Below are 112,487 nucleotides of genomic sequence, written 5' to 3'. Positions count from 1 at the left end.
CGAAGGGGATGTTCGGACATCGTCGTCCCTTTCGTGCAACGGCCCCGCGACGCGGTGGAAGGGTGGCCGGGATGCCGATCCGCCGTCCGTCGGCATCCCGACCAGCTCTGGGGGGCGCGGCGTGCTGCCCGTGTCGCCGGAGCGATGGTCTCGGAAGCGAAAGCGCTTCCGAGGGAAATATCTACTCGCCTCCACAAGGCGGAGTCAAGAGTGATCGGATCTCTTGCGTCATATATCAGATATTTAACCCGAACGGCGGCGGTTGCGATGTACCGGCCAGCGAAACTCTGCGGAAAGGTCGGATCTAAACCTTGACCGGCCCGCCGGGCCAGGAGTACACCACCGAGTGGACCAGACCACTGGAGGTCGTTCATGGCAGCCAAGTTCTTCCGCCGGGCGCTCGTCGCGTGCGCGGCGACGCTGGCGGTGTCCGGGCTCGTCGCCGCGCCGGCGTCGGCCGATCTGCAGAAGCCTTCCCAGCAGTGGCTGCGCGACAGCCAGGCCGGGCTGTTCCTGCACTGGGGCATGCGCACGGCACCCGGCTACACCAGCTGCAGCGCCTGGGAAAAGGCGATCACCGACGGCGGGTGGGATCCCGCCTACTGGGTCACCGAAGCCGAGAAGCTGCACGCGTCGTACCTCGTGCTCGCCTCGTTCCACAGCCGGCTCGGCTACTCCCGGGCCTGGCCGTCGAAGATCCCCGGCAGCTGCACCACCAAGCGGGACTTCCTCGGCGAGCTGGTCGCCGCGGCGAAGACCCGGGGCCTCAAGGTCATCCTCTACATGACCAACGACGCCCAGTGGCACGACGAGGGCGGCCACGAGTGGCTCGACTCCGCCGGCTACTCGAAGTACAAGGGCAAGACCGTGGACCTCGACAGCCAGGACGGCTTCGGCCAGTTCAGCTACGACAACTTCTTCGAGGTCATGAAGAACTACCCGGACCTCGGCGGCTTCTGGATCGACAACGACAACGCCTACTGGGAGTCGCACGACCTGTACCGGCAGATCTACCAGCAGCGCCCGGACTACCTGCTGAGCAACAACAACGAAGACACGCCGATCATGGACACGATCAGCAACGAGCAGAAGACCGGCATGACGCCGTCGTACGACTACCCGCAGGCGACGTACACGGCGATGCCGCGGCTCACCGAGGCGTGCTTCAAGCTCCCCGACACGGGTTCCTGGTGGTACGGCGGGTCGAACCCACCGGTGAACAAGATGCTCAACCTCGGCCGCCTCATCACGAACTCGGGCTCGTCGATCAAGTCGCTGATGGCCGAGACGGCGATGGTGAACGGCAAGTTCCCGGCGAACCAGGAAGCGTTCAACAACTTCGCGAAGACCTACCTGGACGCGATCTGGGAGTCCTTGGGCGGCACCGAGGGCGCCGGCTACCTGTACGGCGGCATGCAGCCGGGCTTCTGGAACGACGGCGCCCACGGCGTCATCACCATCAAGGGCGACACGCAGTACGTGCACGTCCTGACCAAGCCGTCGACGTCGACGCTGAAGATCCGCGACAACGGCTACCGCGTCCGAGGTGTCACGAACCTGCGCACCGGCGCGGCGATCTCGTTCAGCCAGGGCGGCGGCAGCCTGACGCTGAGCGGCCTGTCCGGCTGGGACACCTACGACACGGTGTTCAGGGTCGAGACGGCGGGCCGCATCGGAACCTACGACCCGAAGACCGTGACGCTGAAGGCGAGCGCGTCGGCGAGCGGCCACGGTGGACAGTCGGCGAGCGACGGCAGCTACCTCACCTACTTCGACAACAACAAGACGCTGCCGGTCAACCTCGACTACGACCTCGGGGCGGCGAAGAAGGTGCAGTACCTCGGGCTCAACCAGCGGGAGGACTCGGTCAGCTACGCCCGGTCGGACAGCGAGCAGTCGGCGCGGATCAAGGCGTACAAGGTGTTCGTGTCGGGCGACGGCAAGGACTGGGGCAGCGCGGTGAAGTCCGGGACGCTGCCGAGCCACCGCGGCGTCCAGTTCGTCGACCTCTCCGCGGTGACGGCCCGGTACGTGCGGCTCCAGGTGACGAGCACGTACGCGGCGTCGAGCGACAGTTCGCGCTACAAGCGGCTGCGGATCGACGAAACCTGGGTGGGCTCGGACTACGCGACCGCGGCGGGCTGAGCCGAGAGGAGGTCCACGGTCAAGGCCGCGGTCCAGCTGAACGACCGGGTGCCGTGGCCGGTGCCGGTCAGCGGGTCGACGTACTCGGCGAAGTCCGTGCGGGCGGCGATCTCGGCGAGGTCGCCGCCCAGCCGCTCGGCGAGGGCGAACTCACCGTGGTGCAGCAGGCCCTGCCGGACCAGCCAGCCGACGTTGAACCACGACGGCCCGCGCCAGTAGCGACCCGGGTCGAAGCCCGGCGCGGTCAGGTCGTAGCTCGGGACGCCGTGCACCCGGCCGAGCCGGAAGCGCGGGCCGGTCGCGGTCGCCAGCAGCGCCGGGGCGACCGCCAGGTCCGGCAGCACCAGCGGCAGCAGGCCGGCGCACGTGTGTTCGCGGACCAGCGAGCCGGTGTGGACGTCGCGGGCGAAGAAGAAGCCGGCGGCGCTGTCCCACAGGGTCTCCTGCAACGCCTTCCCGACGCGTGCGGCGGCTTCGCGGTGGCCGGCCGACGGCAGGTCGAGGTCCTCGGCGATCTCGGCCAGCGCCAGTTCCGCGTCGGCCAGCAGGGCGTTGAAGCCGGGGTCTTCCACGGCGAAGCGGCCGAAGTCCCGGTAGCCGCTGTCGCGGTACTCGGCGGCGAGCCGGACGTACCGGCCGTAGTCGTCGTCGCTCGGCCGGTCGCCGGCGTCGCCGTGCGCCAGGTCGCGGCGGACGAACCCGGTGGCGGGCGGCACCCGGGTGAGGGGGTCGTCCCAGGCCGGGCTGTTGTCCATGCCGGACTCCCACGGGTGCACGATCGCCACCAGCCCGCGCCCGCCCGCGTCGCGGCCGGTCCGCAGGTAGTCGTGCCAGGCCACCAGCTTCGGGTACAGCGCGGCGAGGAAGTCGCGGTCGGGCTCGGTCCGGTGCACCGCGAGCACGGCGCGGGCGTGCACCGGCGGCTGGACCAGGCCCGAGGTCCGCCCGGCGCGCCAGAAGGACGGCCCGGGGAAGTACGCCTCCGGCGGCGTCCGCGGGTCGAACACGATGTGCGGGACGCGGCCGTCGGCCCACTGCGCTTCGAACAGCGTGCGCAGTTCGCACCGGGCGTGCCCGGGCGACAGGTGCCGCAGGCCGAGGGCGATGAAGGCGGAGTCCCAGCTCCACTGGTGCGGGTAGAGGCCTCGCGAGGGCACGGTGGACGCGCCGAGCCAGTTGCCAGCCAGGACAGCCGCGGCGCGTTCCCGTGTTACGTTCATATGTCCAATCTATCTCCGACTTGTGTCTTGTCAATGGACAAAAGTCCGAAGGGGGCCGGGGGATGACCACGCCGACCAGCGCAGGAGAGCTGCTGCAGCTGGTCCGAACGGGGCAGGCGAGTACGCGGAAGGCCCTCCTGGAGCGCAGCGGGCTCTCGCGCTCGACGCTGACCGCGCGCCTGGAGCAGCTCCAGACGGCGGGCCTGCTCGCCGAGGGTGATCAGGAGGACTCCACCGGCGGCCGTCCGGCGCGGCAGCTGCGCTTCGACGACCGGCACGCGGTCGTCCTCGCCGCGAGCATCGACACGACGCACGCCGAGGCCGCCGTCACCGACCTGGCGGGGCGCGTGGTGGCGCGCCGCGCGGGCGCGGTGCGGGTCGCCGACGGCCCCGAGCCCGTGCTCGACCGGATCGCGGAGTGGTTCGAGGCGTTGCGGGCCGAGGTGGACCGGCCGGTGTGCGGCGTGGGCGTTTCGGTCCCGGGCCCGGTGGAGCCCGGCCGCGCCCGGGTCACGCAGCCGCCGATCATGCCGGGCTGGGACGGCTACCCGATCGACGGCCACCTCGGCGCGCGCTTCGGCGCCCCGGTGCTGGTCGACAACGACGCCAACCTGATGGCGCTGGGCGAGCACCGCGCCCGCCACCCGGAGTCGGCGGCGCTGGTCGTGGTGAAGGTGTCGACGGGGATCGGCGCCGGCCTGGTCCTCGGCGGCGAGGTGTACCGCGGGATCGACGGCGGAGCGGGCGACATCGGCCACATCCGGCTCCCGGACCACCCGGAGGCCCGCTGCCTCTGCGGCTCGCTCGGCTGTCTCGCGGCCGTCGCCGGCGGCGGCGCGCTGGCGGCGAGGCTGACCGAGCTGGGGCGGCCGACGGAGTCGGGCTCGGGCGTCCGCGACCGGATCACGGCGGGGGACCCGGCCGCGGTGCGGCTCGCGGAAGTGGCCGGCCGCCAGGTGGGGGAGGTGCTGGCGACGCTGGTGTGCGTGGTCAACCCCGGGGTGGTGGTGATCGCCGGCGACCTCGCCGAGCCGCACTTCGTCGCGGGGGTCCGGGAGGTGCTGTACCGCCGGGCGCTGCCGCGGGCGACGCAGAACCTGCGGGTGGAAATCGGCGGCCGCGGCGAGAGAATGGCGGTGGCCGGGGCGGTGGCGATGGTCGTCGACGCGGTGTTCGCGCCCGCCGAGGTGGACCGGCGCCTGGCCGTCCGGGCGTGACGGCCGAACTGCCGCCACCGCCGGACTGTCCGGAATGGACGGAGCGACCGACTTTAGTAGGTGGCGCGAGCCCGTGGCGCGTGGTCCGCCGTACCGTCGCGAACCGGACCAATCACACATCTGGCCCTATTCCTCGCATTTTCGTCGCGACAAATCGGATTTCAGTACCACGCTTCACGGCCGGCGAATTCCCGGCCAGATAACGGTTCCGCAAGCACTTCCCCGCGAGCGGAACACCGATCTAGTCTCAGCCGGTGTTCCACGGCCCGATTTCCTGGGGGCCGCTTTCGAAGAGGGAGATTTCTGTGCGAAGAAGCTCCACCCTGCTCCTTTCGCTCGCGGTGGTGGGTGGCCTGACCGGCACCCTGCCGGCGACGGCGTCCGCGCAGGGGCGTCAGGACATTCCGCAGTCGCACCCGTTGTGGGCGAACGCGCAGGCGAAGGTCGCCGACACGGCGCCCGCCGCGAAGCTGAGCTTCCGGGTTTACCTGAACCAGCGCGACAACGCCGGTGCCGAGGCGCTGGCCCAGGCCGTGTCCGACCCGGACAGCAAGACCTACCGCCAGTACCTCAGCCCCGACCAGGTGCTCGACCGCTTCGCGGCCAGTGACGCGACCGTCAACGCGGTCAAGGCGTGGCTGACCGGCAGCGGCTTCAGCATCGGCGAGGTCCCGTCGAACCGCGCGTACGTCGAAGCCACCGGCACCGCGGACCAGACGGAAAAGGCGTTCGCCGTCGACCTCGGCAAGTACCGGGTCAAGGGCCGGACGCTGCGCGCCGCCGACAAGAACCTGTCGGTGCCGGCGAACCTGGCCGGTGACGTGCTCGGCGTCGTCGGCGTCGACCAGGCCACCAACCTGTTCAAGCCGGACCACGCGACCGGCTCCGGCACGCCGTCGGATGTCGCGCCCGGGCCCGGGTTCCGCAACGCGCCGCCGTGCAGCGCCTACTACGGCGAGAAGATCGACACCACGGACCCGGCGTACAACGGCAAGCAGCTGCCGTACGCGCCCTGCGGCTACACCCCGGCGCAGCTGCGGTCGGCCTACGGCATCGACAAGGTCGGCGCCGACGGCAAGGGCACCACGATCGCCATCGTGGACGCCTTCGCCTCGCCGACGATCTACGCGGACGCGAGCACGTACGCGAAGAAGAACGACCCGCAGCACCCGCTGAAGCAGAGCCAGTTCAAGCAGCACGTCTTCCCGGCGAACCCGGTTCTCGAGCCGCCGGACCAGTGCGACGCGGCCGGCTGGTACGGCGAGGAGACCCTCGACGTCGAGGCCGCCCACGGTCTCGCGCCGGGCGCGGACATCCTGTACGTCGGCGGCGAGTCCTGCGAGGACAACGCCCTCGACGTGGCGCTGAACTACGTGATCGCCGGCCACAAGGCCGACATCGTGTCGAACTCCTACGGCGACACCGGCGAGGACATCCCGGCCGACGAGGTCAAGGTGTTCAACCAGATCTCGCTGCAGGCGGTGCTCGAGGGCATCGGCGTGTACTTCTCCTCGGGCGACAACGGTGACGAGGTCGCGCGCCTCGGCACGCCGTCGCCGGACTTCTCCGCCTCGGCGCCGTGGATCACCGCGGTCGGCGGCACGTCCATCGCCATCGGCAAGGACGGCAAGAAGATCTTCGAGACCGGCTGGGAGACCAGCAAGTCGGTCCTGATCAACGGCGTCTACGGCCCGGCCAACTACACCAGCGGTTCCGGTGGCGGTACGAGCCGGCTGTTCGAGCAGCCCTTCTACCAGAAGGGTGTCGTTCCGGACGCGCTGGCGAAGAAGAACCAGACCGGCAACAAGAAGGGCCGCGTCGTCCCGGACATCTCCGCGGTCGGCGACCCGAACACCGGCTTCCTGGTCGGCCAGACGCAGACCTTCCCGGAGGGTGCGCACTACGACCAGTACCGGATCGGCGGCACGAGCCTCGCGTCGCCGGTGTTCGCCGGCATCATGGCGGTGGCCGACAGCTTCGACCACTTCCACCACGGCTTCATCAACCCGGTGATCTACAAGCTGACGTCCCGCACGCCGGCGATCACCGACGTGAAGCACGTGGACGCCGCGGTGGCCCGCGTGGACTACGCGAACTCGGTCGACGCCTCGGACGGCCTGCTCCGCTCGGTCCGCACGCTGGACTACCAGGGCCTGACGATCCACACCACCCCCGGCTACGACGACGTGACCGGCCTCGGTGTGCCCAACGGGCTGCTGTTCCTGCTGCTCGTCTAGTCAGCTGCTCGATGAGGGCCCCCTCGCCGGTCTCGGCGAGGGGGCCCTTTTCGTTTCGTCGCCGACGGGCTGTCGCGGTGCGCGACGCGGCTGCGCTTAGGGTGATCGGCGACGAGAGGCGGAACATGAGCGGACACGGTCTGGACGCCGATGTCTTCGGCGGGCGGATGCCCACCGGCGGGCGGGACCTGGCGATCGAAACCCACGGCATCGCGCCGGTGCCGGAGGGCAACCGGTTCGGGCGCCCGTGGCGGCTGTTCAGCGTGTGGTTCGCGCCGAACCTGACGATGACGGCGGTGTTCACCGGCACCCTCGCGGCGTCGCTCGGCCTCGGGTTCTGGACCGGCTTGGCCGCGATGCTCGCCGGCACCGTGCTCGGGTCACTGCCGGTGGCGTACCTGTCGACGTGGGGCCCGCGCACCGGCACCGGCCAGCTGCCGCTCGCCCGGCTGCCGTTCGGCGGCGGCGTCGTGCTGCCCGGCCTGGTGCAGTGGCTCGGCTCGATCGCCTGGGACGCGCTGGTCGGCCTGTTCGGCGGCGAGGCACTGGCCGAGCTGACCGGGCTGCCGTTCTGGGCGGCGGTGCTGATCGTGCTGGTCCTGCAGTGCGCGCTCGGCGTGTTCGGTTACGCGCTGATCCACCGCGTGCAGGCGGTGATGAGCGTGCTGCTGGTGCTCGCGTTCGCCGCGCTGGCCGTGAAGGTCCTTTCCGGACACCCGATCGCCGCCGCCGACACCGCTTCCGGTGCCGACCTGGCGGGCGGCGTCGTCCTGTTCACGACGATCACGTTGTCGCTGGCGATCTCCTGGGCGCCGTACGCGTCGGACTTCAGCCGGTACCTGCCGGTCACCGCTTCGTCACGGGCGGTCTTCCGGGCGACGCTGCTCGGCCTCGTCGTGTCGTACGCGATCGGCGAAGGCCTCGGGCTCGCGTTGGGCTCTTCGCTGGGCGACCAGACGGCGGCGGGCGTCGCCCACCTGCTCGGCGGCGGGTTCCTGGGCGCGCTGGCGCTGGCCGTGATCGCGCTGGCGGCGGTGTCGTCGAACGCGATGAACGACTACAGCGGCTCGCTCGCGTTGCAGACGGTCGGCGTCCGGCTGCGGCGCCCGGTGTCGGCGGTGGTCGTCACCGTGCTCGCGTTCGGGCTGATCCTCTGGATGCACAGCGGCGACCTCTCGGCGAAGTTCGAGAACGTGCTGCTGTTCGTCTCGTACTGGATTCCGCCGTTCCTCGGCGTGGTGGTCCCGGACTGGCTCGCGCGCACCCGCGGCGGCCGTCGGGTGGACGTCCTGGCGTCGGTTTCCGTGCGTCCCTGGGCGGCGGTGGTGGCGTTCGTCGTCGGGTTCGGCGCCGCGGTGCCGTTCATGAACACGTCCCTCTACACCGGACCGGTCGCCGCGGCGCTGCACGGCGCGGACCTCGCGTACTACGTCGGCCTCGTCGTTTCGCTGGCAGCGTATTTCCTGCTGCGCGGCCGTTCTCCGGTTGACCTCGAGTAATGTAGAGGTTCCACGATGGGGTGGTAGCCCTCGAAGGAGGAACCATGCCCACCGCACTCGTCACCGGCGCTTCCGCCGGGCTGGGCCGCGCGCTCGCGGCCGCCCTGGTACGTCGCAAGTGGACGGTCATCGGCGACGGCCGCGACGCGGCCGCGCTGGCTTCGGCGGCCGGTGAAGCCGGCTTCACGGCCGTCCCCGGCGACGTCGCCGACCCGGCCCACCGCGCCGCGCTCGCCGGCGCCTGTCCCGAACTCGACCTGCTCGTCAACAACGCCGGCACGCTCGGCGTCAGCCCGCTGCCGCCCCTGGCGCGCTACCCGATGGCGGACCTGGAGGACGTCTACCGCGTCAACGTCTTCGCGCCTCTCGCCCTGACACAGCTCTTGTTGCCCGCCTTGACCGCGGCGCGCGGCGTCGTGATCGACATCAGTTCCGACGCCGCCGTCGAGCCCTACGAAGGCTGGGGCGGCTACGGCTCCGCGAAGGCGGCGCTCGATCAGGTGACCGCCGTCCTGGGGGTGGAACACCCGGACCTGTCCGTGTACGCGATCGACCCGGGTGACCTGCGCACGGCGATGCACCAGCGCGCGTTCCCCGGCGAGGACATCTCGGACCGGCCGCTGCCGGAGACGGCGGTCCCGGCGTTCCTGAGGGTGCTCGACGAGCGTCCGCCGAGCGGCCGCTACCGCGCGGCCGACCTCCTGGTGACGGCATGAGCATCCGGTTCGACCTGCCCGCGGAGCTGTCGGCATCGGCCCCGCCGGAGGCCCGCGGCCTGTCCCGCGACGAGGTCCGCCTGCTGGTCGCGGCACCGGCGGGCATCCACCACACGGCGTTCACCGGCTTGGGCGAGCACCTGAGGGCGGGCGACCTCCTGGTGGTCAACACCTCCGGAACCCTCCCGGCGGCGGTCGCCGCGCGCCGGGCGGGCCACCCGATCACGGTCCACTTCGCCACCCCGCTCGACGACGGTTCGTGGGTCGTCGAGCTGCGCGCACCGGACGGCCCCTTGCTCGACGGCCGTCCGGGCGAGCGCCTTTCCCTGGCCGGCGACGCGTCGCTGACGTTGCTGGCCCCGGCGGTCCCGGGCGCAGCACGGCTGTGGCGGGCGACGGCGTCGGTCGAGGTGCGCGCGCTGCTCGCGGCGGCGGGCCGGCCGATCCGCTACGGGTACGTCCCGCGGGCGTGGCCGCTTTCGGACTACCAGACGGTGTTCGCCCGCGAACCGGGCAGCGCGGAGATGCCCTCGGCGGCCCGCCCGTTCACGCCGGAGCTGGTGACCCGCTTGGTGACGGACGGGGTGGTGTTCGCCCCCCTGCTGCTGCACACGGGAGTGTCGTCCCCGGAGGCGGCGGAGCCACCCCAGGCGGAGCGGTTCCGCGTCCCACCGACGACGGCAGCGCTGGTCTCGTGGGTCAGCGCCCGCGGAGGCCGCGTGATAGCGGTGGGCACGACGGCGGCCCGCGCGCTGGAGTCAGCGGTCTCGGGAGGCGAAATCCGCGCGGCGGAGGGCTGGACGGAGCTGGTACTGGGCCCGGACCACCCGGCTCGCGTGGTGGACGGGATCATCACGGGCCTGCACGCCCCGGAGGCATCGCACTTGTCCCTGCTGGAGGCGGTGGCGGGGGCGGAGGTGGTCCAGCAGGCGTACGAGGCGGCGGTTGAGGAGCGGTACTTGTGGCACGAGTTCGGTGACGTATCGCTTCTGCTGCGTCGGTGACTTGCGGGGTTGGGTCGCGCCAGTTGGGGCGTGGAGCATCCGCGGTGCTGGTGATCCAGCCGCGGATCGCGGCCCCGCCACTCCAGCGGCCCCGCCACTCCAGCAGCCCCGCCACTCCCAGGGGGGCGTCCCAGGACCAGTCTATCGGCCATTCCCGACGAAAAGACCGAAAAGCCCTCCCCGAGGTCGGATTGTCCATACCCCCACCAAACTGTGGACAACCCGCCCCGAAACCCTACTGACCAGCCTCGACCCGCCGCCGCGAGCGGATCAGGCCGGCAATGACCACCACCGCCACTCCCAGCCCGACGCCACTGACGATCGATGCCACCAAACTCGCCGTGGCCGTTGCCAAGCCGAACGCACCGCCGAGGTACACCGGGATGGAGATCGCCACCGGTAGCCAGTTGCGCAGCGTGAAGGCCCGGTCCGAGGCCACCCACAGCACCAGCGTCACCGCCGCGGCCGTGACGACCGGGATCGCCCACACCACCAAGCTCGTCAGCGCGTCCATGCCCAGTGACCTGAGCCACTCGAACGACGCCTGGCCCAGCCCGATGAACAACACGACCAGCGCCACGCGGACGCCGGCGGCTCCCTGGCCCCTGCTCGTCATGTCTTCCTCCCGAATCCGTGGTCCACCCTGTACCACGTCCGGCTGACGCGAGCGGTTGCCCGGTTTGGCGACTTTCTCCCGCGGCCCTATGCGCCGCGGCCGCCGATGTCAAGAAATCTCACCAGGATTCCCGGGATGCGGATGGCTATGCGCCTGAGTGGGTGACCGTGCGAACCTCGCCCCCGACACCGACGAAAGGCGATGCTGACGTGCGCACCCCTCGGAGAACCCTGGCCTCGGCACTGGCCGCCCTGAGCGTCGTGGGCGTGCTCGCGGGCTGTTCGCGCGCGGACAGCAGCACCGCCCCGGCCGCGAACCAGGGAACCGCCGGCGAGGTCCGGGTCGGGTTCTTCCCGAACGTCACGCACGCCCCCGCGCTGATCGGCGTCAAGAAGGACTTCTTCAAGACCGAGCTCGGCTCCACCAAGCTCACCACCCAGACCTTCAACGCCGGCCCCGAAGAGGTCAACGCCCTGCTCGGCGGCTCCCTCGACATCGCCTTCCTCGGCTCCGGCCCGGCGATCAACGCCTTCACGAAGTCCAAGGGCGCCATCCAGCTGGTCTCCGGCGCCGTCTCGGGCGGCGCGCAGCTGGTCGTCAAGCCCGACATCACGAGCGTGGACCAGCTCAAGGGCAAGAACATCGCCACGCCGCAGCTGGCCAACACCCAGGACGTCGCGCTCAAGAAGTTCCTCGCCGGCAAGCAGCTGACCGACCAGGTCAAGATCACCAACCTCGACAACCCGAAGACGCTCGACGCCTTCAAGAAGGGCGAGGTCGACGGCGGCTGGCTGCCCGAGCCGTGGGCGTCCCGGCTGGTCCTCGACGCCGGCGCGAAGGTCCTGGTCGACGAGAAGACGCTGTGGCCGGGTGGCCGCTTCCCGACCACCGTCGTCATCGTGCGCAGCGAGTTCCTGCAGCAGCACCCGGACACCGTCCGTGCCCTGCTCAAGGGTGAGCTCGCCGCCATCGACTGGGCCAAGGCCAACCCGGCGGAGGCGAAGACCGTGGTCAACGGCGCGCTCAAGGAGCTGGCCGGCAGTACCCTGAGCGCAGCGGTCCTGGACCGCGCGTTCTCCGGCATCGAGCTGACCACCGACCCCGTCGCCGCCGAATTCCCGCAGCTTGCGCAGGACTCGGTGACGGCCGGCGTGGTGAAGTCGGCCGTCGCGCTGAAGGGCTTCGCCGACTTCGGCCCGCTGAACGAGGTGCTGAAGGCGCAGAACCTGCCCGCCGTCGAAGCCCCCGAACTGACCAAGTGAAACCGGGGCTTCGCCCCGGGCCGGGGGCTCCGCCACCCGGAACCCCCGAAAAAAGTGAGTGATCCGGAGAGGCCACCAGCGATGACCACCACCCTCCCGACCGGCCGGGGCAGTGTCACCGGCGCGACCGCGGTGCGACTCGACGGCGTGCGCAAGACGTTCGGCACCGCCGGCCGCGCGGTCGTCGCGCTCGACGGCGTCGACCTGACGGTCGCGCCCGGCGAGTTCGTCTGCCTGCTCGGCGCGTCCGGCTGCGGCAAGAGCACGCTGCTCAACCTGGTCGCCGGGCTGGACGCGCCGTCGGCGGGGGAGATCACGCTGAACACCTCCCGGCCGGCGGTGATGTTCCAGGAAGCCGCGCTGATGCCGTGGCTGACCGCGGCCCGCAACGTCGAGCTGCCGCTGCGGCTGGCCGGGTTCGGCCGCGCCGAGCGCCGCGAAAAGGCCGCCGAGCTGCTGGACCTGGTGCGGCTGAACGGCGCGGGCGGCAAGCGGCCGCACGAGCTGTCCGGCGGGATGCGGCAGCGCGTCGCGCTGGCCCGCGCCCTGGCCGCGACCCTGCGCGTCGGCGGCGACCCGGAGCAGTCGCTCCTGCTGATGGACGAGCCGTTCGCCGCGCTCGACGCCATCACCCGCGACGTCCTGCAGGGCGAGCTGCTGCGCGTCTACCGCAGCACGGGCACGTCCGTGCTGTTCGTGACGCACGACGTGCGCGAGGCGGTCCGGCTCGGTCAGCGCGTGGTGCTGCTGTCGTCGCGGCCCGGCCGCGTCGTGCGCGAGTGGGCGGACGTGCCGCTGGCCGACGCCGAGGAGCTGACCGAGGAAATCACCGGGCACCTGCGCGAGGTGATCAGCACCCATGCCGCAGCTTGACCGGTCCGCCGAAGCCGACCTCGACGCGGTCGGCGCGGGACTGGATTCGCTCGACGCCCCGGTCGGCGACCGCCGCCCGGGCTTCTGGAAGCGGTTCGCCTGGGGGTTCCTGCCCCCGCTGGGCGCGCTCGTCCTGCTGGTCGTCGTCTGGCAGGTCCTGTGGGCCGCGGCCTTCTGGCCGGAGTCGCAGCTGCCGTCACCGCTGGCGGTGTGGGACGAGTTCTGGAGCATCGTCGCCGACGGCCAGGTCTTCGGCTTCGTCTGGACGTCGGTCCACCGCGCCGCGCTGGGGTTCTTGGCGGGCGTGCTCATCGGCACGCCGCTCGGCCTGGTCGTGGCCAAGGTCCGCGTGGTCCGCGCGGCGATCGGCCCGCTGCTGACGGGGCTGCAGAGCCTCCCGTCGGTGGCGTGGGTCCCGGCGGCGATCCTGTGGTTCGGGATCAACGACGCGGCGATCTACTTCGTGGTGCTGCTCGGCTCGGTGCCGTCGATCGCCAACGGCCTGGTGTCCGGCATCGACCAGATCCCCCCGATCCTCCCGCGCGTGGGCCAGGTGATGGGCGCGAACCGGCTGTCATCGGCCCGCCACATCCTGCTGCCGGCGGCGCTACCGGGCTTTCTCGCCGGGCTCAAGCAGGGCTGGGCGTTCTCGTGGCGCTCGCTGATGGCGGCGGAGCTGATCGCGCTGTCCCCCCAGCTCGGTATCGGCCTCGGCGCCTACCTGAACCAGGGATCGTCGTTCAACAGCATGGAGACGGTGATCGCGGCGATCTTCCTGATCCTGCTGGTCGGCGTGGGGATCGAGCTGCTGGTGTTCCGCCCGCTGGAGCGCGCGGTGCTGCGGGCCCGTGGGCTCACCTCGTCGCTCTAGAAAGTTTCGCTCGGAGGTCGGAGCCGGTTCGGCGAGTCCCCGCGCCGGCACGACGGGGCGGCTCTGGTTCGCCGACTGGCTGACCCACGAGATCGTGGCGGTCTCGCCGGCGGGGGAGCGCGAGGTCGTGTTCCGCGCGGACTTCCCGACGATGCCGATGTGGTTCGACTTCCTCGGCGGGCAGCCGCTGATCGTGTCTTCGGCTAGCGCAGCCGGCCGGAGGACACGGCCGGTGATCGGCCGCGTCCTCCGTCCGGACGTTGCTCAGCGAGGGCGGCGACCGCCGGCCCGGGTGCCGGACGAAAACGCGGCCGCGCCGCCACTCCGGCGACCACCGGTCGCCGGGGCGGCCGATCGGCCGGTGCCCGCCGCCTTGGCCGCGCCGGCGGACCTGCGGTTGCCTCCCGAGCCGCCCCGGCCCGAGGCAGCCGCACGTGGCTGCTGCTCGTCCCGCCGCGGCTGGCCGGTCGCCCGCGAACGCTGCCCGCCGCGGTTCTCCTTCGGCGTGGCAGGGCCGCCCCGGCGCCCGCGGCCGCTGCCCGGCGCCGCGCCCGTGGCGGACACCTTCTTCGGCCGGTCGTCCACCGCCGGGGCCTTCGAGAACGTGCGCTCGCCCGGGGCCAGCTCCGCCAGCAGCGGGTGACCCGGGCCGAGCTGGGTCGTCGTCGGCTTGATGCCCGCCTTGCGGGTGAGGTCGCGCACGTCGCGGACCTGCGCGTCGGTCATCAACGTCACCACCGTGCCCGACGCCCCGGCGCGGGCCGTGCGGCCGGACCGGTGCAGGTACGCCTTGTGCTCCACCGGCGGGTCCGCGTGGATGACCAGCCGGACGTCGTCGACGTGGATGCCCCGCGCCGCGATGTCCGTCGCGACCAGCGTCTTCGCCGTGCCTGACGAGAACGCCTCGAGGTTGCGCGTGCGCGCGTTCTGCCCCAGGTTGCCGTGCAGTTCCACGGCCGGGACGCCCGACGCCACCAGCTTGCGGGTCAGCGCCTTCGCGCGGCTCTTCGTCCGCGTGAACACCAGCGTGCGGCCCGGCGCCGCGGTCAGGTCGACCAGCACCGGCAGCCGGTGGGTCTCCTCCAGGTGCAGGACGTGGTGCTCCATCGTCGACACCGGCGACTGCGCCGAGTCGACGCTGTGCGTGATCGGGTCGGTCATGAAGCGCTTGACCAGCACGTCGACGCCGTTGTCCAGGGTCGCGGAGAACAGCATCCGCTGCCCGCGCGACGGCGTCTGGTCCATGATCCGCCGGACCTCGGGCAGGAAGCCCAGGTCGGCCATGTGGTCGGCCTCGTCCAGCACGGTGATCTCGATGGCGTCGAGCTTCACGTGCCCGGAGCGCATGTGGTCGGCGAGCCGGCCGGGGCAGGCGACGACGATGTCGACGCCGTCGCGCAGCCGCGTGATCTGCGGGTTCGCGCTGACGCCGCCGAAGATGGTCGTCGTCTTCAGGCCCAGCGGCTTCGCCAGCGGCAGGATCGACGCCTCGATCTGCGTCGCGAGCTCGCGCGTCGGCGCCAGGATCAGCGCGCGGGGACGGCCCGGCTTGCGCCGCGTCGGGCCCGCGGCGAGGCGGGCCAGCAGGGGCAGCACGAAGCCGTACGTCTTGCCGGAGCCGGTCCGGCCACGGCCGAGGACGTCACGGCCGGCGAGGGTGTGCGGCAGGGTCGCCGCCTGGATGGGGAAGGGCTCGGTGACGCCCTGCGTGGCCAGCGCGGCCACGAGCGGGGTGGGCAGGCCGAGTTCAGCGAAAGTGCTCATAAGTACGTGCGGGCGTCGAAGCGCCCTGGTCTCCATAGTGTGAGAAGGGTTGTCCTGCCCGGCGCAGACCGAGTTGTGCGGCCGCGGCGCGTGGTAGTCGACAACAGCAGCGGGCCGAGGCAGAACTGAGCGGCCCGCATGATCAGTATAGCGGGCGAGGGTGACGTAGCCCCAGTGAGATTGCCCGCAGCCGCCGCGCCTTGCTAAGTTACCGGTCGGTAATCGAGGAGGACCACCCATGCTGCTGAACCCGCGCGAGTACGACCCGGCGCACTTCGACGCCGAGACGCGGCGCCTGCTGCGCGCCACCATCGACTGGTTCGAACAGCGCGGTAAGGCGAAGCTGACCGAGGACTACCACAACCGCACCTTCTACGCGGACTTCATCGAGTTCGCGGGCAAGGAAGGCCTGTTCTCGACCTTCCTGACCCCGGCCGCGAACGCCGGCGGCCACCCGGACAAGCGCTGGGACACCAGCCGCGTCGCGGCGCTCTCGGAAATCCTCGGGTTCTACGGCCTCAACTACTGGTACCCGTGGCAGGTCACCATCCTCGGCCTCGGCCCGGTGTGGCAGAGCGGCAACGACGTCGCCCGCAAGCGCGCGGCCGACGCGCTGGACGCCGGCGGCGTCGGCGCCTTCGGACTGTCCGAAAAGGACCACGGCGCCGACATCTACTCGTCCGACATGGTGCTCACCAAGGACGGCGACGGCTACCGCGCGACCGGCTCGAAGTACTACATCGGCAACGGCAACTGCGCGCGCACGGTGTCGGTGTTCGGCCGCATCGACGGCGTCGAAGGCCCTGACCAGTACGTCTTCTTCTACGCTGACTCCGAGCACCCGAACTACCACGTCGTGAAGAACGTCGTGCCGTCGCAGATGTACGTCGCCGAGTTCCGGCTCGAAGACTACCCGGTGCAGGCCGAGGACATCCTGCACGTCGGCGCCGAAGCGTTCAGCGCCGCGCTGAACACCGTCAACATCGGCAAGTTCAACCTCTGCTTCGGCGGCATCGGCATGGCCACGCACTCGCTGTACGAGGCCATCACGCACGCACACAACCGCGTCCTGTACGGCAAGCCCGTGACGGACTTCCCGCACGTCCGCCGCGAGTTCGTCGAGGCCTACGCGCGGCTGACCGCGATGAAGCTGTTCTCCGACCGCGCGGTCGACTACTTCCGCAGCGCGAACCCGGACGACCGCCGCTACCTGCTGTTCAACCCGATCACCAAGATGAAGGTGACCACCGAGGCGCAGAAGGTGATCGGGCTGGTCGCCGACGTCGTGGCGGCCAAGGGGTTCGAGGCCGACACCTACCTGGCGATGTCCAAGAACGACATCGACGGCCTGCCCAAGCTCGAGGGCACGGTGGCCGTCAACCTGGCGCTGATCGCTAAGTTCATGCCGAACTACCTGTTCGCGCCGCAGGAGTACGCGCCGGTGCCGACCCGCACCGACGCCGCGGACGACGAGTTCCTCTTCCGCCAGGGCCCGGCGCGCGGCCTGTCGAAGGTCCGGTTCCACGACTGGAAGACCGCCTACGCCGAGGCCGCCCACATCCCGAACGTCGCGCTGTTCACCGAGCAGGCCGGCTACCTGGTCAAGCTGCTCACCGAGGCGGCGCCGGACGAGGCGCAGCAGGCCGACCTCGACTTCGGGCTCGCGCTGACCGAGCTGTTCACGCTGATCGTGTACGGCCAGCTCGTCCTGGAGCAGGCCCGCATCACCGGCTTGGACGACGAGGTCGCCGACCAGATCTTCGCGGTGCTGGTGCAGGACTTCAGCGCCGCGGCGGTGGACCTCAACGGCAAGGCGAGCTCGACCGAGGCCCAGCAGGCGATCGCCTTGGCGGCGCTGCGCAAGCCGGTGGTGGACGCCGGGCGGTTCGAGAACGTCTGGGCGCGGGTGCGGGCGCTTTCCGGGGTCTACGCTATGCACCCGTGATGGCGCGGAAGTACCGGCTGGGTGTCCTGCGGAAAGCGGTGAACGTCCTGGTGACAGCGTGCTTGACGCGGGGCATCCCGATCGCCGGGAGCACCGGTGGCTGCTGACCACGCGCGGGCGGCGTTCCGGCGCCGACCGCACCACTCCGGTCAACGTCGTCGAAGTCGGCGGCGACCGCTGGCTCGTGTCGCCGTACGGCCGGGTCGGCTGGGTGCACAACCTGCGCGCCGACGCGACCGCCCGGCTGTGGCGCGGCGACACGCGTGAGACGTGGGAGGTCGAAGAGGCCGACGCCGCCACGGCGGGCCCGGTGCTGCGCGCGTACGTCCGCAAGCTCCCGGTGACGGCGCCGTTCTTCGACGCGAAGCCGGGCGACCCGGCCGGGGCGTTCGCCGCGGAAGCCGATCGACACCCGGTGTTCCGGTTGGCAAGATCTCGGACGTGAACCGAGAGCGGGCGGCGGAGCTGATCTGGGACGCGTGGCTGACCGGCAAGCGGCTGGAGGGACTCCCGGACGACGCCCGCCCGGGCGACCTCGCCGACGGTATGGCGGCGCAGGCGGCGCTCGCCGAGCTGGCCGGGCCGGTGTCCGGCTGGAAGATCGGCGCGACCACCGTGTACGCCCGCCAGTACCTCGGTGTCCCCGGGCCGCTGGCGGGCGCGATGTTCGAGCGGTTCCACCACGTCGAGGGTTCGCCGATCCCGGCGGACACGATGACGATGGGCGTCGCCGAACCGGAGTTCGCCTTCCGGCTCAAGGCCGCCCCGGGGTTGTCGCCGTCGCTGACCGCGGTGCTCGACGCGGTCGACACGATGTTCCTCGCGATCGAGCTGCCGGACAGCCGCTACACCGACCACCGCCACGCGGGCGGGCCGCAGCTGCTGGCCGACGCGGCGTGCGCGGGCCGGTTCGTCGCGGGCCGCCCGGTGCCGGGGTGGCGCGACCTCGACCTGCCCCGCCGCTCGGTGGTCCTCCACGCCGACGGCGAGGAGTTCTCGCGCGGCAGCGGCAGCCTGGTGCTGGGCGACCCGCGGCTGGCGCTGCACTGGCTGGCGATGGAACTGCCCCGCCACGGCCGGTCGCTGCGCCCGGGCGACATCGTGACGACGGGAACGGCGACCCCGCCGTGCCCGATCCGGGCGGACGGCCACGTGGTGGCGGACTTCGGCGAGCTGGGCAGTGTGGAAGCGACATTCACGTCACCGGAGTGATCGGGTGCTGACGTTCCGTGCGAGTTTCGTCGGGCTGGCGCTGGTCGTGGCGGCGCTCGACGCCGGCTTCTGGTTCTTCGCACGCGGCCCGCACCCGATGCCGGCCCGGATCGGCTTCCTGGTGGCGTTCGTGCTGCTGCTGGCCCTGCTGGCGGCGGCCGCGGGGGTGGTGCGCTGGGAGGTGGCGGCGCCGTTGGCTGCGGCCTCGACGTCAGGCCTGCTGTTCGTCGGTGCGACGGCGATCTTCAGCGTGGGCCTGGGATTCCTGCTGGCGGCGGTGGTGGAGGCGGCCTTGGTGCGGCGGTTGGTTCAGGATGCGTTGCCGGCGGGGTCGCGCGGGGGTACGTGGGTGATCAGCGCGGCTGCGGCCGTGGTTCCGGTGGTGCTGTTCGCGGTGGGCCTGTTCGCGCTGCGGTAGCCCTGAACGCCGCGAAGGCGGGCCACCCGCAGGTGGCCCGCCTTCACCGGAGGTCTCTCTACTTGCCGAACCCGGCCCGCCGAAGCGCGTCGGCCATCGAGCCGCTGCCGCCGGCGTTCCCGCCGCGGTCCCGGCCACCTCCGCCGCCACTGCCGCGCCGATCGCCGCCGCCGCTGCCGCCTCGGCGCTGGCCGCCGCCGCCCTGACCGCCGCCGCCCTGGCCGCGGTCGCGGCGCTCGCCGCCGCGGTTGCCCGCGGCCGCTCCCGGCTCGTCGTCCAGGCGCAGCGTCAGCGAGATCCGCTTCCGCGGCACGTCGACGTCCAGCACCTTCACCTTCACGATGTCCCCGGGCTTGACGACCTCCCGCGGGTCCTTCACGAAGTTCTTCGACAGCGCCGAAACGTGGGCCAGCCCGTCCTGGTGCACGCCCACGTCGATGAACGCGCCGAACGCCGCCACGTTCGTCACGACGCCCTCCAGCCGCATGCCCGGCTTGAGGTCGCCGATCTTGTCCACGCCCTCGGCGAACGTCGCCGTCTTGAACGCCGGGCGGGGGTCGCGGCCCGGCTTGTCCAGCTCCGACAGGATGTCCGTGACCGTCGGGAGGCCGAACGTCTCGTCCACGAACTCGCCGGGCCGCAGCGACGACAGCGTCCGCGAGTTGCCGATCAGCGCGCGGATGTCCGTGCCGGTCTTCGACAGGATCCGCCGGACCACCGGGTACGCCTCCGGGTGCACCGCCGACGAGTCGAGCGGGTCGTCGCCGTCCGGGATGCGGAGGAAGCCCGCGCACTGCTCGAACGCCTTCGGACCCAGCCGCGCGACCTCCTTCAGCGCCATCCGCGAACGGAACGGCCCGTTCGTGTCGCGGTGGGACACGATGTTCTCCGCCAGGCCCGTCGTGATGCCCGAAACCCGGGTCAGCAGCGGCGCCGACGCCGTGTTGACGTCCACGCCCACCGCGTTCACGCAGTCCTCGACCACCGCGTCGAGCGAGCGCGACAGCGAAACCTCGGACAGGTCGTGCTGGTACTGCCCGACGCCGATCGACTTCGGGTCGATCTTCACCAGCTCGGCCAGCGGGTCCTGCAGCCGCCGGGCGATCGAGACCGCGCCGCGCAGCGAGACGTCCATGTTCGGCAGCTCCGCCGAAGCGAACGCCGACGCCGAGTACACCGACGCGCCCGCCTCGGACACGATCGCCTTCGTCAGCTTCAGCTCGGGGTGCTTCTTGATCAGCTCGATGGCGAGCTTGTCGGTCTCACGCGAAGCCGTGCCGTTGCCGATCGAGATCAGCTCGACCTTGTGCCGCGCCGCCAGCGCCGCCAGCTCGGCGATCGACTGGTCCCACTTGTTCGCCGGCTGGTGCGGGTAGATGACGTGGGTGTCGACGACCTTGCCGGTCGCGTCCACGACCGCCACCTTGACCCCGGTCCGGAAGCCCGGGTCGAGGCCCATGGTGGCGCGGGTGCCGGCCGGCGCGGCCAGCAGCAGGTCGCGCAGGTTGGCCGCGAACACGCGGACGGCGTCGTCCTCGGCGGACTGGCGCAGCCGCATCCGCAGGTCGATGCCCAGGTGCAGGAGGATCTTGGTGCGCCACGCCCAGCGCACGGTGTCACCGAGCCACTTGTCGCCCGGGCGGCCCTGCTGGGTGATGCCGAACTTCGCGGCGATGCGCGACTCGTAGTCGGTCGGGCCCACCTGCGGCTCGTCGCTCGGCTCGTCCGGCGACATGGTGAGGTCGAGGACCTCTTCCTTCTCGCCGCGCAGCATCGCCAGGATCCGGTGCGAGGGGAGCTTGGTGTAGGGCTCGGAGAAGTCGAAGTAGTCGGAGAACTTCGCGCCTTCCTCTTCCTTCCCGGACCGGACCTTGGCGACCAGGTGGCCCTGGCCCCACATCTTCTCCCGCAGCTCGCCGATGAGGTCGGCGTCCTCGGCGAAGCGCTCGACGAGGATCGCGCGGGCGCCGTCGAGCGCCGCCTGCGCGTCCGCGACGCCCTTGTCCGCGTCGACGAACACCGTGGCCGCCGCCTGCGGGTCCGTGGCCGGGTCGTTCAGCAGGCCTTCGGCCAGCGGCTCGAGACCCGCTTCGCGCGCGATCATGGCCTTCGTGCGGCGCTTCGGCTTGTACGGGAGGTAGATGTCCTCCAGCCGCGACTTCGTGTCCGCGGCGAGGATCTGGGCTTCCAGGGCCTCGTCGAGCTTGCCCTGGCTGCGGATGGACTCGAGCACGGCGAGCCGGCGCTCGTCGAGTTCCCGCAGGTAGCGCAGCCGCTCTTCGAGCGTGCGCAGCTGCGCGTCGTCGAGCATGCCGGTGACTTCCTTGCGGTAACGGGCGATGAACGGCACGGTCGACCCGCCGTCGAGCAGCTCGACGGCGGCCTTGACCTGTCCTTCGCGCACGCCCAGTTCTTCGGCGATCTTCTGCTCGACCGACACGCTCACTGCAACACGCTCCTGCTTCGCCTGGTTCCGATCGTCTCATTCTGCCGTTTCCGCCGCCCCGACTTTCGGATGGGGCTGCTTGACAATCAGATTGGTCTAGTCCACTTTGTGGTGACCTGCCTCACCAGTGTCGTGGAGGTCGCCCGTGGTCCCCAAGGTCCGCTTCGCTCTGCTGTCCTTACTTTCCGTGGCGGCGCTGTGTCTGGGCGTCACTTTCGTGCTCGCCGGCAGCGCTTCGGCGGCGAACATCCTGGCCAACCCCGGCTTCGAAGCCGGCACCACGGGCTGGACGTGCACCGGCACGGCGGCCGCGGTGAGCACGCCGGTGCACAGCGGCAGCCGCGCCCTGAACGCGACGCCGTCGTCGTCGGACAACGCCCAGTGCTCGCAGACGCTCACCGTCTCGGCGAACACGGCGTACAAGCTGTCGGCGTGGGTCCAGGGCAGCTACGTCTACCTGGGCGTCTCCGGCTCGGCGACGACCAGCACGTGGACGCCCGGCACCAGCGGCTACCAGCAGCTGTCGCTGAGCTTCACGACCGGCACGAGCACGTCGCTGACGGTCTACCTGCACGGCTGGTACGGCCAGCCGGCGTACTTCGCCGACGACGTCAGCCTGGACGGCCCCGGCACCCCGCCGCCGACCACGCCGACCACGCCCACCACCCCGACCACGCCCCCGACGACGACGACCACGACGCCGCCGACGCACGGTGACCTGCCGAAGCATGTCCTGACGGGCTACTGGCAGAACTTCTACAACGGTGCCAAGGCGCTGAAGCTCGCCGACGTCCCGGCGAAGTACAACATCATCGCGGTGTCGTTCGCGGACGCGACCGGCACGCCGGGCGCGGTGGGCTTCACCCTCGACTCCGGCCTGTCTTCGCAGCTCGGCGGCTACACGGACGCCCAGTTCAAGGCCGACGTCAAGACGGTGCAGGCCCGCGGCCAGAAGGTGATCATCTCGGTCGGCGGCCAGAACGGCACGATCAGCGTCGCCGACTCGACCTCGGCGAACAACTTCGCGAACAGCATCAAGTCGCTGATCGCGAACTACGGCTTCGACGGCGTCGACATCGACCTGGAGAACGGCATCAACGCCACGTACATGGGCCAGGCGCTGCGGAGCATCTACAACGGCGGCGGCAAGGTCATCACGATGGCGCCGCAGACGATCGACATGCAGTCCACCGGTGCGGGTTATTTTCAGCTGGCGCTGAACATCAAGGACATCCTGACGATCGTCAACATGCAGTACTACAACTCCGGCTCGATGAACGGCTGCAACGGCAACGTCTATTCGCAGGGAACGGTCGACTTCCTGACGGCGCTGGCCTGCATCCAGCTCCAGGGCGGCCTGCGCGCGGACCAGGTCGGCCTGGGCCTCCCGGCCTCCCCGCAGGCAGCGGGCGGCGGCTACCAGGCCCCGGCCAACACGGTCTCGGCGCTGAACTGCCTGGCCCGCGGAACATCGTGCGGCAGCTTCAAGCCGTCGACGACGTACCCGTCGATCAGGGGCGCGATGACGTGGTCGATCAACTGGGACGCGTCGCAGGGGTACGCGTTCGCCAACACGGTGTCGGCCGGGCTCGCGGGCCTGCCCTGACCGTGCGCTGAGCAGGCCCTCCCGGCGGCGCGGTCCGGGAGGGCCCTCAGCGGGGCGTCAGCGGCAGCCGCAGGGCTGCCGGCGCCTCCGACGGCACCACCGGCTTCCGCGGCGCCACCGCCGTCACGCGCTGGTACGGCGAGCCCAGCTCAGGCCGTGGATCGGCCTCCCCGCGGTTCGGCCAGAACGCCATTGCCCGCTCGGCCTGGGCGGTGATCGTCAGCGAGGGGTTCACGCCCAGGTTGGCCGAGATCGCCGAGCCGTCCACCACGTGCAGGCCCGGGTGGCCGTACAGCCGCTGGTACGGGTCGACCACGCCGGTTCCGGGGGAATCGCCGATCGTGCAGCCGCCGATGAAGTGGCCCGTGATCGGGATGTTCGCCAGATCCGTCCAGGCCCCCTGCGGCAGGCCGCCGATCTTCGAAGCCACCCGGCGCGTCACCTCGTGGCCCGCCGGGATCCACGACGGCGACGGCGCTCCCGAACCCTGGCGAGTCGTCATGCGCCGGCCGAACAGGCCGCGTTTCGTGTACGTCGTCACGGAATTGTCCAGCGTCTGCATCACCAGCAGCCCGATCATCCGCTCCGACCAGTGCCGCGGGTTGTGGATCCGCAGCAGGTCGCGCCGGGACCGCCACAGCTCGCGCACGCCCAGCACCCAGCGGCGGCGGCCCGGCGAGCCGTCCACCAGCACCGTCGCCAGCAGGCTCATCAAGTTGCTGCCGCGCCCGTACCGCACCGGCTCCACGTGCGTCACCGCGTCCGGGTGGATCGACGACGTGATCGCGACCCCGCGCGTGTAGTCCGTGTCCGTGCGCAACGACCGGGCCGCGAGCACCGCTTCGGAGTTCGTGCGGGCCAGGAGCCCGAGCCGCGGGGACACGAGAGGCAGCGTCCCGGTGTCCCGCATCCGGTGCAGGAGCCGCTGCGTCCCCAGCGAAGCCGCGGAGAACACCACCTGCGTCGCGGTGAACGTCCGGCGGGCCCGGCGGCCGGTGCGGACCGTGTCCACCGCGTACCCGCCGGAGATCGGCCGCACCGTGACCGCGGTGGTCAGCGGGTGGACCACGGCGCCCGCCTGCTCGGCCAGGTACAGGTAGTTCTTCACGGTCGTGTTCTTCGCCCCGGCCCGGCACCCGGTCATGCACTCGCCGCACAGCGTGCAGGAGGAACGCAGGGGACCGGCACCGCCGAAGAACGGGTCCACCCCGGACTGTCCGAAGTAGACGCCGACGGGCGTGCGCCGGTACGTGTGCCCGATGCCCATGTCGACGGCCACCTCGCGAAGGACCCGGTCCGCGGCCGTCGTCGCCGGGTTCTCGACCACGCCGAGCATCCGCTTCGCCTGGTCGTAGTACGGCGCGAGCTCGGCCTTCCAGTCCGTGATGTGCGCCCACTGCGGGTCGGCGTAAAACCCGTCCGGGGGCTCGTACAGCGTGTTGGCGTACACCAGCGAACCCCCGCCGACGCCGGAACCGCTCATCACGAACGTGTTCTTCAGCAGCGTCAGGCGCTGGATGCCGAAGCAGCCCAGTGCCGGCGCCCACAGGTACTTCCGCACCCGCCACGACGTCTTCGCGAACTCGTCGTCGGCGAACCGGCGGCCGGTCTCCAGCACGCCGACGCGGTAGCCCTTCTCGGTCAGCCGCAGCGCCGTGACGCTGCCGCCGAACCCCGAACCGATCACCAGGACGTCGTAGTCCATCAGCCCGCCACCCGGTAGTCGGCGACGTCGAAGCGCCGGGTCCGGCGGTCGTACTCGGTGACCAGGCCGGGCCAGTTGGTCGTCACCCGGCCGTCGGCCTGCCGGTACCAGCTCGTGCAGGCGGTCCACACACTGCGGCCCAGCCGCCGCTGCACCTCGCGGTCGTACCGCTCCTCGACCTCCGGTAGCACGTCCAAATAGGACACGCCGGGCCGCGCGAGCCGTTCCACCGCCTGCCGGATGTAGCGCGCCTGGCGCTCGATCATGTAGATGATGGACCCGGCGCCGAGGTTCGTGTTGGGCCCGTAGACGCAGAACAGGTTGGGGAAGCCGGGCACGGTCATGCCCAGGTACGCTCGCGCGCCGCCGGACCACTCGTCCCCGAGTGACCGCCCGCCGAGGCCGCGCACCGCCAGCCGGCCGAGGAACTCCGTCGCGGCGAAGCCGGTGCCGTAGATCAGCACGTCCGCTTCGATCTCCGTCCCGTCCTCGACCCGGACACCCTTCTCGGTGATCTCGCGGATCCGCCGCGTCTCGACGTCGACGTCCGGCTGGGCGAGCGCGGGCAGGTAGTCGTTGGTGAAGAGGATCCGCTTGCAGCCCAGGGGGTACGCCGGCTTGAGTTTCGCCCGCAGCTCCGGGTCCTCGATGTGGCGGCGCCGCAGCTGCGCGGTCCGCAGCTCGAACATCTTCGCCAGCACCGGGTGGCGCGTCATCGCGTAGGTGGCGTACTCGGCGAGCAGGAAGATCCGCAGCCGCCCGAGCAGCTGGGTCGGCGGCAGGTGCTCGAACAGCCAGTGCTGCCACCGCCGGTAGCTCGGATCGGACTTCGCCATGACGTACGGCGGCGTGCGCTGGAAGACCGTGACGTGCTGCGCGCGTTTCCGCAGCTCGGGCACGAACTGCACGGCGCTGGCCCCGGTCCCGATCACGGCGACGCGCTTGCCGGTCAGGTCGACGTCGTGGTCCCACCGCGCGGAGTGGAAGGCGTCGCCGGCGAAGCTTTCCCGGTTCGGGATGTCCGGCAGCGCCGGCCGCGACAGCTGCCCGACGGCGGGGACGAAGACGTTCGCCTCGAAGGTCTCCCCGCTCCGCGTCTCGACGCGCCAGATGCTCCGCGCTTCGTCGAACGCGGCCCCGGTGACTTCGGTCCGGTACCTGATGTGCGGCTCGAGCCCGTACTTCGCGATGACGCGCCGCAGGTAGGCGAGGATGTCGGGCTGGTGCGAGAACCGCTTCGGCCACCGCGGGTTGGGCTCGAAGGAGAAGGAGTAGAGCGGCGAGGGGATGTCGCACGCGGCGCCGGGGTAGGTGTTGTCCCGCCAGACGCCGCCGGGTCCGGCGGCGCTCTCCAGGATCGTGAAGCCGGTGAACCCGGCGCGCTTGAGCTCGATCGCCGTGCCGATGCCGCCGAACCCGGTGCCCACGATCAGCACCGACGGCCCCTTCGCCGAACCAGTCATGCCGGAAAAGCTACGGACTCCGGGCCTGTGACAACAGGCCACGAACGGTCACTCAATCGGGATTTCCGGCCAGCTCACTCCCGGGGCAGGACGCGCACGTCGTGCGTCTCCGCGGCCGCCTCGGCCCACTTCACCAGTTCTGCCGCCGACTTCTCCAACGCCGCCAGAGCCCGCTTCGCCAGCTTCTCGAACGGTGACAGCTCGATCACCGCGGCTTTGCGCGACGCCTTGATCTCCCAGAAGCCGCACACCTGGCCGTCGACCAGCAGCGTGCCCTTGACCAGGCCGTTGTGCGAGATCACGCGCTTGCGGTAGGCGTCCGAGATCACCCGGGTCCGGTCCGCGTACGACAGGATCATCTGGTCGAACGGTCCCAGCAGCCGCGGCGGGGCCGGGACGTCCTCGCCGGGCAGCGTCAGCTCCGGCAGGTCCAGCAGCTCGCGGCCGTCCGGGTCGCGGTAGCGGCGCAAGTCCATCGAAGCGGCCACTTCACCCAGGCGCGTGATGCCCGCCCACGTCTGCACGTCCGCCACGGTGGCCGGGCCGAACGCGCGCAAGTACCGCGAAATCAGCGAAGCGGGCGAAGGCGGCGACAGGGGAGCGCCCACCCACTCGTCCAGGCACGCGTACGTCGTCTGCCCGGCCTTGCCCCAGATCGCGCGGGGCGGGGTCTGCACCAGCGGCAGCCGGCCCCGGGCCAGGTGGGTCAGGGAGGCCGCCGGGACGTCCCAGGTCCGCGCCAGCTCGGCACCCAGCGCCGTGCCCGGCATCGGCCCGTGGAGGAGCAGCTTCCGCGCGGCCTCGCTGATGAGATCGTGGTCGAGCCCGGCCAGCTCGCGGGCGTGCAGGGCGTTCTGCTTCAGGTCGCGGTCGTACAGCACCTGCACCACCGGCCGCCACGCCAGCGCGTCCGCCGCGGTCACCAGGTGGACGGTGCCGCGCATCAGCGCGATCCGCACCACGCGCCGGCTCTCGAGCAGCTCCGCCAGTTCCGCGGGCTGGAACCCCTCCACCCGCGACCACAACCCGAAGTACGGCGGGAACGGCGCCTGCGCCTGGAGCCCGGCCAGGTGCGCCACCGCGTCGAAGGCGGACATCTTCGCCCGGCGCAGCAGCAGCTGGCGCTCCAGCGTGGCGCGGTTCACGGCTCGGCGGCTCAAGGTCTCCACGTCGTCACCCTAACGATCATCCAGGACAGTTCCGGTCCTCGATTGGACACGTTCTCCGGTCGTGATCCAGAATTCCGGCCATGGCCGAGCTCGCCGCGCCCGCCGTCGGGGACTGGGACTTCCCGCGCGGCACCGCGAGCATCGAGCTGATGACCCGGTTCGCGGCGGAACGGGGCGTGCCGGCCGAACGGCTGCTCGCCGCGACCACGCTGACGCCGGAACTGCTCGCCGACCCGGCCGTCCAGGTCGACGCCCGCCAGGAGCTGGCCGTCGTCCGGGCGCTGGCCGGCCTGGACGGCTCGGACGCGACGGCGCTGGAGCTGGGCCGCCGCTACCGCGTCACCACCTTCGGCATCTTCGGCTTCGCCTGCATCAGCAGCCCGACGTTGCGCGACGCGATGCTCTTCGCCCTCCGCTACTTCGACCTGAGCTTCGCCTTCTGCATCCCGCACGTCGTCCTCGGCGCCGACCGGCTGACGCTGGAGCTCGACGACAGCCGCGTGCCCGCCGACGTCGCCCGCTTCCTCGTCCTGCGCGACCTGGCCGCGATCTTCGCCGTCATGCGCGACCTCCTGCCCGAGATCGCGCTGGACGAGCTGGCCTTCCGGCACGAAACGTCCACGCCGGAGGATTACCTGGCCGCGTTCGGCGTACCGCCGCGCTTCGGCGCCGACGGCTGCCGCGCGACCCTCGACCCGGCGTTGCTGAGCCGGCCGCTGCCGCAGGCCAACGACCAGACCGTGGCCCTGTGCGCCGCGCAGTGCGAAGCGCTCGTCGCCCGGCGCCGGCAGCGTTCGGGCATTTCGCAGCAGGTGCGGGAACGCCTGGTCCGGCTCGGCGGCGTCGACGCCGGAATGGACGAAATCGCCCGCCAGCTGACGCTCAGCACCCGCACCCTGCGCCGGCGCCTGACCGAAGCCGGCACGAGTTACCGGGCGCTGGTCGACGAGGTCCGCCAGACGCTCGCCGAAGAGCTCCTGGACACCGGCGTGCTGTCGGTCGAGGACGTCGCCTACCGGCTCGGGTACGCCGAAGCGTCGAGCTTCATCCACGCGTTCAAGCGCTGGACCGGGATGACACCGGCGGCGTTCGCCCGTCGCTTCCGCGCCGCTCGGCGAGGACCGCCGGGTAGGTGATCTTCAGCAGGTTGAGCAGCGAATCGGTGAGGAAGGTGCGCAGCGCCGCGCGGTCCAGCGTGCCGCGGATCAGCCACTCCCGCGACGCCGCGCGCAGCATCCCGCCGAACGACCGGATCATCGCCCGCAGCTCTTCGCGGCCTTCGGTCACGCCGGTCATCAGCGCGGCCTCCAGGACCCGGTCGGCGGCGATCTCGTCGGCCTCCAGCATGATCCGCTCGATCTCGGGGTCGCGCCCGGCCGACTCCGGCCCGATCACGGTCAGCCAGGCGTCGCGGTTGCGGTCCACGACTTCGATCCACCGTTCGACGCCGATCGCCAGCCGCTGCTCCATCGTGGTGTCCGGCAGCGCTTCGGTGACCGGCGCGGGCACGATCATCAGCTGCCGCACCACTTCCAGGTACAGCTCGCGCTTCCCGCCGAAGTAGTGGTTGATCAGCGGGCGCGCCACCCCGGCGGCCTCGGCGATGTCCGAAGTGGACACCGAGGCGTAGCTGCCCGCCCCGAACAGGTGCCGGGCGGCGGCGAGGATCTCCGCCCGCCGTTCGGCCGGTTCGAGCCGGCGGCGCCGGGGCCGGGTCCCACTGGTCATCCGCTCAGCCTCGCGGGGGATCGGCACGCTGTCAACAAGTAGTTGACCCATTGTCAAAAGAGTGACTCCGGTGGCGGGCCCGGGGTGTTTCGCGCCAACCTTTGTCGTTACGCAACCGGAACAACCCGCCGGTAACTCCGCGGCGCCCGGATGCGACGAGACGGCAGGGGGGCCCGGACCGGGGGTAGGAGCAGATGAACGACGAAGGCGCGCCGATCCGGCCGGCCGGGCGCTGGGTGAGCGTCCGCCTGCAGCATCGCCACGTCAGCTTCGACGAGGAATTCGAAGCGGACGAGCCGCTTCCGGACGGCGACTGCGCGGACGAAGCGTCCCTGTCGTACTCGGGCATCGTGATCTCCGGCTACGACCGGGGCGAGAAGGTGTCCGAGCGCTGGATCCCGCTGGGCATCGATCCGTCCGAAGCGGACGACGAGCGGCTCATCGGCCAGCTGCGCGAGGCGTTGCTGTGGCAGGCGGGCCGTCCACCGCAGATCGCGGAGGACTGACCCCTCACGACCCGGTGCGCAGGCCCTCGAAGGCCACCTTGCACACCGCGTCCGCGACCTCGGCCGCCGCCGACCCGCGCCGCGGCTTGTACCACTCGATCAGCGAGTTCACCATGCCGAACACCAGCCGCGCGGTCACCGCCGGGTCGACGTCCGGGCGGACGTCGCCTTCCGCTTCGGCCTGCTTCACCAGGTCCGTCACCAGCCGGTCGAATTCGCGCCGCCGCGCCAGCGCCGCCCGCTCCACCTTCGTGTTGCCGCGCACGCGCAGCAGCAACGTCACGAACGGCAGCCGGTCCGCCAGCACCAGCACGCTGCCGCGCACCAGGTGTTCCAGCCGGTCGATCGCCCGCCCGTCGAGCTGAGCCGTCGCCGAGGCCACCTCGAACAGCCCGTCCAGGGCCCGGTCCACCGCCAGCCGCAGCAGCTCCTCCTTGCTGGGCACGTGGTGGTAGATCGCCGACTTCGTGATGCCGAGCTTGCGGGAGAGGTCCTCCATGCTCGTGCCGTCGTAGCCGCGCTCGTTGAACAGCTTCACCGCCACCTGCAGCAGCGATTCGAGGTCGTAGCCGGGCCGCCCGCGCCGCGGGGCCGTCACGGCTTGTCCCGCTGGTCCACGATCCGCCGCATCTTGCCCATGGACCGCTCCAGGGTGTCCGGGTCGACGACGTCCACCGACACCGTCACGCCGACACCGTCCTTCACGCCGGTGACCAGCTCCGAAGCCGCGCGCGACCGGTCGTCGCCGGAAGCGTCGTGGCGGGCCTCGACCCGCACGGTCAGGTGGTCGAGCCGGCCGCGCGTGGACCGGACGAGCTGGAAGTGCGGGCTCAGCCCGGCCGTCCGCAGCACGATCTCCTCGATCTGGGTGGGGAAGACGTTGACCCCGCGCAGGATGATCAGGTCGTCGGTCCGGCCGGTCACCTTGGCCATCCGCCGGAAGGCCGGCCGTGCGGTGCCCGGGTTCAGCTCGGTCAGGTCGCGGGTGCGGTAGCGGATGATCGGCAGCGCCTGCTTGGTCAGGGACGTGAACACCAGCTCGCCGGTCTCGCCGCCGCCGAGGACCTCCTCGGAGTACGGGTCGATCACCTCGGGGTAGAAGTGGTCCTCCCAGATGTGCAGGCCGTCCTTCGTCTCGACGCACTCCTGCGCGACACCCGGGCCCATCACCTCCGACAGCCCGTAGATGTCGACGGCGTCGAGCGCGAACCGGTCTTCGATCTCGGTGCGCATCTGCTCGGTCCACGGTTCGGCGCCGAAGATGCCGACCTTCAGCGAGCTCGCCCGCGGGTCGACGCCCTGGCGCTCGAATTCGTCGAGCAGCGTCAGCATGTACGACGGCGTCACCATGATGACCTCGGGCCGGAAGTCGGTGATCAGCTGCACCTGCCGCGCGGTCATCCCGCCCGAGGCCGGGATCACCGTGCAGCCCAGCTTCTCGGCGCCGTAGTGCGCGCCGAGGCCGCCGGTGAACAGCCCGTAGCCGTAGGCGACGTGCACCTTGTGCCCCGGCCGCCCGCCGGCGGCGTGGATCGAGCGGGCCATCACCGTCGCCCAGGTGTCGATGTCCCGCTCGGTGTACCCGACGACGGTGGCCTTGCCGGTGGTGCCGCTGGAGGCGTGGATGCGCCGCACCTGGTCCTGCGGCACGGCGAACATCCCGAACGGGTAGTTCTCGCGCAGGTCCTGCTTGGTGGTGAACGGGAATTTCGCCAGATCGGCCAGTTCCGTGCAGTCATCCGGGTGGACGCCGGCTTCGTCGAACTTCCGCGTGTAGGCGGGCACGTTCGCGTAGGCGTGCCGGAGTGTCCACTGCAGACGTTCCAGCTGGAGGGCGGCCAGCTCGTCGGCGCCGATGTCCGTCTCGATCATGGTCGGTCCCGTTTCGCGGAGAGGACGCGGCTGCGGCCGCGGAATTCGGCGACGACCTCGGGCCCGGCGGGGGTCTCCCGGTGCACGGTGACGTCGTAGATGCCGTTGCGGCCGTAGCGGGTGCGCTCGGTGGCCGTGGCGACGAGGTGGTCACCCAGCCGGCCGGCCGCGACGAAGGAGATCTCCGCGCCCGCCGCGACCGTCACCGGGCCGTGGGTGTTGCAGGCGCAGGCGAACGCCGTGTCGGCCAGGAGGAAGACGTACCCGCCGTGGGCGATGTCGTGGCCGTTGACCATCGCGCGCGTGATCGTCATGGTCGCCACGGCCCGGCCTTCGCCCGCTTCGACGAGTTCGATGCCCAACGCGCGTGAGGCCTCGTCGGCGGCGAACATGGTGTGCGCGGCGTTGGTCATCTGCTCTCCGTCCCCACCGACCGAATGGACGGTCACCTCGCGGTGTCGCTCAGTAAAGGCAGTGGTCGGGGCCGTGTCAAGCGTCGAGGTCTTCCGATCTTCGAGTGCGGCGGCTACCATGCGATTAACTGAACGTCCGGTAGGTAATTCGGCGAGAGGGACCTGATGGCACTGCTGCGCAGCTACGTCTCCGGGAGCTGGCACACGGCGGCGGACGAAGGCGTCCCGCTGCACGACGCGGCCACGGGCGAGGAGGTCGCCCGGATCTCCTCGGCGGGTGTCGACTTCGCGGCCGCGCTGGCGTACGGCCGCACGGTCGGTGGCCCGGCGCTGCGCGAGCTGACGTTCCACCAGCGTGCGGCCCTGCTCAAGGCCCTGGCCTCGCACCTGCGCGAGCACCGCGAAGAGCTCTACGCACTCTCCGCTCGCACCGGCGCGACCCTGGGTGACTCGAAGTTCGACATCGACGGCGGCATCGGCGTCCTGTTCAGCTACGGCTCGAAGGGCAAGCGCGAGCTGCCGAACGACACCGTCTACGTCGAGGGCGCCGTCGAGCCGCTCTCGCGCGGGGGCACGTTCGTCGCCCAGCACATCGCGACCCCGCTGCGCGGCGTCGCCGTCCAGATCAACGCGTTCAACTTCCCGGTGTGGGGTCCGCTGGAGAAGTTCGCGCCCGCGTTCCTGGCCGGGGTCCCGAGCCTGGTGAAGCCGGCCAGCTCGACGGCCTACCTGACCGCGCGGCTGGTCGAGCTGATCATCGAGTCGGGGATCCTGCCCGAGGGGTCGCTGCAGTTCGTCGCCGGCAGCGTCGGCGACCTCCTGGACCACGTCACCGCGCAGGACCTGGTGTCCTTCACCGGCTCGGCGTCGACCGCCCAGAAGCTGCGGGCGCACCCGGTGATCATCCGCAACGCCGTCCGGTTCAACGCCGAGGCCGACTCGCTGAACTGCTCGATCCTCGGCCCGGACGCGGTGCGCGGGACGGCCGAGTTCGACCTCTTCGTCAAGCAGCTGACCACGGAGATGACGGTCAAGGCCGGCCAGAAGTGCACCGCGATCCGCCGCGCGTTCGTCCCCGCCGCCTTGCTGGACGACGTCGCCGAGGCCGCTTCCGCGCGGCTCGCGAAGGTGACCGTCGGCAACCCCACGGCCGAAGGCGTCCGGATGGGCGCGCTGGCCAGCCTGGAGCAGCGCGAGGAGGTCCGGCGGTCGCTGAAGGCGCTGCTGGACGCCGGGAGCGTCGTGTTCGGCGACCCCGAGCGCGTCGAGGTCGTGGACGCCGACGCCGAGCGCGGCGCCTTCATCTCGCCGGTGCTGCTCAAGGCCGACCCGGAACGAACCGAGCCGCACGAGGTCGAGGCGTTCGGCCCGGTCTCGACGCTGATGCCGTACACGTCCACCGAACAGGTCGTCGACTTCGCCGCGCGCGGCGGCGGCAGCCTCGCCGGGTCGATCGTCAGCGCGGACAAGGAGTTCGTCCGCGAGGTCGTCCTGGGCGCGGCGCCGTTCCACGGCCGGCTGCTGGTGCTCGACGCCGAGGACGCGAAGGAGTCCACCGGGCACGGCTCGCCGATGCCGCAGCTGGTCCACGGCGGCCCGGGCCGCGCGGGCGGCGGCGAGGAAATGGGCGGCATCCGCGGGGTCCTGCACCACATGCAGCGCACCGCCGTGCAGGGTTCGCCCGCCGTGCTCAGCGCCGTCACCGGCCGCTGGGTCACCGGCGCGCCGCGCACCGAAGGTGACGTCCACCCGTTCCGGAAGTCCCTGGCCGAGCTGAAGATCGGTGACTCCGTCGTCGCCGGGCCGCGCACGGTCACCCAGGAGGACGTCGACCACTTCGCCGAGTTCACCGGCGACACGTTCTACGCCCACACCGACCCCGAAGCGGCGGCCGCGAACCCGCTGTTCGGCGGGATCGTCGCGCACGGGTACCTGGTCGTCTCGTTTGCGGCAGGGTTGTTCGTCTCGCCCGAGCCGGGCCCGGTGCTGGCCAACTACGGCCTGGAGAACCTCCGCTTCCTCACCCCGGTCAAGGTCGGCGACTCGCTGACGGTGACGCTGACCGCGAAGCAGATCACCCCGCGGATCGACCAGGAGTACGGCGAGGTCCGCTGGGACGCCGACGTCACCAACGCCGACGGCGAGTCCGTGGCCAAGTACGACGTCCTGACGCTGGTTTCGAAGGAGCAGCCGTGACCGCCGTAGCCGAACCCGCTCTCGAAGCGCACTTCGAGCACACGATCGAGCGCGATCAGCGCATCGAGCCGCGCGACTGGGTGCCCGAGGGCTACCGCAAGACGATGATCCGGCAGATCGCGCAGCACGCGCACTCGGAGATCATCGGCATGCAGCCCGAAGGCAACTGGATCACCCGGGCGCCGTCGCTGCGGCGCAAGGCGATCCTGCTGGCCAAGGTGCAGGACGAGGCCGGCCACGGCCTCTACCTGTACTCGGCGGCGGCGACGCTGGGCGCGGACCGCGCGGACCTGACCGACAAGCTGATCACCGGACGGCAGAAGTACTCGTCGATCTTCAACTACCCGACGCTGACCTTCGCCGACGTCGGCGTGATCGGCTGGCTGGTCGACGGCGCGGCGATCTGCAACCAGGTGCCGCTGTGCCGGTCGTCGTACGGGCCGTACGCGCGGGCGATGATCCGGATCTGCAAGGAGGAGTCCTTCCACCAGCGGCAGGGCTACGAGCTGCTGATGACCATGATGAAGGGCACCGAGCAGCAGCGGGAAATGGTCCAGGAGGCCGTCAACCGCTGGTGGTGGCCGTCGCTGATGATGTTCGGCCCGCCGGACGCCGATTCGCCGAACACCGCGCAGTCGATGGCGTGGAAGATCAAGCGCCACACGAACGACGAGCTGCGGCAGCGGTTCGTGGACATGTCGGTGCCGCAGGCCGAAGCCCTCGGCGTCACGTTCCCGGACCCTGCTCTGAAGTGGAATGCCGAGCGCGGGCACTACGACTTCGGCGCGGTGGACTGGGACGAGTTCAAGAACGTGCTGAAGGGCAACGGGCCCTGCAACGCTTCGCGGATCGCGCACCGGCGCCGCGCCCACGAAGACGGTGCTTGGGTGCGGGAAGCCGCCGTCGCGCACGCCGGGAAGAAGGAGCACAAGTGACCGACCTGACGGCCGAAGGCGGCCACGGCGCCGTCCCCCTGGAAGGCGTCCCCGCGGCTCCGGGCCCGATCAAGCACGACTGGCCGTTGTACGAGGTGTTCGTCCGCGGCAAGCGCGGCCTGAACCACGTGCACGTCGGGTCGCTGCACGCGGCCGACGACCGGATGGCGCTGCACCACGCGCGCGACCTCTACACGCGCCGCAACGAAGGCGTGTCCATCTGGGTCGTGCGCGCGGCGGACATCACGGCGTCGTCGCCCGACGAGAAGGACCCGTTCTTCGCGCCCAGCGGCGACAAGGTGTACCGGCACCCGACGTTCTACGACATCCCCGAGGATGTGCCGCACATATGAGTTTCGACAACGTGTACGAGGCCATCACCGAGGAGAACGACGCCCGCTGGGCGTTCGGCACCGGCTTCGACGACCCACTGTCCGGAGTGGACACTTCGGTGCCGTCCGGGGTGGACGCCGGGCGGCTGGCCGCGTACTGCCTGATGCTGGGTGACGACGCGCTGATCTTCTCCCACCGGCTGCAGGAGTGGTGCACCAACGCGCCCGAGCTGGAGGACGAGGTCGCCATCGCCAACATCGCCCTGGACCTGCTGGGCCAGGCGCGGTTGCTGCTGGCGCGGGCCGGGAAGGCCGACGGCTCCGGCCGTTCGGAGGACTCGCTTGCCTTCCTCCGTGCGGAGAACGAGTTCCGCAACGTCCGGCTCGCGGAGCTGGGCGGCGGCCACTTCGGGCACCTGATCGCACGCCTGTTCGTGTTCTCGACGTGGCGGCTGGCGCTGTTCCAGCGGCTCGAGTCGTCGGCGGACCCCGTGCTGGCGGCGATCGCGGACAAGGGCGTCAAGGAACTGACCTACCACCGCGACTACGCGGCGCAGTGGCTGGTCCGCCTCGGCGACGGGACGCCGTTGTCGCACTCGCGGATGCAGGAGGGCCTGGACGAGGTCTGGCCGTACGTGGGGGAGCTGTTCCGCGCGCACCCCACCGAGTTCGTGGACGCGGCTTCCCTGCGGCCGGAGTTCGATCTTGTCGTCGACCAGGCTTTGTCCGCGGCGACTTTGGTGCGGCCGTCTGCCGGCGAGCTTGCCGGTGTCTCGGGCCGGACGGGCCGCGACGGCGTCCACACCGAGCAGATGGGGTTCCTGCTGGCGGAGCTGCAGAGCGTGGCCCGGGCGATGCCGGACGCTCGATGGTGACCGCCGAGGCCGTGGCCGCCACGGTCACCGACCCCGAGCTGCCGATGCTGACCCTGGCGGACCTGGGCGTCCTGCGCTCGGTGTCCGAGTCCGAAGGGCGCGTGGTCGTCGCGATCACGCCGACGTACACGGGCTGCCCGGCGATGGACACCATGCGCGACGACCTGGAGCACGCGCTGGTTTCGGCGGGCTTCGAGGACGTCGAGATCCGGACGCAGCTGTCACCGGCGTGGACGTCGGATTGGATTTCGCCGTCGGGGCGGGAGAAACTGGCCGCGGCCGGGATCGCCCCGCCGGGTGCGGCACCGCGGCGATCGGGCCCGATCCCGCTGACGCTGTCGGCGCCGGTGACGCGAGTCCGCTGCCCGCACTGCGGTTCCCCGGACACCGAAGAGCAGTCCCGGTTCGGCGCGACGGCGTGCAAGGCACTGCGGCGCTGCCGCGCGTGCCTCGAGCCGTTCGAACACGTCAAGGAGATCTGAGGTGGCACGGTTCCACGAGTTGACGGTGGCCGGGGTCGAGCGGCTGTGCGACGACGCGGTCGCGGTGACGTTCGACGTGCCTTCGTCGCTGGCGTCCGAGTACGCCTTCAAGGCCGGCCAGTCCTTGACGTTGCGGCGCTCGATCGACGGGCGCGACGAGCGCCGGTCGTACTCGATCTGCGCCCCGGCGGGCGCGCTACCGCGGGTGGGCGTCCGCCTGGTCCCGGACGGCTTTTTCTCGTCGTGGCTGGTGAACGAAGTCCGCCCGGGCGACACGATCGAGGTGGCCCCGCCGACGGGTTCGTTCACCCCGGACCTCTCGGAGGGCGGCCACCACGTCCTGATCGCGGCGGGCTCGGGCATCACGCCGGTGCTGTCGATCGTGTCCTCGCTGCTGCGCTCGTCGACGGCAACGGTGACGGTGCTGTACGGAAACCGCCGCACGGACACGGTGATGTTCGCGGACGAGCTGGCGGACCTGAAGGACAGCGCGCCTTCGCGGCTCGAGCTGATCCACGTGCTGTCGCGCGAGCCCCGCGAGGCGGAGCTGTTCACGGGCCGCCTGGACGTCCCGAAGCTGCGCACGCTGTTCTCTTCGCTGGTGCCGGTGTCGTCCGTGGACCACTGGTGGCTGTGCGGCCCGTTCGAGATGGTGTCGGGAGCACAGGAGCTGCTGGCGTCGCTGGACGTGCCGCGGGAGCGCATCCACCAGGAGCTGTTCTACGTGGACACCCCGCCGGCCCCGGTGGAACACCTCGACCCGGCGGTGGCGGGCGAGTCGTCCGAGGTATCGGTGATCCTGGACGGCCGGTCGACCCCGATGACGTTGCCGCGCTCGTCATCGGTGCTCGACGGGGCGCAGAAGTTCCGCCCGGACCTGCCGTTCGCCTGCAAGGGCGGGGTGTGCGGGACGTGCCGCGCACGCGTGACGGAGGGAAAGGTGGACCTGCGGCGCAACTTCGCGCTGGAGGAGGCGGAGATCGCGGCGGGGTTCGTGCTGACGTGCCAGTCGTACCCGGTCTCGGAGACGCTCACGGTGGACTTCGACGCCTGATCAGAGCTTGCGGCGCCGCCGGCGGCGGGGCCTCGGCTCCGGGATCTCCGTCACCTGGTCCTCCGGCTGCGGGCCGCGCTCCTCCGGCCCCGCCAGGCCCAGCATCTCCGCCGCCAGTTGCTGGGAACTGGCGAACATCCCCGTCGGGGCTTCGCTCGCCCGGCGCAGCGCGGCCGGGCGGAGGCGGTTGTAGCCCCGGACCGTCACCGGCCTGCGGGCACGCAGCTCGTACGCCTTCTCCTCCGCCAGCTCCGCGGCCAGCTCGCGGTCGACCAGGATCGTGCCCGGACGGGCCACCGAGGTCAGGCGGGCCGCCAGGTTGACCACCGAGCCGTACACGTCGCCGAACCGCGACAGGATCCGGCCCGAGGCCATGCCCGCGCGGACCGCCGGCAACGTCTCGTCCGCCGAGGTGCGCTCGGTCAGCGTCAAGGCGATCTCCGCCGCGTCGACCGGGGCGTCCGCCACGAACAGGACCTCGTCGCCGATCATCTTCACCACCCGGCCGTGGTGCTCGGCGATCACCTCCGTCGCCACGGTCTCGAACGCGTCGAGGACCCGGCTCAGCTCGTCCTCGCCGATCTGGCGCGTCAGCCGCGTGTAGCCCACCATGTCGACGAACCCGACCACCTCGGTGCGGGTCTCCAGGTGCTCGTCCGAGGCCGCGAACGCCCGCCCCGCGTACGCCGCCAGGTGGCGGCGCCAGACGAAGTTCTGCACCCGCTCCAGCTCCGGCAGCAGCCCATCGACCAGGCGGGTCACCTGGCGTTCGCTGCGGCCCAGCTCCGGCTGCTGCTTGATCAGCTCCCAGAGCATGTCGACCTGCCACTCGGCCAGCCGCGACAGGTGCTGGCCGAGCGCGCGCGTCACCGAGACCTCGATGCTCGGATCGATCAGCCCCGACTGCACCAGCTGATCGGCGGTCCGCATCGCCTCGACGTCCGCGTCGGTGAAGACGACCTCGTCGTCGCGCACGGTCGCGAACCCCAGCGCGCGCCAGAGCCGGCGTGACCGCTCGTCGGGCACGCCGGCCTTCTCCGCCACTTCGAGCCGGGTGTACTTCCGCCTGCCGCCGAGCAGGACGCGTTCGAGCCGCTGCTGAAGCTCCTCGCTCGGATCGGTCACGTCAGGTCGTGTGGACGATGAGCACGTCCACGCCGGACTTGCGGGCCACCTCGGACGGCACCGAGCCCAGGATCCGGCCGGCGATCGTGTTCAGCCCGCGGTTGCCGACCACCAGCAGGTCGGCCTCGCGCTCGTGCACGACCTTGCGCAGCGAGTCGACCGGGTCGCCCTTCACCGCGACCGTGTCGATCTTCTCCGCACCCGCGCGCGTCGCCCGGTCCCGTGCCGACTGCAGCGTGTCCTCGGCCGGTGCCGAGCCGACGACCTGGTACGCCTCCTCGCCGAGGACGTCCTGGGCCTTGTCGACGTCGGACTTGCTGGCCGGGTAGTACGCACACGCGATGACGAGCGTGGCGCCCGCGTCGCCGGCCACCGCCGCCGCGCGGTCCACCGCCGCGAACGAGGACTCCGAGCCGTCCGTGCCCACCACCACGGTCCGATATGCCGCACCCATGCGCAAAACCTCCAGGTGATCCCGCGTGAGCAGGGACGATAGCCGGTCGGTACCGGCCGTGCAGGCTCGTCCGCGCCCGTGTCGGGTGGAAGGTTACTCGCCAGTCGCTTTCTGCGCTCCGCTTGCCCGGGGAGCCGGCTTCGCCGCCGGTTTGGAGGCGGGTTTCGGAGCCGGTTTGGCCGCGGGCTTGGCCCCGGGCTTCGGCTTCGGCACGTCGGAGACGCGGATCCGGATCGTCTCCTCGACGTCGGAGGCCCGGACCGTCTTCTCGGTGTCGTCCACGGCGTCCGGCTTCTCGTCCGTGACCAGGTCGGTCTTGACGTCGGCGGGCACCTTCACGTCGTCGCCGAGGACGGTGTGCGCCTCGGCCAGCACCGCCCGCGCCGCGCGCACCTGCTCGGCCAGCCCGCCGCGCACCTTGCGCAGCGCGTCGACCCGCTCGTTCGCCTGGGTGATCCGCCGGTTGGATTCCTCCGTGGCCGACGTCACGCGGCGCCGCGCCTCGTCGGCGGCCTCCGCGAGCCGGGCGTTGGCCTCGTTGATCGAGTCTTGGCGGCGCTTGTTCGCCTCCGCGACCGACTCCCGCTGGCGGCGGTCGATGTCCGCCTTCGCGGCCTTCTCCTCTTCGAGGACCTTCGCGCGGATGTCGGCGGCGTCCTGCGTGGCTTCCTGGACTCGCCGCGCGGCTTCGGCCTTGCTCGCCGCCTCCTGCTCGGCCAGCACCCGCATCGCCTCGGTGCGGCGCGAGGCCATCGCGATCTCGAAGTCCTCTTCGACCTTGGTGCGGCGGTCCGAGGACTCGGTGTCGAGGCGCTTGCGCTCCGCCTCGGCCTCGTCGGTGATCTTCTTGGCCTCCGCGCGGGCGTCCTCGAGCACCTTGCGGTGCTCCGCCTCCATCTCCTTGCGCCGCAGGTCGAGCTCGGTGAGCAGCTGCTCGTAGCGGGCGCGCATGGCGCTGGCGTCCGTCTCGGCCTTGGCCCGGATGTGCCCGGCCTCGGCTTCGGCGCGGGCGCGGGTGTCGGCGGATTCGTCCTGCGCCAGGCGCAACATGCGCTGCAGCCGTTCGGACAGGCCTTCGACGCTCGTCGGCGGCTGGGCGAGCCGGTCGACCTGCCCGCGCAGGTCCGCGATCTCGCCGCGCGCGATCTCCAGCTGGCGGGCGAGGTCGCCCGCCTGCGCGATGGCGGCGTCCCGATCCGCGGTGAGCATCTTCAGGTCGGCGTCCAGCCGTTCGAGGTGCTCGTCGACCTGCGCTCGGCTGTACCCGCGCTTCGCCACGTCGAAGCCGGCTCCCAGCGGCACAAGCTCCCGTTCATCGCCAAGGCTCATGGGGCCTACCGTAGCCGCAGCCGGGTCACGGAAGGGTGAGCACCCGGGCGGTGCGCCGAACGCGTCGTCTGCCGCGGTGAAAGGAACCGCCGGAATCGGGTGGTTTTCCGGGGGTTCCCGACGCCGGGAGCGGGGCCGCTCCCGGCGCGGAAGTGGTTCAGGCGCCGCGGAACGCGTTGATGCCGTCGAGGTGCTTCGCGCGCTTCTCTTCGTTTCGGACGCCGAGGCCTTCCTGCGGGGCGAGCGCGAGCACGCCGACCTTGCCCTGGTGGGCGTTGCGGTGCACGTCCAGCGCGGCCTGCCCGGTTTCCTCGAGCGAGTAGGTCTTCGACAGCGTCGGGTGGATCAGACCCTTCGCGATCAGCCGGTTCGCCTCCCACGACTCGCGGTAGTTCGCGAAGTGGGAGCCGATGATCCGCTTCAGGTTCATCCACAGGTAGCGGTTGTCGTACTGGTGCATGTACCCCGACGTCGAAGCGCACGTGACGATCGTGCCGCCCTTGCGTGCGGCGTAGACGGACGCGCCGAACGTCTCCCGGCCCGGGTGCTCGAAGACGATGTCCGGGTCCTCGCCGCCGGTCAGCTCGCGGATCCTCGCCCCGAAGCGCTGCCACTCCTTCGGGTCCTGCTCGGCGTCGTTCTTCCAGAACTTGTAGCCCTCGGCGCTGCGGTCGATGATCAGCTCGGCGCCGAGCTTCCGGCAGATCGCCGCCTTCTCGGGGCTGGACACGACGCACACGGGGATGGCGCCGCCGTTCAGGGCGTACTGCGTCGCGTAGGAGCCGAGGCCACCCGATGCGCCCCAGATCAGGACGACGTCGCCCTGCTTCATGTCGGCGCCGTTGCGCGAGACGAGCTGGCGGTAGGCGGTCGAGTTGACCAGACCGGGGGAGGCGGCCTCTTCCCAGGTCAGGTGGTCCGGCTTCGGCATCAGCTGGTTGGCCTTGACCAGCGCGATCTCGGCGAGGCCGCCGAAGTTGGTCTCGAAGCCCCAGATCCGCTGCTCGGTGTCGAGCATCGTGTCGTTGTGCCCGTCCGAGCTCTCGAGCTCGACGTTCAGGCAGTGCGCGACGACCTCGTCGCCCGGCTTCCAGTTGTGCACGCCGACGCCGGTCCGCAGCACGACGCCGGACAGGTCCGAGCCGACGACGTGGTACGGCAGGTCGTGCCGCTTGGCCAGCGGCGAGAGCTTCCCGTACTTCTTCAGGAACTTGAACGTCGGGATCGGTTCGAAGATCGACGTCCACACGGTGTTGTAGTTGATGGCGCTCGCCATCACCGCGACCAGCGCTTCACCGGGCCCGAGCTCCGGCACCGGGACGTCGTCGACGTGCAGTGATTTGCGGGGGTCCTTGTCCCGGCTCTCGAGGCCCTCGAACATGTCGACCTCGTCGGCGTGCACGGTCACCCCGCGGTAGCTCTCGGGGACGGGCAACGAGCCGACCGCGCCGAACTCGCCGGTCAGGATGGCCTGTTGGATCTCGCCGAGCTGCGTCATCGGTTCCTCCGCGGAGATGGGGGGCGTTGGCGGCAGAAATTACTCGCCGGTAACACGCGACCACAACTGTACGAGACGGACAGCACGATTACACGCCGAACCGTGCAGGGTCGGTCTTGACCGGTTGGCCAGTCAAGCGGATCATGGGTGCTGGGTACACCCACCCGACCAGCAGTTTCACCGACGGAGGTGAGCACGAATGAGTGAAGTCTCTACGCGCGCGTGGACCCGGCCCCATGACTGGGCCGAGGTCGTCATCGGGGTGGTCGCCGCTCTTTCACCCCTTTGGCTGAGCACGGACACGACCGCGATGTGGACGATGGTCGTCCTGGGCGCGCTGATCGCACTCGACGGCCTGGTTTCGCTGGCGATGCCGGGCATGGTCTACGGCGAAGGCATCCAGATCGCGCTCGGCGTGCTGCTCTTCATCGCGCCGTGGGTGATGGGGTACACGGAGTTCAACGGCGCATCCTGGACGTCCTGGATCGCCGGGGTGCTGACGGTCATCGCCGGCGCGGCAGCGATGCCGGTCGCGAACGCCGCGCACCGCACGGCCGGGCAGCACTGACGGAGGAGGCACGGGAATGACCGAGGATTCGGCGAAGGAGCGCATCCTGCGCGCCGCCGAGGCGCTCTTCGCCGAGTCCGGCTTCGACGCCACCCCGACCTCGCGCATAGCGGAGCAGGCGGGCGTGCCGAAGGGGCTGGTGCACTACTACTTCCGCCACAAGTCGGATTTGCTCACGGCGCTCGTCGCAAGGTTGCCCGACGAGCGCATCGAGCCGGCGGGGGTGGTGGTCCCGGGCGACCTGGCGGCCAGCCTGCGCCGCCTGGTCCGCGAACTGGACCACCGGTTCAGCAGATCGCTGGGGCTCTCCCACCTGTTGTGGCGCGAGGCCGACACCCACCACGTGGTCCGCGACGCGCTCCACGACCGCTTCCAGGTCTTGGTCCGCCAGGTCCGGGCGGTGATCATGGCGGCAACGGGCGGCGGGTTGCCATCGGCCGACGTGGACCGGGCCTCGGGCTTGCTGGCCCGCGCGGTGAGCCACCGCCACGCAACGGCCCGCCATTCGGAAGACGACCTCCCCGCGGAGTTCGACGGCGAGTTGACGTTCATCGCCGACGCCCTGGCGTCCAAGGCCGCCCCCGCTTAGCCCGGCTCGCTTCGGCGCGGGGCGCGCGGGCTTGGCTGGGGCGCGGGGCCGGGCTGGGCTCGGGCTCGGTGGGGCGAGCGGGTTTGGCCGGGCGCGGGCTGAACTGGGCTGGGGCCCGGGCTTGGGCTGGGCGCGTGGGTTTGGCTGGGTTGCGGGCTGAGCTGGGTTGGGGCCGCGGGTTTGGCTGGGTGGCGGGCAGAGCTGGGTTGGGCCGTGGGCTCGGGTGGGGCGCCCGGGCTCGGGCTGGGGCGCGCGGGCTTGGCCGGGTTGCGTCGGCTTGGCTGGGGGCGTGCCCCCTTGGCCGGCCGGGGTGCGCCTGGCTCGCCAAGCGCGTGCCTGTGCCAGAGGACTCTTGGCCGTCGGGCACGTGGGTGCTTAGGCGTGCCCGCGCCTACCCCGCCCCGCCAGCGGCCGGCGCTCGCCGGTGTATTCGCTGCCTGTCCGCCCGGCTCGGACCGGCCGCCCACCCGCCCGATTCTTGGCGTGGGCGCGCGGCTCGGCGCCGAACGGCCGGCGGAATGCTTGCGGCCGAACGGGTCGGTCGAGCTCAGTGCGCCGGTGCGTCCTTTGCCGGCTCCACCAGCTCCACCAGTACTCCGCCCGCGTCCTTCGGGTGGACGAAGTTCACCCGGCTGTTGGAGGTGCCCCTCTTCGCCGCCTCGTACAGCATGCGCAGGCCCTTTTCGCGCAGGGCCGCCGCCGCGGCGTCCACATCGGACACGCGGTAGGCCAGCTGCTGCAGCCCCGGGCCGCTCTTCGTCAGGAACTTGCCGATCGCCGAGTCTTCGCGCAGCGGGGCCAGCAGCTGGATCTGCGTCTCCGTGCCCGCCGTGCCCGGGGCGCGCAGCATCGCCTCGCGTACCCCCTGCTCCTCGTTCACCTCTTCGTGCGCGACCTCCAGGCCGAAGTGCGCGCGGTGGAACTCGATGGCCGCGTCCAGGTCCGGGACCGCGATGCCGACGTGGTCGATGGCCGTCACGAACGGCCGCAGGGCGTCATTCATGGACGCAGGATAGGGGGCTCGCGCGCCGCGGCGAGGCGGAATCGTCGCGTGCCCCGCCTCACACTGGCTCCATCAAGAAGCCCTGCTCCCGGGTATGGTCGGGAAAACTGCCCATGCGCCGATGCTTGGAGGACGCCGTGTCCGGTTCCGTGATCCTGGGTGCCGCCCGTACGCCGATCGGGCGCCTGCTGGGCTCCCTCAAGGACTTCACGGGCGCTCAGCTGGGCGGGGTCGCGATCAAGGCGGCCCTCGAGCGCGCCGGGGTTTCCCCGGACGCGGTCCAGTACACGATCATGGGCCAGGTGCTGACCGCCGGCGCTGGCCAGATCCCGGCCCGCCAGGCCGCGGTCGCCGCGGGCATCCCGATGAGCGTGCCCGCGCTGACGATCAACAAGGTCTGCCTCTCCGGCCTCGACGCCATCGCGCTCGCCGACCAGCTCATCCGCGCCGGCGAGTTCGACCTCGTCGTCGCCGGCGGCCAGGAGTCGATGACGCAGGCGCCGCACCTGCTGCCCAAGTCGCGCTCCGGCTTCAAGTACGGCGACACCACCCTCGTCGACCACATGGCCTACGACGGTCTCTTCTGCGCCTTCGACCAGGTCGCCATGGGCTCCTCGACGGAGAAGTACAACTCCCGCTACGGCGTCACCCGCGAGCAGCAGGACGCGTTCTCCGCCCGCTCCCACCAGCGCGCCGCCGAGGCGATCAAGAACGGCTACTTCGCCGACGAGATCGCGCCGGTCTCCATCCCGCAGCGCAAGGGCGACCCGGTCGTCTTCGACACCGACGAGGGCGTCCGCGCCGACACCACCGCCGAAGGCCTCGCCAAGCTGCGCCCCGCCTTCGCCTCCGACGGCACCATCACCGCGGGCTCGGCCTCGCAGATCTCCGACGGCGCCGCCGCGGTCATCGTGGCCAGCAAGGCGAAGGCCGAGGAGCTCGGCATCACGCCGCTCGCCGAAATCGGCGCGCACGGTGTCGTCGCCGGGCCCGACGCGAGCCTGCACGAGCAGCCGTCGAACGCCATCCGCGCCGCGCTGGCGAAGGCGAACCTGACCGCCGACGCGCTCGACCTCGTCGAGATCAACGAAGCCTTCGCCGCGGTCGGGCTCGTCTCGACCGAGAAGCTCGGCCTCGACCCGGAGAAGGTCAACGTCAACGGCGGCGCGATCGCCCTCGGCCACCCGATCGGCGCCTCCGGCGCCCGGCTCGCCGTGCACCTGATCCACGAACTGCGCCGCCGCGGCGGCGGGCTGGGCGCGGCCGCGCTGTGCGGTGGCGGCGGCCAGGGCGACGCCCTCCTGCTGCGGGTGCCGTCCGCGTAAGTGGCCGGCCCACTCGACCTCGACGACCTCGTCGGCCGCGCGCGGGACGGGCAACCCCGCGCCGTCGCGCGGCTGCTGTCGCTCGTCGAGGACGCCCACCCCCGCGTCGCGGAGATCGCGCGGGCGCTGACCCCGCACACCGGGCGGGCCCGGGTCGTCGGGCTCACCGGACCGCCCGGCGTCGGCAAGTCGACTTCGACGTCGGCGCTGCTCACCGCGTTGCGCGCGGAAGGCAAGCGAGTCGGGGTCCTCGCCATCGACCCGTCATCGCCGTTTTCGGGCGGGGCGCTGCTCGGCGACCGGATCCGGATGACCGAGCACGCCACCGACCCCGGCGTGTTCATCCGCTCGATGGCCACGCGCGGGCACCTCGGCGGGCTCTCGTGGGCGACCCCCCAAGCGGTGCGCGTGCTGGACGCGGCCGGCTTCGACGTCGTGCTGATCGAGACCGTCGGCGTCGGACAGTCCGAAGTGGACGTCGTGAAACTGGCCGACACCACGGTGGTGCTGCTCGCCCCGGGCATGGGCGACGGCATCCAGGCCGCGAAGGCCGGCGTGCTGGAGATCGCCGACGTCTTCGTGGTCAACAAGGCAGACCGCGAAGGCGCCGACGCCACGGTGCACGACCTCAAGCAGATGATTTCGCTGGCCCGGCGGGAGATCCGCGGACCGAGCTGGCGCCAGCCGATCGTGCGGACGGTGGCGGCGAAGGGCGAGGGAGTGGACGAGGTCGTGCAAGCACTGGCCGCGCACCACGCCTGGCTGGTCGAGCACGACGAGCTGGCCCGGCGCCGGGTCGCCAGGGCGCGCGACGAGGTCGAGGCCATCGCCCTCCGGCGGTTGCGGGCCGAGCTCGTCGACCTGCGCGGCGGGGGACGGCTCGCCGGGGTCGCCGAGCGGGTCGTGGCGCGCGAGCTCGATCCGTTCGCCGCGGCCGACGAACTGATCACGGACTTGCGGAGCTAGCGCCGGCGTCCGGCGGTGCGCTTCGTCCTTTGGCCGAGTAGTAGGCGAGGAACATGTCCACGCCACGGCCGATGAGGTCGTCGGTGCGCTTCTCTCCGATCTGCTCGCCGTACGCGGCGTGGGTGAAGTGGGGGTAGAGGACGAGGGCGTAGAGCTGGATCAGTGCCAGCTCGATGTCGGGGATGTCGAGCTCGCCGGCCTCGATCCGCTTGCGGAACTCCTGGGTCAGGATGGCGGACGTCAGGTCCGGGCCGTGGGCTTTCCACGCCTGGCCGAGCTCGGGGAACCGCTGTGCTTCGCTCGCGACGAGCGCGCGCAGCGCGAGCACCTGCGGCTGCGCCATCCCGGCCACCCATCCCCGCGCTGTCTGCACGAGGATTTCCCGGATGTCCTCGGATTCGGCCAGGCTCTGCTCGAGAGCCGACGTCGACTGCTGGAGTGCCTCCTTGAGGGCGTCGTGGATGACGGCGTGGAACAACTCGTTCTTGCTGCCGAAGTGGTTGTAGATCGTCACCTTCGACACGTCGGCCCGATGCGCGATGACGTCGATCCCGGCTTCGAAACCGCGAGCGAGGAAAACCTCGCGCGCGGCCTCCACGATCGCCCGGCGCTTGAGGTCGGCGCGCTCGCCGGTGGGCGTGCGCCGTCGCGTGTCCGTCATGCACGCAGCATACCGGCCACCTGAACTGAACTGTTGAGTTCATATGAACTGAGGCGTACAGTTCAGCGTCGTCCAGTGGCGACGATCGGGAGGCATTCATGCTGTTCGAACCGAGGCTGACCTCCGTGGAGTCGGCGGTGGTGCGCCACGGCCGCCGCGGCGCGCTGCTGGCGTTGCTGGCGTTCGCGATGCTGATCGTTTCCCTCGACCAGTACATCGTCGTGGTCGCGTTGCCCGAGATCGGCCGGGACCTGGGGTACTCGGCCCAGACCCTCCAGACGGTGATCAGCACGTACGCGATCGCCTCCAGCGGGTTCCTGCTGTTCGGCGGGCGGGCCGCGGACCTGCTCGGCCGGCGCCGGATGCTGGTGGCCGGGCTGGCGCTTTACGCGGTCGCTTCGGTGATCGGGGGACTGGCCACGGTGCCGCTGTGGCAGCTCGCCGGCCGCGCGCTTCAGGGCCTGGGCGGCGCGCTGGTCTTTCCCAGCACCCTGGCCATCATCAACACGACCTTCGCCGAGGGACGCGACCGCAACCGCGCGCTGAGCGTGTGGGGCGGAGCCGGGGCCGCCGGCTTGGTCATCGGCGTGCTGCTGGGAGGCGTGCTCACGCAGGGTCTCGGGTGGCGGGCGGTGTTCTTCGTCAACGTTCCGCTGGCCGGTTTCGCGATCGTACCGGCGTTCGCGCTCATCGCCGCCGACCGGCGGCCCGAGGTGCGACGGCGATTCGACCTGGCCGGCACGCTCAGCGTCACCGGCGCGGTGACCTCGCTGGCGTTCGCGCTGGTCCGTGGGCCCGATGCGGGGTGGGGTTCGCCCGGAATCGTGGCCGCCCTGGCCGTGGGAGCCTTGCTGCTCGGGGCCTTCGCGGTGATCGAGCGGCACAGCGCGGACCCGCTGCTGCCCCGCGGCCTGCTGCGCACCCCGGGCCTCGTTCTGGCCTTGGTGGTCGCGTTCATGTTCACGGCCACCTTCGGATCGCTGCTGTACTTCGTGTCCATCTACTTCCAGGACGTGTGGGGCTACCACGCCCTGGCCACCGGGCTCGGGTTCCTGCTGCCGACCGCGGTCGTGGTCACCGGCTCGGTGCTGGCCGGCTCCGTCGTGACCCGGATCGGGATGCGGCGCACCCTGCTCGGCGCGCTCGCCACTGGCGCCGTCGGCACGTGCTTGCTCGGGTTCGCGCTCACGCCGGACGGCTCGTACGCCGGGCTGGTGCCCGGTCTGATCGCGGTCAGCATCGGCGACGGGATGGTCTTCACGGCCATGTACATCGCCGCGGCGACGGGGGTGCCCGCCCACCGGCAGGGTGTCGCCTCGGGGATCGTCACCACCGGTTCCGGTGTGGGCGCGGCGGCCGGGCTCGCGGTGCTCGTCCTCATCGCCAACACCACGGCCGGCGCTCGCGGGCTGGACGACGAGGTGCTGCGGATCGCGACCGCCAGCGGGATCCGGGCGGCGGTGTTCGCCATCGCCGCGGGAATCGTGCTGACCTTCCTGATCGCGCTGGCGTCTTTCCGGCGCGGCTCTTGACCGGTCGTGGCCGGGGCGTTCGCTCACCGCTTTCCGTTGCCGCGGCGCGACGACCGCGGCGTCCGGTGTCCTCCGGCCGGCCCCCGGTACGGCGCGCAGGAACCGCAGGACCGCCTGCAGAAGCTGCCGGATTCCTGCTGTGCCAACGGTTCTCGTCACTTCGTGCTCCTTTCGCCGGGCGGCGCTTTGCCGCGTGCTGACCATCGTGCGCCGGGGGTCCGACAATTTCCGGGGTGCGGGCGCCGAGGTTCACCCGATGGACTGACAGGGGCGACTTTCGCGGGTTCTGGCTGTCGGTGGCGGGCCCTAGACTGCGGGGCGCTCCGGAACCGGGCGATCACTGGGAGGGCGTGCAGAATGAAGAGGACACTTCTCACCGCGCTGGCGGCGGGCGCGTTGTTCGTGGCCGGGAACGGCGTCGCCACGGCGGCCGACGCGCCACCGCCGAAGACGACCCACGGGCCCTGCCAGTACACCGAAACCCCGGACGAACCGCCCGCGCGGCCGGTGCCGCTGCCGCCCGACCCGCGGCACACGCCGAGCCACGGCAAGGTCGACGTCGCCATTCCGACCAGCCAGGGTGCGCTGCCGCTGCGGCTGGACCGCGCGAAGGCGCCGTGCACCGTGCAGAGCTTCCTGCACCTGGCCCGGCACCGGTTCTACGACCACACGGTGTGCCACCGGCTGACCGCGTACCCGACGTTGAAGGTGCTGCAGTGCGGCGACCCGACCGCGACCGGCGAGGGCGGGCCGGGCTACAAGTACAAGGACGAGCTGCCGGTGGACCTGCCGCCGGCGCCGACCGACCCGAGCGGGGCCCGTCGCGTCTACGCGCGTGGCCTGCTCGCCATGGCCAACGCGGGGCCGGACACGAACGGTTCGCAGTTCTTCGTCGTGTACGGCGATTCCGCGCTGCGGCCGAACTACACGGTGTTCGGCACGGTCGGTGCGGAAGGGTTGAAGACCCTGGACAAGGTCGCGGCCGGCGGGATCCAGCCGACCGCGGAGGACCCGGCGCCGGTCGACGGCACGCCGGTGCTGCGCACGGAACTGCTGCGGGTCCGGCCGGACTGCTGGTTCTGACGGTGCTCGCGGGCCGCTCCGGTGGGGCGGCCCGCGGACATCACGTGCTTGGCGGGGTATCGCTCGTGATGGGGCGGCCCTCATGCGTGGTTGAGGGGGCAGCGCGTGTGATTGGAGGCGCATCACACGTGATTGGGAGGTCGACTCGCGTGATTGGAGGGTCGACTCGCGTAGGCGGGCGGTCAGTTCGCGTGCTTGGGCGCGGGACTGGCGTGATTGGGGGCGGAACTCGCGTGTTTGGGGACGGGATTGGCGTGATTGGGGGCGGATCTCGCGTGATTGGGGGCGGGGCTCGTGTTGTTGGGGCGGGACTTGTGGTGGCGGGGTTGGTCAGGGGGTGATTTCGGCTAGGGCCTCCACCAGGTTTCGGGTTGCGCCGGCGAAGGCGTGCTTCGGGGTGGCCGCGTAGCCGACGATCAGGCCGCCGGGGCCGTCGGGGGTCATCCAGTGGCCGGCCAGGCCCTCGATGCCGATCGCGCGGCGGTGGCAGGCCGCCAGCGCCGTGGCCTCCGATGGGCCGTCCGGGGGGAGCATCAGCAGCAGGTGCAGGCCCGCCGCGATGCCGTGCGGGCGCACGGAATCCGGCAGCGCCGCCAACAGCCGGGTGCGGCGCGAGCGGTACTCCGCGCGGCTGCGGCGGACGTGCCGGTCGTAGGCGCCCGAGTCGATCAGCTCGGCCAGCGCCAGCTGGTTCAGCACCGCCGGACGCGAGCCGCTGTCGGCGATCGCCGCGCGGACCGGCTCCACCAGCGAACGCGGCAGGACCAGCCACGCGAGCCGGAGAGCCGGGGCGAGCGTCTTGCTGGCCGTGCCCGCGTACACCACCCGCTCCGGCGCGAGCGCCTGCAACGCCCCGACCTGCTGGCGGTCGAAGCGGAACTCGCCGTCGTAGTCGTCCTCGAGCACGAACGCCCCCGATTCGCTCGCCCAGCGGGCCAGCGCCGCCCGGCGCGGCGGGGCCAGCGTGACGCCGGTGGGGTACTGGTGCGCCGGGGTCACGACCACCGCCGGACTGTCCAAAGCGGACACGTCGAGGCCGTGCCCGTCGACGTCCACGCCCACGATCCGCGGGCCCTGCGCCGCCGCGATCGACCGGTACATGCCCAGCGAAGGGTTCTCGAACGCCATCTCGCCGACGCCCAGGCCGGAAAGCGCCCGGGACACCACCGCGATGGCGTGCGAATACCCGTGGCACACCACGATCCGCGCCGGGTCGGCGACCACCCCGCGGGCCCGGGCCAGGTAACCGGCGAGGGTGTCGCGCAGCTCCGGCGCGCCCAGCTCCGACTCGTAGCCGAACGCCGACGCCGGCGTCCGCAGCAGGGCCCGGCGGGTGGCGGTGAGCCACGCCTGCCGCGGGAACGCCGTCAGGTCCGGCCGGCCCGGCCGCAGGTCCCAGCGCGGTGCCGGGTCGCGCGGGACCTGCCGCGGCGCGGACTGGGGCAGCGAACCCGCCGTCGCCACCCGGGTCGGCGCGCCTTGGGCCGTGCGCAGGTACCCCTCGGCGGCGAGATCGGCGTACACGCGCGTGACCGTCCCGCGGGCGACCCCGAGGTCGTGGGCCAGCGACCGGGTCGAGGGCACCGCCGCGCCCGCCTGCCACCGGCCGTCCCGGATGGCCGCGCGGATCGCCGCCGCGAGCCCGCTCCGGCCCGTCGAAGGCTGCCAGCCGAGGTGGACGTCGAGCCCGGAACTGGACCACGATTCCGTCATGTGACTGGACCATACCCGTGGACCAGTTCGCACTAGCGTGGACGGCATGACCAAGCGAATCGGGCTCGGGGGTGCTCCCGAGCTGTACCAGGCGATGGCGAACCTGCAGGCCGAAGTGAACAAGGCCGGCGCCAACGCGGGGCTCGACCCCAAGCTGCTGGAACTGGTGAAGACCCGCGCGTCGCAGATCAACGGCTGCGCGTACTGCCTCGACATGCACTCCCGCGACGCGCTCGAGCTGGGCGAGTCGCCGCGGCGGCTGTTCGTGCTCGACGGCTGGCGCGAGACCGACCTGTTCACCGAGCAGGAGCAGGCCGCCCTCGCGCTCACCGAGGCGATGACCAAGCTGTCTGCGACGCAGACCGTGCCCGACGACGTCTACGAGCAGGCCGCGAAGGTGTTCACCGAGGACCAGTACAAAGCGGTCGCGTGGGAGATCATCGCCATCAACAGCTGGAACCGGATGACCATCACCAGCCACACGCCGTTGCCGAAGCGGGACGCGTGACCGCCGCCGCGCTCAGGGCGCTGCACGTCCCCGGCAAGCCGCTGGTCCTGCCGAACGCCTGGGACGCCGACACCGCGAAGCTCGTCGAGGCCGCCGGGTTCCCCGCCATCGCGACCAGCTCGGTCGCCGTGGCGGCCGCGCTCGGCTTCCCCGACGGCGAGCAGGCGCCCGCGGCCGAGATGTTCGCCGCCGCCGCGCGGATCGCGAAGGCGGTCGGCGTCCCGGTCACCGTCGACGCCGAGTCGGGCTACGGCCTGTCCGGCGCCGAACTGGCGGGCCGGCTGCTCGATGCCGGCGCCGTCGGCTGCAACTTCGAGGACACCGACCACGCGACCGGCGACGTCCGGCCGGTCGACGAGCAGGCGGCCCGGATCGCCGCCCTCCGCGCGGCGGCGGGCGACGGCCTGGTGATCAACGCCCGGGTCGACTCCTTCCGCGGAGTGGACCCGGAAGAAGCGCTCGAAGCAGGCGTAGCCCGGGCGAAGGCCTACCTCGAAGCCGGCGCCGACTGCGTCTACCCGATCCACCTCCGGACGCCGGAGCTGATCGCGGAGTTCGTGCGGGAGACCGGGGGTGCGGTCAACACGGCCGCGTGGCCGGGCAGCCCCGGTCTCGAAGACCTCGCCGATCTGGGGGTGGCGAGGATTTCGCTGGGCGGTGGGCTCTGGCAGTACATCCGGAAGCAGCTGGAAACCACACTCGCGGGCGTCGCGCAGGGCAAGCTGCCGTACTGAAATGGCCGAAGGCCGCCGCGAGGGGATCGGGAACACCCTCGCGACGGCCTTCGGGGTCGGCGGAATCAGTGGGACACGGCCTTCTCGGCGCCCGCGCCGGTCAGGGAGCGGACCTCCATCTCGGCGTACTTCTTCTCGTCGTGCTCCTTGGACAGGACCGTGCCCAGCCAGCCCAGGATGAACGCGGCCGGGATCGAGACGATGCCGGGGTTGCTCAGCGGGAACCAGGCGAAGTCGACGCTCTTGATCATCGACGTGCTCTTGCCGGACACGGCCGGCGAGAAGACGATCAGGACGATCGTGATGGCCAGGCCGCCGTAGATCGACCACAGCGCGCCCTGGGTGTTGAACCGCTTCCAGAACAGCGAGTAGAGGATCGTCGGCAGGTTCGCCGACGCCGCGACCGCGAAGGCCAGCGCGACCAGGAACGCCACGTTCTGCCCGTTGGCCAGGATGCCGCCGCCGATGGCGAGCGCGCCGATCACCACCGCGGTGAGCCGGGCGACCTTGACCTCGGAGTCCGGCGACGTCTTGCCGCGCTTGACGACGTTCGCGTAGACGTCGTGGGCGAAGGACGCCGACGCCGTGATCGTCAGGCCCGCGACCACCGCGAGGATCGTCGCGAAGGCGACCGCGGAGATCAGGCCCAGCAGCACCGGCCCGCCCAGTTCGAGCGCGAGCAGCGGGGCTGCGGAGTTGACCCCGCCCGGTGCCTTCTTGATCGTGTCCGGCCCGACCAGCGCACCGGCGCCGTAGCCCAGGACCAGCGTGAACAGGTAGAACACGCCGATCAGGACGATCGCCCAGACCACCGAGCGACGGGCGTCGCGCGCGGTCGGCACCGTGTAGAACCGCATCAGGACGTGCGGCAGGCCCGCGGTACCCAGCACCAGCGCGATGCCGAGGGAGAGGAAGTCCAGCTTCGACGTTCCGGTGGCGCCGTACTGCTTGCCCGGGCCGAGCAGCGTCTGCCCGGCCTTGCCGGCCTTGTCGACGGCGGCCTGCAGCAGCTGGGAGAAGTTGAAGCCGTACTTGCCGAGCACCCACAGGGTGATCACGAGCGCACCGATGATCAGCAGCGCGGCCTTGATGATCTGCACCCACGTGGTGCCCTTCATGCCGCCGATCAGCACGTAGGCGATCATGATCACGCCGACCACGGCGATCACCAGTGCCTGCGCGCCCTTGCCTTCGACGCCGAGCAGCAGCGCGACGAGACCGCCGGCGCCCGCCATCTGCGCGAGCAGGTAGAAGAACGACACGATCAGCGTCGACGTCGCGGCCGCGGCCCGCACCGGGCGCTGCTTCATCCGGAAGGCCAGGACGTCGCCCATCGTGAACTTGCCGGTGTTGCGCAGCAGTTCCGCGACCAGGAGCAGCGCGACGAGCCACGCCACCAGGAAGCCGATGGAGTAGAGGAAGCCGTCGTAGCCGTTGATCGCGATCGCCCCGGCGATGCCGAGGAACGACGCCGCCGACAGGTAGTCACCTGAAATGGCGATGCCGTTCTGCGGGCCGGTGAACGCGCGGCCGGCGGCGTAGTAGTCCGACGCCGTCTTCGTGTTGCGGCTCGCGCGGAACACGATCACCAGCGTGATGACCACGAAGGCGGCGAAGATGAGGATGTTGAGGAGCGGGTTGCTGCCTTCCACGCCCGCGGCGATGTTCGTCATGCCTGCTCCTTCGCGGATTCGCCTTCGATGTCCTCACGGATCTTCTCGGCGACCGGGTCCAGCTTCCGGTTCGCGTACCGGACGTACAGGCCGGTGATCACGAACGTCGAGACGAACTGCAGCAGGCCGAAGATCAGGCCGACGTTGATGTTGCCGAACACCTTCGTGCTCATGAAGCCGTGCGCGTAGTCCGCGAGGAGCACGTAGAGCAGGTACCAGAGGAGGAACACCGCCGTCATCGGGAAGACGAACCGGCGCAGGCGGCTGCGCAGTTCGCGGAACTCGGTGCTCTCGTGCGCTCGTTCCCAGATGGTTTCGGATGTGTCCGGGGGCCCGCCGGTGTTCGTCGTGCTCATCGCTGCTGCTCCCTGCGACGCTGCGGAAAGTGACGAGCGACACCGTAGGGACGTGTGAGTCTCGTGTGAAGATTCACCGGTTCAACAGCCGGGCCAGACGACGAACGGTTGACGAACGGTCGCGGGGGCCGGTCGAACGGGGTTCGTCCAGGTGGAGGCGCAGCATGGCTGCCGTCGACCAGCCGGGGGGTCTGCCCCGCAGGGAGACCAGCGCCATTGCGCCGAACGCCAACGGTACCGACCAGGGTGCCGGTTGCTGGACCAGGATCGCCACCCAGCCGTGCAGCGGCGGCCCGGCGAGGGCGAACAGGATCGAGCCGGACGACGCCACCAGCCCGGTCAGCACGCCGGCGATCCCGCCGGTCGCGGTCAGCCGCGGCCACCAGATGCCGAGCACCAGCAGCGGGCAGAACGTCGACGCGGCCACCGTGAAGCCCCAGGTGACCAGGACACCGGCGTCGAGCTCGGCCGAGCGCAGCGCCAGCAGCACCATCACCCCGGCGACGCCGAACACGGCGATCCGCAGCCGCCGCAGCCCGCCGGGGACGAGGTCGTGCGCGAGCGCGCCGGACATCACCAGCAGCAGGCCGAGTGACGTCGCCAGGAACGCGGCGAAGGCGCCCGCGGTCAGCAGCGCCGTGAACAGCCCGCCCGCCCAGCCACTGTCCACTTGGTACGGCAGGGCGACGACCACGGTGTCGGTCGCGCCCGAGAGGTACAGCCCCGGGACGAGCACCCGGCCCAGCACGCCGTAGACGCCGGGGAAGAGGTAGAAGACGCCGAGCAGCGCGACGGTGATCGCGGCGGTGCGCCGTGCGGCGCGGCCGTCCGGGCTGGTGTGGAAGCGCATCAGGACGTGGGGGAGACCCATCGTGCCCAGCATGGTGGCGATGAGCACGGCCCAGGTGCCGAGCAGCGGGTAGCCCTGGTCGCCGAGGTCGAGCAGCGGGCGCCGCCAGTCGGGGCCGCCCAGTGCGGCGCCGCCGCGGACCGCCGGGACGGCCGCGCCCGTGCCGAACACGACCTCGTCCTGGCTGTGCGCGGTGAATTCGCCCGGTGGCAGGATTTCGACGACGCCGTTGCGGCGGACCGGGGTCGGTTCGCGGATCTCCATGGTGACGTCGACTTCGAACCGCACCGGCGTCTCGCGGGCGAAGTGGGTGAACTCGACGGGGTTGAGCGCGTCGGTCCGGTTGACCGCGCCGGCCTGCAGCACCAGCCAGATCGCCGGGATGAGGAACAGCAGCAGCTTCAGGACGAACTGGAACGCCTGCACGTACGTCGCCGCGCGCATGCCGCCCAGCGCCAGGGTGACGCTGACCGCGGCGCCGGCCAGCACCACGCCGACCCAGTACGGGGTGCCGCCGACCGCGGCGAGCACCAGGCCGGCGGTGCGGAACTGCGGGACGACGTAGATCGTGCCGATCACCAGGACGACCACGGCGGCCAGGCGGCGCAGCGCGGGGGAGTTGAGCCGGGCTTCGGCGAAGTCGGGGACGGTCAGCGCGCCCGACCGCCGCATCGGGGCGGCGACGAGCACGAGCATCGCGATGTAGCCGGCGGTGAAGCCGACCGGGTACCAGAGTGCGCCGATGCCGTCCTTGACGACGAGCCCGGCGATGCCGAGGAAGGAGGCAGCGCTCAGGTACTCGCCCGAAACGGCGGCCGAGTTCACCAAAGGCGAGATGCGGCGGGACGCGACGAGGAAGTCCGACGTCGTGCGCATGGCGGCGACCCCGCGGACGCCGATCAGCAGCGTCACGAGCACGACCGGCGCGACGGCGAGCGCGACGCCCACTACTCGTCCTCGAGACGCTCGGCGCGCCGCAGCTGCCAGCGGGCCAGCAGCGCCATCGCCGGGTAGGGGAAGACCGCGAGCAGCAGCCAGGACAGCGGAATTCCCAGCAGCCGCACGGTGTCCAGGGCCGGGAAGATCGCGAAGACGCCGGGGAGGCCGAGCAGCAGCGCGAACATGAGGACCAGCGCGGGGATGCCGCGGCGGCGCTGGGCGGTGTAGAGGGCGGTGGCGCGCTGGGTGTCGCCCGCGGGGAGCCGGGGCTGGCGCCAGCGGCCGCGCGACCGGCGGCGCGCGTGGGCGAGGCGGGTCTGCGGGCTGGTGACGGCGACCCGGCGGATCTTGCTCATCGCGGGCCCGGCCGGAGGCGGTCTCTCATCGCGAGTCCGATCCGAGCTGGCCGCGCTGCGCCGCTTCCAGCAGCCGGTCGCGCAGGTCTCGCGCGTGGCGCCGGCTGACCGGGACGTCCCCCGCCTCCGTGTGGGCCAGCAACCCGCCCGCCGTGTCGCTGCGCAGCTCCAGGACCGCCCCCACCGCCAGCAGGAAACCCCGGTGGACGCGGCTGAACCCCGTGCCCTCCCAGTACTCCTCCAGCCGCGAGATCGGCATCCGCACCAGGTGGACCCCGCCGCGCGTGTGCAGGCGGACGTAGTCGCCGTGGGCCTCGACGAACAGGACGTCGTCACGGCGGACGTAGCGGGTCCGCCCGCCCGACTCGACCGGGAGCGCCGCCATCGCGTCCGGGGTCGGCCGGGACCCCGGAGTCGCCATCCGCAGCACCTTCGCCAGCGCCGCGGACAGCCGTTCGGTGCGGACCGGCTTGAGCAGGTAGTCGACCGCGCCGATGCCGTACGCCGTGACCGCGTGCCCGTCGTGCGCGGTGACGAACACGATCACCGGTGGCTCGCTCAGCTTCGCCAGCAGCGACGCCAGCTCCAAGCCGTCGAGGCCCGGCATCGAGATGTCGAGGAACACCGCGTCGAAGCGGTCGGCCTGAAGCAGCCTCAACGCCTTCAGCGCGTCAGCCGCGCCGACGACTTCGCCGACTTCGGGCGCTTCGCGCAGCATGCGGCACAACTCGTCCAGCGCGGGCGGCAGGTCGTCGACGGCCAGCACCCGGAGCCCGCTCACGGCAGCACCCCCGGCTGGAACCGCGGCACCCGCACGATCACCCTCGTGCCCGCGCCGACCTCGGTTTCGACGGTGAGGCCGTACCAGGGGCCGTAGACGTCCCGCAGCCGTCTGTCCACATTGGCCAGCCCGAGGCCCGCCGGGTCGTCCTCGCCGGTGCGCCCGGCCAGGAGGTCCGCGGCCCGTTTCGGGTCCATGCCGACCCCGTCGTCCTCGACGAAGATCACGCAGTCGTTCCCTTCCGCCTGGCCGTGCACGTGGACCTGCCCGGTGCCCGACCGCGGCTCGATGCCGTGCCGGATCGCGTTCTCCACCAGCGGCTCCAGCACGAGGTACGGCACGGCGACGGCGAGGATCTCCGGCGCGACCCGCACCTGGACGCGCAACCGCTCGCCGAGCACCGCCTTCTGCAGCGCCAGGTACGTCTCGATCGCGCGGAACTCCTCGGCGACGACGGTGTACTCGCCGTGGCGAGCCAGGCTGTAGCGCGTGTAGTCGGCGAAGTCGAGCATGAGGTCGCGGGCGCGGTCGGGATCCGAACGCACCAGCGACGCGATCACGGTCAGGGCGTTGTAGACGAAGTGCGGCGACATCTCCGCCCGCAGCGCCCGCAGTTCGGCCTGCGCCGCCTGTTCCGCCGAAGCCTCGAGCCGCCCGCGTTCCATGGCCTGCACGACGAGGTCGGCGGCCTGGGCCGCGACCGCGTCCCGGACCTCCCCGACGACCAGCAGTGCCCCGGCCAGCTCGTCGCGGACGTGCAGCGGCAGCACCAGGACGTCCGGTGCCGAGCCGGGTTCTTCGCTGTGGAGCACACCGTCGAGCACGCGCGCGACGACCGCGTCCGGCCCGGGCCGTCCCGACCACATCAGGGAACCGGACAGGTCGGCGAGACCGAGCCCCGGGAAGCCGAAGAGCCGGCGCAGGCGGTGCGCGGCGCGGCGGGCGGGCATCCCGGTCAGGCCGTCGCGCAGGTCGTCGGTGATGCGGCGGGCGGCGGCGAGCACCGGCAGCGGGTCGGCGCGGGACGCCGGGCGCAGGTGCACGATCGGGCCTCCCCTCGGCGGCGGTGTCCAGGGCAGTAGATCCTACGGCTACGCGGGCCCGTCGCGGTCGGCCAGCACCTGGGCGTGGCGGCGGAAGCGGCGCCAGGTCCGGTAGTGGTCGATCGCCGTCACGTTGCCCAGCAGGCTCGAGTTCGCCGGGTACGGCCGGTCCGGCAGCGAGATCCACCCGGTCGTGCGGGTTTCCTTGATCGCCACCGGCACCGGCCGGAACGTCGTCGGGTCGAGACCGTCGCTGTGCCGGACGACCTCGTCGAAGAACCACGCCGACGTGATCAGCGCCAGCACGCCGCGCGAGGCCTTGAGCGCCTCCTTCAGCGGCGTGGCCTCCAGCAGCCGGAACGTCTGGTTGATCGCGGGCGCGGTGACGCCGTGGTCGTCGTAGGCGATCTCGCCCGCGTGCAGCGCCATCCGGAGCCGGATCCGGGCCCCGGGGTGGTGCGTGCGGTTGTGCCGGTGCAGCGCGACGGCGAGCGCGGCGGGCAGGAACTCGACGAAGAGCCCCTTCGGGATCTCCGGCGGGACGAGGACGAAGACGCCGTCGCCGCAGTCCTCCCGCCGGCAGGCCGCCCACGGGACACCGGCGTCGTCGAACGCCCGGCAGAGCGCGCGGTACAGCCCTTCGCGCAACGCCAGCCGGTGTGGCGTGGTCCGGCGCTGGTCGCCGTAGCCCTCGACGTCCACGGCGAAGATCGTCCGGTGCAAAGCCGGCCGCTCGTACTTCATCGCACCCTCCCTGCGATCATGCATCCGGGAGTGCAAATGCATGTGCAGGTGAGTGTGACGCGGAACACCCCTTCGGGGAAACGGGCGGTGCGGTGAGCGGTTCCCCCACCGCGGTAACCGGCAGGGGCGTTCGCCGCTGGTGAAAACACTGGTCAGGGTCCTGCGAGCGGTGCGCGCACCACCCACAGGACCCTGACGGACGGGTCAGCAGCTCTGCTTGTAGAAGTACTGCGAGTTGGCGTCCATGTCGGCCTTGGTGATCGAGTGCAGCTGCGCGGTGAGGTTGCGCGTCACCGTCTTGCCCTCGATGGCCGCGACCGCCTGCTGGACGCCCTGGGTGCCGATCGAGGCCGGGTCCTGGGCGATCAGGGCCTGGTACTGGCCGCTCTTGAGGCCTTCGACCTCGGACGGGCTCGCGTCGAAGCCGATCAGGTTGACCGCGCCGACCTTGCCCGCGTTGCGCAGGCCGGTCGCCGCGCCCTCCCCGGTGTTCAGGTTGGTCGCGAAGACGCCGATGAGGTCCGGGGTCGACGAGAGCGCCGCGGTCACCTTGGCCGCGGCCTGCTCCGGCTCGTTCTGGGTGAACTGGACGCCGAGCGACTTCAGGTTCGGCGTGTTCTTCAGCTCGTCCTCGAAGCCCTTGGCGCGCGCGGCGGTCGTGGACGTGCCCGCGATCGTGTCGAGCACCAGGACCGAGCCGCTCTTGCCGGCCGCGAGCTTCGCCATCGTCTGGGCGGCGAGCTTGCCGCCCGCGGTGTTGTCCGAGGAAACGGACGACACGGCGACGCCGGTGTCCTTCAGCGCGGTGTCGACCTCGACGATCTTCGTGCCGCGCGCCTTCACCTGCTGGATCGGGGCCAGCATCGCGGTGTCGTCGGTCGGGGCGATCAGCAGCGCCGCCGGCGGGTTCGCGCCGAGCGCGTTGACCAGCTGGGTCTGCAGGGGAGCGTCGAACTTCTGCGGCGCCTGGGTGGTCAGCTCGTAGCCGAGCTTCTCCGCCGCGGCTTGCGCGCCGCACTGCAGCGAGATGTAGAACGGCTCGGCCTGCACGCCCGGGATCAGCGCCAGCTTCTTGCCGCCGGTCGGCTGGGCGGAGTCACCGGACCCGGTCTGCCCGACGGTGCCGGACCCGCACGCGGTGAGCAGGGCGGCGGCGGAGACCACGGCACCCATGGTGGTGAGAGTCTTGGTCAGTTTCATAAGCACCTCTTTGTACTCGGGGGGAACTCAGCGGGAGTTGCGGCGACGGCGGCGGCGCTGGTCGAACCAGACCGCGGCGACCAAGACCCAGCTCACGATGAACATCTGCCAGAAGTCCTGGACGTGGATGATGTTGAAGCCCTTGCGCAGCACCGCGGGGATGAACACCCCGATCACCGTGCCCAGGATCGTGCCGACGCCGCCGAAGAGGCTCGTCCCGCCCATCACGACCGCGGCGATGGCGTTGAGGTTGTCGGTGGTGTGCCCGGAGATGGTGGTCGAGTTGTAGTAGGCCAGCGAGAGGAACCCGGCGATCCCGGCCAGGAAACCGGTCAGCGTGTACACCTTCAGCAGGTGCGCGGTGACGCCGATGCCCGCGCGCCGCGCACCCTCGGCGTTGGAACCGACCGCGAACGTGTACCTACCGAACTTCGTCGTCCGCAGCAGCCACGCGCCGATCACGGTGATCACGATGGCCACGATCACCAGGTTGGGCACGATGCCGAAGGACGTGCCGTAGCCCAGGGTCTTGGTGAGCTCCGCCGGCACGGTGCGCAGGTCCGAGCCGCCGTTCAGCAGGTACGCGGTGGCCAGCGCGGCGCCCATCGTGCCGAGCGTGACGATCAGCGCCGGGATCTTCGCCTTCGCCACGAGGACGCCGTTGATCACGCCCCAGATCGTGCCGGTGACCACGGCGACGACGAACCCGACGAGGATGACGCCCCAGCCCGCTTTCGACGCGTCGCCGCCGGACATCGCCTCCATCACCTTGCCCGCGACCATGCCCGCGAGGATCAGCACCGAACCGACCGAGAGGTCGATGCCCGAGGTGATGATCACGAACGTCATGCCGACCGACAGGATCAGCAGGACCGACGACTCGATGAACAGCGTCTGGAAGGTGAACAGCGTCGGGAAGCTGTCCGGCGCGATCACGCTGAACAGGATGACCAGCGCCAGCAGGACCAGCCCGATCCAGAACGTGTTGGCCTCGATCAGGCGCTTGCCCAGCGGCCGCTTGCCGAAGCCCGCTTCGGGGGACTCCTGGATGTCCTTCTTCGGGGGCGTCGACACGCTCATGCCGCCTCCTCCTGCACGAGTGCGCCGGTCATCGCGGCGACGAGGTCTTCGAGCTTCGTGTCCTGCCCGGTGAAGCGGGCGACGCGCTTGCCGAGCCGCAGCACCTCGACGCGGTCGGCGACCGACAGCACCTCGGGCATGTTGTGGCTGATCAGCACCACGGCGATGCCCTTGTCACGCACCTTCTTGATGACGTCGAGGACGCGTTCGCGCTGCACGACGCCCAGTGCGGCCGTCGGCTCGTCCATGAACACGACCTTCGACGCCCACACGACCGAGCGCGCCACGGCGACGCTCTGCCGCTGCCCGCCGGACAGCGAGCCGATCGGGACGTCGGTGCTCTGCAGCGTCACGCCGAGGCGCTGGAACTCCTCGATCGCCTGGCGCCGCATCTCGTTCTTGTCCAGCATCCCGAGCTTGCCGAGGATGCCCTTGCGGTGGATCTCGCGGCCGAGGAACAGGTTGGCCGCCGGATCGAGTTCGGGCGCGACCGCGAGGTCCTGGTAGACGGTCTCGATGCCCAGCCGCCGCGCCGTGGTCGGCGAGTCGAAGTGCGTCTCGGCGCCGTCGAGGAGGATCTTCCCCGACGTCGGCTGCTCGGCACCCGAGAGGCACTTGACCAACGTGGACTTGCCGGCGCCGTTGTCGCCGATCAGGGCCGTCACCTCGCCCGCGCGGGCCTGGAACGACGCGCCGCGCAGGGCTTCGACCGACCCGTAGTGCTTGGTCAGGTCGACCGCGTCCAGGAGGATTTCGCTCATCCGTGCCTCTCTTCCGGCGCCGGTGGCCGGCAGCGGATCACCGTCGCCGTGCCGGACAGCTCGGTCTGGCCGGCGTCGAACGGGACGACGTAGGTGTCGCCCTTCGCCAGCGCGTGCTCGCCGCCGTGCTCGGTCCGCAGGGTGCCTTCGCCGTCGAGGACGACGAGGACCGCGAACGACAGATCGAGTGACAACGTTGTCAGCTCGTCGGTGCGCAGCTGTTCGGCTCGGAAGAACCGTTCAGAGCCGCCGGCCAGGAGGTCCACGGTGGACGAGCTGTCGCCCGCGGTGCGCTTGATGATCGTGTCCAGCCGGTCGGCGTCCCAGCCCGAGGTGTCCAGCGCCTCGATGGCGGTGTCGAAGCCGAGGCCGAGGTGGCCCTTTTCCGGCGACGCGAGGAAGTCGCGCCATTCGATGGTGAGCGAGAAGTCCGTCGGCTGCTGCAGTTCGACGACGAAGACGCCTTCGCCGATCGCGTGCGGCAGCCCGGCCGGGATGTAGACCGTGTCGCCGGCGGACACCGGGATGCTGTTCAGCGCGCCCAGCATGGAAGGGACGTCCTGCTCGCGCGTCCACTCGGACACCGTCGCCTTCGACAGCGTCTCCTTGAAGCCCGGGTAGACGCGCGGGTCGTCGCCGTAGGTGCCGACGACGATCCACGCCTCGGTCTTGCCGAAGTGCGAGTCGAAGTGCCGCTTGGCGAACGTGTCGTCGGGGTGGAAGTGCACCGGGAGCCGCTGGCCCGCGTCGAGGAGCTTCACCAGCAGCCCGGTCGACGTCCCGAGCGCCTCGACGTGCTTCGCGCCGAGCCAGCCGTTCGCGTTCGCCTCGACGGCGTCGCGCAGCCAGGCGCCGTCCGGGAGGCGGGTGAGGCCGTTGGTCTCCTGGCCGAACATGGTGCTCACCGAGGCGACCCAGTCCTCCGGGCCGAACTTCTTGTCCGACGACGCGCCGCGCAGCGCCGCGATGGCGTCGCCGCCGCGGTAGAACTGCGGCGGCTGGTTGGCGGGGAGCCGGATCGGTTCGAGGGTCACGGGGCGACCTCACCGGAACCACGGGCGACGAGATGCACGGGCAGGACTACCTTTCTCGGCGGGGACTGATCTCCTTGGACGCGGGCGAAGAGCAGCTCGGCCGCGGCGTGGCCCAGTGCGCTGACGTCGTGCGCGACCACGGTGACCGGCGGGTTCAGCAAGTCCGCCAGCTCGAAGTCGTCGAACCCCACCATCGCCGGGCGGTGCTCGGCGTGCGCGAGGGCGCGCAGGAGGTGCACGGCGATCCGGTTGTTGCCCGCGATCACCGCCGTGGCCGCGTCCGGGCCGTCGAGCAGCCGCTTGACGGCGTTGCCGACGGCGTCCGGCGTCGGTGTCCCCATCGAAACCAGCGACTCGTCGTAGGAGATCCCGTTGCGCACGCAGCCCTCGCGGAACCCACGCAGGCGCTCGGCCGCGGTGAAGATGTCCGGGCTGTCGCCGAGGAACGCGATCCGCCGGTGCCCGTGCTGCGCCAGGTGCGTGACGGCTTCGATGGTGCCGCCGAGGTTGTCCACCAGCACGGTGTCGGCCACGATGTCGCCGGCCGGCCGGTCGATGAACACCACCGGCGTGCCCGCGCGCATCTCCGGCACCAGGTAGCCGTGCTGGAGACCGGCCGGGACGACGAGGATGCCGTCCACCCGCCGCGCGCAGAACTCCAGGACGAGCTCGCGCTCGCGGTCGGAGTTCTCCTCGGACGAGCCGGTGAGCACCTGGCGCCCGAACGACGTCGCGATGCGCTCGACCGCGCGGTTCAGCTCGGAGTAGAAGGGGTTGCCGACGTCCTCGACGATCAGCCCGATGGTGCCGGTCGTGGACCCGCGGCGCAGGTTCCGCGCGCCCAGGTTGCGCCGGAACCCCAGCTGCTCGATGGCCGCCATGACCCGCTCGGCGGTGTCGGGGTGCACCGCCGGTTCGTCGTTGACCACGCGCGAGACGGTCTTGATGCTCACGCCCGCCAGCCGGGCCACGTCGCTCATCGTGGCCCGCCTGCTCGCGGTGCGCGTGCTGCCGTCCCGATCCCGGCCGAGAGGAGACAACGTTGTCATAGTGACGGGGATTGAACGCCACGCCCCTGGTGCTTGTCAACGCCTGTCGCGTGGATTGTGCCGATTCGGCTACCGACGGCGTAGGACAGACGGCTGACGGCGCTGTCCGGAAGTGGACAGGTCTTGACCACACGCTTGACTGCCTGGTGAGCCGCTGCCCAAGGTGGCCGGGTTCGACCGACTGCGCGACAAGGTTGTCATGGCACCGTTTTCCGGTCGCGCTGATGAGGTGGAGAGGCGATGGCAATGGCGCGAGCGCGCTTCAGAGCCGACTGTGACATTCCTGGGGGGACGACCCCCCAGACCCCCCGAACCGGCTTCGCCGGTGTGGTGGCCTTCCTGACCCTGGCGGTGACGGCAGCGGTGGCTCCCGCTGTCCCCGCCGCGGCTGCTACCAGCACCGATTACGCGAAGTGGGTCAACCCCTTCGTGGGCACCCGGCCCGGCGGGGCCGACCACGGCACCGGGGGCGGTGCCGGCAACACGTTCCCGGGCGCGGTCGCGCCGTTCGGCATGGTCCAGTGGAGCCCGGACACGGTGAAATCCCAGCCCGGCGGCTACTTCTACGACGACAACGCCCTGACCGGGTTCAGCCTGACGCACCTGTCCGGCGCGGGCTGTTCGACCTACCAGGACGTCCCGTTCATCCCGTACGTCGGTGAAGTGACGACCTCCCCGGCGACCGACCCGGCCCACTACACGTCGAAGTTCTCGCACACGAACGAACACGCGACGGCGGGCGCGTACGACGTCACCCTCGACAGCGGTGCGAAGGTCGAGCTCAGCGCGACCCAGCGCACCGGCTCGGCGCGGCTGACCTACCCGGCCGGCGCGTCCTCGACCCTGCTGGTCAACACCTCCGGCTCGGTCAACGGCACCGATGACGCGTCCATCACCATCGGCAAGGACACCATCAGCGGCTGGGCCACGAGCGGCCGCTTCTGCGGCGCGCGCAACAGCTACCGCGTCTACTTCTCGGCCAAGTTCGACACGCCGTTCGCGTCGATCGGCACCTGGAAGAACGGTGCCGTCACGCCGAACAAGGCCGCCGAGACCGGTGGGGCCAAGGCGAAGGTCGCGCAGCCCAACGGCGTCGACGCCTCGATCGCGCGCCCGGCCAAGGCCGCACCGCAGAACACCACCGTCAGCGGCCCGGGCAGCGGCGGGTACGTCACCTTCGCCAACCTCAACGGCGCCCAGGTGAACGTCCAGGTCGGACTGTCCTTTGTGTCCGTCGACGGCGCGAAAGCCAATCTGAAGGCGGAGAACACCGGCAAGTCGTTCGACACCATCGCGGCGGGCGCGCGCAAGGCGTGGAACGCGCAGCTGGGCAAGATCGCCGTCACCGGCGGCTCGGACGCCGACCTGACGACGTTCTACACCTCGCTGTACCACTCGCTGATCCAGCCGAACGTGTTCTCCGACGTCAACGGCCAGTACCCCGGCTTCGACGGGCGAATCCACACGGCCGACAAGGGCCACGCCATGTACACGAACTTCTCCGGCTGGGACATCTACCGTTCGGAGGTCCCGCTGCTGGCGACGATCGCGCCGAAGGAGACCTCGGACATCGTCCGGTCGATGATGGCCTACGCCGAGCAGGGCGGCTCGTGGGACCGCTGGACGGTGGCCAACGACTACACCGGCGTCATGAACGGCGACCCGTACCACATCATCGTGTCGAGCGCGTACGCGTTCGGCGCCCGGGACTTCGACGCCCAGAAGGCGTTGCTGCTCATGATCAAGGGTGCCACCCAGCCGACGCAGGGCTACACCGAGCGGCCGGGTCTCGAGGACTACCAGAAGCTCGGTTACGTGCCGGGCGCGGGCGCGGACACCCTGGAATACACCAGCGCCGACTTCTCCATCGCCCAGTTCGCGAAGCGGCTCGGCGACAGCGCGACGTACACGACGTTCATGAAGCGCGCGCAGAACTGGCAGAACCTCTACAACCCGGGCACCGGGCACCTGCAGCCGCGCAACGCGGACGGCTCGTTCTCCGGCACCTACGACCCCGCCAGCTCGCAGGGCTGGGTCGAGGGCAACGGCGCGCAGTACGAATGGATGGTGCCCTACGACCTCGGCGGCGTCGTGACGGCGTTCGGCGGGAACACCGCGACGCAGTCCCGGCTGGACACCTTCTTCACCCAGCTGAACGCGGGCACGCAGGAGCCGTACGCCTTCATGGGCAACGAGCCGAACTCCAACGCGCCGTACGTGTACTCGTACGCCGGTGCCCCGGCCAAGACCCAGGGGATCGTGCACCGCTCGATGGACGAGCTGTACAACCCGCGTCCCGAAGGCCTGATCGGCAACGACGACCTCGGCCAGATGTCGGCCTGGTACGTGTGGTCCGCGCTCGGCATCTACCCGGAGATCCCGGGGCGCGCCGAGACGCTGCTCGTCACCCCGCGCTTCGAGCACGCCGTGCTCACCACCGGTGCGGGCAAGAAGATCACGATCAACGCGCCGGGCACCGGCGACTACGTGGGCAGCCTGAAGGTCAACGGCGGCGCGGCGGCGAAGGCCTGGCTGCCGGAGGCGCTGATCTCCGGTGGCGGCACGCTCGACTACACCCGTTCCGCCACGGCGACCTCGTGGGGCAGTGCGACGGCCGACGCGCCGCCGTCGTTCCGCGAGCAGGAGAAGCCGAGCCTGTCCTTCGTGGACCCGGCCCGCGCGGTGACGCCCGCGGGGTCGACGTCGAAGGCGTCGGTCGGTGTCCAGGACCTTTCCGGCACCGCCCGGACCTGGACCTACAGCGCGGGCAGCGTCGACGGGATCACGCTGACCCCGGCGACCGGCAGCATCGCGGTGCCCGCCGCGGGCAAGGCCCAGGCCGAGCTCACGGTCGGCGTTCCGGCCGGGCTGGCCGACGGCGCCCGCCGCATTCCGGTGACGTTCTCGGCGCCGGGCGTGGCGTCCTCGCAGGCCGTCCTGACCGTGCTGGTGGCCCAGCCGAACAGCTGGCTGGCCACGGTGAACAACGCCGGCATCTCGCCGGACGCCAACTCCGGCGCGGCCAACTTCGACGGCGGCGGCTGGAGCTACTCGGCCGACGCGCTGGCCGCGGCCGGCGCCACTCCGGGCGGCACGGTCACCAGTGACGGGATCAAGTTCACCTGGCCGTCGTTCCCGGCCGGGGACCCGGACAACGTGGTCGCCGGCGGCCAGACGGTGAACGTGAGCGGTTCCGGGCGGCTGGCGCTGCTCGGCTCGGCGTCCAACGGCAATGCCTCCGGCACGCTGACCATCACCTACACCGACGGCACGACGTCCACCGCGACCATCGGGTTCTCCGACTGGACCCTCGGTGGCGGCGGCGCGCAGCCGGCGTTCGGCAACCGGATCGTGCTGTCCACGCCGTACCGCAACGCTTCGGGCGGCGACCCGCAGCAGATCCGCACGATGGTGTTCGGCACCAACCCGATCACCTTGGCCGCGGGCAAGACCGTGGCCAGCGTGAAGCTGCCCGACAACGTCAGCGGCGGCGCGCTCCACGTGTTCGCCATCGGCATCGGCGCGTGACGATCCATCCGTGAAAGGCCGCCCGCGTACCCCGCGGGCGGCCTTTCCTGTTCTCCGGAGGGCTGTTTTGAAGAACAAGGTTCTCGTGAGCGCGCTGGCGCTCGCCGTGGTGGCGACGGGGGTGAGTCCCGCCGCCGCATCGGCGTCCGGCGGTGACGCGCTCGATGCCGTCAACACGTTCATCGGCACGCAGGACGAGGGCAACACGTTCCCGGGCGCCTCGGCCCCGTTCGGCATGACGCAGGTCAGCCCGATCACCTCGCACTACGCGGGCTACCGCTACACCGACACCGCGATCCGCGGGTTCGGGCACTTCTTCCTCTCCGGCGCGGGCTGCTGGGAGCAGGGCGGCCTGGTCTCGACCCTGCCGACAACCGGGGAAGTGGGCCCCGGCAAGGCGTTCGACACGGCGAAAGCGTCCACTTTCGACCAGAAGCAGTACGCCTCGCCGTTCACCCACGACGGCGAAGTGGGGAAGCCGGGCTACTACAAGGTCCACCTGACCGGCTACGGCGGCGTCGACGTCGAGACGACCGCGGCGACCCGGGCCGGTGTCGAGCGGTACACGTTCGCCAAGCCGGGTGATGCCAACGTCTTCGTCAACGTCGGTCAGGCGAACGACAAGGAACCCGTGACGGGCAGCAGCATCCGCGTCGTCGACGACCGGACCGTCGAGGGCACCGTGGAGTCGCAGGCGTTCTGCGGCGGCAAGGCCTACACGACGTACTTCACGACGAAGTTCGACAAGCCGTTCAAGGCGTTCGGCACCTGGTCGCCGACCGGCGGCACCCCCGGCTCCCGCGCGTCCGAAGGCGGTGCGGGCCTGCGCGGCGCGTGGCTGACGTTCGGAGGCGGTGCCCAGGTCACCGCCACCACCGCGATCTCCCAGGTCGACGCCGCCGGTGCGCGGGTGAACCTGGCCTCGGAGCACATCCGGTCGTTCGACGCGGCCAAGGCCGACGTCCAGCGCACCTGGCGTCATGAGTTGTCCACTGTGGACATCAAGGGCGGCACGCCGGACGACCGCACGGTCTTCTACACCTCGCTGTACCACGCGCTGCTGCAGCCGCTGACGGCGAACGACGCCGACGGCCGCTACTACGGCTTCGACAAGAAGGTCCACCGCGCCGCCGGCTGGACGTACTACGATTTCTTCTCGCTGTGGGACACCTACCGCACGCAGAACCAGCTCCTGGCGCTGCTGCGGCCGGACCGGGCCCGCGACATCGCGAAGAGCATCCTGGCCATCCACGACCAGGGCGGCTGGCTGCCGAGGTGGGCGTATGCGAGCCAGGAGACGAACACGATGACCGGCGACCCGGTCACGCCCTTCCTGGTCGACCTGTGGCGTTTCGGAGCGTTGTCGGGCGAGGAGATGCACGCCTACCAGGCCCTGTTGCAGAACTCGCGCGAGATCCCGCCCGCCGCGTCGCCGTTCCAAGGCCGCTCGGGCAACGCGAGCTACCAGGAGGACGGGTTCGTCCAGTACGACCCGGACTTCCCGAAGAAGGGCCAGGACACCGACCCGAACCACGGCGCTTCGGCCACCTTGGAGTACGCGCTCGGTGACTGTTCGCTCTCGGTCATGGCGGCCGCGCTCGGCAAGAAGGACGACGCGGCGGCGTTGGCCGCGAAGGGCCGGACCTACCGGACGTTGTGGGACGAAACGCAGACCGACCGCGGCTTCACGGGCTTCTTCCGGCCGAAGGTCCTCGGCGGTGCGTGGTTCTCGCCGGCCGACAAGCCCTACAGCCCGCAGAGCCAGGACGGCTTCCACGAGGGCACGGCCTGGCAGTACCAGTGGCTCGTGCAGCAGGACGTCCCCGGGCTCGTCGATCGCATGGGCGGCCCGGCGGCCACCGGGAAGCGCCTCGACGACTTCTTCGCCTACGACGAGCTGGTGAAGAACCCGGCGACGGCGGTGCGCGAGAACTGGGTCGTCGGCCCGTACGACTACTACGACCAGTTCCGCTACAACCCCAACAACGAGCCGGACCTGCACTCGCCGTGGATGTACGCGCTCACCGGGCAGCCGGCGAAGACGTCGACGGTCGTGCGGGCGGCGCACACGTTGTTCACGAACGCGCCCAACGGCGTCACCGGGAACGACGACCTGGGCACCATGTCCGCCTGGTACGTCTTCAGCGCGCTCGGGCTCTACCCCGCTGTCCCAGGGACTGGGAACTTCGTGCTGAACACGCCGCGGTTCGCGAAGTCCGTCCTGCACCTGGAGAACGGGCGCGACGTCACGATCAAGGCGCCCGGCGCGGACGGCTCGAAGCTGCAGTACGTCTCGGGGCTGAAGGTCGGCTCGAAGCCGAGTGACCGCGTGTACGTCAACGTGGACCAGCTGAAGCGCGGTACGACGCTGGACTTCGGGCTCACCGGCGACGCGACGGCGAAGTGGGGGACGTCACCTTCGTCCGCCCCGGCTTCGCCCTGCGCGGGGTAACCGGCGCACGCTCGCGGCCGTGGTTCAGACCACAATGGACCACGGCCGTGAGCATCGTCACGGGCCCCGGTGTTCCGGTGAGCGCCGTCACGCCTCACACTGGGTATCAGCACGTCCGACAGCGCCGTTGACGTCCACAGGCAGTCCGCCGTGGACGGTGCGTCGGGCGTTCTTTTGTTTCTGCACAGCTCGTGTCAGTACCACAGTGGTGAGACCCCACAGGAGGAAGAAGTGTCCAGCAAGGCCGCTCTAGTGTTCCGCGTGGCCGCAGTAGCCGAAGCCCTTTCCTGGGCCGGGCTGCTGGTCGGGATGTTCCTCAAGTACGTCGTCCACTCCTCTCACGAGGGCGGCGTGCCCGTCCTCGGCATGGTGCACGGCGTGATCTTCGTCCTCTACCTGGTCGTCTCCCTGTCCGTGGCGAAGCCGCTCGGCTGGCGCCCGAAGACGCTGGTCCTGGCGCTGCTGGCCAGCATCCCGCCGCTGTTCACGTGGCTGTTCGAGAAGTGGGCGCTGCGCAACGGCAAGCTCGACGGCCCGCAGCGGCTGTCCCACGGTGGTGTCGGCCTGTTCCAGGTGAAGGAACCCGTCGCCGCCTGATCCCAGTAGCTGAGAAAGGGCCCGCACTCTCCGAGTGCGGGCCCTTTCTGCTGTCGAGCTTTTACTCGCTGAAGTCCCCGGCGGCGCGGCGCACCTTGGTCAGCAGGTCCGTCAGCTGCTCGGTCTGCCGCTCGGTCAGCCCGCTCAGCCCGAAGTCGATGGCGGTGACGGCTTCGGTCGCGGCCTCGCGGCGCTTGCGGCCCTCGTCGGTGATCTCCACCAGCGTCGTGCGGCGGTCCGTCGGGTGCGGGACCCGCTTCACCAGCCCGTCGCGCTCCAGGCGGTCCACTATGTTGGTGACACTGGTGGGGTGCAGCTGGAGCCGCTCGCCCATCACCCGCATCGGCAGGCTGGCGCTGCGGGCGAAGGTGAGCAGCACCAGCGCTTCGTACCGGGCGAAGGTCAAGCCGTGCGGCTTGAGCGCGCCGTCCACCGCGGACTGGATGATCTGCTGGACCCGCATCACCCCGGTCACCGCGGCCATGGTCCCGGAGGGCCCGATGCGGTCCTCCCAGATCCGGGCCGCGCGGGCGATCGGGTCGAACGGCAGCGGACGGTTCATGACACGCGAAGTTACCAGCGGGTACCGGCGGGTGTCGCACGACTGGCGGAAATGACCACCGAAGAAGGGACTTCCGAGCATGATCGTCGCGTTCAGCGTGAGCCCGTCCGGCGGGGACCCCGACGGCGGGGTGAGCGAAGCCGTGGCCCGCGCGGTGAAGGTCGTCCGCGAGTCCGGCCTCCCCCACTCGACCAACGCGATGTTCACGAACATCGAAGGCGAGTCCTGGGACGAGGTGATGGACGTCGTCAAGCGCGCGGTCGAGGCCGCGGGCGAAGGTTCGGCCCGCGTCGGCCTGGTCCTGAAGGCGGACATCCGGCCGGGCTTCTCCGGTCAGCTCGAAGCCAAGGTGGACCGGATCGAAGCCCACCTGCGCGACGCCTGACGTACCGGCCGATCAGGGGAGGGGCGGGGTGAAGGCGACCGTCCAGCGGCCGTCTTCACTCGTCACCGTCAGCGGGTAGCTGAACGGCTGACCGTCGCCGAGCTCGCCGGAGACCGTCGCGCGGGTCGGGGCGGCCGCGTCCGGGCCCAGGTCCACGCGCACGGCGTGGACCCCGCGGTCGGCCAGCACCGAGACGTAGTCCTTCGCGAAGTCGTCCCCGCCCGAGCCGGGGTAGTCGAGGAGGCCGGCGAAGGCGTCGGCGTCGTGGCCGGAGAGCGCCGACGCGAGCCGGTCGCGCAGCTCGGCCGGCGTGGCCGCGCCCGGGTCCGGTTCGTGCACGATGAGCAGCGTCACCGCCCCGACCCAGACAACGGCGGCGGCGATCGAGAGACCCACCTTCACGTCACGCCGGATGTGCACCCGGCCGAGCCTGCCCCAGCGGTGCCGTCCTGCCAAGCGACGGGCCGGGGAGGTGCCGAACCCCACTCCGCGCGGCTCGGGCAGCCGCCGGAGGTCGCCTGCCGAGCTGGAAGCCGGGCGGCTGGTGCTGCTTCGGCCAGGGGGCGAGCCCGGCGAGGCCTGGCCCGAGCCCCGGAGGTCGCCTGCCGAGCTGGAAGCCGGGCGGCTGGTGCTGCTTCGGCCAGGGGGCGAGCCCGGCGAGGCCTGACCCGAGCCCCGGAGGTCGCCCGCCGAGCTGGAGCGCCGGGCGGCCGGCGCCGGCGCCGAACTCCAGGCGTGCGCCGAAACCCGCTCCGCGCGGCTCGGGCAGCCGCCGGGGGCCGCCTGCCCGAGCCGGAACCCCGGGCCGTCGGTGCCGCTTCAGCCGGGGGCGAGCCCGGCGAGGCCTGACCCGAGCCCCGGAGATCGCCCGCCGAGCCCCAACCCCGGCGGCCGAAGCCGAACCAGGCGCGTGCCGAAACTCCCGACGCGGGCCGCCGTCGGTCGGCGTGGGCGTTGCAGGCCGGGGACCGGTGAAACTTCTCCGGTGCGCGTGCCAGGATGGAACCGTGACACAACCACGCGGATCTGCAGCGAAGTCAGCGGCCCTGTCCGCCGCCCTCTCCGGCGCGGTCGACCTGTCCGCGCTCAAGGCCCGTGCCGAAGCGGCGCAACGGCAGCCGGCCCCGCCCGCCGGCCCGGCCGGTGGCGATGGGCCCCCGCGGCCGGCCTCGGGCGAGGCCGTGATCGATGTCACCGAGGCCACCTTCCAGGCCGAGGTCGTGGAGCGGTCCCTGCACCAGCTCGTGGTCGTCGACCTGTGGGCCGAGTGGTGCGGCCCGTGCAAGCAGCTGTCCCCGGTCCTGGAGCGGATGGCCGCCGAGTCCGGTGGCGCGTGGGTCGTCGCGAAGGTCGACGTCGACGCCAACCCGCGGATCGCGCAGCTGTTCGGCGCGCAGTCCATCCCGACGATCGTCGCGATCGCCGGCGGCCAGCCGGTCGACGCCTTCTCCGGCGCGCTGCCCGAGCCCGAGATCCGCAAGTGGATCACCTCGCTCCTGGACGCCCTGCGCGACAAGCTGCCCGGCATCCGCGACGCGGAGGCGGCCGGCGGCCCGGTCGAAGAGCCGGAGGACCCGCGCTTCACCGAGGCGGAAGAGGCCTTCGAGCGGGGCGACTTCGCCGCCGCCCAGGCCGCGTACGAGCGCATCCTCGACGTCGAACCGGCGAACGAGCTGGCGAAGAACGCCCTGGCCCAGGTCAAGTTCACCGCCCGTGCCGAAAGCGCCGACCCGGATGCGCGCGCCAAGGCGGACGCCGACCCGTCGGACCTGGGGGCCCAGCTCGACGCGGCCGACCTGGAGATCGCCGAAAACAACGTCGAGGCGGGCTTCAAGCGCCTGATCGACGCGGTCCGCCGCACGGCGGGCGAGGACCGCAACAAGGTCCGCGAGCACCTGGTGGCCCTCTTCGACCTGTTCGACCCGGCCGACGACCGGGTGATGAAGGCCCGCCGCGACCTCGCGAGCGCCCTCTTCTAGAAGCCGCGAAAAAGGGCCCCCACCGCAGTGGGGGCCCTTTTCACGAAGCGCTCAGGCGTACTGCTTGGAACAGACCGACGAGCCCTCGAGATACCCGCGACGCAGCGCCTCGACCCGGTCGAAACCGCTGTCCGGGCGCTTCCCGTTGACGTCCGCGGACACCAGGCTCTCCGGCTGCAGCAGGTCCGCGATGGCCTCGTCGAGGTCGCCCGCCGACAGCCGCAGGTCGCCCGGGCGGTTGGTGAACGCCGCCCAGGCACCCACCAGGCAGGCCGTGCGCAGGCCGGCGTTCGCGTTGTCGATCGACGCGCCGACGCCCTTCTGGATGCCCAGCGCGTAGCGCGCCGCGACCTCCGAGAACGCCGCGAAGTCACCCATGCCGCCCGGGTCCTCGCCCTTCATCTCGGCGTCGCGGTCGATCGGCTGGGCCAGCTGGGCGAGTTTGGCCAGGTCGATGCTGACGGTGTTGTCGCCCGGGCAGTACGACGCCGGCGGCGTGGTCTGGCAGCTGCCGCCGTCGGTGATCTCGGGCGCGGTCACCCCGGCGCCCTTGAAGGCCTCGTCGAGGCTCTTCTTCAGCAGCGCGACGGTCTGCGCGGTGAACTTCGCGTCGCCCTTGCCCTGGTCGCCCTTGTCGAACGGGCGCTCGGTGAGCCGGGCCTTGACGTTGTCGGTCGTCATCCCCGCGCACTCCTTGGGGCCCTTCTCGAACCCGGCCTGGAAGGCGTACGTGCGGTCGAACGCCGTGCCGTGCGCGCCCTTGTCGGCGGCGCTGGTGCCCGCCTGGTCGCGGATCAGGAACATCGACGCCATCACCTGGTTCAGGCCTTCGGACGTCGAGACGCGGTAGTACTTGCTCTTGTCCTCGGCGACCCAGCGGAAGTAGCCGCCGGCGAAGCAGTCGGCCTGCTGCTCCTTGACCACGGTCGGGGTGTTCTTGGCGATCCCCGCCTTGTCGCCGAGCCGGTACTGGACGGCGTGGCCGAACTCGTGCGCGAGCACCACGACCACCGACATCGGGCCGAACCGCTGGCGCAGCATCGGCAGCAGCACGCCGCGGTCCCACGCCACCGAGTCGTCGACCGGGCAGTAGAACGCGTTCACGAGCTTCTTCACGCTGCCGCAGCCGGTCTTCTCGGTGTCGGTCTGCGCGTCGTAGGACAGCAGGGACTTGACCGGCTCGAACTGCTGGCCGAAGTTCGCCGGCAGCATTTCGCCCCAGTAGGTCTGGACGTCGTCGATCGCGGCCGTGGCGAGCTTGTCGTCCTCGCCGCCTTCGGCGTTGCGGACGTTCAGGCTCGGCGTCGGCGCGTCCGGCTTGAGGCCGCTCTCGAAGTGCGTCACCGGCAGCCCGGAGACCGAGCCCGCGCCGGTGTCCTTGGCCGGGTCTCCGCTCGCGCCGCCCTTGCTGTTGCACCCGCTCACGGCGACCGCCGCGACGGCCAGCAACGCGACCAGCGCCCGCCGTCCTCCCCCTGGGATCATCTTTGTCCAACTCGCTCTCGTGCCCACCCGTACCCGACGGGCAGGACCATACCCAGGGCATACGCGGGGCGTGCACGTAATCCCCGAACTCCTCCCTGCGCAGCGCGGCCCGCGGCCCGATATCGTCGCTTCCCATGCGTGCAGTCCGCCGGTTCACCGTCCGCGCCAGCCTCCCGGATTCGCTGTCCGGCCTGGGCGCGCTGGCCACCAACCTGCGCTGGACGTGGCACCCGCCGACGCGCGACCTGTTCGCGTCGATGGACGCCGAGCTCTTCAACGCCGTGCGCGACCCGCTGCGGATGCTCACCGCGCTGCCGCCGGCCCGGCTCGACGAGCTCGCGGTCGACGACGGCTTCCTCGCCCGGGCGCGCGAAGCGGCCGACGACCTGGAGAAGTACCTGTCGGAGCCGCGCTGGTACCAGCAGCGCGACGACCCCGAACTGCCGCCGGCGGTGGCCTACTTCTCGATGGAGTTCGGCGTCACCGAAGCGCTGCCGAACTACTCCGGCGGCCTCGGCGTGCTGGCCGGCGACCACCTCAAGGCCGCGTCCGACCTGGGCGTGCCGATGGTCGGCGTCGGGCTGCTCTACCGCAACGGCTACTTCCGGCAGTCGCTGTCGCTCGACGGCTGGCAGGTCGAGCACTACCCGGTGATCGACCCGAACGCCTTCCCACTGGAACTGCTGACCGTGGGCGGCCGGCCGGTGCTGATCGGCGTCGCGATGCCGGGCGGGCGCGACCTGTGCGCGCAGATCTGGCAGGCCCGCGTCGGGCGCGTGCCGCTGCTGCTGCTCGACACCGACACCGAGGCCAACGACGAAGACCTGCGCGGCGTCACCGACCGGCTCTACGGCGGCGACGCCGACCACCGGCTGCGGCAGGAGATCCTGGCCGGCATCGGCGGGTTCCGCGCGGTCCGGAAGTACTGCGAGATCACCGGGCACCCGCAGCCGATGGTGTTCCACACGAACGAGGGACACGCGGGCTTCCTCGGCTTGGAACGCGCCCGCGAGATCGTCCAGGCCGACGGGCTCGCGTTCGACGAGGCCATGCCCGCGGTCCGCGCCGGGACGCTGTTCACCACGCACACCCCGGTCAGCGCGGGCATCGACCGGTTCCCGGTGGACCTGGTGCAGCGCTACTTCAACGACGGGCGCCTGGTGCCGGACATCGACCCGCGGCGCGTGCTCGCGCTCGGCGCCGAGGACAACCCCGGCCTGTTCAACATGGCGCACATGGGCCTGCGGCTGGCGCAGCGCGCGAACGGCGTCTCGCAGCTGCACGGGCGGGTCACGCGCAAGATGTTCTCCCGGCTGTGGCCCGGGTTCGACCACGACGAGGTGCCGATCTCGTCGGTGACGAACGGCGTCCACGGCCCGACGTGGGTGGCCCGTGAACTGAGCACGCTGCTGGGGCGCGAATGGGGCCTCGACGTCGGCGAAGGGCCGTTGCGCGACGGCGTCTCCGACGCCCAGCTGTGGGAGCTGCGGCGCGAGCTGCGCGAGAAGCTGGTGCACGAGGTGCGGCGCCGGGTGCGCGCGGCGTGGCTGCAGCGCGGCGCTTCCCCGCTGGAACTGGGCTGGGTGGACTCGGTCTTCGACCCCGACGTGCTGACCGTCGGGTTCGCCCGCCGCGTCCCGACGTACAAGCGGCTGACGCTGATGCTGCGCGACCCCGACCGGCTGCGGACACTGCTGCTGCACGAACAGCGGCCGATCCAGGTCGTCGTCGCCGGCAAGTCGCACCCGGCCGACGAAAACGGCAAGCAGCTGATCCAGCAGATCGTCCGGTTCGTCGACGGCGCGGACGTGCGGCACCGCATCGTCTTCCTGCCCGACTACGACATGTCGATGGCGCGCTACCTCTACCGCGGCTGCGACGTCTGGCTGAACAACCCGGTGCGGCCGCTGGAGGCGTGCGGGACGTCGGGGATGAAGTCGGCGCTGAACGGCGGGCTCAACCTCTCGATCCGCGACGGCTGGTGGGACGAGTGCTACGACGGCAGCAACGGCTGGGCGATCCCGACCGCCGACGGCGTCGCCGACCCGCTGCGCCGCGACGACCTCGAGGCCGCGGCGCTGTACGAGCTGCTCGGCCAGCAGATCGCGCCGCTGTTCTACGACCGCTCGCCGGACGGCGTGCCCACGGGCTGGCTGTCGATGGTGTGGCACACGCTGGAGACGCTCGGCCCGCGGGTGCAGGCGTCCCGGATGGTCCGCGAGTACGTGGAGAACGGCTACCTGCCGGCCTCCCGCACGGTCGCGGCCGCCACCGGCGACGGCTACCGCGGGGCGCTGTCGCTGGCGGACTACCGCACGAAGCTCGAGGTGTCGTGGCCGCGGCTGCGGATCTTCGACTCGGAGCTGCTGGTGGAGGCGACCGAGCCCCTGGTGGTGGGCACCGAGGTGACGATCAGGGCCCGCATCGACCTGGCCGGCCTCGACCCGTCCGAAGTGGACATCCAGGCGGTGGTCGGCCGCGTGGCCGACGACGACGAGCTCCGCGACCCGGTGACGGTCCCGATGACCGGCGACGGGATCGGGGCGTTCGCGGCCCGCGTGAAGCTGCCGCGGCCGGGGGCGATCGGGTACACGGTCCGGGTGCTGCCGAAGCACGGGCTGCTGGCGACGCCGGCGGAGCTGGCGCGGGTCGTGCTGGCCTGACGCCACCCGTCCCGGGGCGGCGTCAGGCGTCATTCATCGGCGCACCGGGGTACAGCAGCAACTGTTCGATCGCCGGCACGCGGCATCCTCACGCGGTGGTTCGCGGCGCACCTCGTCGTGCCGGTGCCTGGACCACCACGTGGCGGCCATCGTGGCGGTCAGGCCGCCCGCCAGGAAGGCGAGTGCGGTGACGAGGACGATCAGCGTGTTTTCCATGGTTTCTCCCGGATCCGTGGGCCGCTCGCGGTGCGGCTCTCGAGAACCACGGTAGGCACGCGCCGCCATTCCGCGCCCGTGATCAGCGCTTTCGGCCAGAAACATGTCATGGAACGGACGTACGGTTTGTCGTGGCGAGAAAATCTGTCACGGCGGAACCGATACGCGTCCGTCCGGAAACTGTCCACAATTTGGCAAAACCGCAGGTAGGGGCGATTTGCCGAACGTGTCCGCCGAACTGAACACGCGGTGCGCAAAAGGCCAAACGGTCCTTTATGATGTTCACTCCATTGAGGGTCAGGGGGGACCATGATCAGCACGGATCGGTCCGGGAACGGCGGCGTGCTGCCCGCTTCCGCGGTCGGTCGTGCCGTCGACGCCGCCGCGGGCTTGCAGAAGGGAGACGGGGTCCGGCGCCTCGACCTCCACGGCGATCTGGGCCCCGAACTGCGGCGCATCTGGCACATTGCCGATGACGACCCGCCGTCGCGGGTGGCTGCGATCGTATTCCTGCGCATCGAGGCCGTGCTCGACCAGTTGAACCGACCGAAGCTGGAGGCGATCGTCCGGACCGCGTACAACACGGACGACCGGGCCTTGGCGGGAAACAAGGGGGATCGGCTCAAGAGCTTGTCCGACGGCCCTTCACCGCGGACTTGCGACCGGCGGCTCGAGCCATTCCAGAAGCTGCTGGCGAAAAGCTTGACCAGTCCTCAAACGAGGCTCGACCTGGCCGAAGTCCGCGCGGCGGAACAGCGGTTTGAACCGCGCGCGGCGATCGGCGAGTCCGGCCCGCGCGAAGGCGACCCGGCGACGCTGGTCGATCCGCGGGCGGATGTCGACCATTTCCTCCGCGCCTTCGCTCTCCGTTCCTGGTTGACGCCGGCGGATCGGGACGGTGATCCGATGGTGGTCACGCTCGAGGAGCGGGGGGCGTGGGTCTGCGTCTTCGACACCCCGGACCGGCTGAGCTTGTATCGCGCGGCCGCGGGGGCGCCGTGGTCGGCCGAAGTCGTCCGCAAAGGGAGTGAACTGGTCGGCGCCGCCCTCGTCCGGCCGGAGCCTGCCGGCATCCTGGTCAACCCGAGCCGCCGCCGGGGCAGCGGGACCGCCGAGTCGCTCGCCCTTCCGCCTTCCGTGCTCGCCGGCCTGATCGCCGTGCGCCGCTGACGACAAAGGACCTGTTCCCGATGAGCGGTTTCGAAGCCGATCCCGAGCTGCTGCGCGCCGCCGCGATCCGGCTGGGCGCGGTGACGAAGGAGTCCGCCGGTCGCGCGGCTCTGCGATATTCGGCCCGTCCCGAGCTCGTCGGGGACGTGCTGCTCACCGCGGCGCTGGAAGACCTGCAACGCGCATCGGCCGCCGCGGTCGGGCGCCTTCTCGAAGACGCCCGGGAGCTCGGCGAACGCCTGGAGACCGCAGCCCGCCGCTACGCGGAGCACCAGGATGAAGTCCGCGACCGACTGGAGCGGATCGCCCCCGAGCCCCGTGCGGCGGGCTGATCGAGGAGCCATGACGACGGAACAGACCTGGTCGCCCGGGACGATCAAGCTGCTGCAGGACGAAGCGGTCCGGCTGGGCGATATCGCCGCCATGCTCGAAGACCTGGCTTCGGACCTGCGGTCGGTGGCGCCCGAGGGCTGGGCCGGCCGCGCCGCCGACGCCTACGGAGAACTGCGCGACCGGCTGGTCAAGCAGTGCCGGCTGGGTGCCGGGGCCTACGAGACGGCGGCGGGGGCGACGGAGAGCTACGTCCAGATCCTCGTCGAGCTGGCTGGGCGACGGCACTTCGAGACCGCGTCCGACTCTCTCGCCCGGCTGGAGCAGCAGAGGGTCGAGGCCGCCGAGCAGCTCGAGTCGGCGTGGCGGGCGGCCACGGGTGAGTTCGAAGCGATCCGCGGGACGTTGCCCGAGCTTGTCACCCCCGCGGTTGCGGCGGTCGAGGCGCCGCGGCGCGCGCCGATGGCCGGTCGGCAGGACGCGCCGGTGCCGCGGTTCGGCGACCCGCGGTACGTGCAGGACCTCTCCGACGCCATCTTGGAGTTCTTCGCGCGGATGGCCTGAGCTGGCGCTGCTCCAGCCGGGAAATCACGCCGCGCCCGACGCTGAGCGAAGCTAAGTTGTAGGCATGCGCTTCGGAATGTTCGTCCCGCAGGGCTGGCGGCTGGACCTGGCCGGCATCGACCCCGCGGACCACTGGAAGACCATGCTCGGCCTCGCGAAACACGCGGAGGCGGGTCCCTTCGAATCGATCTGGGTCTACGACCACTTCCACACCGTGCCCGTCCCCACCGAGGAGGCCACGCACGAGGCGTGGTCGCTGATCTCGGCGTTCGCCGCCGCGACGGAGACCATCCGGCTCGGGCAGATGTGCACCTGCATGGGCTACCGCAACCCCGCCTACCTGGCGAAGGTCGCCGCGACCGCCGATCTCATCTCCGGCGGCCGGGTCGAAATGGGCATCGGCGCCGGGTGGTACGAGCACGAGTGGCGGGCCTACGGCTACGGCTTCCCGTCCGCCGGCGAGCGGCTCGGCCAGCTCGACGAGGGCGTCCGGATCATGCGTGACCTCTGGACGACCGGAACGTCCACTTTGGACGGCAAGCACTACCGGACCGCCGGTGCGATCCTCCGCCCGCTGCCGCCGCAGGAAGGCGGCATCCCGCTGTGGATCGCCGGCGGCGGCGAGAAGAAGACGCTCCGGATCGCCGCGAAGTACGCGCGGTACACGAACTTCTACCCCGAACCGGAGACCTTCACCCGCAAGTCGGAGATCCTCGCGGCGCACTGCAAGGACGTCGGCACCGACTTCGACGCGATCGTGCGCTCGGGCAACCTCAGCGTCGTCCTCGGCGAGACCGATCAGGACGTCCGGGAGAAGGTGGCCTGGCTGAAGGCGCACTACGAGAAGTACGTCCCGGCGGAGGAGGCCGAGCGCGCGGTCGCCACCTTCGCGAGCGGCCCGACGGTCGGCACGCCGGAGCAGGTCGCCGAGCACCTCGCCGCACTGGGCAAGCGCGGCATGGCGTACGCGATCTTGAACTTCCCGGAAGCCGCGTACGACCGGTCCGGCATCGACCTGTTCACGAAGCACATCGCCCCGGCACTGGCCGGCTGAACAGTGTCGGCCGAAAAACTGTCGGTCCCCTTCGGTAGCGTGGAAAACGGGGGCTGCTAAGGCACCGCCGGGCTGCCGCCTGCCTGCACGGGCAGGCCGGCGGCAGCCCACGCGCGGAACCCGCCGTCGAGGTCGGTCGCGCCGGGCAGGCCGAGCCGCTGCAGGTCGGCCGCCGCCAGGCTCGACGAATAGCCCTCGTTGCACACCACGATCACCGTCGCGTCGGGTGTCACCGAAGGCAGCCGCCACTCGCTGTCCGGCGCCAGCCGCCACTCCAGGTGGATCCGCTCGACGATCACCGCGCCCGGGATCTCGCCCTCGGTCTCGCGGTTCGCCAGCGGCCGGATGTCGACCAGCAGGGCCCCCGCCTCCTGCAGCTCGCGGGCCCGGGCGGGCGTCACCCGGTCCAAGCCGGACCGGGCGGAGGCCAGCAGCGAGTCGACAGCGCTCATGACCGGACGATAGCGGGCAGCGGCGGGATTTCCGCCGGGACGTCGGCGAGCGTGGCGTACTCCCGCGTCGCCACCAGCGGCGGCGAATACGCGTGGACGCTCGCCGCGGGCTCGTCGCCGAGGCCGGTGACCTGGTGGGCGCGGCCGGCGCCGAAGCCGAGGCCCTGGCCGGCGACGTGCGTCCGGCGCCGGATCGGGCCGCCGGGGTAGCGGTACTCCTCGCCGAGTTCACCCTGCAGGACGGTGAACGAGCCGGACGCACCACCGTGGTCGTGCGGCTTCGTGGACTGGCCGGGCAGCCACGACAGCAGCCACAGCTCGACGCCGTCGGTCAGCGCCAGCCGCGCCCACCAGCGGCGGTCCTCGTCGAACCGCAGGATGCCCCGCAGGCCCGCGGTCAGCTCGGTGGTGACGGTGGTGGTCAGTTCGGCCAGCTCACGCGGGGTCCAGAGCAGCCGCGAAGGGTGCAGCAGCTCGGGCAGCAGCGGGTCGGTGAGCTGCGGGTGGATCTCGACGGGCGGACGAACCAGGGACGTGGTCAACGGAGGTGCTCCTCGGACGCGAAGGTGATCGGGACGGCCGGGGCAGCGCGACGCCGCACGCGTCAGCGGACGCGAGGGATCAGCGGAGCCGCGCCCGCGTACACCCGGCCGAAGCGACGAGGAGCAGGTCGATGGTGCGACGGCGCCAGAACGAGCCCCGGGTGACCGGGGTGGCGGGCGCGTCGGCTGACATACCCGCGATGCTGCCACAGCGCTGGCGCGCGCGGTACTTCCGGCGTGCACCGTTCCACGTCGTGGACGTGCGCCGACCTGCTCGTTCGCCGTCTCACCCGGGCGGGTGCGCACGCGCGCGCGACGGCAGACAGAATGGGCCTCGTGAGCGAGCCGATCCAGCCCAGCGAACTTGACGACCTCGTGGTCCGGATGGCCGGTGTCGGCGTCCGCCGGGGGACCAACGACCTCCTCGCCGGCCTCGACTGGACCGTGGAACTGGACGAGCGCTGGGTGGTGCTCGGGCCGAACGGCGCGGGCAAGACCACCCTGCTGCGCCTCGCCGCGGCCGAACTGCACCCGACCACCGGCGAGGTCGACCTGCTCGGCGAGCGGATCGGCCGGGTCAACATCTTCGACCTGCGTCCCCGCATCGGGTTCACCTCGGCCGCCATCGCCCAGCGCGTCCCGGGCGACGAGCTGGTCAAGGACGTCGTGGTCAGCGCCGGCTACGCGGTGCTCGGCCGCTGGCGTGAGGAATACGACACCCTCGACACCGCCCGTGCGACCGAACTCCTCGACGCGATGGGCATCGGGCAGCTCGCCGAGCGCACCTTCGGCACGCTGTCCGAAGGCGAGCGCAAGCGCGCGCTGATCGCCCGGTCGCTGATGACCGACCCGGAGATGCTGCTGCTCGACGAGCCCGCCGCGGGGCTCGACCTGGGCGGCCGCGAAGATCTGGTCGCCCGGCTGTCCGACCTGGCGATGGACCCCGACGCGCCGGCCATCGTGCTGGTCACCCACCACGTCGAGGAGATCCCGCCGGGCTTCACCCACGCGCTGCTGCTGCGTGACGGCCACGCGGTGGTCTCCGGCCTGGTCGACGACGTCATCACCAGCGAAAACCTCTCGAAGACCTTCGACCAGGACCTCGTCCTGGAGCGCTCCGGCGATCGCTTCTTCGCCCGTCGCCGCTAGGCTGCCCCTACCGACCGGTAGCCTGCTGGCAGTCCGTCAACGAGGAGGAATGGCGTGGGAGAGTTCGTAACCCTCGAGGTCAAGGACGGGGTCGGCACCATCCGGCTCGACCGGCCGCCGGTCAACGCCCTGAACGCCCAGGTCACCGCCGAGCTCGCCGAGCTGGCGAAGGAAGCCACCGAGCGTGACGACGTCCGCGCGGTGATCCTCTACGGCGGCGAGAAGACCTTCGCGGGCGGCGCGGACATCAAGGAGATGGCCACCCGCACCTACCCGGAGATCGCGAAGTTCGGCGCGACCCTCACCGGCACTCTCGCGGCCATCGCGAACATCCCGAAGCCGGTCGTCGCGGCCATCACCGGCTACGCCCTCGGCGGCGGCCTCGAGCTGGCCCTGACCGCGGACCGCCGGATCGCCGGCGACAACGTCAAGGTCGGCCAGCCCGAGATCCAGCTCGGCGTCATCCCCGGGGCGGGCGGCACCCAGCGCCTGGCCCGGCTGATCGGTCCGAGCAAGACCAAGGACATCGTCTACACCGGACGGTTCGTCAAGGCCGAGGAAGCACTGGCTCTCGGGATCGTCGACCAGGTCGTCGCGCCGGACGACGTCTACGCGGCTGCCCACAAGTGGGCGGCGCAGTTCGCGAACGGCCCCGCCGTGGCCCTGCGCGCGGCCAAGGCGGCCATCGACGGCGGCCTCGACACCGACCTCGCGAACGGGCTCAAGCTCGAGTCGCACCTGTTCGCCGCCCTCTGGGCGACCGAAGACCAGCAGAACGGCATGAAGTCGTTCATCGAAAACGGGCCCGGCAAGGCCACTTTCGAAGGGAAATGACGCCTTGACCGACGTGAACGACCCGGCGCCGAACCCGCACGCCACCGCCGAAGAGGTCCAGGCGGCCTACGCCGACCCCAAGCTGGCGAACGTGCTCTACCACGACTGGGAAGCCGGCACCTACGACGAGAAGTGGTCGATCTCGTACGACGAGCGCTGCATCTCCTACGCCGCCGACGTGTTCAACGCCGTCGCGGGCGAGGACGGCCAGCCCTACCAGCACGCGATGGAGCTGGGCAGCGGCACCGGCTTCTTCCTGCTGAACCTCATGCAGGGCGGCGTCGCCAAGAAGGGCTCGGTCACCGACCTCTCGCCCGGCATGGTCCAGGTCGCGCTGCGCAACGCCGAGAAGCTCGGCCTCGACGTCGACGGCCGGGTCGCCGACGCCGAGCGCATCCCCTACGACGACAACACCTTCGACCTGGTGGTCGGGCACGCGGTGCTGCACCACATCCCGGACGTCCAGGCGGCGTTCCGCGAGGTGCTGCGCGTGCTCAAGCCGGGCGGCCGGTTCGTCTTCGCCGGCGAACCGACCAAGATCGGCGACTTCTACGCCCGCAAGCTCGGCCAGTTCACCTGGTTCCTGACCACCCGGGTCACGAAGCTGCCGGTGCTGAGCGGCTGGCGGCGTCCGCAGTCCGAACTGGACGAGTCGTCCCGCGCCGCCGCGCTCGAAGCCGTGGTCGACATCCACACCTTCGACCCGTCGGAGCTGGAGTCGTGGGCCCGCGGCGCCGGCGCCCAGGACGTCCGCGCGGTCACCGAGGAGTTCGCCGCCGCGCTCGCGGGCTGGCCGATCCGGACGTTCGAGGCCGCGGTGCCGGCCGAGAAGCTCACCGTGCGCTGGCGGCTGTTCGCCTACCACCTGTGGCTGCGGCTGTCCGTCGTGGACAAGAAGGTCCTGGCCAAGATCCTGCCGCGGGAGCTGTTCTACAACGTCATGATCACCGGGACCAAGCGGCCGTCCTGAATTGGGCTATTCGTTCAGCCTCGGCGACGTCGCCTACCTGCGCTCCGGCGCGGGTGTGGCGGCGCTCGCCGAGGTCTCGGCGCTGCCGCTGACCGACCGGATCGCGTCCGTGGCGCAGGTCCGCCGCCTGGTCGGCGAGGAACACGCGGCCGCCGTCCTGGAAACCGTGCTGCTGCGGCGGAAAGCCGTCGGCAAACTGTCCGGCGTGGACTGGCTGTTCACCTCCGACGCGCTCCAGCAGGCGAGCGCGTCGGTCGTGGCGCGGCACCGGGCCGCCCGGTTCGCCGGGCTCGACGTCCACGACCTCACGTGCTCGGTGGGTGCGGACCTCGTCGAAATCGCCCGGGTCGCGCGGCGCACGCTCGGGTCCGATGTGGACCCGGTGCGGCTGGAAATGGCCCGCCACAACGGAGCTGAGGCGGGAGTCGCGTTCGGACTCGCGCGAGCGGACGCCCTGCGTCCGGCCAGCCGCTCCAGCGTCGTCGTCGCCGACCCCGCCCGCCGGGACTCCGCAGGGCGCCGGGCGTGGAAACCCGCCGACTTCGCGCCGCCCCTGGACGGGCTGGTCGAGGCCTGCCCGGGACGTCCGCTGGCGATCAAGTGCGCTCCCGGCCTCGACTTCGCGCTCACGCCGTGGGCGGATGAGGTCGAACTCGTGTCCCTGGACGGCCAGGTGCGTGAATCCTGCCTCTGGCGTGGCTTGAGCACCGGCGTCACCCGCCGGGCGACCGTGCTGCGCTCGGATGGGACACAGTGGACGGTCACCGACGCCGAACCGGACGAACTGCCCACGCGCGAGCCGGGGGAGTGGATCGTCGACCCCGACGGCGCCGTCGTCCGGGCCGGGCTGGTCCGCCACTACGCGGCGCGGCACGGGTTGTGGCAGCTGGACGAACGCATTGCGTACCTGACGGGCGACACTCCGCCACCGGGGGTGCGGGCGTTCCGCGTCCTGGAGCACGGGCCGTACACCGAGAAGGCGTTGAAGGCCGTCCTCAAGCGACACGACGTGGGGCGGCTGGAAATCCTGGTGCGAGGTCTCGACGTCGACCCGGACGCGCTGCGGCGGCGCCTGAAACCCCGTGGCGGCGCGGAAGCGTCGGTGGTGCTGACGCGGATCGGGCGGTCGCCGGTGGCGTTCCTGTGTCGCGCCGAAAGAATCACGTGAACGGAAACTTTCGAAGGGTGGAACTCCGGGTGAACGTGACGTAGGTTCCCCCAGTTGCCGAGTTCCACTGGAGGGTCGCCGTGTCCGGAAAATGGTCAGGTCTCGTCAAGCTCGCCGCCGCCGCGGCCATCGGTGCCACCGTCGCCTCGGGCGCCACGGCGCTCGCCGGCTCGGACGAATCGACCGCCGCGCGGTCGAAGGAGCCGGCCAACATCGGCCAGGTCAAGCTCGACGTCAAGGCGTACTACGGCGACTACGTCGACGCCGCGGGCAAGCACCACTACTCCGACACGAGCCGGTTCGTGAAGGACACCAACCGGGTCGTCTCCGACGCGAAGCGCTTCCTGCAGCAGCAGCTGGGCCGGGTGAAGAGCCCGGCGATCGTGCTGGACGTCGACGACACGTCCGAGGTCACCTACGGCTGGGAGGCCGACAACGACTTCGGCTTCGACCCGGTCAAGCAGCAGCAGGCGATCGACAACGGCACGTTCGTCGCGAACAAGCCGGTGCTGGAGCTGGCCAACTGGGCGGCGCAGCACGGCGTCAAGGTGTACTTCCTGACCGGCCGCAACGAGTTCCAGGGCCCGCAGTCGCTGAAGAACCTGGCCGACGAGGGCTTCCCGGCCCCGGCCGGCGCGTTCTTCAAGCCGAAGACGACCGCGCCGGACTACCTGCCGTGCGGGCTGACCTGCACCACCGTCCAGTACAAGTCGGGCACGCGGGCGCACATCGAGGCGACGGGCGCGAAGATCGTGCTCAACCTCGGCGACCAGTTCAGCGACCTCGAAGGCGGTCACGCGCTGCGCCCGGTCAAGCTGCCGAACCCGATGTACTACCTGCCCTGATCCCACCGGCGCGGAATATCCGCCGGGCCCGGCGTGCTGCTCCCTGTACACAGGACTCTTAGGGAGCTGACATGGCGAAGCAGGTTCTGCAGCCGGGCCCGGACCACCCGATCACCGTCGAGCCGACCAAGGCACGCGTGGTGGTCAAGGCGGGCGGGCGCGTGATCGCGGACAGCCGCAACGCGCTCACCCTGCAGGAATCCACGTACCCGGCGGTCCAGTACATCCCGCTGGCGGACGTCGACGCGGGCGTGCTGGAGCGCACCGACCACGAGACGTACTGCCCGTACAAGGGCGAGGCCGGCTACTTCTCGCTCAACGCGGGTGACGTGCAGGGCGAGAACGCCGTCTGGACGTACGCGAAGCCGTACGACGCGGTCGCGCCGATCAAGGACCACGTCGCGTTCTACCCGAACGTCGTGGACTCGATCGAGCTGATCGAGGACTGAGCTGGACCTCGATCTGCTGCGCACGTTCCTGGCCGTCCACCGGGCCGGTTCGCTGACCGGCGCGGCACCGTCGCTGGGCCTGTCCCAGCCGACGGTGACCGCGCAGGTCAGGGCCCTGGAGGACCAGCTCGGCCAGCAGCTGTTCGTCCGGCGCGCCCGCGGGGTGACCCCGACGTCGGTGGCCGACGAGCTGGCCGGCCGGATCGCCCCGCACATCGACGCGCTCACCGGCGTCGTCGCGAAGCAGCCCGACCCGTTCGCGGCTCCCGTGCACCTGGCCGGGCCGGCCGAGCTGACCACCGCCCGGGTCCTGCCCGCGCTGGCCGGCCTGGTGGCGTGCGGGCTCGAGCTGCGGGTGACGTTCGGCCTGGCCGACGACCTCCTGACGGGGCTCGCGCAGCGGCGCTTCGACCTGGTCGTCTCGACGATTCGCCCTCGCGGCCGCGGCTTCACGGCCACCCCGCTGACCGACGAGGAGTTCGTCCTGGTCGGCCCCCGCGGCTTCACCGGCGACCCCCGGACGGCGCCGCTGGTGGCCTACGCCGAGGACCTGCCGATCATCCGCCGCTACTGGCGTTCGATCCTGGGCACGCGCCCGTCCGCGGGGCCCGCGGTCGTGGTCCCGGACCTGCGCGGAGTCCTCGCCGGCGTGCTGGCGGGCTTCGGCGTCAGCGTGCTGCCGCGGTACCTCTGCGCGGCCGAGCTGGCATCGGGGGAGCTGGTCGCGCTCCTGGAGCCGGAGGAGCCACCGATCAACACGCTTTTCGCGGTCACCCGGACGGAGCCCTGCCGGCCGGGGCCCGCGGCGGTGCGGGACGCACTGCTCGCGGACGCCGCCCGGTGGTGACTCAGCCGGTGAGTTCGTAGCGGCTGAAGAGAGCGGTCCGGTTCGGGCTGCTCAGGCGGCCCGAACCCCCCTAATTCTCGATCAAGTCCGGGTTCTGGTTTCCGGTCGTGGCGTTACTCTCGGGAGGGAGCAAGGGGGGCCGGCATGGGATGGATCATCGCGGGAAGCGTGATCGTGGCGCTGCTGGCGATCGCGGTAGTGGTCGATCTGCGAGACCGTGGCCGTGGGGGAAAGCGGATCGCCGGCGGGCTGCGTCAGGCCAGGCAGGACGATGTCGTACGTGAGCCGCAGGTCGGCGACCAGGGGAACTACCTCGGTTACTGAGGTCATTCCCGTCCATTGCTAGCACCGTGGCTCAGGCCGTCGTACGACGGCGGCTCCGTCCTCGGCCGAGCCAGAATTCGGCGGCCAGCAGCGGGAGCACCCAGCCGGTCCACGTCGTGATCCCGGCGATCGCCTGGCCCAGTGCGAGTTCGCTGCCGCCGAACGTGGTGTCCAGCTGCGGCGTCAGCACCACCGCCCAGACCACACCCCAGATCCGGTTGCTGATGATCGACATGCACAGCGCGAAGCTGCGGATCATCCAGCGGCGGTGCTCGCCGAACCGGCGCGCCCGCGCCATCCGGTAGCCCTGCACGGTGCAGCCGAACCAGAGCGTCGCGAGCAGGACGTTCGACACGGCCCCGACCGGGCCGAACGGCGCCGCGAGCGCGATGGCGAAACCGGCGACCGACGCGGGGAGCGCGCCGGCGAAGACGTACACGCGCCCGGTGCGGCGGTGTACCGCCGGGTGCTTCTGCCGCAGCCACGGCCAGATCTGCAGCGCGCAGGTCACCATGGCGAGGGTCGCGAAGCCGATGTGCGTGACCAGCACCGGGTAGTACCAGCCGGTCGGGGCGGGGATCCGCGACTGCGCGGGATCGAGCCCGAGGTAGGGCGGCAGTGAGAAGACGAGGAAGGCGGTGACGAGCAGGCCCAGCGGGAACACCCACGGGCGGCGCACCCACGGCTTCGGGCGGCGGACTTCGGTCGTCGTCATGGTTCCCCCTGGTTCGTACGGTGTATTCGAACCGTATTTCCGAGGGGAGCGACCGGCAATCGTTGCGGCTGATGTTGGGGGAGTACCCTGAAACCGTTCTAGGTCCGATCGGTAAGTGTTCTAGTACGGAGTTCCGGTGGCCGAGGCGCCTTACCTGCGGATCGCGGCGGACCTGCGCCGCCGGATCAGCGCGGGCGAGCTGCGGCCGGGCGACCGCGTCCCGTCGACCCGGGCGCTGGTCCGCGAGTGGGGTGTCGCGATGGCGACCGCGGCGAAGGCCCTCTCCGCGCTGGGCGAGCAGGGCTGGGTGCGCGCGGTGCCGGGCAGCGGCACGGTCGTCGCCGACCGGACACCGGTCAAGCCGCCGCTGGGCCGGGACGCGCTGGTGCGCGCGGCCATCGCGCTGGCCGACGCCGAAGGCCTCGCCGCGCTGTCGATGCGGCGGCTGGCGGCCGAGCTGGGGGTCGGCCCGATGGCGCTGTACCGGCACGTGCCGGACAAGGACGAGCTGCTCCGGCTGATGGCCGACGTCGCACTCGGGCAGGTGGAGCTGCCGGAGCCGGGCCCGGCGCGGTGGCGGCCGCGCCTCGAACTCGCTGCCCGCGCGCAGTGGCGGGCGTACCGCCGTCACCCGTGGCTGGCGCCGATCCTGCTCAATTCCCTGGTCCGCCCCCCGGTACTGGCGGCGGGTCTCCGGCTGGTCGACTGGTCGCTGCGGGCGCTGGCGGGCACCGGCCTGAAGCGGCGGGTGAAGCTGCAGGTGATCATGACGCTCAACGGCTGGGTCGGCGGCCTGGCGGTGAGCAACGCGTTCGAGGTCCAGGCGGAGCAGGACACGGGCATCACGGGCGACCAGCGCCTGCAGGCCGACATGGCGCTGCTGACGCGGTTGCTCGAATCGGGCCGGTTCCCCGCGCTGACCGAGGTGATGACCGGCGTCGAGGACGTCGGCCTCGACGAGGCGTTCGAGTTCGGGTTGCAGCGCCAGCTCGACGGGATCGCCGTACTGCTGGGATAGGGTGGAACCGGTGTTGATCACCACGGAACGGCTCACGCTCCACGCGTGGTCCGAAGACTTCTTCGACGATCTTTTCGCACTGGCCCAGGTCCCCGAGACGGTCCGGTACGTGGGCACGGGCGAGCCGTGGAGCCACGAGTACACCCTGGCCAAGCACCGCGCGACGCTGACGCACTGGGCGGAGCACGGCTTCGGCTGGTTCGCGGTGTCGGCGGCGCCGGGCACGTTCGACGGAGTGGTGTCCCTGGTCCGGCGCAGCGCGAGCGAGTCGGGCCTCGGCCTGCCGGCGGTGGAGATGGGCTGGTGGATCGCCTCCTCGCGCTGGGGCCGCGGTTACGCCACGGAGGCAACGACGGCGGTGCGCGACCAGGCTTTCGAGTCGCGCTGGGCGGATCGGCTGCTGGCCGTGTACGAGCCGGCGAACGAGCCGTCGGCTCGGGTGGTGGAGAAGCTCGGGTTCACGGCGCACAGCAAGTTCGTGCTGGACGGCCGGGTGGAGCAACGGGCGGTCCTGGAACGCCCGTCGGCCTGAGCGCGAGTCTCTCGGTTGTCCACAGCCTGGCCGCGTTGTGGAGAACCCCGGCCGCTCATCGGCCGTTTCGCGGGGTTTGTCGCACCCCGCCGATAGACTGGACCCGGGGGGCGCCCCCGGGGCTGCTGTGTCGGGTCAAGCCCCGACGAGTCGGTCCGAGTATCGCTGACGGAGCTTGAAGATCGTGCGGGCGAGGCCGCGTTCGACCTGGCCGGCGAGGTCACTGAACTCGGCGACCGGATCCGTGGCCTCAATGTCCACTTCGGACTCGAGCGGGCTGTCGGGCCGCGGGTTCAGCCCAGCGCTGCGGCGGCCCGGCCGGCATCGCCAAGGCCGGCCGGGCCGTTGCCGGAGTCACGACGCCGACGCCGGTCAGGCGGACGCCGGGACCGGAACATCGCCGACCCACCGATGCAGCGCCTCCGCCAGCCCGGCATCACCGGAGCCCGGCGTGCCCACCCAGGCGACGTGCCCGTCCGGTCGCAGCAGCACCGCGTCGACGTCCGAAGTGGACGGACTCGCAGCGGCCACCACCGCCACCCCGTCCGACCACGCGGCGAACGACCCCGAAGCCGTCAAATCCAGCAGCACCGGCCGCCCGGCGTGCAGCAGTGCCGCCAGGTGCGTCTCCGCTCCCGACACCCGCAGCGGCACGTCCGGCGCCAACCGGCCCAGCCACGGGTGTCCGCCCTGCTCGTAACACGCGTCCAGCCCCGTGATGATCTCCGCCAGTGCGCGGTTCCCCGCCGGGTGCGCCGCCACGCGCCGCATCAGGTCCGCCCACGGCTCCGCGGCGGCTTCCTCCAGCGCCACCTGTGCCCGCGTGTTCGCCAGGATCCGCGCACCCGCCGCGTGCCGCTCGTCGTGGTAGGTGTCCAGGAGGCCCTCCGGGGCTGTTCCTCGCACCGTCGCCGCCAGCTTCCAGCCCAGGTTGAACGCGTCGTCGAGCGCGACGTTCACGCCGATCGCACCCGCCGGCGGGTGGATGTGGGCCGCGTCGCCCGCCAGCAGTACCCGGCCCTCGCGGTACCTCGAGGCCAGGCGGGCCGCGTCGCCGAAGCGGCTCAGCCAGCGGGGCGCGCGCAACTCGACGTGGCGGCCGAGCACCGCGTCCACCTGCGCCTGCAACCGCTCCAGCGTGACCGGCGTGTCCTTGTCCGACGGCGGGTCGTCCTCCCGGACCACGATCCGGACGTACCCGGGCCGCGGGATGACGAACACGCTCCGCCCGTCCGGCCCCGCCGAAGGTCCGTACGGCAGGTCGCATTCGACGTCGCCGAGCAGCGCGTACCAGCGCGCGTCCACGCCGGGGAATCCGATGCCCGCCTGTTTGCGGACGGTGCTGCGGCCGCCGTCGCAGCCGGCGAGGAAGCGTGCGCGGATCGTCCGCCCAAAACGTCCATTGTGGACCACCGTGGTGACCTCGTCCGCGGACTGGGTGAACGAGCGCAGATCGTGGCCGCGCAGGATTTCCGCGCCCAGTTCGAGTGCCCGCGCCTCCAGGACCTCTTCGACGCGGGTCTGGGGGATCCCCAGCGAGAACGGGTGATCGGTCGCCGCGCCGTCGAGCAGGAGCGGGCCGGGCAGGCCGGTCACCGGTGCGTGCGGCACCCGGTGCCCCTCGGCCACCAGTCCCTCGGCCAGGCCGCGTCGCGCCAGCAGGTCCAGCGCCCGCGCGTTCAGGTTGAAGCCGCGGCAGTACGGCGGACGCTCGGGCAGGCGTTCGACGATCGTGGTGCGGACGCCCGCCAGCGCGAGCTCCGCGGCGAGCAGCAGGCCGGCCGGGCCGGCGCCGGCGACGAGGACGTCGGTTTCGAAGTCGGACACGGTTTCCCCTCAGAAGTTTTCGGGCCACGGCAGGGACCCGGACCGGATTTCGGCGGCCGTGCGGCGCGCCCAGTCGAGCTCCGCGCGCCACGTGTGCCGGACGAACTCGACCTCGATCATGAACAGTCGCGGCGCCCCCTTGCCGACGGTCTCGGCCAGCGCCGTGTCGGCGCCGTCGATGCGTTCGGCGAGGTGACGCGCGCGTTCCTCCAGCGCGTCGGCGGCGCGGTCCGGGCCGAGCGCGCCGAGGTAGCTCACCGCCGCGACGAACTTCGGGTACTCCGCGACGGGCTCGCGGACCAGTTCGTCGAGCCAGGCGATGAACTCCTGGCGGCCGAGCTCGGTGTGCGCGTAGACCGTCCGCTCCGGCCGGTTGCCGTCCCGGACCGTCTCGACGGGCTCGATCCAGCGGTGCTTTGCCAGGGACTCCACGGTGTCGTAGAGCGACCCGGGGTTGATCTTGAACGTCGAGCCCTTGTGCCGCTCGCGCAGCGTGGACGCCATTTCGTACGGGTGCATCGGGCGTTCCAGCAGCAGGCCGAGCAAAGCCAGCGCGAGTGTGTTGCGGATCTTGCGTGACGGCAATAGTCGCTCCCTGTTAGTCGGAACCGACTATACGACGGCCGTCAAGCCAGGTTGCCGACGCAGGTGCGCAGAAGATCCGCCAGGTCGCGCCGCTGGTCGGCCGACAACGTGTCGAGCATCTGCACTTCGACCTGCGTGATCAGGTCTTCGGCGGCGGCCAGCCGGGCGCGGCCCGCCGGGGTGAGCGCCACCGGGCGCGCCCGGCCGGTGCTCGCCTGCTCGGCGACGGTGACCAGCCCGGCCGACCGCAGGCCGCCCAGGACGTCTCGCAGCGACTGCCGCGTGACGAACGTGATCCGCGCGAGTTCTGCCGATGACGCGCCGGGGTGGTCGTCGAGCGCGCGCAGCACGGCGTACTGCGACATCGACAGCTCCAAGGGGTGCAGCCGGTCGGTGCAGACCTGGTTGAGTGCCTGCTGAGCACGTTTGATCAGGTAGCCGGGCCGGTCGACGGTCGGGGCTGGACTCATGACAGGGACCTTACACAGGCTGACCGCGCCCGGAACCTGAGCGGCTAGAAGCGTGTGTGCTCCCGCCAGTGATGAAACAGGGCCGCGTCGCCGGACACGGTGAGCCGCGGGTCGTCCGCGGCGAGGCGCCCGGTCAGCGCGAGGAGCAGGTCGGCGGCCCGGCCCTCGACGACGACGTCGGCCTCGGCGGCTTCCTGGCCGACCTCGACCCCGGCCGGGTTCCGCCGGACCAGCCACTGGACCTCGGGTTCGGTGGCGTGGAACAGCAGCGTCTCTCCGGTGCCCTGCAACGACGTCCGGTCCAGCGCGGGGTGCTGCCGGCTCGAGAAGGTGGCCACCAGCCCCAGGCCCTCGGAGATCCCGTCCGCGGCGAGGTCAGCGTCGACGTCGTACGGCGTGCCCGTGGCGAAGGCGGCGTCCGCGCGGTGGACGACCGTTTCGTGGGTCAGCCGCCGCGTCCAGAACCCGGCACGCCGATCGGGGGCCCACGTCGACGTCGGGGTCTCGGGCCCGACCTCGGCCACCGCGGCGACGAGCCGCTGCGCGCCGTCGCGCAGCCAGCCGCCGAGGGCCTCGAACGCGGGCGGGTCGTCGATCGTGACGGCCTCGAACGGCACGTAACCCGTCGGCCGGCTCGCGATGATGACGGCGGACTTGTGGTAGGCGATCCCGACGTGGCAGGTCAGCTCCCGCAGTGTCCACTCCGGACACGTCGGGACGCGCAGGCCCGGATCGGCGCCGGCGATCGCCGTGCCGAACCGGTCCGCTTCCGTGACGAGGGCGGCGGCCAGCCGATCGTGGCTCAAAGAATTCACCTCACCACCGTAGGCCGTTCGACGGCGGCCGTGGGGTCTTGACCGGCTGCCCCGAAGCCGGCCTCCGAGGACCTGGACAGTGGCTTCGCGGCGCTCCAGAATCCGTGGGGTGGCTGGAGAGCTGAAAGGCGCTCGGCTCGGGGTTTCCGTCCGGGGGTGGGGCAACAGGTGCCGCTGGACGTGATCGCCTTCTGCGGGTTCGTCGCCGAAGGCGCTCGTGGCCATGGTGGAAGAGATCGAGAACCTCCGCGCCACGGTCCGCCGTCTCCGCGGCTGAAGCTCAGCGCGTGCCCTGGACGTCGGCGCGGCACGCCTCGAGGAACCGGTCCCCGGCGTCGCTGATCCCGGTCAGCACCTGGTCGAGACTCTCCCGGCGCACCTCCTCGGCCCCGGCGTCGAGCTCGGCGAAGACGGCGTTCGCGCCGTTGCGGGCCGCCTTCCACAGCTCCTTGCCGCGCTTCCGCGGTTCCTCCGTGCCGAACAGTGCCACCTGGTTGTGCGCCTTGCGCAGCTCGGTGCGCCGTTCGCGCCACCGGGTTTCGATCTGCTCCCGGTCCGCAGGCAGCTTGGTGAACTCCGACCGGACCAGCTGGAACGCCTCTTCGCTCGCCGTCGACAGGCTCGCGTAGGCCCGGACGCGCTCGTCACGCAGCCAGTTCGCGTGGTCCGCGGCCCGCTTCTGCGCTTCCGCGCGTTGGGTCGCCTTCAGCTTGCGGCCCTCGACGAACGTGTTGGTCAGCAACGTGAGCACGACCCCGCCGAGCGTGGCGCCCACGGTGATCAGCTGCGTGGTGGTCCCCGAGTCCATGGCCGGAGTATTCCGGATCGCGTGCCAGACTCCGCTCATGCTCTCCATCCAGCCCGATACCTGGACGCTCGGCGACCGCACGGTCAACCGCATCGGCTTCGGCGCGATGCGGTTGCCGCAAAACGGCCAGGCGTTCGCCGCCGACGCCGTCCCGCGCGATCGCGACCAGGCGATCGCCGTGCTGCGCCGCGCCGTCGAGCTGGGCGTCAACCACATCGACACCGCCGCGTTCTACTTCTCCCGGCTGCGGTCGGCCAACGAGCTGATCAACCGCGCGCTGGCGCCGTACCCGGACGACCTCGTCATCGCCACCAAGGTGGGCCCGGCCCGCGACCCGGCCGGCGAATGGCTGCCCCTGGCCCGCCCGGAGCAGCTGCGCGGGCAGGTCGAAGAGAACCTGCGCCAGCTCGGCCGCGACCACCTGGACCTGGTGAACCTGCGCGTCGCCGGACTGGATTCGATCAGCGAGCACTTCGGCGTGCTGGCCGGGTTGCGCGAGGCCGGGCTGATCCGGCACCTCGGCATCTCCAACGCGCGCCCCGCGCACCTGGCCCAGGCGCAGGCCGTCGCGCCGGTGGTGTGCGTGCAGAACGCCTACGGCCTGGGTTACCGCCGGGGACAGGACGCCTTCCTCGGCACCTGCGGCGAGCAGGGCATCGCGTTCGTCCCGTTCTTCGCGATCGCCGGCGCCGGGCGCGAGGCCGGAGCGGGCGGTGACGAGCACGAGGAGGTGCTCGCCGCCGCCCGGGCGCACGGGGCGAGCCCGGCACAGGTGCGGCTCGCGTGGGCACTGCGGCGGGGGCCGCACGTGCTGGTCATCCCCGGCACCGGGACCCCTGGTCATTTGGAGGACAACGTCGCGGCCGGAGCCCTCCGGCTCAACCTGGACGAGCTGGCCCGCCTCGACGCCGTCCACCAGGCCTCACCGGAGAGGTGAGCCGAACCAGCGGGCCAGGTGGTCGTCCAGGTCCCGTTGCTCGTCGCCGACCCAGGCGACGTGGCCGTCGGGGCGCAGCAGGACGCCCGGGACGTCGAGGGCCGCGGTGGGGTCCGCGAGGCGGTCGACCCGGTCCGACCAGCCGCCGGCGGACAGGCGTCCGGTGCGGTCCAGCAGCAGGCCGCGGCCGCGGTGCAGCCGGTCGTAGAGGCGGCCCTGTTCGACGTCGATGTCGCGCAGGCGGCGGCCGAGCAGGTCGGGGCCCTCGCCGAAGTCGTAGCGGATGTCGATGGCGGTGATCTTCCCGATCAGGTAGCGGTTCACCACGTCGAGGTCCATCAGCTCGGCGAGCAGCCGGCGCGCGGCCTGCGGGCCCGGCTCGGGCGACGTCAGTTCCATCTGGGCCCGGGTGTTGTCCAGCACGGCCTCGGCGACCGGACGACGTTCGGCCGGGTAGGTGTCCAGCAGCGGTTCCGGCGCCCAGCCGCGGATCCGCGCGGCCAGTTTCCAGCCGAGGTTGAACGCGTCCTGGATGCCCAGGTTCAGCCCCTGACCGCCGGTGGGCGGGTGGATATGCGCCGCGTCGCCGGCCAGCAGCACCCGCCCGGCCCGGTACCGCTCGGCCAGCCGGGTGGCGTCCCCGAACCGCGACAACCAGCGCGGGGAGTGCACGCCGAAGTCGGTCCCGGCGACGGCCCGCAGCTGTTGCCGGAAATCGTCCAGGGTGGGTGGTACCGCGCGATCGCCGACGCCCGCGGCGGGGACGACGACGCTGTAGACGCCTTCACCGAAGGGCCGGAACCAGAACCGCTTGTGGGTTTCGCTGACCTCGGTCACCTTGGCGGCGATCTCCGCCGGCGGCGCACCCGCCTCCATCTCACCCATCAGCGTCTCGGTCCTCGACGGCTCGCCGGGGAAGCCGATGCCGCTCAGCTTGCGCACCGTGCTGCGCGCGCCGTCGCAGCCGACGAGGTAACGCGCCCGCAGCCGTTCGCCGCCGGCGAGCTCGACGGTCACGCCGTCGTCGTCTTGCTCGAAACCGGCCACGACGCAACCGTGCCGGACCTCGGTGCCCAGCTGGATCGCGTGTTCTTCGAGGAGCCGGACGACGTCCGGCTGCGGGATGCCCAGCAGGTAGGCGTGCGCGGAATCGAGGTCGCGGGGCGGGGGCTTGGGGATGGCGGCGAAGAACCCGCCGGCCGGCCGCTGCCGCCCGTGCCGGAGGAGGCGGTCCAGCAGGCCGCGCATGGCCATCAGTTCGAGACTGCGGATGTGCAGCCCGACGATGCGGACGAACGACGCGGGCTCGGTGTCCTGCTCCAGGACGAGGACCCGCACGTCGTGCAGCCGCAGTTCGGCGGCCAGCGTCGCACCGGTCGGCCCGCAGCCGGCGATGATCACGTCGAACGGCTCGGTGGTGGACGGCGAAGAGTCCATGGGTGGTGCCTTTCGGGAGTGCCTTGGGGTCAGGCGCTCCCGGCGACACCTACGTCAATCGCCCGGCCGTGACTGGAGGGGGAGCACCCACATCGATCCAGCGTTCATGGGTCTCACCTCCTCGGGCGGTGTCACGGTCTCCGGCAAGCTACAAGCCCGGGCCGCACCCCGTCCAATCCTTTTGTCGCCCGCGCGACCACAGCCGGGATCAGGCCGTCGGACGTCCCGCTCCGGCGTAGTCGTCGCCATCCCTGCGATAGGAGTGGACCTGGACCGCCTGGCCGGTCTGCGGCGCGTCGATCATCTGCTGGTTGCCGATGTAGAGGCCGACGTGGTGGATCTTCGTCGCCGGTTCACCGTAGAAGATCAGGTCGCCCAGCTGCGGGTCGGTCACGTGCGGGACGCTGCGGAACTGCGTGTCGGCCGTGCGCATCAGCTTGATCCCCGCGCTGCCGTACGCCGCCGTCGTCAGGCCCGAGCAGTCGAAGCCCGGGTCGTTGCCGCCGGTGCCGTTGCCACCCCAGATGTACGGGAGGCCGATCTTGTCGATCGCGAAGTTCACCGCGCTCAGCACCGCCGCGTTCGGCGGCGCCGAGCCCTGGCCGACCGTGCCGTAGACGTTGACCGTGGCCAGTGTCCGGTGCAGGAACAGCGGCGCCGGCTGCAGCGTGCCGACCGAGTCCCACCACACCTGGCCCTGGAACAGGTCGTGGCCGTCGGCGCACAGCGCGCGGCCCGTGGTCAGAGCGGCGTCGTCGATGTTTTGGACATCGGGCTTCCCGCCGGACGCGCTCGCCTGGTACTTGCCCCAGACCGCCGGGGACAGCTGCATCGGCCCGGCGGCGTTCGCCGTCGAGACGACCTTGTTGTAGAAGTCGCGCACCTCGATCGTGCCGAGCGGCTTGTCCAGGACGCCGGTGGTGCCGAACTGCCCGCCCCGCGCGCGGCCGTGGTCCGTGGTCACTTTTCCGACCGCGGCCAGCGTGACCCACGAAAGGTGGCACCCGGGGACGTCCTTGCTCAGCTTCGTCGTCGCCTTCGCGTAGCCGACCATCGCGCGCAGCGGCACGTCGAGCCACTGGCTGGTCTTGGATGCCCAGGCGTCGAACTCGTTCGCTTCGGGCACCTTCGGGGGCGTCGAGGTCTGCGGCGGCGTGGTCGTCGGCGGCTTCGACGGTCTCGGCGACGTCGACGACGCCGGGGTGCCCGTCGCGGCGGCGTTCGTGGTCTCCTGCTGCTTCGGCGCGAGCAGGATGCCGGCCACCAGGGCACCCGCGACGACGACCACCGCCGTGATCACGACCACGGGCTTCCGGCGGCGAGGTGCGGGCAACTCGGACGACTCGGGTGACTCGGCCGGGACGACCTCGGGCTCTTCGCTCACCGGGCCGCTCCGGTGAGCCGGTCGAGGACGAAGCCGCGCAGGCCGTCGAGGTCGGTGTCCAGCGCGACCTCGATCGGGCGGCCGGGGGTGAACTGCGGATCGTCCTCGGCGAGCCGCCGCCGGTCGACCAGGGTCTGGCCGCGCGCCGGGCCGAGGCCGCAGTCGACGTCGACCCGGTAGGTCTCGGTGTGCAGGATGCCCGGCGAGATCGCCTCGGCGACCGCGACGGCGTCGTGCATGACCATCCGGTCCTCGCCGAACACGCGCGTGTAGTGCTGCCGGTAGGTCGAGGTCAGTCCTTCGAGGGTGGCGCCGACGGGTCCCGACGACGCGAGCTTCGCCAGCCACTCGCCGTCGACGGCGCAGCGGTGCGTGAGGTCCAGCGGCACCAGCACGACCGGGACGTCCTCTTCGACCAGCACCCGCCGGGCCGCCTCGGGGTCGCTCCAGATGTTGAATTCGGCGGCGGTCGTGCTGTTGCCGAACGTCACGCCGCCACCCATGATCACCAGCCGCGCGATCTTCGCCGCCGCGCCCGGGTGAGCCGCGAGCAGCGCGGCGATGTTCGTCAGCGGCCCGATCGGAGCGATGGTCACCGGTTCGTCGGACGCCTCGAGCAGGTCGACCATCAGCCGCACGGCGTCCCGCTCCTCCAGCGGACGGCTCGCCTCCGGCAGGGTGTAGGAGTGGCCCGACAGGCCGTCGCCGCCGTGGACCGCTTTCGCGTCACGCGGCTTGGAGTAGACGAGGGGCCGCGCGGCCCCCGCGGCCACGGGGACGTCGGTGCGGCCGAAGAGCTCCAGCAGCCGGCGAGCGTTCGACGTCGTGCGGTCGAGGGGGACGTTGCCGAAAACCGACGTCACACCCAGCAGGTCGACGTCCGGGGACAGCGCCGCCAGCGCTATCGCCAGCGCGTCGTCGACGCCCGGGTCGGTGTCGATGATCAGCTTCGTGCCCATCCCGCTCCCCTTGCCTGCGAACCCGTCCCGCACACAGGTTACGGTCACGGGCATGACGTCGATGTGGGGTGCGCCTGCACTGTCGCGGGTGCGGGCCTGGCGCCGCGCCCGGCAGGACCCGCGGCAGGCGAAGTTCCTGACCGCCGACTCGCTGCGCTGGGTGCTGCGCAACCGCGCGTACACACCCTGGTACCTGGTCCGGTACTACCGGCTGCTCAAGTTCCGGCTCGCCAACCCGCACATCATCCTGCGGGGGATGCTCTTCCTCGGGAAGGACGTCGAGATCCACTGCCGCCCGGGCTACGGGCGGCTGGAGATCGGCCGCTGGGTCCACATCGGCGACGGCAACGCGATCCGCTGCCACGAGGGCTCGCTGCGGATCGGCGACAAGTCCGTGTTCGGCCGCCAGAACGTGATCAACTGCTACCTCGACATCGAACTCGGCGCGGCCACATTGGTCGCCGACTGGGTGTACATCTGTGACTTCGATCACGTCATTTCGGACATCCACGTGCCGATCAAGGACCAGGGCATCGTGAAGTCCCCGGTGCGGATCGGCCCGGACACCTGGCTCGGCACCAAGGTCAGCGTCCTGAAGGGCACCCGCATCGGCCGCGGCAGCGTGCTCGGCGCGCACGCGGTCGTCCGTGGTGACATTCCGGACTACTCGATCGCGGTCGGCGCGCCGGCCCGGGTGGTCCGTAACCGCGAAGAGGACTACGCGGCCGACGCCGCGCGTCGCGAGGCCGTCGCGGACATGGCCCGGAAAGCGAACAAGGCCCTGCAGAAGACCCTCGGCGAGCAGTAGGACTACTCAGGCCCGCGTGGTCGTTTTCGCGACATGGTGGCGGCATGGGGGAGTTTCGCGAAGTCACCGTGTCCCTCCTGCTCCTCCTGGCAGCGGGGACCTGGCTGCTCATCGTCCCGGGACTGATGCTGCAGGGCGGGCTCGCGAACATGCCCGTGTACGGCACGAGCACGCACGAGGGCGACGCCTACCTGACCTGGGCGGCCTGGCTCGGCGCCGGGCTGCCGTTGGCGGGCGTGGTCGTCTCGGCGACCACGCGGCGCCCCGGGTGGACGTGGTTCTTCGGGATCGCCCTCGTACTGGCGGCCGTCGTCGCGGCACTGAACTGGGCGGACGACCTCCGGCACCGGCCGCCGCCTCCGCCGGGACTGCGGCACTGCGTCGAGCGCAGCGGCGGCGGCAACGACTGCCCTGGCGGCTGACGCCGCCGCACGACGATCCTGACCTGCGGTTTTTCGCGTGGTCGAGAATCGGCCAAGGTCGTTCCCGGCCGTTCGGCGGTGATCTTCGACTGATCGGCCGATCTCCCCGACGGCCCGGTCCCGGCAGCCTGAGCCCATGCCGATCACCCGGTTCGCCGTCCCGCTGCTCGCCGCTGCGGCGCTGCTCCCCGCCGTCCCCGCGGTCGCCGCCGCGGACGGGCTCTCGTGGCAGCTCTGCGCCACCGTCGCGAAAGGCTGGGACCCCGGCGACCACCGCACCGAGTGCGCGCGGGTCCCGGTCCCGGTGGACTACGCCGACCCGGGTGGTCCGAAAATCGACATCGCCGTCAGCCGGATCCGGGCGACCGGCACGCGGACCGGCGCGGTGCTCCTGAACCCGGGCGGTCCCGGCCAGTCCGGGCTCACCATGCCCGGCAGCATTGCCGACAGCCACGCCGGCGGTCTCGGCGTCCACCACGACCTCATCGGGTTCGACCCGCGCGGTGTCGGCTACAGCGCCGATCTGCCGTGCCCGGCCGAGTTCCCCGAGCCAGGCATCCCCGACAAGGAGAAGGCCCGCGAAGCCGTCGAGCGCGCCGCCGAGGCGAACCGCCAGTGCGTCGACGCCCACCCGGCCTTCGTCCGGAATCTGACCACGCCGACGATCGCCCGCGACCTGGACCGCATCCGCGTTGCCCTCGGCGAGGACAAGATCGGCTACTACGGCGTCTCGTGGGGAACCGCGCTCGGCGCCCAGTACCGGACGCACTTCGACGACCACGTCGACAAGATGCTGCTCGACTCCGTCATGCTGCCGGACCTGAACGTCACCGCGATGGACGACGGCCAGGCGACCGCGGGCGAGAACACCTTCCACGAGTTCGCGGCGTGGATCGCCAGGTACGACACCATTTACCGATTCGGGACCACGGAGCCCGCGGTCGCGGACGCGCTGCTCGGCCTGCGGGACCGGCACGGCGCGACCGTCAACGGCATGCTCGCCAACCCGCGGCGCGAGTGGGCCGGCCTGGCGAAGCAGCTCGCGGCCATCCGCGACGGCGGCGCGCCTGTCGCCGGAAAAGCGACGACCGGCGGCCTGGGCTGGGACGGCGAGCCGCACGCGTTCAACCACTTCCAGCAGACGGCGCTGCTCTGCAACGAGTCGCCGAGCCCACGCGACTTCGAGACCGTCTGGCAGCACCGTCTCGACCGGATGAAGCGCCTCCCGGTCGCGGGCGGCTACGGCTTCTACGAACAGCTCTGCGTCGGCTGGCCGCTGGCCGCCCGGCCGTGGTCGTTCGAAACCGGGACAAGCCCGCTGCAGCTGGCCGGTCACCTCTACGAGCCCGTCACGCCGATCGGCTGGGCGATCGCGATGCACGGGCGGATCGGCGGCGCGCTGCTGACCGTCGAGGACGACGTCCACGGCTCGCTGTCGTCGCTGCCCTGCGCCGACGCCGTGGTCACTTTCTTCGACACGGGCAAGACGACGTCGGCGTCGTGCGCGGGCGCGCCGGTCCCGGCGCCGTGAGTCAGACGCGGGCCCGCAGCTGCTCGCGGACCTCCATCAGCGCGAAGCCGAGCAGGTTCAGCCCGCGCCAGTAGTCCGGCTTGGTCGCGTTCTTCTCCTCGCGGGCGAGGCCGCTGCCCCAGACGAGGTCCTTCTTCGACGCCTCGACGAGCACGGCGTCCCCGGTGCCGAGCAGGAACCGGCGCAGGTCGCGGTGGGCCCGGAACTTGGCCAGGTTGCCGTCGACGACGATGTCGAACCGGTGCCGCTCCCAGGTGGCGGCCTCGAACCCGGCGACCTCGCGGCCGAGCACCTTCGCCGCCTTCGGGTCCGGGGTGGTCCGGATCAGCTCGGCCTTCTCGTGGTCGCCGAACAGCTCGGCCTTGCCGGCCATCATGTAGTGCTCGGCGGTCGGGTAGACGACGCCGTCGGCTTCGAACGGGTCGACCCACCACTGGCTCAAGCAGCTCGCCGTCACCCGCCCGGACTTCGAGGGCGTGTGCCCGTAGAACAGCAGGTACTCGGGCTCCGCACCCTCGTGGACCTTTTCGCGCAACGCCTCGACACTGCGGACACCGTCGACCTTCACCATCCGCCTAGTGGACCACGCGCTCAGAGCAGGAAGTGGAACAGGGGGCTGCCCGGCTCGATCCGCTCCACCTGCAGCGGGCTCGCGGCCATCCGGGCCAGCAGCCCGGGCAGGTCGGCCGACCGGGCGATTTCGATGCCGACCAGGGCCGGCCCCATCTCGCGGTTGGTGCGCTTGACGTACTCGAACCGCGTGATGTCGTCCTCGGGCCCGAGCACCTGCTCGAGGAACCGCCGCAGCGCACCGGGCTCCTGCGGGAAGCCGACCAGGAAGTAGTGCTTCAGCCCTTCGTGCATCAGCGAGCGTTCGAGGATCTCGCTGTAGCGGCTGACGTCGTTGTTGCCTCCGGAGACCAGGCAGACGACGGTCTGGCCGGGCTCGACCGCGACGACCGTGCCGAGCGAGGCCGCGGCGAGCGCGCCCGCGGGTTCGGCGATGATCCCGTCGGACTGGTACATCGCGAGCATCTCGGTGCACACCGCGCCTTCGGCGACCGCGGTCAGCTCGGCGCCGCTCTCGCGGATCAGGGGATAGGTGACCGCGCCGGCTTCGCGCACGGCGGCGCCGTCGACGAACGAGTCGAGCTCCGGCAGCCGCACCGGGTGCCCGGCTGCGAGGGCCGCCGCCATGCAGGCCGCGCCCGCGGGCTCGACGCCGACGATCCGCACCTCCGGGTGCCGCTCCCGCAGCCAGCTGCCGACCCCGGCGAGCAGCCCGCCGCCGCCGACGGGGACGACCACGACGTCGGGCACGAAGCCGAGCTGCTCGATCACTTCGAGGGCGACCGTGCCCTGGCCGGCGACCGTGCGGACGTCGTCGAACGCGGGCACCAGGGTCGCGCCGGTGCGCTGGGCGTCCTCGTTCGCCGCGGCGAAGGCGTCTTCGTACGTTTCTCCGACGACGATCACTTCGATGTGCGCGCCGCCGAGCGTCGCGATGCGTTCGCGCTTCTGCCGCGGCGTGGTCCCGGGGACGTACACGCGGCCGTTGGCGCCGAGCCGGCGGCACGCGTACGCGACGCCTTGGGCGTGGTTGCCGGCGCTGGCGCAGACGACCCCGCGGGCGCGGACGTCCTCGTCGAGCTGAACGATGAAGTTGTAGGCGCCGCGGATCTTGTACGACCGGACGGTCTGCAGGTCCTCGCGCTTCACCCAGACCTGCGCGTCCACCCGGGACGACAACCGGGCGCTCGGCTCCAGCGGCGTCCGGGTCACCACCCCGGCCAGCCGCTCGGCGGCCTTCTCGATGGTCGCCGCGGTCACCGTGTCGATGTCGTGCACCCCGGTGAATCTACGACTCGCGCTCACCGGGCAACCGTCCGGGCCTCCGGGCGCATCAAAGGGGTGACGAACGAGATGGGGGGCGCCGATGGACGCCGGATTCACCGAGTACGTGACCGCGCGGGCGGCTTGGCTGCGCAAGGTCGCGTACTTGCTCTGCGGCGACTGGCACCGGGCCGACGACCTGGTCCAGTCGGCGATCACCCGGCTCTACGCGAGCTGGCCGCGAGCGTCCCGCGCCGACAACCTGGACGGCTACGCGCGCCGCACGCTGGTCAACACGTTCCTGGCCGAACAGCGGACGTCGTGGTGGCGGCGGGTGGATTTGCGCCAAAACGACCAGGACCCGCCGGCGCCCCGCGCGGACGTCGAACTGGCCCTGGACCTGCGGGCGGCGTTGGCCCAGCTGCCGGCCCGCCAGCGCGCGACCGTCGTCCTGCGCTACTTCGGCGATCTGTCGGTCGCCGAGACCGCCCGGGCGCTGGGCTGTTCCCCAGGCACCGTCAAGAGCCAGACCGCGAAGGCCGTGGACGCGCTACGCGAGCTGCTGCGCGAACCGATCCGGGAGGGACGAGCATGACCGACCACGAGCTGGCCACCAAGCTGAAGGAACTGGCCGAGACACCTGCCCCGCCGCCCCGGATCGACCTCGACCGCGCGCGCCGGCTTGGGGGACGCCGTCGTCGCGTGCGGACCGCGGCGCTGGTCGTCGGCTGTGCCGCGGTGGTGACGGCCGGGGGGTTGACGGCGGTGTCGGCGATGCGGCCCACGCCGCCCCCGATCGCGCCGGCGGCCGTCCTGCCCAAGCCACCGCCCGTCGCGCCGGCGCCCACCGACAACCCGCTGGTGACGAAGGCGAGCTTCGGCTGGCTGCCGGAGCCCATCAAAGGCGTCGAGTACGGCGCCGGCGGCCACGGCGACTACGCGCTGGCCATCGGCCGCGGCGACCTGGCGCCGATGATCTGGCTCGCCGTGTACGACCGGGAACCGCCGTTGGACCGCAAGCACGACATGGGCGGGCGGGCGGTGCGCGTCCCGGTCCGGGTCGGCGACCGCGACGGCTACTGGGTCACGACCGATGCCCGGGACCCGCTGAACCAGGGCAACAGCTACCTGCGCTGGCCGACCGCGGACGGCCGGTGGGCCGAGCTGAACGCGTACTACCTCACCCTGGCCGATCTGCAGCAGGTCCTGCTGCGCGTCGCCGGGGAGGTGACGTTCGCGAACCGCGCGGTGCCGTTGCCGCTGCACATCACCGGTCTGCCGGAGACGTTCCGCGTCGCCGACATCGGCCTGTGGCGTCGCCCCGACCAGGACGGCGTCCCGTGGCGGGCGGTGCTCCAGTACTCGTCGAACGGCGCACTCGCGACGATCACGGTCTCCCCGCCGGGTGGCCACGCGGACGGCCCCGGCAAGCCCGTCTGCACGACGAAGAACGGGCTGCGGGCGTGCGTCGCGATCGACAAGCCCCAGACCGCGGGCATCACCTCGCAGGAACTGCTGGACCGGATCACGCTGCTCGGCCCGGACGAGACGAAGTGGACGCCGCACGTGATCGGCTGATCAGCCCTTCGGCACCGCCGGGTACGGGACGAAGGTGCTGGTGTTCTCGTCGACGGTGAGCTGCTTGCCGATCGTCGGGAAGGCGCGCTGGGAGCAGGCCGGCCGTTCGCAGACTTTGCAGCCCATCCCGATGGGCGTCGCGGCGGCCGGCTCGTCCAGATCGAGACCGGTCGAATAGACGAGCCGCCCGGCGTGGCGCAGTTCGCAGCCCAGCCCGACCGTGAACGTCTTGCCCGGGCTGCCGTAGCCGCCGATGTTGCGCGACACCGTGCGCGCGATCCAGAAGTAGCTCTTGCCGTCGGGCAGGGTGGCGATCTGGGTGAGGATCTTGCCCGGCTGGGTGAACGCCTCGTAGATGTTCCACAGGGGACAGGCCCCGCCGACGCGGGAGAAGTGGAACCCGGCCGCGGACTGCCGCTTCGACATGTTCCCGGCCCGGTCCACCCGCACGAACGAGAACGGCACCCCGCGCTGCTTGGGCCGCTGCAGCGTGGAGAGCCGGTGGCAGGCCGTCTCGAAGCCGACGCCGTAGTGGTCGCACAGCCGCTCGATGTCGTAGCGGAACCGCTCGGCCGTGGCGAGGAACGGTCCGTAAGGGAGGATCAGCGCCCCGGCGAAGTAGTTCGCCAGGCCGACGCGGGCCAGCGACCGGGCGGCCGGGCCGGAGAACGCCCACGAGTCGGCCAGCTCGGTGATGAGGTCGTCGTACTCGAGCAGCGCGATCTGCGAGGCCATCCGGAACGCCTGCTGCCCGACCCGCAGGCTGGGCGCCAGCCGCAGCACCCGCGTCATCGGCTCGTAGCGGTGCTGCTGGCCGGCGGCTTCGTCGATGCCCTCGCTGGTCACCTCGACGCCGTAGCGCTGGGAAAGACGGTCCTTCAGCGCACTCAGCACCTGCCCGCGCTGCAACGGGATGTCCGCGGCCATCTTCTCGGCGCGTTCGTCCAGTTCGGCGACATAGTTCTCGCGCTCGTAGAAGAAGTCGCGGACTTCTTCGTGCGGCAGCGGGGCGGCGGCGCTGCCGTGCAGGCCCAGGCCGTTTTCCGTGGTCAGCACGGCGGTGTTTTCGACGGCGTTGCGGTAGCTGCGGTGCAGCTTGACCAGCGCGTGGGCGATCGCCGGCAGGTTCGAGGCCAGCTCGTTGAGCTCGCCGGTGGTGACGTCGATGCCGAGGGCCTCGTCGAGCAGCGCTTCCTTGACGTCGGCGACCAGCCGGGACGTGTCGTTGTTGGCGAAGAACTCGGTGTCGACGCCGAACGCCTGCGTGATCCGCAGCAGCACCGGCACGGTCAGCGGACGCGAGTTGTGCTCGATCTGGTTGAGGTAGCTGGGTGAGATCTCCAGCACACGGGCGAGGTCGGCCTGGCTCATCGAGCGGCTTTCCCGGAGGTGCCGCAACCGCGCGCCGGCGAAAGTCTTCTCCATTCTTGCCCTCCTTCCCGGAAGGTTTCCGGTCCTGAACGGTTACGTGAACGGTCAAGAACGCGGATTTTCGATCACTTGCGAACTAGCCGATTCGCAACCTTTGCAAGCAGAGTACGGACCCTTCGCACAAATTGGCAAATTGGCTGACTAGACCTTGTTTCCGCTGGCGTGTCAGGGTCAGGCCAAGCAAGGCGAGCAATCGCAAACTTCGCAACACCGGGAGATCCGATGACGGAACAGGCCAAGCAGGCGGCCGCGGAGCTGGCCGCGCAGTGGGCGAGCGACCCCCGCTGGGCGGGCGTGCAGCGCTCCTACTCGGCCGAAGACGTGATCAAGCTGCGCGGCAGCGTCGTCGAAGAGCACACCCTGGCCCGCCGCGGCGCGGAGAAGCTGTGGGACCTGCTGCACACCGAGGACTACATCCACGCGCTCGGCGCGCTGACCGGTAACCAGGCCGTCCAGCAGGTCCGGGCGGGCCTGCAGGCCATCTACCTGTCCGGCTGGCAGGTCGCGGCGGACGCCAACCTGTCCGGCCAGACCTACCCGGACCAGAGCCTCTACCCGGCCAACTCGGTGCCGGCCGTGGTCCGCCGCATCAACAACGCGCTGGGCCGCGCCGACCAGATCACCTGGGCCGAGGGTAAGACCGACATCGACTGGTACGCCCCGATCGTCGCCGACGCGGAGGCCGGCTTCGGTGGCCCGCTCAACGCGTTCGAGCTGATGAAGGGCATGATCGCGGCCGGCGCCGCGGGTGTGCACTGGGAAGACCAGCTCGCGTCCGAGAAGAAGTGTGGTCACCTCGGCGGCAAGGTGCTGATCCCGACCAAGCAGCACGAGCGCACGCTGAACGCCGCCCGCCTCGCCGCGGATGTGCTGAACGTGCCGTCGCTGATCGTCGCCCGCACCGACGCCCAGGCCGCGACGCTGCTCACCAGCGACGTCGACGAGCGTGACCAGCAGTTCCTCACCGGCGGCCGCACCGCCGAGGGCTTCTACGAGGTCACCAACGGCATCCAGCCGTGCATCGAGCGCGGCCTGGCCTACGCCCAGTACGCCGACCTGCTCTGGATGGAGACCTCCGAGCCGGACCTCGAGGTGGCGCGCAAGTACGCCGAGGCGATCAAGGCGAAGTTCCCGGACCAGATGCTGGCCTACAACTGCTCGCCGTCGTTCAACTGGAAGAAGCACCTGGACGACGCGACGATCGCGAAGTTCCAGCGCGAGCTCGGCCACATGGGCTACAAGTTCCAGTTCATCACGCTGGCCGGCTTCCACGCGCTGAACTACTCGATGTTCGACCTGGCGCACGGCTACGCCCGCGAGGGCATGACCGCCTACGTCGACCTGCAGGAGCGCGAGTTCGCTTCGGAGAGCCGCGGCTACACCGCGACCAAGCACCAGCGCGAGGTCGGCACCGGTTACTTCGACCAGGTCGCCACCGCGCTGAACCCGGAGAGCTCGACCACCGCGCTCAAGGGCTCCACCGAAGAAGCCCAGTTCCACTGATCCCGGCCGCGGCCTGACGGCGCACCCCCCTCCGCCGTCAGGCCGCGTCCTTCCCCTTCTTCCCTTCCCCGCCCACAGCTCGCGGAGGCACTCCATGGTTGATCGGCTGAACTACCGCATCGAGGTCACCGGGCCCGTCGAGGGCCGGTTCGCGGAGATCCTGACCCCGGCGGCACTCGACTTCCTGGCCAAGCTGGACAACACGTTCGCCGGACGCCGGCGCGAGCTGCTCGATGCCCGCCGCGTGCGGCGCGAGGAACTGCAGTCCGGCGAGAAGCCGCTCGGCTTCCTGCCGGAGACCCGCCGGATCCGCGACGACGAGTCGTGGCACGTCGCCCCGACCGCGCCGGGTTTGGAGGACCGCCGCGTCGAGATCACCGGCCCGACCGACCGCAAGATGACGGTCAACGCGCTGAACTCCGGCGCGAAGGTCTGGCTGGCGGACTTCGAGGACGCGACGTCGCCGACGTGGCACAACGTCATCGACGGCCAGCTCAACCTGTTCGACGCGATCCGCCGCAACATCGACTTCACCACGGAAGCCGGCAAGCGCTACACGATCGGCGAAGACCCGGCGACGATCGTCGCGCGGCCCCGTGGCTGGCACCTGGTGGAGAAGCACATCCGCATCGACGGCCGCCCGGTGTCGGCGAGCCTGGTCGACTTCGGCCTGTACTTCTTCCACAACGCCCGCCAGCTGGTCGCCCGCGGCGTCGGCCCGTACTTCTACCTGCCGAAGCTCGAGAACCACCTCGAAGCGCGGCTGTGGAACGATGTCTTCCTGTTGGCCCAGCGCGAACTCGGCATCCCCCGCGGCACGATCCGCGCCACGGTGCTGATCGAGACGATCACCGCCGCGTTCGAGATGGACGAAATCCTTTACGAGCTGCGCGAGCACGCGGCGGGCCTGAACGCCGGGCGTTGGGACTACATCTTCAGCATGATCAAGAACTTCGCCGCGCACGGCGCCGACTTCGTCCTGCCGGACCGCGCGCAGGTGACCATGACCGTGCCGTTCATGCGGGCCTACACCGAACTGCTGGTGCGCACCTGCCACCGGCGTCGCGCGCACGCCATCGGCGGCATGGCCGCGTTCATCCCGAGCAAGGACCCGGAGATCAACGCGACCGCGCTCGAGAAGGTCCGCGCGGACAAGGAACGCGAGGCCGGCGACGGTTTCGACGGCTCGTGGGTCGCGCACCCCGGCCTGGTCCCGGTCTGCCGCGAGGTCTTCGACGGCGTGCTCGGCGGCTGGCCGAACCAGCTCGGCAAGCTGCGCGAAGACGTCGACGTCACCGCCGAGGACCTGCTCGACGTGGCCAGCGCCGGCGGCGAGGTCACCGAAGCGGGCGTCCGCGCGAACATCAACGTCGCCCTGCGCTACGTCGACGCGTGGCTGCGCGGCACCGGCGCGGCGGCGATCCACAACCTCATGGAGGACGCGGCCACCGCGGAGATCGCGCGCTGCCAGATCTGGCAGTGGATCCGCAACGGCACGAAGCTCGAGGACGGCACGGTGCTCACCCGCGAGCTGGCGGTCGAATTCCTGGACGACGAACTCGCGTCGGTGCGCGCCGACCTGGGCGAGGGCAACCGCCTCGACGACGCGTACGAGATCTTCACCGAAACCGCGCTGGGCGAGAAGCTGCCGAGCTTCCTCACCACGGGTGCCTACGCGCGGTACCTCACGGACGCCCGGTAGCAGGGCCCCGGCTTCCCCTACCTGACGAGGGGAAGCCGGATCCACACTGATTGGGATGGTGTGGTCCGGACCGGTCCGGTGACGGCGGCTCCCCGTCACCGGACCGGTTCATTTCCGCGTCAGGAGATCGCGTACGCCCGGATCACCGTCTGCCGCACGGTGTTCCCACCGTCGTCCGACGCGCTCGTCCGCAGCGAGACGAACCCACCGGCAGGATTCCGCACCACGACCGTCCAGTGCTCCCCGGTCCGCAGGGTGACCGCGGGCTGCCAGGTGCGCCCGTCGTCCACGGACGTCTCGACGGCCAGCTTCGTCCCGGCCCCGCCGCCTTGCCGCTCGACGAACGCCGGGAACGTGAAGACCCGCCCGCCCGGTGCGCGGTTGCGGAGGTCGACCGCCGGGTCGAACCGGGCGGTGAGCAGCGGCAGCGCCTGGCCGTCCGCGACCGCCGACGAGCGGAAGCCCCACTCCGCCGACACGTCCGTCCACAGTGGCCACCAGGCGGTGTGCCGGTGGACGTCCGCGGAGAGCCGGTACGCGCCGTCGGCGTCCGGCACCGGGATGGTGGCCCGGCCCGGCTCGTCCAGGGACACCGGAATCGCGACGCCGTCCTTGGCGAGGCTCACCGAACCGGTGTCGCCGGCGAACGACGCGGCGGTGCGCGGCCGTCCGGCGGCGTCGCCGAACAGCGGCAGCCACATGTCGAAGACGCCGTCCTTGCGCCACGCCCACGGCCGTGGCTGTTCGCCGGAGTGGGTCACGGTCAGCCCGCGCAACGACGGGCCGGCCACGGCCTTGTTCCAGGCGAGCTGGTACCTGCGGCCCGCGGCGAGGTCGAGCTTCTCCGTCAGTTCACCGAGGTAACCGGCGGTCCAGATCGTCTCCCACCGGC

108 protein-coding genes (2 of these 108 only partly in view) are annotated in these 112,487 nt (G+C 71.2%); 58 read left to right on the top strand and 50 right to left on the bottom strand.

Annotation, left to right across the window (positions count from 1 at the left end; all coding sequences use genetic code 11):
• Positions 1-20, bottom strand: the 5' end (the start) of a protein-coding gene (locus tag ACFVYA_RS02675) for a glycoside hydrolase family 105 protein (RefSeq protein ID WP_387041560.1). Its footprint begins 1,168 nt before the window's first position; the window shows 20 of its 1,188 coding nt (coding positions 1-20); its start codon is at positions 18-20; the stop codon falls past the left edge of the window.
• Between the two features lie 352 nt (positions 21-372).
• On the opposite strand from ACFVYA_RS02675, the gene ACFVYA_RS02670 reads away from it, so the two are divergent.
• On the top strand, positions 373-2,145 hold the full coding sequence (locus tag ACFVYA_RS02670; RefSeq protein WP_387041558.1) for an alpha-L-fucosidase: 1,773 nt from the start codon (positions 373-375) through the stop codon (positions 2,143-2,145).
• Here ACFVYA_RS02670 and ACFVYA_RS02665 read toward each other — a convergent pair.
• Complete coding sequence (locus ACFVYA_RS02665; protein ID WP_387041556.1) at positions 2,124-3,365, bottom strand: trehalase family glycosidase; 1,242 nt, start codon at positions 3,363-3,365, stop codon at positions 2,124-2,126. The genes ACFVYA_RS02670 and ACFVYA_RS02665 overlap by 22 nt on opposite strands.
• 62 nt (positions 3,366-3,427) lie before the next feature.
• On the opposite strand from ACFVYA_RS02665, the gene ACFVYA_RS02660 reads away from it, so the two are divergent.
• From ACFVYA_RS02660 to ACFVYA_RS02640, 5 genes are all read left to right on the top strand, one after another.
• Positions 3,428-4,582: an ROK family protein gene (locus ACFVYA_RS02660; protein WP_387041554.1), complete on the top strand. Its 1,155-nt coding sequence runs from the start codon at positions 3,428-3,430 to the stop codon at positions 4,580-4,582.
• Positions 4,583-4,887: 305 nt separating this feature from the next.
• Positions 4,888-6,819 carry a protease pro-enzyme activation domain-containing protein gene (locus tag ACFVYA_RS02655; protein ID WP_387041551.1) on the top strand — a complete coding sequence of 644 codons (1,932 nt, stop codon included), beginning with the start codon at positions 4,888-4,890 and terminating at the stop codon, positions 6,817-6,819.
• Positions 6,820-6,944: 125 nt separating this feature from the next.
• Positions 6,945-8,318 carry a purine-cytosine permease family protein gene (locus tag ACFVYA_RS02650; RefSeq protein ID WP_387041548.1) on the top strand — a complete coding sequence of 458 codons (1,374 nt, stop codon included), beginning with the start codon at positions 6,945-6,947 and terminating at the stop codon, positions 8,316-8,318.
• A gap of 44 nt (positions 8,319-8,362) precedes the next feature.
• Positions 8,363-9,034 carry an SDR family NAD(P)-dependent oxidoreductase gene (locus ACFVYA_RS02645; RefSeq protein ID WP_387041545.1) on the top strand — a complete coding sequence of 224 codons (672 nt, stop codon included), beginning with the start codon at positions 8,363-8,365 and terminating at the stop codon, positions 9,032-9,034.
• A complete protein-coding gene (locus tag ACFVYA_RS02640) occupies positions 9,031-10,038 on the top strand; it encodes an S-adenosylmethionine:tRNA ribosyltransferase-isomerase (RefSeq protein ID WP_387041542.1) in 1,008 nt (335 codons plus the stop codon). The genes ACFVYA_RS02645 and ACFVYA_RS02640 overlap by 4 nt, the downstream gene beginning before the upstream one ends.
• A gap of 235 nt (positions 10,039-10,273) precedes the next feature.
• Here ACFVYA_RS02640 and ACFVYA_RS02635 read toward each other — a convergent pair whose 3' ends face one another.
• Positions 10,274-10,654 carry a hypothetical protein gene (locus tag ACFVYA_RS02635; protein WP_285988868.1) on the bottom strand — a complete coding sequence of 127 codons (381 nt, stop codon included), beginning with the start codon at positions 10,652-10,654 and terminating at the stop codon, positions 10,274-10,276.
• A gap of 209 nt (positions 10,655-10,863) precedes the next feature.
• Between ACFVYA_RS02635 and ACFVYA_RS02630 the strand changes: the two genes are divergently transcribed.
• The 3 genes from ACFVYA_RS02630 to ACFVYA_RS02620 all read left to right on the top strand — a co-directional run bounded on the left by ACFVYA_RS02630 (position 10,864) and on the right by ACFVYA_RS02620 (position 13,660).
• Positions 10,864-11,916: an ABC transporter substrate-binding protein gene (locus tag ACFVYA_RS02630; RefSeq protein WP_387041538.1), complete on the top strand. Its 1,053-nt coding sequence runs from the start codon at positions 10,864-10,866 to the stop codon at positions 11,914-11,916.
• An 81-nt stretch (positions 11,917-11,997) separates the two neighbouring features.
• A complete protein-coding gene (locus ACFVYA_RS02625; protein ID WP_387041535.1) occupies positions 11,998-12,789 on the top strand; it encodes an ABC transporter ATP-binding protein in 792 nt (263 codons plus the stop codon).
• Positions 12,776-13,660: an ABC transporter permease gene (locus tag ACFVYA_RS02620; protein ID WP_285988871.1), complete on the top strand. Its 885-nt coding sequence runs from the start codon at positions 12,776-12,778 to the stop codon at positions 13,658-13,660. Before ACFVYA_RS02625 ends, ACFVYA_RS02620 begins: the two co-directional genes overlap by 14 nt.
• Positions 13,661-13,924: 264 nt before the next feature.
• On the opposite strand, the gene ACFVYA_RS02615 is transcribed toward ACFVYA_RS02620, so the two are convergent.
• Positions 13,925-15,424 (bottom strand): DEAD/DEAH box helicase, encoded by a 1,500-nt coding sequence (locus ACFVYA_RS02615; protein ID WP_387041531.1) that lies wholly within the window; start codon positions 15,422-15,424, stop codon positions 13,925-13,927.
• Positions 15,425-15,662: 238 nt separating this feature from the next.
• On the opposite strand from ACFVYA_RS02615, the gene ACFVYA_RS02610 reads away from it, so the two are divergent.
• Genes ACFVYA_RS02610 through ACFVYA_RS02595 form a run of 4 tightly spaced genes read left to right on the top strand, consistent with a single transcriptional unit; the run spans position 15,663 to position 18,999 of the window.
• Positions 15,663-17,369, top strand: a complete 1,707-nt coding sequence (locus tag ACFVYA_RS02610) for an acyl-CoA dehydrogenase (RefSeq protein ID WP_387041528.1) — start codon at positions 15,663-15,665, stop codon at positions 17,367-17,369.
• Between the two features lie 58 nt (positions 17,370-17,427).
• Positions 17,428-17,814 carry a nitroreductase family deazaflavin-dependent oxidoreductase gene (locus ACFVYA_RS02605; RefSeq protein ID WP_387041526.1) on the top strand — a complete coding sequence of 129 codons (387 nt, stop codon included), beginning with the start codon at positions 17,428-17,430 and terminating at the stop codon, positions 17,812-17,814.
• Entirely contained in the window at positions 17,811-18,581 is a 771-nt protein-coding gene (locus ACFVYA_RS02600; RefSeq protein ID WP_387041523.1) for a 2-keto-4-pentenoate hydratase, read from the top strand. Before ACFVYA_RS02605 ends, ACFVYA_RS02600 begins: the two co-directional genes overlap by 4 nt.
• A gap of 4 nt (positions 18,582-18,585) precedes the next feature.
• Entirely contained in the window at positions 18,586-18,999 is a 414-nt protein-coding gene (locus ACFVYA_RS02595) for a hypothetical protein (protein ID WP_285988876.1), read from the top strand.
• 58 nt (positions 19,000-19,057) lie between these two features.
• On the opposite strand, the gene ACFVYA_RS02590 is transcribed toward ACFVYA_RS02595, so the two are convergent.
• A complete protein-coding gene (locus ACFVYA_RS02590; RefSeq protein ID WP_387041521.1) occupies positions 19,058-21,445 on the bottom strand; it encodes a Tex family protein in 2,388 nt (795 codons plus the stop codon).
• Between the two features lie 145 nt (positions 21,446-21,590).
• Here ACFVYA_RS02590 and ACFVYA_RS02585 point away from each other — a divergent pair, with 145 nt between their 5' ends.
• On the top strand, positions 21,591-23,051 hold the full coding sequence (locus ACFVYA_RS02585) for a chitinase (protein ID WP_387041519.1): 1,461 nt from the start codon (positions 21,591-21,593) through the stop codon (positions 23,049-23,051).
• 46 nt (positions 23,052-23,097) lie between these two features.
• Here ACFVYA_RS02585 and ACFVYA_RS02580 read toward each other — a convergent pair whose 3' ends face one another.
• From ACFVYA_RS02580 to ACFVYA_RS02570, 3 genes are all read right to left on the bottom strand, one after another.
• On the bottom strand, positions 23,098-24,756 hold the full coding sequence (locus tag ACFVYA_RS02580; protein ID WP_387041517.1) for a GMC oxidoreductase: 1,659 nt from the start codon (positions 24,754-24,756) through the stop codon (positions 23,098-23,100).
• Positions 24,756-26,219, bottom strand: coding sequence for a flavin-containing monooxygenase (locus ACFVYA_RS02575; RefSeq protein WP_387041515.1), 1,464 nt, complete (start codon positions 26,217-26,219; stop codon positions 24,756-24,758). The genes ACFVYA_RS02580 and ACFVYA_RS02575 overlap by 1 nt, the downstream gene beginning before the upstream one ends.
• Before the next feature lie 74 nt (positions 26,220-26,293).
• On the bottom strand, positions 26,294-27,388 hold the full coding sequence (locus tag ACFVYA_RS02570) for a winged helix DNA-binding domain-containing protein (protein WP_387041512.1): 1,095 nt from the start codon (positions 27,386-27,388) through the stop codon (positions 26,294-26,296).
• Between the two features lie 80 nt (positions 27,389-27,468).
• Between ACFVYA_RS02570 and ACFVYA_RS02565 the strand changes: the two genes are divergently transcribed.
• Positions 27,469-28,524, top strand: coding sequence for an AraC family transcriptional regulator (locus ACFVYA_RS02565; protein WP_387041509.1), 1,056 nt, complete (start codon positions 27,469-27,471; stop codon positions 28,522-28,524).
• Here ACFVYA_RS02565 and ACFVYA_RS02560 read toward each other — a convergent pair.
• Positions 28,445-29,116, bottom strand: coding sequence for a TetR/AcrR family transcriptional regulator (locus tag ACFVYA_RS02560; protein ID WP_285988883.1), 672 nt, complete (start codon positions 29,114-29,116; stop codon positions 28,445-28,447). The genes ACFVYA_RS02565 and ACFVYA_RS02560 overlap by 80 nt on opposite strands.
• Positions 29,117-29,310: 194 nt before the next feature.
• On the opposite strand from ACFVYA_RS02560, the gene ACFVYA_RS02555 reads away from it, so the two are divergent.
• A complete protein-coding gene (locus ACFVYA_RS02555; RefSeq protein WP_285988884.1) occupies positions 29,311-29,622 on the top strand; it encodes a hypothetical protein in 312 nt (103 codons plus the stop codon).
• Positions 29,623-29,626: 4 nt separating this feature from the next.
• Here the strand turns inward: ACFVYA_RS02555 and ACFVYA_RS02550 are convergent, their stop codons facing one another.
• Genes ACFVYA_RS02550 through paaI form a run of 3 tightly spaced genes read right to left on the bottom strand, consistent with a single transcriptional unit; the run spans position 29,627 to position 31,907 of the window.
• Positions 29,627-30,220 carry a TetR/AcrR family transcriptional regulator gene (locus ACFVYA_RS02550; protein WP_285988885.1) on the bottom strand — a complete coding sequence of 198 codons (594 nt, stop codon included), beginning with the start codon at positions 30,218-30,220 and terminating at the stop codon, positions 29,627-29,629.
• Complete coding sequence (gene paaK / locus ACFVYA_RS02545; protein WP_387041505.1) at positions 30,217-31,494, bottom strand: phenylacetate--CoA ligase PaaK; 1,278 nt, start codon at positions 31,492-31,494, stop codon at positions 30,217-30,219. The genes ACFVYA_RS02550 and paaK overlap by 4 nt, the downstream gene beginning before the upstream one ends.
• A complete protein-coding gene (gene paaI / locus ACFVYA_RS02540) occupies positions 31,491-31,907 on the bottom strand; it encodes a hydroxyphenylacetyl-CoA thioesterase PaaI (protein WP_285988887.1) in 417 nt (138 codons plus the stop codon). The genes paaK and paaI overlap by 4 nt, the downstream gene beginning before the upstream one ends.
• 165 nt (positions 31,908-32,072) lie before the next feature.
• Here paaI and paaZ point away from each other — a divergent pair, with 165 nt between their 5' ends.
• From paaZ to paaE, 6 genes are all read left to right on the top strand, one after another.
• Positions 32,073-34,103: a phenylacetic acid degradation bifunctional protein PaaZ gene (gene paaZ, locus ACFVYA_RS02535; RefSeq protein WP_387041501.1), complete on the top strand. Its 2,031-nt coding sequence runs from the start codon at positions 32,073-32,075 to the stop codon at positions 34,101-34,103.
• On the top strand, positions 34,100-35,038 hold the full coding sequence (gene paaA / locus ACFVYA_RS02530) for a 1,2-phenylacetyl-CoA epoxidase subunit PaaA (protein WP_387041498.1): 939 nt from the start codon (positions 34,100-34,102) through the stop codon (positions 35,036-35,038). The genes paaZ and paaA overlap by 4 nt, the downstream gene beginning before the upstream one ends.
• 68 nt (positions 35,039-35,106) lie before the next feature.
• On the top strand, positions 35,107-35,391 hold the full coding sequence (gene paaB, locus ACFVYA_RS02525; protein WP_034284443.1) for a 1,2-phenylacetyl-CoA epoxidase subunit PaaB: 285 nt from the start codon (positions 35,107-35,109) through the stop codon (positions 35,389-35,391).
• Entirely contained in the window at positions 35,388-36,245 is an 858-nt protein-coding gene (gene paaC / locus ACFVYA_RS02520) for a 1,2-phenylacetyl-CoA epoxidase subunit PaaC (RefSeq protein WP_387041496.1), read from the top strand. Before paaB ends, paaC begins: the two co-directional genes overlap by 4 nt.
• Entirely contained in the window at positions 36,239-36,727 is a 489-nt protein-coding gene (paaD, locus tag ACFVYA_RS02515; RefSeq protein ID WP_387041493.1) for a 1,2-phenylacetyl-CoA epoxidase subunit PaaD, read from the top strand. The genes paaC and paaD overlap by 7 nt, the downstream gene beginning before the upstream one ends.
• A gap of 1 nt (position 36,728) precedes the next feature.
• Entirely contained in the window at positions 36,729-37,781 is a 1,053-nt protein-coding gene (paaE, locus tag ACFVYA_RS02510) for a 1,2-phenylacetyl-CoA epoxidase subunit PaaE (RefSeq protein WP_387041490.1), read from the top strand.
• Here paaE and ACFVYA_RS02505 read toward each other — a convergent pair whose 3' ends face one another.
• The 4 genes from ACFVYA_RS02505 to ccrA all read right to left on the bottom strand — a co-directional run bounded on the left by ACFVYA_RS02505 (position 37,782) and on the right by ccrA (position 42,187).
• Positions 37,782-38,906, bottom strand: coding sequence for an adenylate/guanylate cyclase domain-containing protein (locus ACFVYA_RS02505; protein WP_285988893.1), 1,125 nt, complete (start codon positions 38,904-38,906; stop codon positions 37,782-37,784).
• A gap of 1 nt (position 38,907) precedes the next feature.
• A complete protein-coding gene (locus ACFVYA_RS02500) occupies positions 38,908-39,360 on the bottom strand; it encodes a universal stress protein (protein ID WP_285988894.1) in 453 nt (150 codons plus the stop codon).
• A gap of 93 nt (positions 39,361-39,453) precedes the next feature.
• Positions 39,454-40,662, bottom strand: a complete 1,209-nt coding sequence (locus tag ACFVYA_RS02495) for a chromosome segregation protein (protein WP_387041594.1) — start codon at positions 40,660-40,662, stop codon at positions 39,454-39,456.
• Between the two features lie 184 nt (positions 40,663-40,846).
• Positions 40,847-42,187, bottom strand: coding sequence for a crotonyl-CoA carboxylase/reductase (ccrA, locus tag ACFVYA_RS02490; RefSeq protein ID WP_387041487.1), 1,341 nt, complete (start codon positions 42,185-42,187; stop codon positions 40,847-40,849).
• A 199-nt stretch (positions 42,188-42,386) separates the two neighbouring features.
• On the opposite strand from ccrA, the gene ACFVYA_RS02485 reads away from it, so the two are divergent.
• Both ACFVYA_RS02485 and ACFVYA_RS02480 read left to right on the top strand, forming a co-directional pair.
• Positions 42,387-42,755 carry an SPW repeat protein gene (locus ACFVYA_RS02485; RefSeq protein ID WP_071831581.1) on the top strand — a complete coding sequence of 123 codons (369 nt, stop codon included), beginning with the start codon at positions 42,387-42,389 and terminating at the stop codon, positions 42,753-42,755.
• A gap of 16 nt (positions 42,756-42,771) precedes the next feature.
• The gene (locus tag ACFVYA_RS02480) at positions 42,772-43,344 is read left to right on the top strand and encodes a TetR/AcrR family transcriptional regulator (RefSeq protein ID WP_285988896.1); all 573 of its coding nucleotides are present in this window, start codon (positions 42,772-42,774) and stop codon (positions 43,342-43,344) included.
• A gap of 547 nt (positions 43,345-43,891) precedes the next feature.
• Here ACFVYA_RS02480 and mce read toward each other — a convergent pair.
• Positions 43,892-44,347: a methylmalonyl-CoA epimerase gene (gene mce / locus ACFVYA_RS02475; RefSeq protein WP_285988897.1), complete on the bottom strand. Its 456-nt coding sequence runs from the start codon at positions 44,345-44,347 to the stop codon at positions 43,892-43,894.
• 137 nt (positions 44,348-44,484) lie between these two features.
• On the opposite strand from mce, the gene ACFVYA_RS02470 reads away from it, so the two are divergent.
• Together ACFVYA_RS02470 and meaB are read left to right on the top strand one after the other, a co-directional pair.
• Positions 44,485-45,672: an acetyl-CoA C-acetyltransferase gene (locus ACFVYA_RS02470; protein ID WP_387041482.1), complete on the top strand. Its 1,188-nt coding sequence runs from the start codon at positions 44,485-44,487 to the stop codon at positions 45,670-45,672.
• Positions 45,673-46,638: a methylmalonyl Co-A mutase-associated GTPase MeaB gene (gene meaB / locus ACFVYA_RS02465; protein WP_387041480.1), complete on the top strand. Its 966-nt coding sequence runs from the start codon at positions 45,673-45,675 to the stop codon at positions 46,636-46,638.
• Here meaB and ACFVYA_RS02460 read toward each other — a convergent pair.
• Positions 46,619-47,299, bottom strand: a complete 681-nt coding sequence (locus ACFVYA_RS02460; protein ID WP_387041477.1) for a TetR/AcrR family transcriptional regulator — start codon at positions 47,297-47,299, stop codon at positions 46,619-46,621. The genes meaB and ACFVYA_RS02460 overlap by 20 nt on opposite strands.
• A gap of 98 nt (positions 47,300-47,397) precedes the next feature.
• On the opposite strand from ACFVYA_RS02460, the gene ACFVYA_RS02455 reads away from it, so the two are divergent.
• Both ACFVYA_RS02455 and ACFVYA_RS02450 read left to right on the top strand, forming a co-directional pair.
• A complete protein-coding gene (locus ACFVYA_RS02455) occupies positions 47,398-48,831 on the top strand; it encodes an MFS transporter (RefSeq protein ID WP_387041474.1) in 1,434 nt (477 codons plus the stop codon).
• A 357-nt stretch (positions 48,832-49,188) separates the two neighbouring features.
• The gene (locus ACFVYA_RS02450; protein ID WP_387041471.1) at positions 49,189-49,914 is read left to right on the top strand and encodes a peptidylprolyl isomerase; all 726 of its coding nucleotides are present in this window, start codon (positions 49,189-49,191) and stop codon (positions 49,912-49,914) included.
• Between the two features lie 330 nt (positions 49,915-50,244).
• Here the strand turns inward: ACFVYA_RS02450 and ACFVYA_RS02445 are convergent, their stop codons facing one another.
• Positions 50,245-51,627 (bottom strand): PLP-dependent aminotransferase family protein, encoded by a 1,383-nt coding sequence (locus ACFVYA_RS02445; RefSeq protein WP_285988903.1) that lies wholly within the window; start codon positions 51,625-51,627, stop codon positions 50,245-50,247.
• A gap of 46 nt (positions 51,628-51,673) precedes the next feature.
• Between ACFVYA_RS02445 and ACFVYA_RS02440 the strand changes: the two genes are divergently transcribed.
• Both ACFVYA_RS02440 and ACFVYA_RS02435 read left to right on the top strand, forming a co-directional pair.
• Positions 51,674-52,135, top strand: coding sequence for a carboxymuconolactone decarboxylase family protein (locus ACFVYA_RS02440; RefSeq protein ID WP_387041468.1), 462 nt, complete (start codon positions 51,674-51,676; stop codon positions 52,133-52,135).
• Positions 52,132-52,869 (top strand): isocitrate lyase/phosphoenolpyruvate mutase family protein, encoded by a 738-nt coding sequence (locus ACFVYA_RS02435; protein ID WP_387041465.1) that lies wholly within the window; start codon positions 52,132-52,134, stop codon positions 52,867-52,869. Before ACFVYA_RS02440 ends, ACFVYA_RS02435 begins: the two co-directional genes overlap by 4 nt.
• Positions 52,870-52,934: 65 nt before the next feature.
• Here ACFVYA_RS02435 and ACFVYA_RS02430 read toward each other — a convergent pair whose 3' ends face one another.
• The 12 genes from ACFVYA_RS02430 to ACFVYA_RS02375 form a co-directional block, all read right to left on the bottom strand.
• Positions 52,935-54,542 (bottom strand): cation acetate symporter, encoded by a 1,608-nt coding sequence (locus ACFVYA_RS02430; protein WP_285988906.1) that lies wholly within the window; start codon positions 54,540-54,542, stop codon positions 52,935-52,937.
• Positions 54,539-54,898, bottom strand: coding sequence for a DUF485 domain-containing protein (locus ACFVYA_RS02425; RefSeq protein WP_285988907.1), 360 nt, complete (start codon positions 54,896-54,898; stop codon positions 54,539-54,541). The genes ACFVYA_RS02430 and ACFVYA_RS02425 overlap by 4 nt, the downstream gene beginning before the upstream one ends.
• 73 nt (positions 54,899-54,971) lie before the next feature.
• On the bottom strand, positions 54,972-56,696 hold the full coding sequence (locus ACFVYA_RS02420) for a cation acetate symporter (protein ID WP_285988908.1): 1,725 nt from the start codon (positions 56,694-56,696) through the stop codon (positions 54,972-54,974).
• Positions 56,696-57,043, bottom strand: a complete 348-nt coding sequence (locus tag ACFVYA_RS02415) for a hypothetical protein (RefSeq protein ID WP_360168509.1) — start codon at positions 57,041-57,043, stop codon at positions 56,696-56,698. The genes ACFVYA_RS02420 and ACFVYA_RS02415 overlap by 1 nt, the downstream gene beginning before the upstream one ends.
• 25 nt (positions 57,044-57,068) lie before the next feature.
• Positions 57,069-57,824, bottom strand: coding sequence for a LytTR family DNA-binding domain-containing protein (locus ACFVYA_RS02410; RefSeq protein ID WP_285988910.1), 756 nt, complete (start codon positions 57,822-57,824; stop codon positions 57,069-57,071).
• Positions 57,821-58,867: a sensor histidine kinase gene (locus ACFVYA_RS02405; RefSeq protein WP_285988911.1), complete on the bottom strand. Its 1,047-nt coding sequence runs from the start codon at positions 58,865-58,867 to the stop codon at positions 57,821-57,823. Before ACFVYA_RS02405 ends, ACFVYA_RS02410 begins: the two co-directional genes overlap by 4 nt.
• A gap of 48 nt (positions 58,868-58,915) precedes the next feature.
• Positions 58,916-59,611: a hypothetical protein gene (locus ACFVYA_RS02400; RefSeq protein WP_387041459.1), complete on the bottom strand. Its 696-nt coding sequence runs from the start codon at positions 59,609-59,611 to the stop codon at positions 58,916-58,918.
• A gap of 204 nt (positions 59,612-59,815) precedes the next feature.
• A complete protein-coding gene (locus ACFVYA_RS02395) occupies positions 59,816-60,811 on the bottom strand; it encodes an ABC transporter substrate-binding protein (RefSeq protein ID WP_387041456.1) in 996 nt (331 codons plus the stop codon).
• 27 nt (positions 60,812-60,838) lie between these two features.
• On the bottom strand, positions 60,839-61,891 hold the full coding sequence (locus ACFVYA_RS02390; RefSeq protein WP_387041453.1) for an ABC transporter permease: 1,053 nt from the start codon (positions 61,889-61,891) through the stop codon (positions 60,839-60,841).
• Positions 61,888-62,652 (bottom strand): ATP-binding cassette domain-containing protein, encoded by a 765-nt coding sequence (locus tag ACFVYA_RS02385; protein WP_387041450.1) that lies wholly within the window; start codon positions 62,650-62,652, stop codon positions 61,888-61,890. The genes ACFVYA_RS02390 and ACFVYA_RS02385 overlap by 4 nt, the downstream gene beginning before the upstream one ends.
• Positions 62,649-63,686 (bottom strand): class I mannose-6-phosphate isomerase, encoded by a 1,038-nt coding sequence (locus ACFVYA_RS02380; protein WP_387041448.1) that lies wholly within the window; start codon positions 63,684-63,686, stop codon positions 62,649-62,651. Before ACFVYA_RS02380 ends, ACFVYA_RS02385 begins: the two co-directional genes overlap by 4 nt.
• Positions 63,683-64,666: a LacI family DNA-binding transcriptional regulator gene (locus ACFVYA_RS02375; RefSeq protein ID WP_285988917.1), complete on the bottom strand. Its 984-nt coding sequence runs from the start codon at positions 64,664-64,666 to the stop codon at positions 63,683-63,685. Before ACFVYA_RS02375 ends, ACFVYA_RS02380 begins: the two co-directional genes overlap by 4 nt.
• A 399-nt stretch (positions 64,667-65,065) precedes the next feature.
• Here ACFVYA_RS02375 and ACFVYA_RS02370 point away from each other — a divergent pair, with 399 nt between their 5' ends.
• From ACFVYA_RS02370 to ACFVYA_RS02360, 3 genes are all read left to right on the top strand, one after another.
• Positions 65,066-68,263, top strand: a complete 3,198-nt coding sequence (locus tag ACFVYA_RS02370) for a GH92 family glycosyl hydrolase (RefSeq protein ID WP_387041445.1) — start codon at positions 65,066-65,068, stop codon at positions 68,261-68,263.
• 67 nt (positions 68,264-68,330) lie between these two features.
• Positions 68,331-70,715 (top strand): GH92 family glycosyl hydrolase, encoded by a 2,385-nt coding sequence (locus tag ACFVYA_RS02365; protein WP_387041442.1) that lies wholly within the window; start codon positions 68,331-68,333, stop codon positions 70,713-70,715.
• Between the two features lie 231 nt (positions 70,716-70,946).
• The gene (locus ACFVYA_RS02360) at positions 70,947-71,312 is read left to right on the top strand and encodes a DUF3817 domain-containing protein (RefSeq protein ID WP_093950657.1); all 366 of its coding nucleotides are present in this window, start codon (positions 70,947-70,949) and stop codon (positions 71,310-71,312) included.
• 61 nt (positions 71,313-71,373) lie between these two features.
• Here the strand turns inward: ACFVYA_RS02360 and ACFVYA_RS02355 are convergent, their stop codons facing one another.
• Entirely contained in the window at positions 71,374-71,874 is a 501-nt protein-coding gene (locus tag ACFVYA_RS02355; protein WP_004562932.1) for a MarR family winged helix-turn-helix transcriptional regulator, read from the bottom strand.
• A 79-nt stretch (positions 71,875-71,953) separates the two neighbouring features.
• Here ACFVYA_RS02355 and ACFVYA_RS02350 point away from each other — a divergent pair, with 79 nt between their 5' ends.
• Positions 71,954-72,259 carry an MTH1187 family thiamine-binding protein gene (locus ACFVYA_RS02350; protein WP_387041439.1) on the top strand — a complete coding sequence of 102 codons (306 nt, stop codon included), beginning with the start codon at positions 71,954-71,956 and terminating at the stop codon, positions 72,257-72,259.
• Between the two features lie 12 nt (positions 72,260-72,271).
• On the opposite strand, the gene ACFVYA_RS02345 is transcribed toward ACFVYA_RS02350, so the two are convergent.
• A complete protein-coding gene (locus ACFVYA_RS02345; protein WP_285988920.1) occupies positions 72,272-72,679 on the bottom strand; it encodes a hypothetical protein in 408 nt (135 codons plus the stop codon).
• Between the two features lie 587 nt (positions 72,680-73,266).
• Between ACFVYA_RS02345 and ACFVYA_RS02340 the strand changes: the two genes are divergently transcribed.
• Positions 73,267-74,238, top strand: a complete 972-nt coding sequence (locus tag ACFVYA_RS02340; RefSeq protein WP_285988921.1) for a tetratricopeptide repeat protein — start codon at positions 73,267-73,269, stop codon at positions 74,236-74,238.
• A 51-nt stretch (positions 74,239-74,289) separates the two neighbouring features.
• Here ACFVYA_RS02340 and ACFVYA_RS02335 read toward each other — a convergent pair whose 3' ends face one another.
• Complete coding sequence (locus tag ACFVYA_RS02335) at positions 74,290-75,723, bottom strand: neutral zinc metallopeptidase (RefSeq protein WP_387041435.1); 1,434 nt, start codon at positions 75,721-75,723, stop codon at positions 74,290-74,292.
• Between the two features lie 134 nt (positions 75,724-75,857).
• On the opposite strand from ACFVYA_RS02335, the gene glgP reads away from it, so the two are divergent.
• Positions 75,858-78,386, top strand: a complete 2,529-nt coding sequence (gene glgP, locus ACFVYA_RS02330; protein ID WP_285988923.1) for an alpha-glucan family phosphorylase — start codon at positions 75,858-75,860, stop codon at positions 78,384-78,386.
• A gap of 33 nt (positions 78,387-78,419) precedes the next feature.
• Here the strand turns inward: glgP and ACFVYA_RS02325 are convergent, their stop codons facing one another.
• Entirely contained in the window at positions 78,420-78,707 is a 288-nt protein-coding gene (locus ACFVYA_RS02325) for a hypothetical protein (protein ID WP_387041433.1), read from the bottom strand.
• 237 nt (positions 78,708-78,944) lie between these two features.
• Between ACFVYA_RS02325 and ACFVYA_RS02320 the strand changes: the two genes are divergently transcribed.
• From ACFVYA_RS02320 to ACFVYA_RS02305, 4 genes are all read left to right on the top strand, one after another.
• Positions 78,945-79,772, top strand: a complete 828-nt coding sequence (locus ACFVYA_RS02320) for a hypothetical protein (RefSeq protein WP_387041430.1) — start codon at positions 78,945-78,947, stop codon at positions 79,770-79,772.
• 20 nt (positions 79,773-79,792) lie between these two features.
• Positions 79,793-80,104: a hypothetical protein gene (locus ACFVYA_RS02315; RefSeq protein ID WP_387041428.1), complete on the top strand. Its 312-nt coding sequence runs from the start codon at positions 79,793-79,795 to the stop codon at positions 80,102-80,104.
• A 10-nt stretch (positions 80,105-80,114) separates the two neighbouring features.
• On the top strand, positions 80,115-80,666 hold the full coding sequence (locus ACFVYA_RS02310) for a putative T7SS-secreted protein (protein ID WP_387041425.1): 552 nt from the start codon (positions 80,115-80,117) through the stop codon (positions 80,664-80,666).
• A gap of 64 nt (positions 80,667-80,730) precedes the next feature.
• The gene (locus tag ACFVYA_RS02305) at positions 80,731-81,720 is read left to right on the top strand and encodes an LLM class F420-dependent oxidoreductase (RefSeq protein WP_387041422.1); all 990 of its coding nucleotides are present in this window, start codon (positions 80,731-80,733) and stop codon (positions 81,718-81,720) included.
• 56 nt (positions 81,721-81,776) lie between these two features.
• On the opposite strand, the gene ACFVYA_RS02300 is transcribed toward ACFVYA_RS02305, so the two are convergent.
• Together ACFVYA_RS02300 and ACFVYA_RS02295 are read right to left on the bottom strand one after the other, a co-directional pair.
• Positions 81,777-82,172, bottom strand: a complete 396-nt coding sequence (locus tag ACFVYA_RS02300) for a rhodanese-like domain-containing protein (protein WP_285988929.1) — start codon at positions 82,170-82,172, stop codon at positions 81,777-81,779.
• Entirely contained in the window at positions 82,169-82,714 is a 546-nt protein-coding gene (locus ACFVYA_RS02295) for a cysteine dioxygenase (protein WP_387041419.1), read from the bottom strand. Before ACFVYA_RS02295 ends, ACFVYA_RS02300 begins: the two co-directional genes overlap by 4 nt.
• A 327-nt stretch (positions 82,715-83,041) precedes the next feature.
• Between ACFVYA_RS02295 and ACFVYA_RS02290 the strand changes: the two genes are divergently transcribed.
• The 8 genes from ACFVYA_RS02290 to ACFVYA_RS02255 all read left to right on the top strand — a co-directional run bounded on the left by ACFVYA_RS02290 (position 83,042) and on the right by ACFVYA_RS02255 (position 89,300).
• Complete coding sequence (locus ACFVYA_RS02290) at positions 83,042-83,863, top strand: ABC transporter ATP-binding protein (RefSeq protein ID WP_285988931.1); 822 nt, start codon at positions 83,042-83,044, stop codon at positions 83,861-83,863.
• A 54-nt stretch (positions 83,864-83,917) separates the two neighbouring features.
• Positions 83,918-84,697, top strand: a complete 780-nt coding sequence (locus tag ACFVYA_RS02285; protein WP_387041416.1) for an enoyl-CoA hydratase/isomerase family protein — start codon at positions 83,918-83,920, stop codon at positions 84,695-84,697.
• 4 nt (positions 84,698-84,701) lie between these two features.
• Positions 84,702-85,667 (top strand): class I SAM-dependent methyltransferase, encoded by a 966-nt coding sequence (locus tag ACFVYA_RS02280; RefSeq protein WP_387041413.1) that lies wholly within the window; start codon positions 84,702-84,704, stop codon positions 85,665-85,667.
• A 1-nt stretch (position 85,668) separates the two neighbouring features.
• Entirely contained in the window at positions 85,669-86,835 is a 1,167-nt protein-coding gene (locus ACFVYA_RS02275) for a class I SAM-dependent methyltransferase (protein ID WP_387041410.1), read from the top strand.
• A gap of 80 nt (positions 86,836-86,915) precedes the next feature.
• On the top strand, positions 86,916-87,680 hold the full coding sequence (locus ACFVYA_RS02270; RefSeq protein WP_387041408.1) for an HAD family acid phosphatase: 765 nt from the start codon (positions 86,916-86,918) through the stop codon (positions 87,678-87,680).
• A 71-nt stretch (positions 87,681-87,751) separates the two neighbouring features.
• Entirely contained in the window at positions 87,752-88,129 is a 378-nt protein-coding gene (locus tag ACFVYA_RS02265; RefSeq protein WP_285988936.1) for a DUF427 domain-containing protein, read from the top strand.
• 1 nt (position 88,130) lies between these two features.
• Positions 88,131-88,976, top strand: a complete 846-nt coding sequence (locus ACFVYA_RS02260; protein ID WP_387041591.1) for a LysR family transcriptional regulator — start codon at positions 88,131-88,133, stop codon at positions 88,974-88,976.
• A gap of 144 nt (positions 88,977-89,120) precedes the next feature.
• On the top strand, positions 89,121-89,300 hold the full coding sequence (locus ACFVYA_RS02255; protein WP_285988937.1) for a hypothetical protein: 180 nt from the start codon (positions 89,121-89,123) through the stop codon (positions 89,298-89,300).
• Positions 89,301-89,331: 31 nt separating this feature from the next.
• Here the strand turns inward: ACFVYA_RS02255 and ACFVYA_RS02250 are convergent, their stop codons facing one another.
• Entirely contained in the window at positions 89,332-90,015 is a 684-nt protein-coding gene (locus ACFVYA_RS02250; protein ID WP_387041403.1) for a DUF2306 domain-containing protein, read from the bottom strand.
• Between the two features lie 136 nt (positions 90,016-90,151).
• On the opposite strand from ACFVYA_RS02250, the gene ACFVYA_RS02245 reads away from it, so the two are divergent.
• Complete coding sequence (locus tag ACFVYA_RS02245) at positions 90,152-91,033, top strand: TetR/AcrR family transcriptional regulator C-terminal domain-containing protein (protein WP_285988939.1); 882 nt, start codon at positions 90,152-90,154, stop codon at positions 91,031-91,033.
• Positions 91,034-91,043: 10 nt separating this feature from the next.
• Positions 91,044-91,565 (top strand): GNAT family N-acetyltransferase, encoded by a 522-nt coding sequence (locus ACFVYA_RS02240; protein WP_387041399.1) that lies wholly within the window; start codon positions 91,044-91,046, stop codon positions 91,563-91,565.
• Positions 91,566-91,937: 372 nt separating this feature from the next.
• Here the strand turns inward: ACFVYA_RS02240 and ACFVYA_RS02235 are convergent, their stop codons facing one another.
• The 5 genes from ACFVYA_RS02235 to ACFVYA_RS02215 form a co-directional block, all read right to left on the bottom strand.
• On the bottom strand, positions 91,938-93,392 hold the full coding sequence (locus ACFVYA_RS02235) for an FAD-dependent monooxygenase (protein WP_387041398.1): 1,455 nt from the start codon (positions 93,390-93,392) through the stop codon (positions 91,938-91,940).
• Positions 93,393-93,401: 9 nt separating this feature from the next.
• Positions 93,402-93,977, bottom strand: coding sequence for a PadR family transcriptional regulator (locus ACFVYA_RS02230; RefSeq protein ID WP_387041395.1), 576 nt, complete (start codon positions 93,975-93,977; stop codon positions 93,402-93,404).
• 41 nt (positions 93,978-94,018) lie between these two features.
• The gene (locus tag ACFVYA_RS02225; protein WP_387041393.1) at positions 94,019-94,447 is read right to left on the bottom strand and encodes a MarR family winged helix-turn-helix transcriptional regulator; all 429 of its coding nucleotides are present in this window, start codon (positions 94,445-94,447) and stop codon (positions 94,019-94,021) included.
• Positions 94,448-94,491: 44 nt separating this feature from the next.
• Positions 94,492-95,262, bottom strand: a complete 771-nt coding sequence (locus ACFVYA_RS02220) for a maleylpyruvate isomerase family mycothiol-dependent enzyme (RefSeq protein ID WP_387041391.1) — start codon at positions 95,260-95,262, stop codon at positions 94,492-94,494.
• 280 nt (positions 95,263-95,542) lie between these two features.
• A complete protein-coding gene (locus ACFVYA_RS02215; protein WP_285988946.1) occupies positions 95,543-96,070 on the bottom strand; it encodes a hypothetical protein in 528 nt (175 codons plus the stop codon).
• Between the two features lie 37 nt (positions 96,071-96,107).
• On the opposite strand from ACFVYA_RS02215, the gene ACFVYA_RS02210 reads away from it, so the two are divergent.
• Positions 96,108-97,007, top strand: a complete 900-nt coding sequence (locus ACFVYA_RS02210) for an oxidoreductase (protein ID WP_387041388.1) — start codon at positions 96,108-96,110, stop codon at positions 97,005-97,007.
• On the opposite strand, the gene rox is transcribed toward ACFVYA_RS02210, so the two are convergent.
• From rox to ACFVYA_RS02195, 3 genes are all read right to left on the bottom strand, one after another.
• Positions 96,993-98,444, bottom strand: a complete 1,452-nt coding sequence (rox, locus tag ACFVYA_RS02205) for a rifampin monooxygenase (protein WP_387041385.1) — start codon at positions 98,442-98,444, stop codon at positions 96,993-96,995. The genes ACFVYA_RS02210 and rox overlap by 15 nt on opposite strands.
• A 208-nt stretch (positions 98,445-98,652) precedes the next feature.
• On the bottom strand, positions 98,653-99,750 hold the full coding sequence (locus ACFVYA_RS02200) for an NlpC/P60 family protein (protein WP_387041588.1): 1,098 nt from the start codon (positions 99,748-99,750) through the stop codon (positions 98,653-98,655).
• Between the two features lie 74 nt (positions 99,751-99,824).
• Complete coding sequence (locus ACFVYA_RS02195) at positions 99,825-100,787, bottom strand: nucleoside hydrolase (RefSeq protein WP_387041382.1); 963 nt, start codon at positions 100,785-100,787, stop codon at positions 99,825-99,827.
• Positions 100,788-100,839: 52 nt separating this feature from the next.
• Between ACFVYA_RS02195 and ACFVYA_RS02190 the strand changes: the two genes are divergently transcribed.
• The 3 genes from ACFVYA_RS02190 to ACFVYA_RS02180 all read left to right on the top strand — a co-directional run bounded on the left by ACFVYA_RS02190 (position 100,840) and on the right by ACFVYA_RS02180 (position 103,548).
• Entirely contained in the window at positions 100,840-101,595 is a 756-nt protein-coding gene (locus tag ACFVYA_RS02190; protein WP_086843454.1) for an acyltransferase, read from the top strand.
• Positions 101,596-101,639: 44 nt separating this feature from the next.
• Positions 101,640-102,017 carry a hypothetical protein gene (locus ACFVYA_RS02185; RefSeq protein ID WP_387041380.1) on the top strand — a complete coding sequence of 126 codons (378 nt, stop codon included), beginning with the start codon at positions 101,640-101,642 and terminating at the stop codon, positions 102,015-102,017.
• Between the two features lie 136 nt (positions 102,018-102,153).
• Entirely contained in the window at positions 102,154-103,548 is a 1,395-nt protein-coding gene (locus ACFVYA_RS02180; protein ID WP_387041377.1) for an alpha/beta fold hydrolase, read from the top strand.
• Between the two features lies 1 nt (position 103,549).
• Here the strand turns inward: ACFVYA_RS02180 and ACFVYA_RS02175 are convergent, their stop codons facing one another.
• Together ACFVYA_RS02175 and ilvA are read right to left on the bottom strand one after the other, a co-directional pair.
• Positions 103,550-104,119: an NADAR family protein gene (locus tag ACFVYA_RS02175; RefSeq protein WP_387041374.1), complete on the bottom strand. Its 570-nt coding sequence runs from the start codon at positions 104,117-104,119 to the stop codon at positions 103,550-103,552.
• Positions 104,120-104,139: 20 nt separating this feature from the next.
• Complete coding sequence (gene ilvA / locus ACFVYA_RS02170) at positions 104,140-105,396, bottom strand: threonine ammonia-lyase IlvA (protein ID WP_387041371.1); 1,257 nt, start codon at positions 105,394-105,396, stop codon at positions 104,140-104,142.
• 88 nt (positions 105,397-105,484) lie between these two features.
• On the opposite strand from ilvA, the gene ACFVYA_RS02165 reads away from it, so the two are divergent.
• Together ACFVYA_RS02165 and ACFVYA_RS02160 are read left to right on the top strand one after the other, a co-directional pair.
• Positions 105,485-105,976, top strand: coding sequence for a SigE family RNA polymerase sigma factor (locus tag ACFVYA_RS02165; protein ID WP_387041369.1), 492 nt, complete (start codon positions 105,485-105,487; stop codon positions 105,974-105,976).
• Complete coding sequence (locus ACFVYA_RS02160) at positions 105,973-106,959, top strand: hypothetical protein (RefSeq protein ID WP_387041367.1); 987 nt, start codon at positions 105,973-105,975, stop codon at positions 106,957-106,959. Before ACFVYA_RS02165 ends, ACFVYA_RS02160 begins: the two co-directional genes overlap by 4 nt.
• Here the strand turns inward: ACFVYA_RS02160 and ACFVYA_RS02155 are convergent, their stop codons facing one another.
• Complete coding sequence (locus tag ACFVYA_RS02155) at positions 106,960-108,384, bottom strand: short-chain fatty acyl-CoA regulator family protein (RefSeq protein ID WP_387041364.1); 1,425 nt, start codon at positions 108,382-108,384, stop codon at positions 106,960-106,962.
• Positions 108,385-108,612: 228 nt separating this feature from the next.
• On the opposite strand from ACFVYA_RS02155, the gene aceA reads away from it, so the two are divergent.
• Both aceA and aceB read left to right on the top strand, forming a co-directional pair.
• Entirely contained in the window at positions 108,613-109,893 is a 1,281-nt protein-coding gene (gene aceA / locus ACFVYA_RS02150) for an isocitrate lyase (protein ID WP_387041362.1), read from the top strand.
• 94 nt (positions 109,894-109,987) lie between these two features.
• Entirely contained in the window at positions 109,988-111,595 is a 1,608-nt protein-coding gene (gene aceB / locus ACFVYA_RS02145) for a malate synthase A (RefSeq protein ID WP_387041359.1), read from the top strand.
• Between the two features lie 119 nt (positions 111,596-111,714).
• Here aceB and ACFVYA_RS02140 read toward each other — a convergent pair whose 3' ends face one another.
• Positions 111,715-112,487 carry the 3' portion of a S8 family serine peptidase gene (locus ACFVYA_RS02140; protein ID WP_387041356.1) on the bottom strand. Its footprint extends 2,836 nt past the window's final position, so 773 of the gene's 3,609 nt are visible here — the last part of the coding sequence; its start codon lies beyond the right edge, outside the window; the stop codon is at positions 111,715-111,717.

The organism is Amycolatopsis sp. NPDC058278 (genome assembly GCF_042881395.1).
Lineage (GTDB): Bacteria > Actinomycetota > Actinomycetes > Mycobacteriales > Pseudonocardiaceae > Amycolatopsis.
Note: the sequence above shows the minus strand (reverse complement) of the source record. Positions and strands in the feature narration are given on the sequence as shown.

Bases quoted from the DNA above. Each gene is read 5' to 3' on its own strand.
- ACFVYA_RS02670 (WP_387041558.1), top strand. From the start codon at position 373: ATGGCAGCCAAGTTCTTCCGCCGGGCGCTCGTCGCGTGCGCGGCGACG.
- ACFVYA_RS02665 (WP_387041556.1), bottom strand. From the start codon at position 3,365: ATGAACGTAACACGGGAACGCGCCGCGGCTGTCCTGGCTGGCAACTGG.
- ACFVYA_RS02660 (WP_387041554.1), top strand. From the start codon at position 3,428: ATGACCACGCCGACCAGCGCAGGAGAGCTGCTGCAGCTGGTCCGAACG.
- ACFVYA_RS02650 (WP_387041548.1), top strand. From the start codon at position 6,945: ATGAGCGGACACGGTCTGGACGCCGATGTCTTCGGCGGGCGGATGCCC.
- ACFVYA_RS02645 (WP_387041545.1), top strand. From the start codon at position 8,363: ATGCCCACCGCACTCGTCACCGGCGCTTCCGCCGGGCTGGGCCGCGCG.
- ACFVYA_RS02640 (WP_387041542.1), top strand. From the start codon at position 9,031: ATGAGCATCCGGTTCGACCTGCCCGCGGAGCTGTCGGCATCGGCCCCG.
- ACFVYA_RS02635 (WP_285988868.1), bottom strand. From the start codon at position 10,654: ATGACGAGCAGGGGCCAGGGAGCCGCCGGCGTCCGCGTGGCGCTGGTC.
- ACFVYA_RS02625 (WP_387041535.1), top strand. From the start codon at position 11,998: ATGACCACCACCCTCCCGACCGGCCGGGGCAGTGTCACCGGCGCGACC.
- ACFVYA_RS02620 (WP_285988871.1), top strand. From the start codon at position 12,776: ATGCCGCAGCTTGACCGGTCCGCCGAAGCCGACCTCGACGCGGTCGGC.
- ACFVYA_RS02615 (WP_387041531.1), bottom strand. From the start codon at position 15,424: ATGAGCACTTTCGCTGAACTCGGCCTGCCCACCCCGCTCGTGGCCGCG.
- ACFVYA_RS02610 (WP_387041528.1), top strand. From the start codon at position 15,663: ATGCTGCTGAACCCGCGCGAGTACGACCCGGCGCACTTCGACGCCGAG.
- ACFVYA_RS02580 (WP_387041517.1), bottom strand. From the start codon at position 24,756: ATGGACTACGACGTCCTGGTGATCGGTTCGGGGTTCGGCGGCAGCGTC.
- ACFVYA_RS02575 (WP_387041515.1), bottom strand. From the start codon at position 26,219: ATGACTGGTTCGGCGAAGGGGCCGTCGGTGCTGATCGTGGGCACCGGG.
- ACFVYA_RS02565 (WP_387041509.1), top strand. From the start codon at position 27,469: ATGGCCGAGCTCGCCGCGCCCGCCGTCGGGGACTGGGACTTCCCGCGC.
- ACFVYA_RS02560 (WP_285988883.1), bottom strand. From the start codon at position 29,116: ATGACCAGTGGGACCCGGCCCCGGCGCCGCCGGCTCGAACCGGCCGAA.
- ACFVYA_RS02555 (WP_285988884.1), top strand. From the start codon at position 29,311: ATGAACGACGAAGGCGCGCCGATCCGGCCGGCCGGGCGCTGGGTGAGC.
- paaK (WP_387041505.1), bottom strand. From the start codon at position 31,494: ATGATCGAGACGGACATCGGCGCCGACGAGCTGGCCGCCCTCCAGCTG.
- paaI (WP_285988887.1), bottom strand. From the start codon at position 31,907: ATGACCAACGCCGCGCACACCATGTTCGCCGCCGACGAGGCCTCACGC.
- paaZ (WP_387041501.1), top strand. From the start codon at position 32,073: ATGGCACTGCTGCGCAGCTACGTCTCCGGGAGCTGGCACACGGCGGCG.
- paaC (WP_387041496.1), top strand. From the start codon at position 35,388: ATGAGTTTCGACAACGTGTACGAGGCCATCACCGAGGAGAACGACGCC.
- paaD (WP_387041493.1), top strand. From the start codon at position 36,239: ATGGTGACCGCCGAGGCCGTGGCCGCCACGGTCACCGACCCCGAGCTG.
- ACFVYA_RS02500 (WP_285988894.1), bottom strand. From the start codon at position 39,360: ATGGGTGCGGCATATCGGACCGTGGTGGTGGGCACGGACGGCTCGGAG.
- ccrA (WP_387041487.1), bottom strand. From the start codon at position 42,187: ATGACGCAGCTCGGCGAGATCCAACAGGCCATCCTGACCGGCGAGTTC.
- ACFVYA_RS02485 (WP_071831581.1), top strand. From the start codon at position 42,387: ATGAGTGAAGTCTCTACGCGCGCGTGGACCCGGCCCCATGACTGGGCC.
- ACFVYA_RS02480 (WP_285988896.1), top strand. From the start codon at position 42,772: ATGACCGAGGATTCGGCGAAGGAGCGCATCCTGCGCGCCGCCGAGGCG.
- mce (WP_285988897.1), bottom strand. From the start codon at position 44,347: ATGAATGACGCCCTGCGGCCGTTCGTGACGGCCATCGACCACGTCGGC.
- ACFVYA_RS02460 (WP_387041477.1), bottom strand. From the start codon at position 47,299: ATGACGGACACGCGACGGCGCACGCCCACCGGCGAGCGCGCCGACCTC.
- ACFVYA_RS02455 (WP_387041474.1), top strand. From the start codon at position 47,398: ATGCTGTTCGAACCGAGGCTGACCTCCGTGGAGTCGGCGGTGGTGCGC.
- ACFVYA_RS02450 (WP_387041471.1), top strand. From the start codon at position 49,189: ATGAAGAGGACACTTCTCACCGCGCTGGCGGCGGGCGCGTTGTTCGTG.
- ACFVYA_RS02445 (WP_285988903.1), bottom strand. From the start codon at position 51,627: ATGACGGAATCGTGGTCCAGTTCCGGGCTCGACGTCCACCTCGGCTGG.
- ACFVYA_RS02440 (WP_387041468.1), top strand. From the start codon at position 51,674: ATGACCAAGCGAATCGGGCTCGGGGGTGCTCCCGAGCTGTACCAGGCG.
- ACFVYA_RS02430 (WP_285988906.1), bottom strand. From the start codon at position 54,542: ATGACGAACATCGCCGCGGGCGTGGAAGGCAGCAACCCGCTCCTCAAC.
- ACFVYA_RS02425 (WP_285988907.1), bottom strand. From the start codon at position 54,898: ATGAGCACGACGAACACCGGCGGGCCCCCGGACACATCCGAAACCATC.
- ACFVYA_RS02415 (WP_360168509.1), bottom strand. From the start codon at position 57,043: ATGAGCAAGATCCGCCGGGTCGCCGTCACCAGCCCGCAGACCCGCCTC.
- ACFVYA_RS02400 (WP_387041459.1), bottom strand. From the start codon at position 59,611: ATGAAGTACGAGCGGCCGGCTTTGCACCGGACGATCTTCGCCGTGGAC.
- ACFVYA_RS02395 (WP_387041456.1), bottom strand. From the start codon at position 60,811: ATGAAACTGACCAAGACTCTCACCACCATGGGTGCCGTGGTCTCCGCC.
- ACFVYA_RS02390 (WP_387041453.1), bottom strand. From the start codon at position 61,891: ATGAGCGTGTCGACGCCCCCGAAGAAGGACATCCAGGAGTCCCCCGAA.
- ACFVYA_RS02385 (WP_387041450.1), bottom strand. From the start codon at position 62,652: ATGAGCGAAATCCTCCTGGACGCGGTCGACCTGACCAAGCACTACGGG.
- ACFVYA_RS02375 (WP_285988917.1), bottom strand. From the start codon at position 64,666: ATGAGCGACGTGGCCCGGCTGGCGGGCGTGAGCATCAAGACCGTCTCG.
- ACFVYA_RS02355 (WP_004562932.1), bottom strand. From the start codon at position 71,874: ATGAACCGTCCGCTGCCGTTCGACCCGATCGCCCGCGCGGCCCGGATC.
- ACFVYA_RS02350 (WP_387041439.1), top strand. From the start codon at position 71,954: ATGATCGTCGCGTTCAGCGTGAGCCCGTCCGGCGGGGACCCCGACGGC.
- ACFVYA_RS02335 (WP_387041435.1), bottom strand. From the start codon at position 75,723: ATGATCCCAGGGGGAGGACGGCGGGCGCTGGTCGCGTTGCTGGCCGTC.
- glgP (WP_285988923.1), top strand. From the start codon at position 75,858: ATGCGTGCAGTCCGCCGGTTCACCGTCCGCGCCAGCCTCCCGGATTCG.
- ACFVYA_RS02325 (WP_387041433.1), bottom strand. From the start codon at position 78,707: ATGTTTCTGGCCGAAAGCGCTGATCACGGGCGCGGAATGGCGGCGCGT.
- ACFVYA_RS02315 (WP_387041428.1), top strand. From the start codon at position 79,793: ATGAGCGGTTTCGAAGCCGATCCCGAGCTGCTGCGCGCCGCCGCGATC.
- ACFVYA_RS02310 (WP_387041425.1), top strand. From the start codon at position 80,115: ATGACGACGGAACAGACCTGGTCGCCCGGGACGATCAAGCTGCTGCAG.
- ACFVYA_RS02305 (WP_387041422.1), top strand. From the start codon at position 80,731: ATGCGCTTCGGAATGTTCGTCCCGCAGGGCTGGCGGCTGGACCTGGCC.
- ACFVYA_RS02300 (WP_285988929.1), bottom strand. From the start codon at position 82,172: ATGAGCGCTGTCGACTCGCTGCTGGCCTCCGCCCGGTCCGGCTTGGAC.
- ACFVYA_RS02290 (WP_285988931.1), top strand. From the start codon at position 83,042: ATGGGCCTCGTGAGCGAGCCGATCCAGCCCAGCGAACTTGACGACCTC.
- ACFVYA_RS02265 (WP_285988936.1), top strand. From the start codon at position 87,752: ATGGCGAAGCAGGTTCTGCAGCCGGGCCCGGACCACCCGATCACCGTC.
- ACFVYA_RS02255 (WP_285988937.1), top strand. From the start codon at position 89,121: ATGGGATGGATCATCGCGGGAAGCGTGATCGTGGCGCTGCTGGCGATC.
- ACFVYA_RS02250 (WP_387041403.1), bottom strand. From the start codon at position 90,015: ATGACGACGACCGAAGTCCGCCGCCCGAAGCCGTGGGTGCGCCGCCCG.
- ACFVYA_RS02225 (WP_387041393.1), bottom strand. From the start codon at position 94,447: ATGAGTCCAGCCCCGACCGTCGACCGGCCCGGCTACCTGATCAAACGT.
- ACFVYA_RS02215 (WP_285988946.1), bottom strand. From the start codon at position 96,070: ATGGACTCGGGGACCACCACGCAGCTGATCACCGTGGGCGCCACGCTC.
- ACFVYA_RS02210 (WP_387041388.1), top strand. From the start codon at position 96,108: ATGCTCTCCATCCAGCCCGATACCTGGACGCTCGGCGACCGCACGGTC.
- rox (WP_387041385.1), bottom strand. From the start codon at position 98,444: ATGGACTCTTCGCCGTCCACCACCGAGCCGTTCGACGTGATCATCGCC.
- ACFVYA_RS02195 (WP_387041382.1), bottom strand. From the start codon at position 100,787: ATGGGCACGAAGCTGATCATCGACACCGACCCGGGCGTCGACGACGCG.
- ACFVYA_RS02190 (WP_086843454.1), top strand. From the start codon at position 100,840: ATGACGTCGATGTGGGGTGCGCCTGCACTGTCGCGGGTGCGGGCCTGG.
- ACFVYA_RS02185 (WP_387041380.1), top strand. From the start codon at position 101,640: ATGGGGGAGTTTCGCGAAGTCACCGTGTCCCTCCTGCTCCTCCTGGCA.
- ACFVYA_RS02180 (WP_387041377.1), top strand. From the start codon at position 102,154: ATGCCGATCACCCGGTTCGCCGTCCCGCTGCTCGCCGCTGCGGCGCTG.
- ACFVYA_RS02175 (WP_387041374.1), bottom strand. From the start codon at position 104,119: ATGGTGAAGGTCGACGGTGTCCGCAGTGTCGAGGCGTTGCGCGAAAAG.
- ACFVYA_RS02165 (WP_387041369.1), top strand. From the start codon at position 105,485: ATGGACGCCGGATTCACCGAGTACGTGACCGCGCGGGCGGCTTGGCTG.
- ACFVYA_RS02160 (WP_387041367.1), top strand. From the start codon at position 105,973: ATGACCGACCACGAGCTGGCCACCAAGCTGAAGGAACTGGCCGAGACA.
- ACFVYA_RS02155 (WP_387041364.1), bottom strand. From the start codon at position 108,384: ATGGAGAAGACTTTCGCCGGCGCGCGGTTGCGGCACCTCCGGGAAAGC.
- aceA (WP_387041362.1), top strand. From the start codon at position 108,613: ATGACGGAACAGGCCAAGCAGGCGGCCGCGGAGCTGGCCGCGCAGTGG.
- aceB (WP_387041359.1), top strand. From the start codon at position 109,988: ATGGTTGATCGGCTGAACTACCGCATCGAGGTCACCGGGCCCGTCGAG.